We start from the raw sequence: 115,343 nt of genomic DNA on the forward strand, positions 1-115,343 counted from the left end.
CCAGTCGGTGATCGCCTTCAAGAGCCTGTACTACCGCGTGATCGCCGCCGGCGACTCGTACAACGACACCACCATGCTCAGCGAGGCCCACGCCGGCATCCTGTTCCACGCGCCGGACAACGTGATCCGCGAGTTCCCGCAGTTCCCTGCCGTGCACACCTATGAAGACCTCAAGCGCGAGTTCCTCAAGGCGTCCAACCGCGAGCTGAGCCTGTAAGGTTCGTCGCAATGAAAAAGGCCCGCAGATGCGGGCCTTTTTTGTGGGCGCCTGTTGGCATCAGAGCGCCTCGAGCGTTTGCAGCAGCACCTTCACCTTGGTGATGGACTCCTGGTACTCGGCCTGCCAGTCGGAGTCCGCCACTATGCCGCCACCGCCCCAGCAACTGACCGTGCCGTCCTTGATCAGCAGGCTGCGGATGGCGATCGAGCTGTCCAGCTCGCCACGTACGTCCAGATAGAGCAGGGAGCCACAGTAGAGCGCGCGACGGGTCGGCTCCAGCTCGTCAATGATCTGCATGGCGCGGATCTTTGGGGCGCCGGTGATGGAGCCGCCGGGGAAGCTGCCGGCAACCAGATCCAGCGCATCGCAGCCATCTGCCAGCTCGCCGGTCACGGCGCTGACCAGGTGGTGGACGTTGGGGTAGCTCTCCAGGGCGAACAGCTCCGGCACCCGTACCGAGCCCGTGCTGCAGCTGCGGCCGAGGTCGTTGCGCAGCAGGTCGACGATCATCAGATTCTCGGCGCGGTCCTTGGCGCTGGCCAGCAGCTCGTCGGCGTTGGCCGCGTCCTCGCTCGGCGTGGCGCCGCGCGGGCGGGTGCCCTTGATCGGCCGGGTTTCCACGCGGCCCTGGCTGACCTGAAGAAAACGCTCCGGCGATAGGCTGAGAATGGCGCCGCCATCGTCGAGCGCCTGGAAACCGGCGAAGGGGGTAGGGCAGGCCGCTCGCAATGCCCGGTAGGCGTTCCAGGCATCACCCTGGCAAGGCGCCTGGAAGCGCTGGGCGAAGTTGACCTGATAGCAGTCGCCGGCCTGGATATAGGCCTGGATGCGCTCGATAGCATCGCGGTAGTTATCCTGGCTGAGGTCGGCCTGAAAGGGTTTGCGCAAGGAGAAAGCCTGCGCTTCCTGCGCCGTACCCGTTTCGAACAGCTGCACCAGCCGCTCGCGCTCGACTTGCTCAAGTCGCGGGTGAAACACCAGCTGGCTGGCCTGCAGCAGATGATCGCTGATCAGCGCCCAGCCATAGAGGTCGAAGCGGGCATCGGGCAGTTGCAGGTCGTCGATGGCCTGTTCTGGCAGCTGTTCGAGGCGGCGGCCGAAGTCGTAGGCCAGGTAGCCGATCAGTCCGCCGGTGAAGGGCAGTTCGCTGCCTTCCGGTGCCTCGGCCCGGCCGAGCCGGGCCAGACCGTCGCGCAGGCGCTGGAAGAAGGCCTGTCCCGAATCGTCTGGCTGCGGGGCGAACTGTTCCAGTGGCCAGGCGCTGAGCAGGTCGAAGCGCCCGCGCTGCGCCTGTGGTCGTCCCGCATCCAGCAGCACGGCACCCGGCGCGTGGCGCACCAGGGCGAAGTAGGCGGCGGGATCGGCCCGGTAGGGCAGCGGATGGACGCGGCAGGTGCTCATGCGGCGGATTCGATGGGCTGGGCTAGCGATTGTAGGATTGTGCCGGGCAATGAAAAAGCCCGGCATCGCCGGGCCTTGTCACCGAGCCGGGACTTAGATTTCCTTCGGTTTGACGTGGCCGAACAGCTGCTGGGAGAAGCGCACGCGATCCTCCACGCTTTCCTTCACGTCGTTCTTCGCCAGCTCGGCCAGGCGGGCTTCCACCGCATGGGCGCGATGGGTCAGGCCGCAGTCGTTGGCGATCTGGATGTTCAGGCCGGGGCGGGCGTTGAGCTCGAGGATCAACGGGCCCTTGTCCACGTCCAGCACCATGTCCACGCCGATGTAGCCCAGACCGCACAGCTCGTAGCAACCAGCGGCCAGCTTCATGAAGCCGTCCCAGTTGGGCAGCTGCACGCCGTCCACGGCGTTGGTGGTGTCCGGGTGCTTGCTGATCTTGTTGTTCAGCCAGGTGCCCTTGAGGGTCACACCGGTGGCCAGGTCGACACCGACGCCGATGGCGCCCTGGTGCAGGTTGGCCTTGCCGTTGGACTGGCGGGTCGGCAGGCGCAGCATGGCCATCACCGGGTAGCCCATCAGCACGATGATGCGGATGTCCGGCACGCCTTCGTAGCTGATGCTCTTGAAGATCGGGTCCGGGGTGACCCGGTACTCGATCAGCGCGCGGTCGCGGTGGCCGCCGAGGGAGTACAGGCCGGTGAGGATGCTCGACAGTTGGTGCTCGATGTCTTCCTGGCTGACGATCTTGCCGGAGACGGTCTTGTAGCGACCCTCGAACTTGTCGGCGATCACCAGGATGCCGTCACCGCCGGCGCCTTGCGCCGGCTTGATCACGAAGTCGTTGCGGCCACCGATGATCTCGTCGAATTTCTCGATTTCCTTCTCGGTGGAGATGATCCCGTACATTTCCGGCACATGGATGCCGGCCTGGATCGCGCGCTCCTTGGTGATGATCTTGTCGTCGACGATCGGGTACAGGTGCCGTTTGTTGTACTTCAGCACGTAGTCCGCGTTGCGTCGGTTGATGCCCATGATGCCTTTGGCTTCAAGGGCCTTCCACGTCTTCCACAGGCCGATCATGGGTTCAATCCTTCAGGAAGGCTTTGAAGCGGAACAGTTCGGTCAGGCGGTAGCCGCGGTAGCGACCCATCGCCAGCATGAAGCCCACCAGAATCAGCAGCACGGCCGGGAAGGTGAAGATGAAGTAGGTCAGCTGCGGGATGCTCATCAGCACGTGGGCCAGCGAGGCGGCGACCAGGGTGCCGACGGCGACCTTGAAGGCGTGAGTGCCGCCACGCTCTTCCCAGGTGATCGACAGGCGTTCGATGGTCATGGTCAGGATCACCATCGGGAACAGGGCGACCGACAGGCCGCGCTCCAGGCCCAGCTTGTGGCTGAGCAGGCTGATCACGGCGATCAGTACCACCACGAAGGTCAGCACCACCGACAGGCGCGGCAGCATCTGCAACTTGAGGTGCTCGAGGTACGAGCGCAGCGACAGGCCGAGCGCAGTGATGATGGTGAACAGCACGATGCCGAAGCCCAGCTGGGTCTCGCGGAACGCCAGGGCGATCAGTACCGGGGTGAAGGTGCCCAGGGTCTGCAGGCCGCCGAGGTTGCGCAGGATCAGGATCACCAGCACGCCGATCGGGATCATGATCATGATCTGGTAGGTCTGCTGGGTCTGCAGCGGCAGGCCGTACAGCGAGTATTCGAGGAAGTCGACGTCGGTGTTCTCGTCGGTCAGCTTGGCCAGGCGGATGGCGTTCATCTCGCTGTTATTCAGGGTGAAGCTGACCTGAGCCTTCTTGCCGCCTTCGATGTTGATCAGCGGCTCGTCACCGGTCCACCAGACCACGCGGTCGCTCGGCAGACCTTGCTCACCGGTGTCCGGATTGAAATACAGCCAGTCCTTGCCGTTGAAGCTGCGCAGCCACAGTTCCGGGCTCTGCTGCAGGTCGGCGGCCAGGCGGATGGTGTGCACACGCTCCATCGGCACATGGGCGATGGACAGCAGCAGGTCGATGACCTTGGCCTTGTTGACGGTGGAGGCGTCGCCGCCGAGCAGCAGCTTGACGTTGTCGTCACCCACGTTGTTGGCGCGCTTGATGGTCTCGCTGATGAAGGTCTCGACGTCCGCCGAGTGCTGGCGGATCGGGGCGAGCAGGGCTTCGGCGGCAATCTTCTCGGCGCCTTCCACGGCGATGCTGTCGCGGAAGATCGGGCCCTTGGCCTTGGCCGGCTCACCGCTGTAGCGCTTGGTCAGCACCAGGCGGTAGTAGAGGGTCTGCTTGCCATCGGCGCGGCGAGCGGACCAGGTCAGCTTGCGGTTGCCGTCGGCGCGATTGACGCTGACGCCGTAGTTGTTGGAGATGAAGCTCTCGTTGAGGCTCACATAGTCCTGGTTCAGCGGCGGCACGAACATCTGCACCTTGACCGGCTCGCGCGGGCTGGCCTGGAACTCGACCTTGGCGTCGATGTTCCATAGGTCGTCGGTCTCGTCCTCGGTCACCGGGATGCCGAGGATGAAGATCTGGTAGGCCGTGACCAGAACGCCCACTGTCACCAGGAGGGTGATAAGGACTTTCAGATGCAGGGTAAGAGAGCGCATGTGGGTTACTCGGCAGAGTTTGCGTCAGGGGTACAGCCGGGCTTGCCGGCAGCATATTTAAGACTGGGGTCGACCATGGCATCCAGGCGCTTGAGCGCTTCGGAGCCAATCAGCAGCGGGTATTGGAAGGCGCTGCGGTCGGTCAGGTTCACTTCGATGGTGCGGCGGGCCTTGCCCATGCACACCTGCAATTCGATCACCGGGCGGGCGGTGTAGGTCTTGCCTTCCTCGGGGTCGAAGTCGCCGGCGCGGCGTTTGATCTTGCTGATGCGTGCCAGCGGTCGTTCGATCGCGTGTTCGTGTGCTTCATCGATAGCCAGATAGAAGCGCACCCAGGTCTCGCCGTCACGTTTGAAACGTTCGATATCGCGGGCGCTGAGGGAGGCGGTCTTGGCGCCGGTATCCAGCTTGGCGGCGACCTGCAGGTCGAGATCGGCCAGGCTGACGTATTCGTTCAGGCCATAGACGGTCTTTTCGGCGGCGAGACTCAGGCCGGGTAGCAGGCTGCAGCTGAGGAGGATGGCGAGAGACTGAAGTCGCATAAATCCTTTATCGGTCGCGTCGTCGGGGCGGCGGCAGGGCGCAAAGCCGGCTGGTGAAGTCTAGCAGGCGTACAAATGGCCTGGGCCGGCTCATGCGGGCGGCATTCTAACATGGGGTTTTTCTGCTGCGACAGCCGCTTATGAGCGTTTCTGCAGGTTGATTGCACGGTTGCGAGGCGTTTCGCCTGTCGTGCGGATTGTCGACAATCGTATTTTAAAGTGTTGACACTATCCGGCTTGAGGCATAGTTTTGCCGCAACAGAAGCTAATTGTGTTGACAATAATGCTCGACGCTCTCGAAGTCCCCAGCAGCGACCAGAACGACTCGGAAACCCTGGCCGAGCACGTGTTTCGCCGCATCCAGGCGGCCATCGTGCAGGGCGAGATCCCGCCGGGCAGCAAGATCTCCGAGCCGGAGCTGGCGCGCACCTACGGCATCAGTCGCGGTCCGCTGCGTGAGGCGATTCACCGTCTGGAAGGCCAGCGCCTGCTGGTGCGCGTCCCCCACGTCGGTGCGCGGGTGGTGTCGCTGAGCCATGCCGAGCTGATCGAGCTGTACGAAATCCGCGAATCCCTCGAAGGCATGGCCTGCCGCCTGGCCGCCGAGCGCATGACCCAGGGCGAGATCGATGAGCTGCGCCGGGTGCTCGACCTGCATGAGCAGGACGCCGCCTTCAAGGCCGGTGTCGGCTACTACCAGCAGGAAGGCGACTTCGACTTCCACTACCGGATCATCCAGGGCAGCGGCAACAAGACCCTGGCGCAGATGCTCTGCGGCGAGCTGTACCAGCTGGTGCGCATGTATCGCCTGCAGTTCTCGGCCACGCCCAATCGCCCGCGGCACGCCTTTGCCGAACACCACCGCATTCTCGATGCCATCGCCGAACGTGACGGCGAGCTGGCCGAACTGCTGATGCGCCGTCACATCGGTGCATCCAAGCGCAATATCGAGCGCCACTACCAGGAAGCGCTCGCCAACCCGTCCAAAACACGAGGTGAGTCATGAGTGCAAGAACCCCCGGCCAGCGCTTCCGCGATGCCATCGCTGCCGAGCAGCCACTGCAGGTGATCGGCGCGATCAACGCCAACCACGCGCTGCTGGCCAAGCGTGCCGGCTTCCAGGCCATCTACCTGTCCGGTGGCGGTGTCGCCGCAGGTTCCCTGGGGCTGCCGGACCTGGGCATCAACACCCTGGACGACGTGCTCACCGACGTACGCCGCATCACCGACGTCTGCGACCTGCCGCTGCTGGTGGACATCGACACCGGCTTCGGTCCCAGCGCCTTCAATATCGAGCGCACCATCAAGAACCTGATCAAGGCCGGTGCCGCCGCCGCCCATATCGAGGACCAGGTCGGCGCCAAGCGCTGCGGTCACCGTCCGGGCAAGGAAATCGTCTCCACCGAGGAGATGGCCGACCGCGTGAAAGCCGCCGCTGACGCCAAGACCGATCCGAACTTCTTCCTCATCGCCCGTACCGACGCGATCCAGGCCGAGGGCGTGGACGCCGCCATCGAGCGTTGCCAGCGCTATGTGGAGGCGGGCGCCGACGGCATCTTCGCCGAGGCCGCCTACGATTTGCCGACCTACAAGCGCTTCGTCGATGCGCTGAACGTGCCGGTGCTGGCCAATATCACCGAGTTCGGCGCCACTCCGTTGTTCACCCGCGACGAGCTGGCCTCGGTCGGCGTGGCCATCCAGCTGTATCCGCTGTCCGCCTTCCGCGCTGCCAACAAGGCGGCGGAAAGTGTCTACACCTCGATCCGCCAGAACGGTCATCAGAAAGACGTCATCGAACTGATGCAGACTCGCGCCGAGCTGTACGACCGCATCGGCTACCACGCCTTCGAGCAGAAGCTCGACGCGCTGTTCGCCGCCGGCAAGAAGTGACCGGCCCGCAGGCCGCACGCGGCCTGCCACAACAATAAGCAGTACTACCGGATTCAGATGAGGAGAGAGCGATGAGCGCTTCCGTAGACACCACCACGCCAGGCTTCAAGCCGAAGAAGTCCGTCGCCCTGAGCGGCACCGCCGCCGGCAACACCGCCCTGTGCACCGTTGGCCGCACCGGCAACGACTTGCACTACCGCGGCTATGACGTGCTCGATTTCGCCAACCGCTGCGAGTTCGAGGAAATCGCTCATCTGCTGGTCCACGGCAAGCTGCCCAATGTTGCCGAGCTGACCGCCTACAAGACCAAGCTCAAGGCCCTGCGTGGTATTCCGGCTGCGCTCAAGGCGTCCCTGGAGCAGCTGCCGCCGTCCGCCCACCCGATGGACGTGATGCGCACTGCCGTGTCCGTGCTCGGCTGCGTGTCGCCGGAGAAGGAAGACCACAACCATCCGGGCGCCCGTGACATCGCCGACAAGCTGATGGCCTCCCTGGGTTCGGCGCTGCTGTACTGGTACCACTTCAGCCACAACGGCAAGCGCATCGACGTGGAAACCGACGACGACTCCATCGGCGGCCACTTCCTGCACCTGCTGCATGGCGAGAAGCCCCGCGAGTCCTGGGTGCGCGCCATGCATACCTCGCTCAACCTGTACGCCGAGCACGAGTTCAACGCCTCCACCTTCACCTCCCGGGTGATCGCCGGCACCGGCTCCGACATGTACTCCTGCATCGCCGGCGCCATCGGTGCGCTGCGCGGCCCGAAACATGGCGGCGCCAACGAAGTGGCCTTCGAGATCCAGAAGCGCTACGACAACCCGGACGAGGCCGAGGCCGATATCCGTGCCCGCGTCGAGCGCAAGGAAGTGGTGATCGGCTTCGGCCACCCGGTCTACACCGTGGCCGATCCGCGCAACAAGGTGATCAAGGAAGTGGCGCGCGAGCTGTCCGCCGAGCAGTCCAACACCAAGATGTTCGACATCGCCGAGCGCCTGGAAACCATCATGTGGGACATCAAGAAGATGTTCCCCAACCTCGACTGGTTCAGCGCCGTCAGCTACCACATGATGGGCGTGCCTACCGCCATGTTCACCCCGCTGTTCGTCATCGCCCGTACTTCCGGCTGGTCCAGCCACGTCATCGAGCAACGCATCGACGGCAAGATCATCCGCCCGAGCGCCAACTACACCGGCCCGGAAGACCTGAAGTTCGTGCCGCTCAAGGACCGCAAATAATGAGCCGCGCCATGAACAGCCAATACCGCAAATCCCTGCCCGGCACGGCGCTGGACTACTTTGACACCCGCGAGGCGGTCGATGCCATCGAGCCAGGCGCCTACGCCAAGCTGCCGTACACCTCTCGCGTGCTGGCCGAGCAGCTGGTGCGCCGCTGCGAGCCGGAGGCGCTGACCGATTCGCTCAAGCAGCTGATCGAACGCAAGCGCGACCTCGACTTCCCTTGGTACCCGGCGCGCGTGGTGTGCCACGACATCCTCGGCCAGACCGCGCTGGTCGACCTGGCTGGCCTGCGCGACGCCATTGCCGAGAAGGGCGGTGATCCTTCCAAGGTCAACCCGGTGGTGCCGACCCAGCTGATCGTCGACCACTCGCTGGCCGTGGAATTCGGTGGCTTCGACCCGGACGCGTTCGAGAAGAACCGCGCTGTGGAAGAACGTCGCAACGAGGACCGCTTCCACTTTATCGAGTGGACGAAAACGGCCTTTAAAAACGTCGACGTGATCCCCGCCGGCAACGGCATCATGCACCAGATCAACCTGGAGAAAATGAGCCCGGTGATCCAGGCGCGCGGCGGCGTTGCCTTCCCGGATACCTGCGTGGGCACCGACTCGCACACCCCGCATGTGGATGCCCTGGGCGTGATCGCCATCGGCGTCGGTGGCCTGGAAGCCGAGACCGTGATGCTGGGCCTGCCGTCGATGATGCGCCTGCCCGACATCGTCGGCGTAGAGCTCACCGGCAAGCGCCAGCCGGGTATCACTGCCACCGACATCGTCCTGGCCATCACCGAGTTCCTGCGCAAGGAGCGCGTGGTCGGCGCCTACGTCGAGTTCTTCGGCGAGGGTGCGGACAGCCTGTCGATCGGCGACCGCGCGACCATTTCCAACATGTGCCCGGAATACGGCGCGACTGCGTCGATGTTCTACATCGACCAGCAGACCATCGATTACCTCAAGCTGACCGGTCGCGAGCCAGAGCAGGTGGCGCTGGTCGAGCAGTACGCCAAGCTCACCGGCCTGTGGGCCGATGCCCTGGTCACCGCCGAGTACGAGCGGGTGCTGAGCTTCGACCTGTCCACCGTGGTGCGCAACATGGCCGGCCCGAGCAACCCGCACAAGCGCCTGCCGACCTCGGCGCTGCAGGAGCGCGGCATTGCAGGCGAAGCGCAGCTGGCGTCGGCCAAGGCCGAAGAGGCGGCCGGTCAGCTGCCGGATGGCGCGGTGATCATTGCCGCCATCACCAGCTGCACCAACACCTCCAACCCGCGCAACGTGGTGGCCGCCGGCCTGCTGGCGAAGAAGGCCAACGAGCTGGGCCTGGTGCGCAAGCCCTGGGTGAAGAGCTCGTTCGCTCCTGGTTCCAAGGTCGCCAAGCTGTACCTGGAAGAAGCCGGTCTGCTGCCTGAGCTGGAGAAGCTCGGCTTCGGCATCGTCGCCTATGCCTGCACCACCTGTAATGGCATGTCGGGCGCGCTGGACCCGGTGATCCAGCAGGAAATAATCGACCGCGACCTGTACGCCACCGCCGTGCTGTCGGGCAACCGCAACTTCGACGGGCGAATCCACCCCTACGCCAAGCAGGCCTTCCTGGCCTCGCCGCCACTGGTGGTGGCCTACGCCATCGCCGGTACCGTGCGCTTCGATATCGAGCAGGATGTGCTGGGTATCGACAAGGCCGGCAAGCCGATCACCCTGAAGGACCTGTGGCCGAGCGACGAGGAGATCGACGCCATCGTCGCCTCCAGCGTGAAGCCGGAGCAGTTCAAGCAGATCTATATCCCGATGTTCGATCTGGGCACCGTGCAGGAAGCCGAGAGCCCGCTGTACGACTGGCGCCCGATGTCCACCTACATCCGCCGCCCGCCGTATTGGGAAGGCGCCCTGGCTGGCGAACGCACGCTCAAGGGCATGCTGCCGCTGGCGATCCTGCCGGACAACATCACCACCGATCACCTGTCGCCGTCCAACGCCATCCTGCTGGACTCGGCTGCCGGCGAGTACCTGGCGAAGATGGGCCTGCCGGAGGAGGACTTCAACTCCTACGCCACCCACCGCGGTGACCACCTGACCGCCCAGCGCGCCACCTTCGCCAACCCGCAGCTGGTCAACGAGATGGCCGTGGTCGACGGTGTGGTGAAGAAGGGTTCGCTGGCCCGCGTCGAGCCGGAAGGCAAGGTCATGCGCATGTGGGAAGCGATCGAGACCTACATGAACCGCAAGCAGAACCTGATCATCGTCGCCGGCGCCGACTACGGCCAGGGCTCATCCCGTGACTGGGCGGCCAAGGGCGTACGCCTGGCCGGCGTGGAAGTGATCGCCGCCGAAGGCTTCGAGCGTATCCACCGCACCAACCTGGTGGGCATGGGCGTACTGCCGGTCGAGTTCAAGCCGGGCACCACCCGCGTGACCCTCGGCCTCGACGGCACCGAGACCTATGACATCCAGGGCGAGGTATCGCCGCGCTGCGACCTGACCCTGGTGGTCAATCGCCGCAATGGCGAGGTGGTCAAGGTGCCGGTGACCTGCCGCCTGGATACCGCCGCCGAAGTCCATGTGTACAAGGCCGGCGGCGTGCTGCAGCGCTTTGCCCAGGACTTCCTCGAGTCCACCGCCGGCTGAGGTCGGCGCTTACTTCCTCTCCCTTGGGGAGAGGGCTGGGCGGCCCGCGTAGGGTGAGGGAGGCGGTATCCCTCATCCGCCCTTCGGGCACCTTCTCCCACGGGGAGAAGGGGGCTCCAGCCTGTAGCCCGGATGTAATCCGGGGTGACCCGTTCCCGGATTGCATCCGGGCTACTTCCATCAAGCCAGGACCTCATCATGGCTCACGTACCCCAGATCAAAATCCCCGCCACCTACATGCGTGGCGGCACCAGCAAGGGCGTGTTCTTCCGCCTGCAGGACCTGCCGCCAAGCTGCCAGGTCCCAGGCGCTGCCCGCGACCAGCTGTTCATGCGCGTGATCGGGAGTCCGGACCCGTACTCCGCGCATATCGACGGCATGGGGGGCGCCACGTCTTCGACCTCCAAGTGCGTGATCCTGTCCAAGAGCAGTCAGCCAGATCACGACGTCGACTACCTCTACGGCCAGGTCTCCATCGACAAGGCCTTCGTCGACTGGAGCGGCAACTGCGGCAACCTGTCCACCGGCGCCGGTGCCTTTGCCATTCATGCCGGGCTGGTCGATCCGGCGCGCATTCCGGACAACGGCGTGTGCGTGGTGCGTATCTGGCAGGCCAACATCCAGAAGACCATCATCGCCCACGTACCGGTCAGCAACGGTCAGGTCCAGGAAACCGGCGACTTCGAGCTGGACGGGGTGACCTTCCCGGCGGCGGAGATCGTACTGGAGTTCCTCGATCCGTCCGATGATGGCGAGGAGGGCGGCTCGATGTTCCCAACCGGCAACCTGGTCGACGACCTGGAGGTGCCGGGTGTCGGTACTTTCAAGGCGACCATGATCACTGCCGGCATTCCGACCGTGTTCGTCAATGCCGAGGACATCGGCTACCAGGGCACCGAGCTGCGCGAGGCCATCAACGGTGATCCGCAGCAGCTGGCGCGCTTCGAGCAGATTCGCGTGGCCGGTGCGCTGCGTATGGGGTTGATCAAGACGGCGGCAGAGGCGGCGACCCGCCAGCACACGCCAAAGATCGCCTTTGTCAGCAAGCCCAAGAGCTACCAGGCATCGAGTGGCAAGACGGTCGAGTCCGGCGAGGTCGATCTGCTGGTGCGCGCGCTGTCCATGGGCAAACTGCACCACGCCATGATGGGGACCTGCGCCGTGGCGATTGGCACTGCTGCGGCCATCCCTGGCACCCTGGTCAACCTGGCGGCTGGTGGTGGCGAGCGCGAGGCGGTGCGTTTCGGTCATCCCTCCGGCACCCTGCGGGTCGGTGCCGAAGCCAAGCTGGTCGACGGCGAATGGACGGTAACCAAGGCCATCATGAGCCGCAGTGCGCGGATCCTGATGGAAGGCTGGGTGCGGGTGCCGGGCGATTCCTTCTAGGAAACGCCCGCCGGAGTCAGTGGTTATTGACGCCCAGCATCAGGCCGCCGGCGCCGACGAAGAAGGCGCCGGTGCTCTTGTTCAGGCGACTGACACCCTTGCGGCTACGCACCAGGCGGCGAATCTGCATGCCGAACAGGGCGTAGGCGGTGGAGCCGACGCACAGCTCGGCCAGCAGGTAGGTGGTGCCGAGGTAGAGGAACTGCTCGGCCGTCGGCTGATCCGGCTTGATGAATTGCGGGAAGATTGCCGCGAACAGCAGGATGGCCTTGGGGTTGCTGATGCCGACCAGGAACTCGTTGAGCATCAGCTTGCCGATCGGCGGTTGTATCGGCGTGCGTTCCGCCAGCTCGCCGTCGCTCGGCTGCAGGCCTCTGAATTCGGTGCTGCGCCAGGTCTTGATGCCCAGATAGACGAGGTACAGGGCGCCGACCCACTTGATGGTGGTGAAGGCGGTCTCCGAGGCCAGCAGCATGGCACCGAGGCCGACCGCGGAGATGAACAGGAAGATGGCGTAGGACGCCAGGCGCCCGAAGGTGGCCAGGATGGCCGCGCGGACGCCGTAGTTGATGCCGTTGTTGAGGGCGCAGAAGTTGTTGGGGCCAGGGCCGAGCGAGATCAGCGCGGCGATCGGGGCAAACAGTACTGCGTCCATCAGGGTCATGACGGTCACCGAGGCGTGGGTTACTTGAGGCGGCGTTCGACGCCTTTTTCCACCAGGATCTTCGCCGAGATTTCCTCGACCGAGAAATGGGTGGAGTTGATGAAGTTGATGTTCTCGCGGCGCAGCAGGTTTTCCACCTCGCGCACCTCGAACTCGCACTGGGCGTAGCTGGCATAGCGGCTGTTGGGCTTGCGCTCATGGCGAATGGCGGTGAGCCGGTCCGGGTCGATGGTCAGGCCGAACAGCTTGTGCTTGTAGGGCTTGAGGGCCGCCGGCAGCTGCAGGCGCTCCATGTCTTCTTCGGTCAGCGGGTAGTTGGCGGCGCGGATGCCGAACTGCATGGCCATGTACAGGCAGGTGGGTGTCTTACCGCAGCGAGAAACACCGATCAGAATCAGATCGGCCTTGTCGTAGTAGTGAGTGCGGGCACCGTCGTCGTTGTCCAGGGCGAAGTTGACCGCCTCGATGCGCTCCATGTAGTTGGTGTTGCTGGCAATGGAGTGGGACTTGCCGACCGAGTACGAGGAGTGCTCGCTCAGCTCGGCTTCCAGCGGCGCGAGGAAGGTGGAAAAGATGTCGATCATGAAGCCGTCGGACTGGCCCAGGACGTCACGGATTTCCTGGTTGACCACGGTGTCGAAGATGATCGGCCGGGCGCCGTCTTTCTCGGCAGCATTGTTGATTTGCTGTACCATGGCCCGCGCCTTCTCCACGCTGTCTATATAGGGGCGTGTGAGCTTGGTGAAGCTGATGGCCTCGAATTGTGCCAACAGACTTTGCCCGAGGGTTTCCGCGGTGATGCCGGTGCCGTCGGAAATGAAGAATGCGGTTCGTTTCATTGATGGCGGAGGCCTTAAGTCAGGAACGATTCTTGGCTATCATAGGCCCCCTTTGCCGGGCCCGTACTGGCCGGCATTGTGACTTATTTCCTTGAGGCAAAGCCAGGCTGCGGCGGCGCTGCACCGGCTCTGCCACGTACAGTGGAGAGTTCACCTTGGTTGAGTACGTAATTTCCCTCGATAAGCTCGGCGTCCACGATGTGGAGCATGTAGGGGGCAAAAACGCATCCCTGGGCGAAATGATCAGCAACCTGGCTGGCGCCGGCGTCTCTGTTCCGGGTGGTTTCGCCACTACCGCCCAGGCCTACCGTGACTTTCTCGAACAAAGCGGCCTGAACGACCGCATCCACGCCGCCCTCGACGCGCTGGACGTGGATGACGTCAACGCCCTGGCCAAGACCGGCGCGCAGATCCGCCAGTGGGTGATGGACGCCGAGTTCCCGGCCCAGCTGGATGCGCAGATCCGTACGGCCTTCGCCGAGATGTCCGCCGGCAACGACAACATGGCCGTCGCCGTGCGTTCGTCCGCCACCGCCGAAGACCTGCCGGACGCTTCCTTCGCCGGCCAGCAGGAGACCTTCCTCAATATCCGCGGCGTGGACAACGTGATCCGCGCGGCCAAGGAAGTGTTCGCCTCCCTGTTCAATGACCGTGCCATTGCCTACCGCGTGCACCAGGGCTTCGACCACAAGCTGGTCGCCCTGTCCGCCGGCGTACAGCGCATGGTCCGTTCTGAAACCGGCACCGCCGGCGTGATGTTCACCCTGGATACCGAGTCCGGCTTCCGTGACGTGGTGTTCATCACCGGCGCCTACGGCCTCGGCGAGACCGTGGTGCAGGGCGCGGTGAACCCCGACGAATTCTATGTGCACAAGCAGACCCTGGAAGCCGGCCGCCCGGCCATCCTGCGTCGCAACCTGGGCAGCAAGGCGATCAAGATGGTCTACGGCGAAGAGGCCAAGGCCGGTCGCTCGGTCAAGACCGTCGAGGTCGACCGCGCCGAGCGCGCGCGCTTCTGCATCACCGACGCCGAAGTCAGCGAGCTGGCCAAACAGGCGCTGATCATCGAGAAACACTACGGCCGCCCGATGGATATCGAGTGGGCCAAGGACGGCGACGACGGCAAGCTGTACATCGTCCAGGCCCGTCCGGAAACCGTGAAGAGCCGTGCCAGCGCCACCGTCATGGAGCGCTACCTGCTGAAGGAGAAGGGCAAGGTTCTGGTGGAAGGCCGCGCCATCGGCCAGCGCATCGGCGCCGGTCGCGTACGAGTGATCCACGACGTGTCCGAGATGGACAAGGTCCAGCCGGGCGACGTGCTGGTCTCCGACATGACCGATCCGGACTGGGAACCGGTGATGAAGCGCGCCAGCGCCATCGTCACCAACCGCGGCGGGCGTACCTGCCACGCGGCGATCATCGCCCGTGAGCTGGGCATCCCGGCCGTGGTCGGTTGCGGCAACGCCACCCAGGTGCTGCAGGATGGCCAGGGCGTGACCGTTTCCTGCGCCGAAGGCGACACCGGCTTCATCTTCGAAGGTGAGTTGGGCTTCGACATCCGCAAGAACTCGGTCGACGCCATGCCCGACCTGCCGTTCAAGATCATGATGAACGTCGGCAACCCGGATCGCGCCTTCGATTTCGCCCAGCTGCCCAACGAGGGCGTGGGCCTGGCCCGTCTCGAGTTCATCATCAACCGCATGATCGGCGTGCACCCCAAGGCACTGCTGAACTTCGCCGGCCTGCCGACCGAGATCAAGGACAGCGTCGAGAAGCGCATCGCCGGCTACGACGATCCGGTCGGCTTCTATGTCGAGAAGCTGGTCGAGGGCATCAGCACCCTGGCCGCGGCCTTCTGGCCAAAGAAGGTCATCGTGCGCCTGTCGGACTTCAAGTCCAACGAATACGCCAACCTGATCGGCGGCAAGCTGTACGAGCCGGAAGAAGAGAACCCGATGCTCGGCTTCCGTGGCGCCTCGCGCTACATCAGCGAGAGCTTCCGTGACTGCTTCGAGCTGGAATGTCGTGCGCTGAAGAAAGTGCGCAACGAGATGGGCCTGACCAACGTCGAGATCATGGTGCCCTTCGTGCGTACCCTCGGCGAGGCGTCGCAGGTGGTCGAGCTGCTCGCCAGCAATGGTTTGGAGCGTGGCAAGGATGGCCTGAAGGTCATCATGATGTGCGAGCTGCCGTCCAACGCGCTGCTGGCCGATGAGTTCCTCGAATTCTTCGACGGCTTCTCCATCGGCTCCAACGACCTGACCCAGCTGACCCTGGGCCTGGACCGCGACTCCGGCATCGTCGCGCACTTGTTCGATGAGCGTAATCCGGCGGTCAAGAAACTGCTGGCCAACGCCATCCAGGCCTGCAACAAGGCCGGCAAGTACATCGGCATCTGTGGCCAGGGCCCGTCGGACCACCCGGACTTGGCCAAGTGGCTGATGGAACAGGGCATCGAGAGCGTGTCGCTGAACCCGGACTCGGTGCTGGATACCTGGTTCTTCCTGGCCGAAGGTCAGCAAGGCTGATTCAAGCGTCATCCCAGAAGGGCGGGAGCGATCCCGCCCTTTTTTGTGTATGGCAGATACTCGGGCTGTTGTCCCGGGGCGCGGCCAAAGATCGCTCCCGCCATTTCTCGTGCAAGAAGCAGTATGCAAAGCAGTAGTGAATTGTTCCCCGTCGCCCTGATCAGTGCCGAGTTGCGCGGTGATCTGAGCGAAGACGTCTATCGCCTGAAGCCCGGCAACTCGCCGGACTTCTCCGTCGAGCTGGCGCTGACCCGCCTGGGCCTGGCCGATCAGGAGCACCGCGGAGAGCCGGTGATCCTGCTGCATGGCAGCTTTTCCAATCGGCGTTTCTGGTATTCGCCGCGCGCCATCGGCCTCGGCCCCCATCTGGCACGTGCCGGTTTCGATGTATGGATCGCCGAGATGCGTGGCCATGGCCTGTCGCCGCGCAACCAGGTCTATAAACACAACACGGTGGCCGACTACGCGCGCTACGACCTGCCGGCCATCGCCGCCTTCGTGCGCGAGCAGAGTGGCCGCGCGCCGCATTGGGTCGGCCATTCCCTGGGCGGCACGACCCTGGCCGCCGCGCTCGGTGGAGGCTATCTGAACGCTGAGGACGCCGCATCGGCGGCGCTGTTCGGCGCGCAGATCAGTCGCATCTACTGGCCGCTCAAGGTGCCGCCGGTGGAGTGGGGCAGCCGTCTGCTGCTCAAGGGCTTCCACCACATCTCCGGCGCGCGCTTCAAGCGTGGTCCCGAGGACGAGCCGATCGGCCTGGCGCTGGAGAGTCTGCGCTGGCACCGCCTGTTCGGCCGCTTCGGTGACTCCGAACGCGACTGGTGGGCGGGCATGGCCGATGTGCAGGTACCGCTGCTGGCGGTCAGTGCCGCCGGCGACCTGCAGGATCCGACCTGGGCCTGTCGCAAGCTGTACGAGCAGTTCGTTGCCGCGCCGCGCAGCTTCCTGCTGCTGGGCAAGGAGAAAGGCTTTTCCAGCGATTTCGGCCATGTCGAAATGCTGGTCAGCAAGGAGGCGCAGGCGGAGGTCTGGCCCTTGGTCGAGTACTGGCTGCGCGAACTGCAGCTGCCGGCGGAAAAGCAGCAGGATTGAGGTTACAAGCGCTCTGGCATGCGGCTAAGATGTGACGAAATCCGCCGGTCCGGTCACGATTCGCCGCCGTCGCTGCGGCGCAGCGCAATCCAGGCGCAGCCTACTCTGAGTTTCAACTGATAGGAGCATCCCCATGCAATACGTCACCCCCGATCTCTGCGACGCCTACCCGGAGCTGGTACAGGTGGTCGAGCCGATGTTTGCCAACTTCGGTGGCCGCGATTCCTTCGGCGGCGAGATCGTCACCGTCAAGTGCCACGAGGACAACTCGCTGGTCAAATCCCAGGCCGATCAACCCGGCAAGGGCAAGGTGCTGGTGGTGGACGGCGGCGGCTCCCTGCGCCGTGCGCTGCTGGGCGACATGATCGCCGAGAAAGCCGCGAAGAATGGCTGGGAAGGCATGGTGATCTACGGCTGTGTGCGCGACGTCGACGTGCTGGCGCAGACCGACCTGGGCGTGCAGGCGCTGGCCAGCCATCCGATGAAGACCGACAAGCGCAACATCGGCGATCTCAACGTGGCCGTGACCTTTGGCGGCGTGACCTTCAAGCCGGGCCACTATGTCTATGCCGACAACAACGGCGTGATCGTTTCCCCCGAACCGCTGAAGATGCCGGAGTAAGCCTCGCGGAGCCCGCACTGGTGGGCTCCAGGTGACGACAGTGAGCGCAGGGATGTACGAGAAAGACAATCTGCAGTGGGGGCTGGTGCACGCCTTCGTCCTCGACGGCCGGGGCGGCGCGCGCAGCCTGGAGTGGGATCAGCTGGAGGGCCTGCAGCTCGCCGAGCAGGAGAGCCTCTGGCTGCACTGGGACAGAGGCCATCCGCAGACCCGCGCCTGGCTGCGCGAGCACAGCGGCCTCAGCGAATTCAGCTGTGATCTGCTGTTGGAGGAAAACACCCGGCCGCGCCTGCTGACGCTGCCCGAGCATGAGCTGCTGCTGTTCCTGCGCGGCGTCAATCTGAATCCCGGTGCCGATCCCGAAGACATGGTCTCGGTACGCATCTTCGCCGGTGCTCGCCGGGTCATTTCCCTGCGCCTGCGCCCCCTGCGCGCCACCGAAGAGCTAATCGCCCTGCTGGAACAGGGTCAGGGCCCGCGCGACAGCACCGAGTTGGTGTTGCAGCTGGCTCACTACCTCACCGACAAAGTCGACGGACTGATCGACGGCCTGTCCGATCAGCTGGAAGGCCAGGAAGAGCGCCTCGACAGCGACGAGCGCTTCATGCCCGATCACGGCGTGGTGCTGCACGTGCGCCGCCGCGCCGCCGGTCTGCGCCGCTTCCTGGCTCCCCAGCGGGACATCTATGCCCAGCTGACGCGCAACGGTTATGGCGACGGAGATCAGTGGAACGAGCTGAACAACCGACTGACCCGCTACCTGGAAGAGCTGGAGATGATTCGCGAGCGGGTGGGGCTGGTGCTGGAGTCCGAGCACCGACGCATGAGTGAGAAGATGAATCGCGCCATGTACCTGCTCGGCGTGACCACCGTGTTCTTCCTGCCCATGAGCTTTCTCACCGGCCTGCTCGGCATCAATGTCGGCGGCATCCCGGGGGCCGAGAGCAAATATGGTTTCCTGCTGATCTGCGCCATTCTTGCCAGTGTCGGCGCGCTGCAGTGGTGGGTGTTCCGCCGGCTGCGCTGGCTCTAGATGTGACTTGCGCCCAGGTCGCCACGTCTAGGCAACAAATCCATGCGAGGTAGGCATGTACGATCCTTTTGAAGAGTCCCTGCGCGATCTGCTCAAGTCGCAGCCCGGTGACCACGATGATGACGCGACCCTCGGCCGTGTGCTGAAGACCGCCAACCGCCAGGTCGGGGCCGGCGATCTCTTCGGTCTCATGGGGCGCGGCCTGGAGGCCATCATGATCGCTCTCAACAACGGTTCCGCACACGTGGCACCGGTTTCCCGCCGTACCCGCTCCGCAGACAAGGCTGACTGAATATGGAATTCGATCCCTGGACTCAAAGTCTCGTTAACGCCATGAGCTCGGTATGGGCTCCCGTCGCGGGCTTCATCCCTCGTTTCTTCGGCGCTCTGGTAGTGGTGCTGCTCGGTTTCGTGGTGGCCAAGCTGCTCGATACCCTGCTATCCAAGCTGCTGGCCAAGCTGGGCCTGGACCGCCTGATGGCGGGCACCGGCCTGAACAAGATGCTTTCCAAGGTTGGCATCCAGGTGCCGGTATCGACCCTGATCGGCAAGATCGTCTACTGGTTCGTTCTGCTGATTTTCCTGGTTTCCGCCGCCGAGTCCCTAGGCCTGGATCGCGTGTCCGCCACCCTCGATGTGCTGGCGCTCTATCTGCCCAAGGTGCTGGGCGCTGCCGTGGTGATGCTCTCGGGTGTGCTGCTGGCGCAGCTGGTCAGCGGCATCGTGCGCGGCGCCGCCGAAGGGGTGGGCCTGGATTATGCTGCCGGCCTCGGTCGCATTGCCCAGGGGCTGGTGATCATCATCAGCATCTCGGTCGCCATCGGCCAGCTGGAAGTGAAGACCGACCTGCTGAACAACGTGATCGCCATCGTGCTGATTTCCGTGGGCCTGGCAGTCGCCCTGGCGCTGGGTCTGGGCAGCCGCGAAATCGCCGGACAGATCCTGGCCGGCATCTATGTGCGCGAACTCTATGAGGTCGGGCAACAAGTGAAGGTCGGCGATGTCGAAGGCCAGATCGAGGAGATCGGTACCGTGAAGACCGTGCTGCTCACCGAAGAGGGTGAGCTGGTTTCGGTAGCCAACCGTACCCTGCTCGAGCAACGCGTCAGCAGCCGCTGACGCGCCAATCCCTGCTAATGTATGCGACCAGCGCTTCTCGCGTTGCGCTCTGGCGCTGCCTTCTGACCTGACTGTCGGCACGAGTTGTTTTGAACAAGGCCCAATCGCTTCCCACGCGGTACGACCCACGCGAGCTCTCGGACGAGGAGCTGGTGCAGCGTGCGCATGTCGAGCTGTTCCACGTCACTCGTGCTTACGAAGAGTTGATGCGGCGTTACCAACGTACGCTGTTCAATGTCTGTGCTCGTTACCTCGGTAACGAGCGTGATGCCGATGACGTCTGCCAGGAAGTTATGCTGAAAGTTCTCTATGGATTGAAGAACTTCGAAGGCAAGTCCAAGTTCAAGACATGGCTATATAGCATCACTTATAACGAGTGTATTACCCAGTACCGCAAGGAACGGCGCAAACGCCGCCTACTAGATGCATTGAGTCTCGATCCACTGGAAGAGGCTTCCGAGGAGAAGGCGCCCAAGCTGGAAGAGAAGGGCGGCCTGGATCGCTGGCTGGTGCACGTCAATCCCATTGACCGGGAAATCCTGGTATTGCGTTTTGTTGCGGAACTGGAGTTCCAGGAAATCGCCGACATCATGCACATGGGACTCAGCGCCACCAAGATGCGCTATAAGCGCGCGCTTGACCGTCTGCGGGAAAAATTCGGCAATGTCAGTGAAACTTAATTAGCCGAACAGCCTCTTACGCGCAGTGTGCGCGAAATATCACCACACAGCAGTGTGTAGTTTTGTTACAATCGCCGCCATGTTGTTCTCGGTCGTTCGGGCCGGGCAACTATTAATCGTCTTTTGATGGGGATTTACGGATGAAACTGAAAAACACCTTGGGCGCCGTCATCGGTACTCTGGTTGCCACTACTTCACTGAATGCACTGGCTCAAGGCCAGGGCGCTGTTGAAATCGAAGGCTTCGCCAAGAAGCAGTACTTCGATGAAGCTCGCGATTTCAAGAACGATGGCAACCTGTTCGGTGGCTCCATTGGTTACTTCCTGACCGATGATGTCGAGCTGCGCCTGGGTTACGACGAAGTGCACAACGCTCGTGCCGAAGACGGCCGCAACATCAAGGGCTCCAACACCGCCCTGGATGCTCTGTACCACTTCAACACTTCGGCCGACAGCCTGCGTCCGTACGTCTCCGCCGGCTTCTCCGACCAGAGCATCGGCCAGAATGGTCGTAGCGGTCGCAACGGTTCCACCTTCGCCAACCTGGGCGGTGGTGCCAAGTACTACTTCACCGAGAACTTCTACGCCCGCGCTGGTGTTGAAGCTCAGTACAACATCGATCAGGGCGACACCGAGTGGGCCCCGAGCGTTGGTATCGGCCTGAACTTCGGTGGCGGCTCCAAGCCGGCCCCGGTTGCCGAGCCGGTTGCCGAGCCAGTTGCTGAAGTCGCTCCGACTCCGGAGCCGGCCGAGACCGTTCGCGTTGAGCTGGACGTTAAGTTCGACTTCGACAAGTCCAAGGTCAAAGAAGAAAGCTACGGTGACATCAAGAACCTGGCCGACTTCATGAACCAGTACCCGCAGACCAACACCACCGTTGAAGGCCACACCGACTCCGTCGGCACCGACGCCTACAACCAGAAGCTGTCCGAGCGTCGCGCCAATGCCGTTCGTGAAGTGCTGGTCAACCAGTACGGTGTAGGTTCCGAGCGCGTTGGTTCGGTTGGCTACGGCGAGTCCCGCCCGGTTGCCGACAACGCCACCGAAGCAGGTCGCGCGGTCAACCGTCGCGTAGAAGCTGAAGTAGAAGCCCAGGCCAAGTAATTGGCGCTGAGCTTTGCAAAAACCCGGCCTAGGCCGGGTTTTTTGTTGGCTTCAGAAGTATTCGAAGCCGCAGTATTTCTTCCCTTAACGGGCATTGTAAGGCCGACTCAGCCTGATTAGACTGCGCGGCAATTCAGCCCCTCGCAGTACCAAGGATTGTCATGATCAAGAAATGTCTGTTCCCGGCGGCCGGTTACGGCACTCGCTTCCTGCCAGCCACCAAGGCCATGCCCAAGGAAATGCTGCCGGTGGTCAACAAGCCGCTGATCCAGTACGGCGTCGAGGAGGCTCTGGAAGCAGGCCTGAGCGAGATCGCCATGGTTACCGGGCGTGGCAAGCGCGCGCTGGAAGACCATTTCGACATCAGCTACGAGCTGGAGCACCAGATTCAGGGCACCGACAAGGAAAAGTACCTGGTCGGCATCCGTCGCCTGATCGACGAGTGCAGTTTCTCCTACACCCGTCAGATCGAGATGAAGGGCTTGGGCCATGCCATCCTCAGCGGCCGCCCGCTGATCGGTGACGAGCCATTCGCCGTGGTCCTGGCCGACGACCTGTGCTTCAACCTCGAAGGTGACGGCGTGCTGCAGCAGATGGTCAAGCTGTACAACCAGTTCCGCTGCTCCATCGTCGCCATCCAGGAAGTACCGAAGGAGGAGACCTCCAAGTACGGTGTGATCGCTGGTGAGATGATTCGTGACGACATCTTCCGCGTGAACAACATGGTCGAGAAGCCGAAGCCGGAAGACGCCCCGTCCAACTTGGCGATCATCGGCCGCTACATCCTGACCCCGGACATCTTCGACCTGATCGAGAAGACCGAGCCGGGCAAGGGCGGCGAGATCCAGATCACCGACGCCCTGATGAAGCAGGCCCAGGACGGTTGCGTGATCGCCTACAAGTTCAAAGGCAAGCGTTTCGACTGCGGCGGCGCCGAGGGTTACATCGACGCCACCAACTTCTGCTTCGAGAACCTGTACAAGACCGGCAAGGCCTACTGATAGGTCGCTGCTGTCAGCCAAAGCCACCTTCGGGTGGCTTTGTCGTTTCAGGCGGCTTGAATCAGGGGATGGGCATTGCCTCCGAGCCTGGCCCCAGTGGCTGGCCGTAGCTGAACTCGACGTAGTTGCCGGCCGGGTCGCGCAGGCCGCAGTAGTAACCGACCGGATAGGGCTCATCGCGTGGCGCCCACACCAGGCAGCCGGCCTCGGCGGCTCGTCTGGCGATCTGGTCGACCGCCTCGCGACTGGCCACGGCGAAGCCGAAGTGGCTGTAGTCGTCTGCCGCCAGCTGGCGATCCGCGCCGCCGGGCATGATGACGAAGATGAACTGATGCTCCTTGCCGGGCTCGGCCATCCAGACGATCTTCGAGCCTTTGCCGGCCCGTTCGTGGATCACCCGCATGCCGCAGAACTCGCGGTAGAACTCCACGCAGGGTTGCATCTCGGGAACGTGCAGGGCGACATGGGTCAGAGTGGGGCGCATGACGAACCTCCTGGCCGAACCGGCGCGGGTCTAGTCCTATGTGCAAGCATACACGCAGCCCCCAGGCTCTCCGGTATGCTTGTCGCCTGCAAGGAGAACTGCGATGTCCTATGAATTCGACCTGTTCGTGATCGGCGCCGGTTCCGGCGGTGTGCGCGCCGCCCGTTTCGCTGCCGGCTTCGGTGCCAAGGTGGCCGTGGCCGAGAGTCGCTACCTGGGCGGCACCTGCGTCAACGTCGGCTGCGTGCCGAAGAAGTTTCTGGTGTATGGCGCCCATTTCGCCGACGACTTCGAGCAGGCTTCTGGTTTTGGCTGGAGTTCCGGCGAGCCGCAGTTCGACTGGCCGACCCTGATCGCCAACAAGAACCGTGAGATCCAGCGCCTCAATGGCATCTACCGCAACCTGCTGGTCAACAGCGGTGTGACCCTGCTGGAAGGCCACGCCAGGCTGACCGGCCCGCATGAGGTGGAGATCAACGGTCAGCGCCACAGCGCTCGGCACATCCTGATCGCGACCGGCGGTTGGCCGCAAGTGCCCGACATTCCTGGTAAGGAGCTGGCAATCACCTCCAACGAGGCGTTCTTCCTCGAACAGCTGCCCAAGCGCGTGCTGGTGGTCGGCGGCGGTTATATCGCCGTCGAGTTCGCCTCGATCTTCCATGGCCTGGGCGCACAGACTTCGCTGTTGTACCGCAAGGACCTGTTCCTGCGCGGTTTCGACGGCGCCGTGCGCAAGCACCTCAAGGAGGAGCTGGAGAAGAAGGGCCTGGACCTGCAGTTCAACACCGACATCAGCCGTATCGAGCGCCAGGCCGACGGCAGTCTGCTGGCCACCCTGAAGGACGGCCGCGAGCTGGCCACCGACTGCGTGTTCTACGCCACCGGCCGCCGCCCGATGCTGGACAACCTGGGCCTGGAGAACGTCCAGGTGGCGCTCGACGACAAGGGCTTTATTCAGGTCAACGAGCAGTTCGAAACCAGCGAACCCTCGATCCTCGCCCTCGGCGACGTGATCGGCCGAGTGCAGCTCACCCCCGTGGCGCTGGCCGAAGGCATGGCGGTGGCGCGGCGACTGTTCAAGCCGGAGGAGTATCGCAAGCTGGACTACAGCCTGATTCCCACCGCCGTATTCAGCCTGCCGAACATCGCCACCGTCGGCCTGACCGAGGAGCTAGCGCGCGAGCAGGGCCACGAGGTAAAGGTGTTCGAGAGCAGCTTCCGGCCGATGAAACTGACCCTCACCGAGTGCCAGGAACGCACCCTGATGAAGCTGGTGGTCGATGCCAAGAGCGACAAGGTGCTCGGCTGTCACATGGTCGGACCGGAGTCCGGCGAGATCGTCCAGGGCCTGGCCGTGGCGCTGAAGGCCGGCGCCACCAAGCGCGTCTTCGACGAGACCCTGGGCATCCACCCGACCGCCGCCGAGGAGTTTGTTACCATGCGCGCCCCCGTGACCAACTGAAGGCGCCATGCAGCAGATCTTTTACCTTGCCGACCTGTTCGGCGTCGCCGTCTTCGCCATCACCGGGGCGTTGATGGCGGGACGCAAGTCCATGGACCTGTTCGGCGTGCTGGTCATCGCCGTGATCACCGCGCTGGGTGGCGGCACTTTGCGTGACCTGATCCTGGACAACCATCCGGTCAGCTGGATCCGCAACGACACCTATATCCTGATCGCCTCCATCGCCGCGGTCGGCACGGTGCTCTGGGTGCGCCTGACTCAGCCGATTCATGAGCGCGGCCTGCTGATCGCCGACGCCTTCGGCCTGGCCGTGTTCACCGTGATCGGCACCGAGGTGGCGCTGCAGCACAACGTGCCGTACAGCACGGCGGTGATCATGGGGGTGATGACCGGCGTCGCCGGTGGGGTGATGCGCGATGTGATCTGCAATGAGATTCCGCTGATCTTCCAGAAGGAGATCTACGCCACCGCCTGCATCCTCGGCTCACTGGTGTTCATCGTGATGCGCGAGCTGGAGACGCCGCACTGGCTGGACACCGGCGTAGCCATGCTGACCGTGCTGCTGACCCGCCTGGCGGCGATCCGCTGGCACCTGTCGTTGCCGCGCTTCCATCTTCTGGATCGCGACTGACGCCAGGCGCCTCACGCGTTAGTGATGGTGCTCGGCCTTCGGTGCCTCGGCCTCGATGGCGACTTCCACCTCGACCTTGCCGGCCTTCTCGAACTCCAGGGTCAGCGGGAAGCGCTCGCCGGCCACCAGTGGCTGCTTCAGGCCGAACAGCATGACGTGGTTGCTGCTGGGTTCGAAACGGGCCTCGCCATTGGCGGGCACGCCCACCGAGTCGACTTTCTGCATCTTCATCACGTCGCCCAGGTGCACATGGGTGTGCAGCTCGGCCGTGGCGGCCAGCGGTGTGCTGGCGCCGAGCAGACGGTCGCCCGCGGTACCCTTGTTATGCACCACGAAGTAGGCGGCGCCATTGGGCGCGGTGGGCGGCAGGGCGCGTGACCAGGGATGATCGATGTGCAGCTCGCCGACGCTGTAGTCATGGGCGACCGCGGGGTTGCCGAGTAGGGCGAGCAGAACGAACGGGGCCAGTTTCAGGCGCATGCGCAAACCTCTGGATGATGGGGTGTACGCACCCTAGCACGAAGCCGTGCTACAGGCGCTGCGGCAAAGTTGCGCAATGCGGGTAATATCTAGCCAGCGGCCTGTGGACGGGTCGCCGAGTCGAGAGGTGCAAGAGAGTGCAATCCGAAAGCCTGACCCGAGCACAGCTGCCACCACTGGAGCAGCTGATCGCTTGTCACGAATGCGACCTGCTCATGCACCACCCGCATGTGGGGGAGGAGCAGAAGGCCTGCTGCCCCCGCTGCGGCTACGAGATGGTGGTGCACCGCTCGCAGATGCGCCGGCGCTCACTGGCCCTGGTGCTGACCGCGCTGATCCTGTTCGTGCCGGCCAACTTCCTGCCGATCATGAGCCTCAGCATTCTCGGCCAGCACGCCGTGGACACGGTATGGAGCGGGGTGGTGGGGCTGTATCACTCGGACATGCAGGGCGTGGCCGTGGTGGTGTTCCTGTGCAGCATGCTGGTGCCGCTGCTCAAGCTGCTGTGCCAGCTGTTCGTGCTGATCGCCATGCCGCGGCCGGCCCTGCGGCCTCTGGCCTGTTACTGCTACCGCATCTACCACCACATGCGTGAGTGGGGGATGCTCGAGGTGTACCTGTTCGGCATCCTGGTCTCGATCGTCAAGCTGATCGACATGGCCAAGCTGCACCTGGGGGTCGGCCTGGCCTGCTTCGTGGCGCTGATGCTGGCGCAGATCTGGCTGGAGGTGACCATGTCGCCGCACCAGGTGTGGGATGCCTTGAGCGAGGAGGACGACCATGCGCGCACTTGATGCCGGCATCATCGTCTGTGGGGAATGCCACAAGCTGGAATACCTGCGCGAAGGCGAAGTACAGCATTGCACGCGCTGCGGTGGCCGCCTGCATGCCCGTCGGCCGGACAGCATCGCCCGCACCTGGGCCCTGCTGATCACGGCGGCGATTCTCTATATTCCGGCCAACGTGCTGCCGATCATGACCGTGAGCTTCCTCGGCAAGGGTGCGCCGTCGACCATCATGGGCGGGGTGCTGGAACTGATCCATGCCGACATGCTGCCGATCGCCCTGGTGGTGTTCGTCGCCAGCATCCTGGTGCCGACCTTCAAGCTGGTGGGCATCGCCATGCTGCTGTACTCGGTGCAAAGGCACCAGCCGATGTCGGCGCAGCAGCGCATCCTCATGTACCGCTTCATCGAATGGATCGGGCGCTGGTCGATGCTGGATATCTTCGTCATCGCCATCCTGGTAACGGTGGTCAACTTCGGCAACCTGGCCAGCATCCAGGCCAATCTGGGCGCAGCGGCCTTCGCCACCGTGGTGATTCTGACCATGATCGCCGCAGTCACCTTCGACCCGCGACTGATCTGGGACAACACCTTCGAGGAGGACGTGGAGGAGCAGGAGGCTACCGCTCAGGCGGACTAGCCCAGTGCGGCAAGGAAGAGCGGGGAGTTGTGGCTGGAACTCGAGAGCGTAGGCCGCTCTCGAGTTGCGCAGATTGCTACTAGTTGCGACCGCCGTGGCTGTTCTGGCCGCCTTTGCGTCCGGCCTCGGAAGCACGCTGCGGGTCGTTCTTGAAGTTGCCCCCGCTCACATGGCCACCTTTCTTGCCGGCCTCGGAAGCACGCTGTGGGTCTTCCGCGAAATTGCCTTTACCGCCGCGATGTTCAGCCATTTTTAAATCCTCGTCAGTAATTTGGTGTATGTGCCGATGGCACACTTACTCGGAGAGAACGAGGGGATAAGTGTTCAGTCTTTTTTAATGACTTAAACGCATAAATCTCACGGGAAAGGCCCCTGGAGAAGCTCTGGAAGGCATAACGGCGCGATTTATTCGCTCGATATGCGGAAGGGATATCTCTTTATCTCCAAAAGATATCTTCATCACTTCGCGATATGCCGGACAATCGGCTCTGGCTCAAGGTTCCGCGAGCCATAGACCATCACTTTCCCAACGCGCTGTCAGGGTTAGGACCATTCATTCAGGTGCGCACCGCTTTCGCGGCTGTCGGTGCGCACACATCAGGGAGAACAGCCGCCATGGGCACAGTGGAGTCTGGCCGGGACCGGTCCGGGGAATCATTTCTCGACTATTACCTCGTCGTACTGCTGATCTGCACACCGCTGTGCACCTTCCTCGCATGGCAGTCCTTGTCCCGGGCACCGGCACGGCAGCCGGCGATGGACCAGGTCATCGATCTGCAGCTTCTGCTGCGTAATCTCGATCGAACCACCCTGATCGGCTACGACCAGCAGGCATCCGGTCGGCTGTCGCCCATCTTTCAATCGCCATCCCTGCCAGCCCCGAACGACCTCCGTGCCGTCCAGCAGTCTTCCGCCCAGCCATTGGAGCTGGACGAACTGCAAAACCATTCCGAGCGCTTTCGCTTCTGAGGTAGCGGCAAACAGCTTGAATCATCGTCGCGGCCACCAGTCGACAGAGGTACACCAGCCGACTGGAGCAGCAGCATGAGCAAGCACACACCGCGAGTTCAGGAGATCGACGACATCGAGGACCGCATGGGCTCGGTGCGCGAGTTGGACTTCAATGACCGCAACGACGAACGCGAGGGCCGAGCCGGCGATCGGCGTCCGGAGTCCGAGGTGCGCGAGGAGTATTCGGCCGAACGCGAGCTCCACGCCGGCATGACGGGCGGCGAGACACTGACCGACAGTGCCCACGAGGACAATGTGACAATGGACGATCTCAGCCCCGACACCCTGTTCGACGAGAGCGGGGCCAACTCGCCGGACGAACTCGGCGATAGCCACCCGCTGGACAAGGAACTGAGCGTGGTCGGCGAGGAGGCTATCGGCGGCGGTATCGGCCTGGACGAAGCCGAGTTGGCACGTTCCGCCCCTTTGGATGGCAAACCCTGGACGGACCAGGTCACCAAGGGCGAAGACGAGGAGTAGCAGAGCGAGTCAGCCGAGGGCCTCGATCAGTTCGGCCTTGCGCATGGTCGAGCGCCCACGGATCTCACGCTTGCGTGCCATCTCCATCAGCTCCGGCCGCGTCATCGACTCCAGCTTCGAGCCAGGCCGTGGCACACATTCGCGAGTCTTTGCCGCGCGACTGGCGGAGGACTCGCGTGCGGCCTTCTTGTTCTCCGGGCTCTTCTGCTGGCCCGAGCCGCCCTTGCGCTCGCCACCGCCGGATTGCTTGTTCACCGTGGCCCACGCCCGCGCCTCCGCCTCGCCCTTGGATACACCGCGGGCCTCGTAACTCTCCTCGATGTGCTCGGCCTTGCGCTTCTGCTTATCGGTGTATTTGTCTTTGCTACCGCGTGGCATGGTCGTCATCTCCACTGGCACCGCATTCGTGCGGCTTCACCTCAAGAGAAGCGGGCATGCCTCGATAGTTCGAAATTTCATCAAACCTTCCGCTGCGTCCCGAGTCATTTTCTAGAGACCCAACGGAGTGGCCAATATGACCATGCTTTGCCTGATTTCCGGATGCCAATGGTTCCCTGATCGATCCGCCGCCCTGCGCCTGTGTGGCAGTGAGCTGCTACACGAATGCTGTAGCCGCTGCGGTACCCGGCGCTATCTGTTGCCAGGAGAGCGCCAGGCGCTGCTGAGTGTGCGCCCTGGCCAGCAGCTGCCTTGGAGCTGAGCGAATACCTGATGGCGACTCTGCACGACGAGTTCGCCGACTTCGGGCAGCCAGAGCAGATGCTGCGTGCCGGTCTGCGCCTGCTGATGGCCGCGCTGCTTGGAGGCCTGCTGGGCTTCGAGCGCGAGTCCAAGGGCAAGGCCGCTGGCTTGCGCACTCATATGCTGGTGACTCTGGGCGCGGCGCTGTTCGTGATGATCCTGGAGTTGGACGATGCCGAGCATGACGCCGTCAGCCGGGTGATCCAGGGCATCGCCGCCGGCATCGGCTTCCTCTGCGCCGGCACCATTCTCAAGGGCGACCACGACAGCCAGATCAAGGGCCTCACCACCTCGGCCTCGCTCTGGTTCAGCACCGCCATCGGTATCGCCGTCGGTATGGGCCGCGAGGGTACCGCGGTGCTCGCGACCTTGCTGGCGCTGATCATCCTGCATGCGCTGCCGGTTCTCGAACGCGAGGCCAAGCAGCCACCACCCTAGCGGAGAGGTATCTCATGTTCCGCGAATTCGAGCATTGCACGGCGTGGACCGATGCCATGTACAACGGCGCCAGCTTCATCGGCCTGATCGAATACCAGCCCAAGCGTTATGGCGGCGAAGTGACGGTGCTCTGGGTGTTCGACCCACGCTGCGTCTGCGAACGCGAGGCGGAGGATGCGGCGGAGCGCATGTTGCGCTCGATTCTCGACATCCACCCGGAGCGCGGCGTGCTCTACGCCGATGGTATCCCGCTGTAAGCAGCCTGAACTTTTGCCGCCGCAGGACGTTCGGAACTCAAGGAGCCGTTACCGGCCCACCTCATTCCCACTACACGTCCGCCAGGCGTCAAGGAGCCCATAGCGATGCATGCGATTCGCCAGGCCGAAGCCCGCGTCAATGCCAGTCTCGCCGCCGCCGCGCCGCGCATCGCCATCGAGTCGGTGACGCCGCAGGTGGAGGGCGGGCGCTTCGCCGCCAAGTGCCTGGTAGGGCAAGCGCTGGCCGTCGACGCGGTGATCTTCACCGACGGTCACGACCAGATCGCCGCCGCGCTGCTCTGGCGTGGCGCCGGCGAGCAGCAGTGGCGCCGTGTGCCGCTGCAGGCTCTGGGCAATGATCGCTGGCGCGGCTGGCTGGTGCCTGAGGCACCAGGCCGGGCCGAGTTCGTCATCGAGGCCTGGCAGGACATCTACGCCAGCTATCACTATGAATTGAAGAAGAAGTACGCCGCCGGCGTGCCCGTCGCCCTGGAGGTCCAGGAGGGCGAGGCCCTGGTGCGGCGCATCGGCGCGGACGCACCGGCGCAGCTGGCCGAGCGCTTTGCCGGGCTGTTCGGGCGCCTGGCCGATTGCGAGACTCTGGACCAGCGCGTGGCCGTATTGCTCGACCCCCTCACCGGCGAGCTGATGGGCCGCGCCGAGCACCGCCCGCACCTGGTGCGCAGTGGTGTGTTCCCGCTGGATGTGGACCGCCAGCTGGCCGAGTTCGCCAGCTGGTACGAGCTGTTCCCCCGTTCGGAAAGCGGCGACCCACAACGCCACGGCACCTTCGCCGATGTGCACAAGCGCCTGCCGGACATCGCCGCCATGGGTTTCGACGTGCTGTATTTCCCGCCCATCCACCCCATTGGCCGCACCCACCGCAAGGGCCCGAACAACAGCCTTAAGGCCGGCCCGGACGATCCCGGCAGCCCCTATGCCATCGGCAGCGCCGAGGGTGGCCACGACGCGGTGCATCCCGAGCTGGGCAGCTTGGAAGACTTCCGCGACCTGGTACAGGCGGCGCGCAACCATGGCCTTGAAGTGGCGCTGGACTTCGCCATCCAGTGCTCACCCGACCATCCCTGGCTCGAGCAGCATCCCGGCTGGTTCAGCTGGCGCCCGGACGGCACCATCCGCCACGCCGAGAACCCGCCGAAGAAATACGAGGACATCGTCAACGTCGACTTCTACGCCGAGGCCGCCGTGCCGGAGCTGTGGATGGCGCTGCTGGAGGTGGTGCAGGGCTGGGTGGAGCAGGGCGTCACCCTGTTCCGCGTGGACAATCCGCACACCAAGCCGATGCCGTTCTGGGAGTGGCTGATCGCCGAGGTGCGCCGTTCGAATCCCGAGGTGATCTTCCTCGCCGAGGCCTTCACCCGCCCAGCGATGATGGCGCGTCTGGGCAAGCTCGGCTTCGCCCAGAGCTACACCTACTTCACCTGGCGCAACAGCAAGAAGGAGCTGGAGGAATACTTCGGCGAACTCAACCAGTCGCCCTGGCGCGAGTGCTACCGGCCGAACTTCTTCGTCAACACGCCGGACATCAACCCGTACTTCCTGCACCACAGCGGCCGCGCCGGTTTTCTCATTCGCGCCGCGCTGGCGACCATGGGCTCGGGCCTGTGGGGCATGTATTCCGGCTTCGAACTGTGCGAGTCGGCGCCGGTGCCGGGCAAGGAAGAGTACCTGGACTCGGAGAAATACCAGCTGCGCCCGCGCGACTACCACGCGCCGGGCAACATCGTCGGCGAGATCACCCGCCTGAACCAGATCCGCCGCGACAACCGCGCCCTGCACAGCCACTTCGGCTTCCAGGCCTACAACGCCTGGAACGACAACATCCTGTTCTTCGGCAAGCGCACCGCCGAGCGCGACAACTTCATCCTGGTCGCCGTCAGCCTCGACCCGCACAACGCTCAGGAGGCCAACTTCGAGCTGCCGCTGTGGGAGTTCGGCCTGGGCGACGATGCCGCGCTGGAGGGCGAGGACCTGATGAACGGCCACCGCTGGACGTGGCACGGCAAGGTGCAGTGGATGCGTATCGAACCCTGGCATCTGCCGTTCGGCATCTGGCGCGTGCGCCCGGTGCGCTGACAGGAGTAATGCATGGCCCGTAGCAAAGCCTTTCTCGACGATCCGCAGTGGTACAAGGATGCGGTGATCTACCAGCTGCACGTGAAGTCGTTCTTCGATGCCGACAACGACGGCGTCGGTGACTTCGCCGGGCTGATCGACAAGCTCGACTACATCGCCGACCTCGGCGTGAACACTCTCTGGCTGCTGCCGTTCTATCCCTCGCCACGCCGCGACGACGGCTACGACATCGCCCTGTACAAGGGGGTGCACCCGGATTACGGCACCCTGGCCGACGCCCGCCGCTTCATCGCCGAGGCGCACAGGCGCGGCCTGCGGGTGATCACCGAGCTGGTCATCAACCACACCTCGGACCAGCATCCCTGGTTCCAGCGCGCGCGGCGCGCCAAGAAGGGATCCAAGGCCCGCGACTGGTATGTCTGGTCCGACACGGACGACAAGTACACCGGCACGCGGATCATCTTCCTCGACACCGAGAAGTCCAACTGGACCTGGGACCCGGTGGCCGGCCAGTACTTCTGGCACCGCTTCTACTCGCACCAGCCGGACCTCAACTTCGACAACCCGCAGGTGCTGCGCGCCGTGCTCGGGGTGATGCGCTACTGGCTGGACATGGGCGTGGACGGCCTGCGCCTGGACGCGATTCCCTATCTGATCGAGCGCGACGGCACCAACAACGAGAACCTGGCCGAGACCCACGTGGTGCTCAAGCGCATCCGCGCGGCTCTGGACGAGCGCTACAGTGATCGCATGCTGCTGGCCGAGGCCAACCAGTGGCCGGAGGACACCCGCCCGTACTTCGGTGGCGAGGAGGGCGGCGAGGGCGACGAATGCCACATGGCCTTCCACTTCCCGCTGATGCCGCGCATGTACATGGCCATCGCCCAGGAAGACCGCTACCCGATCACCGACATCCTGCGCCAGACCCCGGATATTCCGCCCAACTGCCAATGGGCGATCTTCCTGCGCAACCACGATGAGCTGACCCTGGAAATGGTCACCGACGACGAGCGCGACTACCTGTGGAACTACTACGCCGCCGACCAGCGCGCGCGTATCAACCTGGGGATCCGTCGTCGCCTGGCTCCGCTGGTGGAGCGTGACCGTCGGCGGATCGAGCTGCTCCACAGCCTGCTGCTGTCGATGCCGGGCACCCCGGTGCTGTATTACGGCGACGAGATCGGCATGGGCGACAACATCTACCTCGGCGACCGCGATGGCGTGCGCACGCCCATGCAGTGGTCGATGGACCGCAACGGCGGCTTCTCCCGTGCCGACCCGGCCAAGCTGGTGCTGCCGCCGATCATGGACCCGCTGTACGGCTACCAGACGGTCAACGTCGAGGCCCAGGCCCGCGACGCGCATTCGCAGCTCAACTGGATGCGCCGCATGCTGGCCGTGCGCAAGCAACAGCAGGCCTTCGGCCGCGGCAGCCTGAAGATGCTCACGCCGAGCAACCGGCGCATCCTCGCCTACCTGCGCGAGCTGCGCGGCGCCGACGGCCGCGAGGAGAGCATCCTCTGCGTGGCCAACCTGTCGCGGGCGGCCCAGGCGGTGGAGCTGGAGCTGTCCGCCTACGACGGCCGGGTGCCGGTGGAGATGGTCGGCGGCGCGTCGTTCCCGCCGATCGGCGAGATGACCTACCTGCTGACTCTGCCGCCATACGGCTTCTACTGGTTCTACCTGGCCGACGCCTCGCAGATGCCCAGCTGGCACGTGGCGCCGGTGGAGCGCATGGCCGAGCTGCCGACCCTGGTGATCAAGCGCGACTTGCATGAGCTGACCCGCGCGCCCAGCCGAAGCGTGCTGGAGACCGATCTGCTGGCCAGCTACCTGGGCCGCCGCCGCTGGTTCTCCGCCCAGAGCGACGGCGCCGCGAAACCCGAGCTGGCCTACGTGCAGCCGTTCGGCGACCTGCGCGCGCTGGCCGAGATCGTCCAGGGCGGCGAGCGCTACCAGTTGCCCCTGGCCTACGTCGACGAAGGTTCGTCCGGCAATCCGCTGGCCCAGCAGTTGGCCCTGGCGCGTCTGCGTCGTGGTCGCCAGGTGGGCCTGCTGACCGACGGCTTCAGCCTGCCCGAGTTCACCTACGAGGTGCTCGCCCACCTGCATAGCCGCCAGGTGCTGAAGGCGGGAGAAGGCGAGATCCATTTCCTGCCCAGCAGCCGCTTCGCCGACTACCCGGCGGTGGCGGGCGAGGAGACGCGGCTGATCTCCGCCGAGCAGTCCAACAGCTCGGTGATCATCGGCGAGCGCATGGTGCTCAAGCTGGTGCGCCGCCTGTTCCCAGGCGTGCACCCCGAGGCGGAGATGGGCGGCTTCCTCACCGCCAATGGCTACGCCAACATCGCGCCCATGCTCGGCGAAGTGCGCCGGGTCGATGGCACGGGTGAGCCCTTCACCCTGATGATCTTGCAGGGCTACCTGAACAACCAGGGCGATGCCTGGGCCTGGACCCTCGACAACCTGCAACGGGCCATCCGCGACGAGCTCAGCGGCGGCGTGTCCAATGTGCAGAGCGAATACGACGCCCTGGCGGAGCTGCAGGCCTTCGCCGCCACCCTGGGACGGCGGCTGGGCGAGATGCATCGGGTGCTGGCCACGCCCAGCGACGATCCCGACTTCGGCCTGCGCCCCAGCGACGAGACCGATAGCCAGGGCTGGGGCGAGTCCATCGGCGCGCAGCTGCAGCAGGCACTGGAGGCGCTGGATCACAGCCGCGACCGCCTGAGCGAAGCCGACCAGCGTCAGGTCGACCTGCTGCTGCAGCAGCGTGATGAACTGCTGCGCCTGGTCGGCGACCTGGCGCGGCTGTCCGCCGGCGGCGTGCGCATCCGTGTGCATGGCGACCTGCATCTGGGCCAGGTGCTGGTGGTGCAGGGCGATGCCTACATCATCGACTTCGAGGGCGAGCCGAGCCGGCCGCTGGAGCAGCGCCGCCAGCGGCACAGCCCGATGAAGGACGTGTCCGGCATGCTGCGCTCCTTCGACTATGCCGCCGCCATGGTCCTGCGCAACGCCCAGGGCTCCGATTCGTCCGACGAGGCCACGGCAGCCCGCCAGCGCATTGCCTCGCGCTACCGCAGCGAGGCGCGTACCGCGTTCTATGACGCCTATCGCCTGGCCGCCGCCGATCTGCCGCACGAGTGGCAGGCCCGCGAAGGCGAGGGCGCCGCACTGGCGCTGTTCAGTATCGAGAAGGCCGCCTACGAAGTTCTGTATGAGGCCGCCCACCGCCCCGACTGGCTCGACGTGCCCTTGCACGGGTTGCTCGAGCTTGTTCACCAATTGCAGGGAAATCGTTGATGACTGACCTGGAACGTCTGCGCCGCGCCGAGCATGGCGACCCCTTTGCCTTCCTCGGCCCGCAACCGGATGGCGCCGGTAGCCTGGTACGGGTGTGGCTGCCCGGCGCGCTGGCGGTCGAACTGCTGGCCGCCGACAGCGGCGAACTGCTCGGCGCCATGCAGCTGGAAGACGCCGGCGGGCTGTTCAGCCTGAGGCTGGAACGGCCGCAGCGGTATCGTCTGCGCATCCACTGGCCGGAGGCCGAGCAGGAAACCGAAGACCCCTATACCTTCGGCGCGCTGCTCGGCGATATCGACCTGTACCTGTTCGCCGAGGGCAACCACCGCGATCTAGGACGCTGCCTGGGTGCCCAGCTGATGCAGCAGGATGGCGTGCCGGGCGTGCGTTTCGCCGTGTGGGCGCCCAACGCCCGGCGGGTTTCGGTGGTCGGTGACTTCAACGGCTGGGACGGACGCCGCCATCCCATGCGCCTGCGCTACCCGAGTGGCGTCTGGGAGCTGTTCATCCCGCGCCTGGGCGCCGGCACCGTGTACAAGTTCGAGATCCTCGGCGCCGATGGCGTGCTGCCGCTCAAGGCCGATCCGCTGGCGCTCGAAGGCGAGCGACCGCCGGCCACCGGCTCGCGGGTCGCCGCGTCGCTGGACTTCGCCTGGACCGACCAGGATTGGCTGGCCAACCGGCAACGGCATCAGGCCCATGACCGGCCGTTGAGCATCTACGAGGTGCACGCCGGTTCCTGGCAGCATGTCGACGAACGTCCGCCGACCTGGGCCGAGCTGGCCGAGCGCCTCATCCCCTACGTGCAGGACATGGGCTTCACCCATATCGAGCTGCTGCCGGTGATGGAGCATCCGTTCGGCGGTTCCTGGGGCTACCAGCCGCTGTCGATGTTCGCACCGACCTCGCGCTACGGCTCACCGGCCGATTTCGCCGCCTTCGTCGATGCCTGCCACCGGGCCGGCATCGGTGTGATCCTCGACTGGGTGCCGGCGCATTTCCCCACCGACGAGCACGGCCTGGCGCGCTTCGACGGCACTGCGCTGTACGAGTACGCGCACCCGTTCGAGGGCTTCCACCAGGACTGGGATACCTTCATCTACAACCTTGGCCGCACCGAGGTGCACGGCTTCATGCTGGCCTCGGCGCTGCACTGGCTGCGCATCTACCACATCGACGGCCTGCGCGTGGATGCGGTGGCCTCGATGCTCTATCGCGACTATTCGCGCAAGGACGGCGAGTGGATTCCCAACCGCCACGGCGGCCGCGAGAACCTGGAGGCCATCGAGTTCCTCCGCCACCTCAACGAGGTGGTGGCCAGCGAGGCACCCGGTGCCCTGGTGATCGCCGAGGAGTCCACCGCCTGGCCGGGTGTCAGTCGGCCGGCCGGCGAGGGCGGCCTGGGCTTCGCCTACAAGTGGAACATGGGCTGGATGCACGACAGCCTGGCCTATATCCAGCAGGACCCAGTGCACCGCAGTTTCCATCACCACCAATTGACCTTCGGCCTGATCTACGCCTTCTCCGAGCACTTCGTCCTTCCGATCTCCCATGACGAGGTGGTGCACGGCAAGGGTTCGCTGCTGGGCAAGATGCCCGGCGACCGCTGGCAGCAGTTCGCCAACCTGCGCCTGTTCCTCGCCAACATGTGGACGCACCCGGGCAAGAAGCTGCTGTTCATGGGCTGCGAGTTCGGCCAGTGGCGCGAGTGGGACCATGACCAGCAGCTGGACTGGTACCTGCTGCGCTACGGCGAGCACGCCGGCGTGCAGAACCTGATGCGCGATCTCAATCGCCTGTACCGCGACTACCCGGCATTGCACCGCCTGGATAGCCGCGCCGAAGGTTTCCAGTGGCTGATCGGCGACGACCAGCGCAACAGCGTATTCGCCTGGCTGCGCCACGCGGAGGGCGAGCAGCCGTTGCTGGTAGTACAGAACTACACCCCCGTGCCACGCGGCGGCTACCGCGTCGGTGTGCCCATCGCCGGAAACTGGCGTGTGCTGCTCAACAGCGACGATGAGCGCTACCTGGGCTCGGCCGCCGGCAGCCGTGGCCAGGTGCACAGCATCGACCACAGCGATCACGGCCAGCCCCAGTCACTGCCCCTCGACCTGCCACCGCTCGGAGCCCTGATCCTCGTCCCCGAGCAGGGCTAAGTCTTTGATCTGTTGGCCCGACCGCCCATCGGTTAGGTGGAACACCGATCGAAGCGGTCGGGTCGACACCATCAGGCGGCGCAACAGTAATCGCGCCTATGCAGTCATCCCACCAGCCGCCGGCAGCGCCGGCAAAGGAAGACAATGATGAGCGATACCATCAAAGACACCATCAAGGTTCTCAACAACCTGATCGAGACCAGCAAGGACGGTGAAGCGGGCTTCCGTACCTGCGCCAAGGACGTCAAGGACCCGCAGCTGCAGTCGCTGTTCAACAACCGCTCGCGCGAATGCGCGGCCGCAGCCGGTGAACTGCAGGGTCTGGTGCTGGAGCTGGGCGGCAAGCCGGAAACCGACACCAGCGTTGGTGGTGACCTGCACCGCCGCTGGGTCGACCTCAAGGCACTGATCACCGGCAAGAGCGACGAAGCCATCCTCAACGAGTGCGAGCGCGGCGAGGACGTAGCCAAGAAGCACTATGCCGAGGCCCTGGAAGAGAAGAACCTGCCGGCCAATGTGCGCGAAGTGATCCAGCGCCAATACGCCGGCGTGATCCGCAACCACGACCAGATCAAGGCCCTGCGCAGCATGGCGCGCGCCAGCTGATCGGCCATCTGGTGAACCTGCGGCCGGCTTTTGCCGGCCGTTGTCTTTTCTGCTGGCAAAAAAATCCCCGCGGTCAGGAGCGAACCGCGGGGAGCGCAATGGCCGACAAGGGCAGGGTCGGCCCAGGAGGGATTGTTTGTCCGAACGTGCTCGGACGAATTCAGATCAGGCGTTCGGCTGCCAGCCTCCACCAAGGGCCTTGTAGATGGCGACAATGCCCCGGTACAGCTCGATCTCGGCCAGGGCCTGGGCGTCTTCGGCGGCCAGGCGCTCGCGCTCGGCGTCGAGCAGCACCAGGAAGTCCTCGGTGCCTTCGCGGTAGCGCACCGCGGCCTGGGCCGCCGCCGCGCGGCTGGCCTCGGACTGGCGCGCCAGCGAGGCCAGGCGCTGCTGGCGCTTGGCGTAATCGCTGAAGGCGTTTTCCGACTCTTCCAGGGCCAGCAGCACTTGCTGCTCGTAGCTGGCCAGGGCGCCGTCGGCATCGGCCTCGGCGCCGCGCAGGCGGGCCCGCACGCTGCCCAGGTCGAACGCCGCCCAGCTGATGGTCGGTGCCACGCCCCAGGCCCGCGCATCGGCGGCGCCCAGCTGCGAGCCGCGGCCGGCGGTGAAGCCGAGGAAGCCGGACAGGCTGACCCGCGGGAACAGGTCGGCGGTGGCCACCCCGACGTTGGCGGTGGCGGCGGCCAGCTGGCGCTCGGCGACGCGTACGTCCGGACGTCGGCGCAGCAGCTCCGCCGGATCGCCGATGGGCAGGGCCTTTGCGATCACCGGTAGCGGCTTGTCCGACAGGTCGACGGTCAGCTGTTCCGGACGCTGGCCGAGCAGGGTGGCGATACGGTGACGGGCGCGTGCCTCCTCGGCCTGCAGTTGCGGCAGGCTGGCCTCGGTGGCGGCTAGGCGCGCATCGGCACGCAGTACGTCCAGTTCGCTGCCGATGCCGGCGTCGCGCAGCTGCTCGGTCAGGGCGCGCGACTGGCTCTGGTTCTTCAGGTTGTCGCGGGCAATCCGCTCTCTGAGTTGTGCACCACGCATATTGCCGTAGGCGTCCACCAGTTCGGCGATCAGGCTCACCTGCAGTTGGTACAGCTCGGCCTCGGCGGCCTCGCTCTGGGCGTCGCTGGCCTCGATGGTGCGCTGAATGCGGCCGAACAGGTCGAGCTCCCAGGCCATGTCCAGGCCAAGGTCGTAGCGCTCCTGGCGGATACGCTCCTCGCTGCTCGGCGGCTCCTGGGCCTTGCCGAACTCGCCGCTGGCGCGGCTGGTGATCACCGGCATCTGGTCGTTGCCGACGTCGTCACGGATGGCGCGGGCAGCGCGCAGGCGGGCGAAGGCCACGCGCAGCTCGCGGTTTTCCTTGAGCGACTGCTGTACCAGCTGGCTCAGGGTGGGGTCGTCGAACTGCTCCCACCAGGCCGATTCGAAGTCGGTACGGTCGTAGTCGCCGGCTTCCAGCGCGGTGATCCGCGCCGTCTGGGTTTCTGGCGCCTGGTAGTCCGGGCCGACGGCGCAGGCGCTGACCGCGAGGGCGAGCAGGGCGGGAATCAACGGCTTCATGCATGCACCTCGTGAGCGATCTGGTTGGCCTTGCGTGCTTCGCGCTTCTCCACGAAGCCGCGGATCAGCACGTAGAACACCGGGGTCAGCAGCAGGCCGAAGAAGGTCACGCCGATCATCCCGCTGAACACCGCCACGCCCATGGCATGGCGCATCTCGGCGCCGGCACCGCTGGAGAGCACCAGGGGCACCACACCCATGATGAAGGCGATGGAGGTCATCAGGATCGGACGCAGACGCAGGCGGCAGGCTTCCAGCACGGCGGCCATGCGGTCGAGGCCTTCTTCCTGTTTTTCCTTGGCGAATTCGACGATGAGGATGGCGTTCTTGCACGCCAGGCCCACCAGTACGATCAGGCCGATCTGGGTGAACACGTTGTTGTCGCCGCCGGCCAGGATCACCCCGGTGATGGCGGAGAACAGCACGGTCGGCACGATCAGGATCACCGCCAGCGGCAGGCTCCAGCTCTCGTACTGGGCGGCCAGCACTAGGAAGGCCAGCAGTACGCAGAGCGGGAAGATGAAGATCGCGGTATTGCCGGCGAGGATCTGCTGGTAGGTCAGCTCGGTCCACTCGTAGGTCATGCCGTTGGGCAGTTCCTCCTTGAGCAGCTTGGCGATGGCCGCCTCGGCCTGGCCGGAGCTGTAGCCGGGGGCTGCCGCGCCGTTGATCTCGGCGGTGAGGAAGCCGTTGTAGTGCATCACCCGGTCCGGGCCTGAGGCGCTATCGACCTTGACGAAGGTGGACAGCGGAATCATCTCGCCGCGGTTGTTGCGCACCTTGAGCTGGCCGATCTGCTCGGGCTCCAGGCGGAACTGCTGCTCGGCCTGGACGTTGACCTGGTAGGTACGACCGAAGCGGTTGAAGTCGTTGGCGTACAGCGAACCCAGGTACACCTGCATGGTGTCGAAGATGTCGCTGATGGCCACGCCATGGGTCTTGGCCTTCTCGCGGTCGATGTTGGCATCGATCTGCGGCACGTTGACCTGGTAGCTGGTGAACACCGACATCGGGTTCAGTTCCGGCAGCGCGCGCGCCTTGGCCAGGATGTTCTGGGTCTGCTTGTACAGCTCCTCGTAGCCGAGGCTGCCGCGGTCCTGGATCTGCAGACGGAAGCCACCGATGGTGCCGAGGCCCTGCACGGGCGGCGGCGGGAAGATGGCGATGTAGGCGTCCTGGATCTCGGCGAACTGGGCGTTCAGCTCGGCGGCGATGGCACCGGCGGACATGCTCGGGTCCGTGCGCTCGTCGAACGGCCGCAGCGGGGTGAACACGATGCCGCTGTTCGGGCTGTTGGTGAAGCCGTTGATCGACAGGCCCGGGAAGGCCACGGTGTTCTCCACGCCCGGGTGCTTGCCGGCGATTTCCGACATGCGCTTGATCACCGCCTCGGTACGGTCGAGGGTGGCGGCGTCCGGCAGCTGGGCAAAGGCGACCAGGTACTGCTTGTCCTGCTGCGGCACGAAACCGGTCGGGGTGCTGGAGAAGCCCAGATAGCCGAGCACCAGCAGGCCGCCGTAGACCAGCAGGGCGATCGAGCTGCCGCGCAGCACGCGCTTCACGGTACCGACGTAGCCATGGCTGGCGCGGTCGAAGAAGCGGTTGAACGGGTTGAACAGCCAGCCGCCGAACAGCTTGTCGAGCACGCGGGAGAAGCGGTCCTTCGGCGCGTGGTGATCCTTCAGCAGCACGGCGGCCAGGGCCGGCGACAGGGTCAGCGAGTTGAACGCCGAGATCACGGTGGAGATGGCGATGGTCAGGGCGAACTGCTGGTAGAACTGCCCGGTGAGGCCGGAGATGAACGCGGTCGGCACGAACACGGCGCACAGCACCAGGGCCGTTGCGACGATCGGGCCGGTCACTTCCTTCATGGCCTGGCGGGTGGCCTCGATCGGCGTCTTGCCCAGGCCGATGTTCCGCTCGACGTTCTCCACCACCACGATGGCGTCGTCCACCACGATGCCGATGGCCAGCACCAGGCCGAACAGCGACAGGGCGTTGAGCGAGAAGCCGAACAGGTGCATCACGGCGAAGGTACCGATCAGCGACACCGGCACGGCGGCCAGCGGGATGATCGAGGCGCGCCAGGTCTGCAGGAACAGGATCACCACCAGCACCACCAGCACGATGGCTTCGAGTAGGGTGTGCACCACCGCCTCGATGGAGCCGCGTACGAAGATGGTCGGGTCGTAGACGATCTCGTAGTCCACGCCCTGCGGGAAGCTCTTCTTCAGCTCGGCCATGCGCGCCCGCACGGCGTCGGAGATCTCGATGGCGTTGGAGCCGGGACGCTGGAACACCGGGATGGCCACCGCCGGCTGGTTGTTCAGCAGCGAGCGCAGGGCGTACTGGCTGGAGCCCAGCTCGATGCGCGCGATGTCCTTCAGACGGGTGATCTCGCCGTCGTCGCCGGCGCGGATGATGATGTTCTCGAACTCTTCCTCGCTGACCAGACGGCCCTGGGTGTTGATCGACAGCTGGAAGCTGTTGCCGGCGTCCGAGGGCGGCGCGCCGAGGGCACCGGCGGCGACCTGGCGGTTCTGCTCGCGGATGGCGGCGACCACATCCGAGGCGGTGAGGTTGCGCGAGGCCACCTTGTTCGGGTCGAGCCACACGCGCAGCGAGTAGTTGCCCATGCCGAACAGCTGCACGTCGCCCACGCCGTCCAGCCGCGCCAGCTCGTCCTTGACGTTGAGCGCGGCGAAGTTGGACAGGTAGAGCATGTCGTAGCGCTGATCCGGCGAAGTCAGGTGCACCACCATGGTCAGGTCCGGGGAGGCCTTGTCCACGGTCACGCCGAGCCGCTGCACCTCGGTGGGCAGGGTCGGCATGGTACGGGTCACGCGGTTCTGCACCTGCACCTGGGCGTTGTCCAGGTCGGTGCCGAGGGCGAAGGTGATGGTCAGGGTCAGCTTGCCGTCGGCAGTGGACTGCGACGACATATAGAGCATGCTTTCCACGCCGGTGATGGCCTGCTCCAGCGGCGAGGCGACGGTCTCGCCGATCACCTTGGGGTTGGCGCCGGGGAAGTTGGCGCGCACCACCACGGTGGGCGGCACCACTTCCGGGTATTCGCTGATCGGCAGCTGGAACAGCGAGATCGCACCGGCGATCAGCACCAGCAGGGACAGCACGGCGGCGAAGATCGGCCGCTTGATGAAGAACTGGGAGAAGTTCATGGCGTTCTACCTCAGCCGCGCGGTGCGTTGCTGGATTTGGCTTGTTGTTCGGCTACGCGCGGGGCGTCGCGGCCATCCACGGCCTGACGCAGGCGCGCCAGCTGGGCGAGGGTGGCTTCGTCGGCCATCGGCACGGATTGCGGGTCGACCGTGGCACCGGGCATGGCGCGCTGCAGGCCGTTGACCACGATCTTCTCGCCCTTGGAAAGGCCGCTGCGGACGATGCGCAGGCCTTCCAGCTTCGGACCGAGCTCGATGGCGCGGTAGTCCACGGTGTTCTTGTCGCCGAGGACCAGGACGAACTTCTTGCCCAGGTCGGTACCGACCGCTTCGTCCTTGATCAGCGCCGCCGGGTAGGTGCTGCTGCCGACCAGCTTGAGACGGGCGTAGAGGCCGGGGGTGAAGCGGCCGTCGCGGTTGTCGAACACGGCGCGACCACGGATGGTGCCGGTGCGCGGGTTGACCTGGTTGTCGAGGAAGTCCAGCTGGCCCTCGTGCGGGTGGCCGTTCTCGCTGGTCAGGCCGAGGTACACCGGGCTGGCGCCGCGGGCGTCGCTACCGGCCTTGCGGGCCAGCTCGACGTACTTGAGGAACACGCGCTCGTCGGCGTCGAAGTAGGCGTAGACCTTGTCGGTGGACACCACCGAGGTCAGCAGCGACTGGCCGGCGCCGACCAGGTTGCCTTCGGTGATCTCGGCGCGGCTGACGCGGCCGTCGATCGGCGAAGTGATGCGGGTGAAGCTGAGGTTGAGCTGGGCATTCTCCAGCTCGGCCTGGGTCGCGGCGACCGCGGCCTGGGCCTCGGTGGCGGCACTGGCGCGGGCATCGGCAAGTTCGGCGGAGATGGCGTTGCTCTGGCGCAGGCGCTCGCCACGGCGGGCTTCGTTGGCGGCGCGGGTCTGGTTGGCGCGGGCCTGCTGTAGCTGGGCCTGCAGGCGCTTGACCTCGGCCTCGAACGGGCGCGGGTCGATCTGGAACAGCAGGTCGCCTTTCTTCACCAGGCTGCCTTCATCGAAGGCCACCTTGTCGATGTAGCCGGAGACACGCGGGCGCACCTCGACCGACTCCGGTGCTTCCAGGCGGCCGGTGAACTCGTCCCATTCGTTGATCGGTTGTTCGATCACTTCGGCGATGCTGACCTTGGCGGCCGGCATCTGCTGGCTGGCGTCTTCACCCTTGCCGCAGGCGCTCAACACCAGGACGGCCGCGAAGGCCAGGGGAAAGCGCCAGGAGATATTGTTTGACTGTTCCATGTTTGACTCCGCCAGTCGGATTTGTGAATGGGCGGAGTCTGCTCGGCGCAGTTTGAAGGCACGAATCGAACGATCCGAATTTGAATATCATCCGGAATGATGATTCATGCTCTGGCGTTAATAGTCGCTGTGGCGCCCGTCGCAGAGCGCCTGGGGAGATCAGGCGAGGGTGTCGGGATCGCCGCAGAACATCTGCAGGCGCGAGCGCAGCCAGCGTTCGGCCGGATCGTTGTCCTGGGCGCCGCGCCAGACCATGTGCAGCTCGAAAGTGTTGCTCTCGAACGGCAGCGGCTCGGCGCGCAGGCCGCCGATGGCGATCAGCGCGGAGGCGGCGTAGTCCGGCACGGTAGCGACCAGATCGGTGCCGGCGAGCAGCGCGCCGAGGCCGTTGAACTGTGGCACGGCCAGCACCACGCGGCGCTTGCGCTCGAGTTTTTCCAGGGTTTCGTCGATGAAGCCGATCAGGCCGCCGGCGAACGACACCATGGCGTGCGGGCGGGCGCAGAAGTCGTCCAGGCTGAGGTTGCCCGGCACGCTGTCGGCGCGCAGCAGGCGCGAGCCGCCACGGCGGATCACCTTGCGCTTGGCGTTGGCCGGCAGTTCCTCGGTGTAGCTGACGCCCACCGAGATCTCGCCGGAGGCCAGCAGGTTGGGCATCAACAGGTAGTTGGCGCGCCGCACTACTATCGATACCCCGGGTGCCTCGGCGCGCAGGCGGCGCAGCAGTGGTGGCAACAGGGCGAATTCGACGTCGTCGGACAGGCCGATGCGGAACACCGCGTTGCTGGTGGCCGGGTCGAAGTCGGTGGCGCGGCTGACGGCGGTGGAGATGGAGTCCAGTGCCGGGGAGAGCAGGCCGAAGATCTCGGTGGCCCGCGCGGTGGGCTCCATGCTGCGTCCGGTACGGACGAACAGCGGGTCATCGAACAGGCTGCGCAGGCGGGCGAGGGCGGCGCTGATCGCCGGCTGGCCGAGGAACAGTTTCTCCGCGGCACGCGTCACGCTGCGCTCGTGCATCAGCGTCTCGAATACGATCAGCAGGTTCAGATCGACGCGGCGCAGGTCGTTGCGGTTCATCACTGTCTTCCATGTTGGGTGTGTGAAAGGTGCGGCCGTGGCAAGATAACGTCAAGAGCGAGGTTGACCTTATCGTCAGCCTCGGCCATCGGCCGGCCCGATCATCCACATTTATGGTGACTATCAATGTGCGCGGGTGGTGTCGATGGATAAGCCCATATAGAGTCCGGGGCCATAGAGTCCACGGCGAGGTGTGTGATGTCCCGCATGATCCGTTTCCACCAGTTCGGCGATGCCAGCGTGCTGCGTCTGGAGGAATTGCCGACCCCGAAACCCGGCCACGGCGAGGTGCTGATCCGCACCCAGGCGCTTGGTGTCGGCTGGCGTGACGTACTGTGGCGGCAGAACCTGGCGCCCGATCAGGCGGCGCAGCTGCCGGCCGGTGTCGGCTTCGAGCTGTCCGGTGTGGTCGAGGCCGTTGGCCCTGGGGTCGACGACCTGACTCCAGGCGTGGCGGTTGCCAGCTTCCCGGCCTTCAGCCCCAACCAGTACCCGGCCTGGGGCGATCTGGTGCTGATGCCGCGTAGCGCGCTGACCCGCTATCCGGATGTGCTCACGCCGGAAGAAGCGGCGGTGCACTACACCCCTTATATGCTGGCGTACTTCGCTCTGGTCGAGCTGGCCGATGTGCAGCCCGGCCAGCGCGTGCTGGTCACCGAGGCGGCCCATTGCCTGGCACCCCAGGCGGTGCAGATGGCCAAGGCGCTGGGCGCCGTGGTGATCGCCGCCACCAGCGAAGGTTCCACTCGTGCCTACCTGCGTGAGCTGGGCGCCGACAAGGTGATCGATACCGAGGAGCAGGACCTGGTCCTCGAGGTCGAGCGCTTCACTGACGGCAAGGGCGTGGAAGTGGTGCTGGACCAGTGCGCCGGCCCGCAGATGAAACTGCTCGGCGACGTCGCGGCGACTCGCGGCAAGCTGATCATCTATGGCGTGAACGGCGGCAATGATGCGGCGTTCCCGGCCTGTGCAGCGTTCAAGAAGCATCTGCAGTTCTTCCGTCACTGCGTGCTGGACTTCACCGGTCAGCCTGACCTGGGGTTGCAGCGCGACGAGGAAGCGGTGCAACGTGCCCTGCAGCGGATCAATCAGCTGACGGCCGATCGCCTGCTCAAGCCGACTATCGCCAAGTCCTTCGACTTCGAGGATTTCGTTGCGGCCAACCAGTTCATGGAAACCTGTCCGGCCGGTGGGCGAGTGGTGATGAATATCCCTGCATAAAGGACGTGGTCGTGCTGGCAAAACGCCGCCTTCGGGCGGCGTTTGCATTTCTGAGGAAAATACTGACTCAAGGCTTGAATTGATAAGTATTATCATTAAGATGCGCAGCACGTTGCAGCCGAGGATCGGGCTATGGGAACGTTTCATCGTTGGGGGGAGCCCGCCGGCACACCGGTAAGCTTGGCCTCCGACACCAGGAACAACGGGCTAGACAGTCTCTACGCCACACATCGGCGTGTACTGATAGACGCCGCCAAGGGCGTGCTCGGCTGTCGCGCACGCGCCGAGGATGTGGTGCACGACGCCTTCCTCAAGCTGTGGGAGAGCGGCGACCGCCACGCCATCGAAGACCCACTACGTTACCTGTTCCGTATGGTGCGCAACCTGTCCATCGACCGCCTGCGTCGCCAGGCCCTGGAAGGTCGCTACAGTGCCGACGAGGATGCGCTCGACGAGCTGCCGGCGCCGCAGTCCGGCCCCGAGCAGCGCGCCATCGGCCAGTTGGAGTGGCAGCGCCTGCAACATGCCCTGGGCGAGCTGCCCGAGCGCACCCGCACCGTGTTCACCATGAGCCAGCTGGAAGGCTACAGCCAGCGCGAGGTGGCCACCCATCTCAGCGCCTCGCCGACCCTGGTGCATTTCCTTCTGCGCGATGCCCTCAGCCATTGCCGCAGCCGCCTCGATACCGAGGCGGCCTGACGCCTTCGCCGTTCTGGACCCGATATGAAACTGCTCAAGCTGCTGTTCCGCGATAACCGCCTGCCGCTCTCCGGCATCGTCCTGCTCAGCCTGTGCAGCGCGGTGCTCAGCGTCGGCGTGATCGCCTTCATCAACCTCAAGCTGATCCGCCTGGAAGGCGAGCTGGCCACCACGCTGCTCAGCTTCCTCGGCCTGCTGGCACTGCTGATGATCAGCTCGGGAGCAGGGCAGGTGGCGCTGCACACCCTCGGCCATCGTTTCGTCTATCGCCTGCGCCGCAGCCTGGTGCGCCGGGTGCTGGACACCGACATCGAGCGCCTGGAGCAGATCGGCGGCGCGCGCATCCTCGCCAGCCTGTCCAGCGACATCCGCAACATCACCATCGCCTTCGTCTATATGCCGGAGCTGACCTACGGCCTGATCCTCAGCATCGCCGCCTTCAGCTACCTGGCCTGGCTGTCGCCGGCGCTGTTCGGCATCACCGCCGGCTGGCTGGGGCTGACCCTGCTGGTGGGCTGGTTCTTCGTCGGCAAGGTCAACCACCACATCCGCCTGCTGCGCGAAGCGGAAGACCACCTTTACCAGGACTACCAGGCGATCATCGACGGTCGCAAGGAGCTGGCGCTCAACCGCGACCGCGCACGCATGCTCTACGACGAGGAATTCGACCGCGACGCCCGCGCCTATCGCGACAACGTCACCCGCGCCGACATCTTCAACGGCCTGGCCGGTAACTGGGCCAACGCCATGGTGCTGGGCAGCATCGGCCTGGTGTTCTTCTGCGCCAGCGGCCTGGGCTGGGCCTCAGGCGAAGTCGCCGCGACCTTTGCCCTGACCGTGCTGTTCCTGCGTGCGCCGATGGTCGCCACTGTCGCCGCGCTGCCCAGCCTGCTGGCCGCGCGCATCTCGCTGGACAAGCTGGAGGCGCTGGACCTGGCGCCGGAAACCAGCGATATCGCCGCGGTGTCTGGCCTCGGCGAGTGGCAGAGCCTGCAGCTGGCCGGTGTCGAGTATCGTTATCCGGGCGAGGGCGAGGAGGCTGGTTTCGATGTCGGCCCCATCGACCTGGAACTGCGCCGTGGTGAACTGGTGTTTCTGGTCGGCGGCAACGGCAGCGGCAAATCGACTCTGGCGCGCCTGCTCACCGGCCTGCATCGCCCGGCTGGCGGCGAAATCCGCTTGGATGGTCGCGTCGTGCAACCGCACCAGTGGCAGTCCTATCGCCAGCTGTTCGCCAGCGTATACACCGACTTCCACCTGTTCTCCCGCCTGCTCGGTCCGGCGGCAGCGGAGGTGGACGAATCGCTGGTCGGCCAGTGGCTGGATCGCCTGCGCCTGCGCCACAAGGTCAAGTTTGCCGCCGGCCGCCTGGCCGACACGCGCTTCTCCCAGGGCCAGCGCAAGCGTCTGGCGCTGATGCTGGCGATGCTCGAGGACCGCGACATCCTGATCCTCGACGAGTGGGCCGCCGACCAGGACCCGCTGTTCCGCCGCCTGTTCTACCGCGAGCTGCTGCCGCAGCTGAAGGCGGCCGGCAAGACCGTGCTCGCCATCACCCACGACGACCACTACTTCGACCAGGCCGACCGCCTGCTGAAGATGGATGGCGGTCGTCTGTCCGAGCTCACCGGCGAAGCCCGAGACCGCGCCACCCAGGACGCGGTTCGGGAAATCGGCGGCTCCATCCCGGCCTGATTGCAGTCTTCTTCGCCCCTGGTAGCAGGGGCAGGGCACTGTCATGTCCGTGCAAACGAATTAAATGAAAATTATTCGCAGCTTCGAGCGTCTTTAAAAACGTGCCACCTTTTACGAGGGATACCCCATGAGTCTGGATAATCCGCAAACCACCTTCCTGGTCGTGGTCAACGACGAGCAGCAGTACGCCATCTGGCCGGCCTACAAGGCCGTTCCCGCCGGCTGGCGCGAAGACGGCGTGCGCGGCGACAAGCCGACCTGCCTGGCCCATATCGCCAGCGTCTGGACCGACATGCGCCCGCGCAGCCTGCGCGAGGCCATGGACGCCTGATGCAGCTGTTCTGCCTGGCTCATGCCGGCGCCAGCGCCATGCCTTATGCACGCTGGCGCAAGCGCCTGCCGCGCTGGCTGGAAGTCTGCCCGCTGGAGTTGCCAGGTCGCGGCGCCCGCGAGGGCGAGCCGCTGTGCCAGGATCTGCCAGCGCTGCTGGCCGACCTCAAGCGGGCTTGGCTGCGCGAGTGTAGCGGTCCGTACCTGCTGTGGGGCCATAGCCTGGGCGCCATGCTCGCCTTCGAGCTGGCCCAGACGCTCATCGCCGATGGCCAGGCAGCACCGCTGGCGCTGTTCGCCTCGGCCTCCGGCGCTCCGTCCCGGCGCCTGCAGGCGCCACGCATGACCACGCGCAGCGACGGCGAACTGTTCTCCGGCCTCGACGGCTTCGCTCGCCTGCCACGCGAGCTGCTGGCCGACCCGCTGTTCCGCCGCGAACTGTTGCCGGTGCTGCGCAGCGACTTCGCCCTGGCCGAAAGCTACCGCTACCAGCGCCGCGCGCCCTTGCCCTGCGCCGTGCATGTACTCGGCGCGCGCCGCGACTGCCTGAGCGAGGACGACCTGCGCGCCTGGCGCCGCGAGACCCGCGGCCCCTTCACTCTGGAATGGCTGGATGGCGATCACGCCTACCTGCGCCCCCAGGAAGACGAACTGCTGTCCCTGATCGAATTCCATGCCACGCGCCTGCTGCGGCGCGAGGCGGCCGGTATGCCCCTGGGCGCCTAGGCCACTCTTTTGCGAGGTGCTGTGATGAACGCGCAAGTCCCGTCGAACATTGCCCTGGAATGGGCGCCGCTGTCCTTCGCCCAGCAGCGGCTGTGGTTCTTCAGTCGCCTGGAAAGCGGCAGCACCGCTTATAACATCGGCGGCGTGCTGCGTTTCGACGGTCAGCTGGACATGGACAGCCTGCGCCACGGCCTGGATCAGGTGTATTCGCGCCACGCGGCGCTGCGCACGGTGTTCCGCGAGCATGACGGCCTGGCCCAGCAGGCGGTGTTGCCGACCGGCTGCATACCGCTGGAAATCATCGAACTGGAGGGCGGCGCCGAGCAGGTCGAATCCCTGGCTCGCGATTTCATCGAGGCCGACTACGACCTGACCCGCGGCCCGCTGGTGCGCTGCGCCCTGTATCGCCTGGGCGAGAACAGCCACGCCCTGGCCGTGGGCATGCACCACATCATCTCCGACGCCTGGTCGGTGCGCGTGTTGGTGGAAGAGATCGCCGAGTTCTATCGCGCCCGCCAGCAGAACCGCCAGCCATTCATGCCCCCGCAGCCTCTGCAATACAGCGAGTATGCCGTCGGCCAGCGCGAGTGGCTGGACAGCGAGGCTGGCGCCCAGCAGATGACCTTCTGGCGCGAGCGTCTGGGCGGTGAGCAGCCGCCGCTGAGTCTGACTCCGGATTATCCGCACAACGCCCAGGCCGCACGTCGCGCCGCTTACCGCTCCCTGCAGGTGGAGCCGGCGCTGGTGGCGCGCCTTAGCGACCTGGCCAAGGCCAATGGCGCGACCCTGTTCACCGTGCTGCTGGCGGCTCTGCAGCTGCAGCTGGCGCGTCTGTCCGGCCAGCGCGAAGTGCGCATCGGCGTACCGGTGGCCGGCCGCGCCAAGGGCTTCGAGCGCCTGGTCGGATTCTTCGTCAACACCGTGGTGCTCAAGGCCGAGCCGCGCCCCGAGCTGTCGGTCACCGAGTGGCTGGAGCAGGCCCGCACTGGCCTCAAACAGGCCCAGGCCAACCAGGAAATGCCCTTCGAGCGTCTGGTGGAAGAGCTGGCCCCGAGCCGCAGCCTGGGCCAGCAGCCGCTGTTCCAGGTGGCTTTCAACTACCGCCGCCAGCATCCGCTGGCGGCCAACTGGCTGCCGGGTATCGAGACCCAGCTGGCAGAGCTACCGTCCAGCCAGATTCCCTTCGACCTGGCCCTGGACGCCGTGCGCGACCGTGGCAACGAGCTGCTGATCAACTTCGCCTATGCCGCCGATCTGTTCGCCGAGAGCAGCATCGAGCGCCTGATCGCCGGTTTCCTCGAGGTGCTCGATGGCTTCGCCAGTCAGCCCCAGGCGGCGCTGGCCGAGGTGGCGTTGGTGACGGCTCCTGAGCTGGCCCGACTGAATGAGTGGAATACCCCGCGGCAGAGTTTCGATGCTTCGCGTTCGTTGCCCGAGCTGATCGCCGAGCAGGCGCGTCTGCGTCCTGAGGCCATCGCCTTGGTGCATGCTGTAGAGCGTATTTCGTTCTCCGAAATGGAGGCACGCGCCAATCGCCTGGCCCATCTGCTGATTGCTAAAGGAGTGCGCCCGGAATACCGCGTTGGCGTGTCGCTGGAACGTGGCAACGCGATGATCGTGGCCATGCTGGCGGTGCTGAAGTCAGGTGGGACTTTCGTGCCGCTCGATCCGGACTATCCGCGCGAACGCCTGAGCTACATGGTCGAGGATTCGGGCCTGCAGTGGCTGATCACCTCGTCCGATCTGGCCGAGCGCCTGCCGCTGGGCGAAGGCGTCGACCCGCTGTATCTGGATCAGCTCGAGCTGAGCGTTTTCGGGGCTTCGGCTCCTGCTGTGCGGTTGCATCCGCTGAATCTGGCTTACCTGATCTATACCTCCGGCTCCACTGGCCAGCCGAAAGGCGTGGCGGTCAACCACCTCGGTTTGACCATGCATGTGCAGACCATCGGTCAGCGCTACAGCATGACGCCCGACGACGTGGAACTGCACTTCGCTTCGATCAGCTTCGACGGCGCCCTGGAACGCTGGACCGTGCCGCTGGCCTTCGGCAGTCGCCTGGTGATCCGCGATCAGGAGCTGTGGAGCGCCGAGAAGACCTGCCAGGTGATCGCCGACGAAGGCGTGACCATCTCCTGCCTGCCTCCCAGCTATGCCCAGCAGTTGCTGGACTGGGTGGAGTCGCAGGGTCTGAAACTGCCGGTCCGTTCCTGGACTCTGGGTGGCGAAGCCTTTACCCGCGAGACCTATGAGCGCCTGCAGAAAGTCCTGCAGCCGCAGCGCATTATCAACGGCTACGGCCCGACCGAGACGGTGGTGACCCCGCTGATCTGGGAAGCCTATCCGGGCGATTCCTTCGAGGCCGCCTACGCCCCGATCGGCAATCCGGTCGGCCCGCGCAGCTTGTATGTGCTGGATGCCGAACTGAACCTGCTGCCCATTGGCGTGGCCGGCGAACTGTATATCGGCGGTGAAGTGGGCCTGGCCCGTGGCTACTTCCAACGCCCGGAACTGACCGCCGAGCGCTTCCTGCCTGATCCGTTCGGCACCGCCGGCGAACGCATGTACCGCACCGGCGACCTGGTGCGCTGGCGTGAAGACGGCACCCTGGATTACCTGGGCCGCGTCGACCATCAGGTGAAGATCCGCGGTTTCCGTATCGAACTGGGCGAGATCGAGAGCCAGTTGCTGGCTCTGGAAGGCGTGCAGGAATCGGCGGTAATCGCTCGCGAGACACCGAGCGGCAAGCAGCTGGTCGGTTATGTCGTCGCCCGCGACAACACCAGCGCCAATGCACTGCGCGCCGAGCTGGCCAAGGTGCTGCCGGACTATATGGTGCCCGCGCAGATCATCGCCCTGGACAAGCTGCCGCTGACCCCGGCCGGCAAGCTGGACCGCGTCGCGCTGCCGGAACCGACCTGGCAAAGCCAGAGCTACGAAGCGCCGCAGACCGACAACGAGCGCATCCTCGCCGCCATCTGGGCCGAAGTGCTCGGTGTGGAACGGGTAGGGCGCCAGGATCACTTCTTCGAGCTGGGCGGCGACTCCATCGTCGCGCTGCAGGTAGTCAGTCGTGCCCGTCAGCAAGGCTTGGGTCTGACGCCCAAGGATCTGTTCCAGCAACAGACCCTGACTCAGCTGGCCGGCGTTGCCCGCAGCGTCGCGGCACCGCTGGCCGATCAGGGCCCGGTGACCGGCTCAGCACCGCTGCTGCCGATCCAGGCGCGCCTGCTGCAGTGCGAGGGCCTGGCCCCGTGCAACCAGTACCTGCTGCTAGAGCTGGCCGAGCCGCTGCCGGCCGCCCAGCTGGAGCAGGCGCTACAAGCGCTGAGCAAACATCATGATGCCCTGCGCCTGCGTTACAGCCAGGTCGATGGTCAGTGGCAGCAGCTACATGCCGCGGTGGAAGAGAGCGGCTTGCTGCAACAGATCGAACTGGCCGCCGGCGAAGACCCGCAGCCGCACTACGACGCCCTGCAGCGTAGCCTCGATCCGGCCAACGGCCCGCAGTTGCGCGGTCTCTATCTGAAACAGGCCGGTCAGTCCGATCGCCTGCTGCTGAGCATCCATCACCTGGTGGTCGATGGCGTGTCCTGGCGCGTGCTGCTGGAAGATCTGCAACGCGCCTGCCTGCAACTGGCCAGCGGCCTGGCGGTACAACTGCCGAGCAAGACCAGCGCCTTCAAAACCTGGGGCGAGCGCCTGGCCGGCTGGAACGTGGGCGCGCAACTGCCGTACTGGCAGGCCCAGCAGGCCGCCGGCGGCGAACTGCCGCTGCTGAGTAGCGAGGCCGGTAGCGAGGGCACTCGCCAGCGCCTGGAGCTGAGCCTGGACGCCGGCTTTACCCGCGACCTGCTGCAGGCCGGCCAGCAGGCCTATCGCCTGCGCGCCGACGAACTGCTGCTGACCGCCCTCAGCCGCGTGCTGTGCAGCTGGAGCGAGCAACCAACGCTGACCGTGCACCTGGAGAGCCATGGCCGCGCGCCGCTGTTCGACGATATCGACCTGTCGCGCAGCGTCGGCTGGTTCACCAGCCTCTATCCCGTGCGCCTGCAACCCGAAGCCGAGCTGGCTGCCAGCCTCAAGGCGATCAAGGAGCAACTGCGCGCAGTGCCCGATCTGGGCCTCGGCTACGGCCTGCTGTGCCAGCGTGAGCAACTGAGCGAGCGTGCGCCGCAGCTGCTGTTCAACTACCTCGGCCAGTTCGACGAGGGTGGCAATGGCCTGCGCCTGCGCGAAGGCGGCCTGTGGCGCGAAGCCGATGCGCCGCTGGACGCGCCGCTGGTGATCAACGCCGAGCAGCGTGGCGGCGCCCTGCATCTGCACCTGGACTTCAACCCGCAGCAACTGGCGCGGCCGACCCTGGAAGGTCTGCTGGCCCGCCTACAGGACGAACTGCGCGCCATCGCCCAGCACTGCCAGAAGACCCCGGCCAGCCTGACCCCCAGCGACGTACCGCTGGCCGGCCTGAGCCAGGCCGAGCTGGATGCACTGCCCGGCGTGGAAGATATCCACCCGCTGTCGCCGCTGCAGCAGGGCCTGCTGTTCCACAGCCAGCTGGAAGGCGCCGGCAGCTACGTCAGCCAGTTGCTGCTGCCGTTCACCGGTCTCGATCCGGCTCGTCTGCAGAGCGCCTGGCGTCAGGTGCTGGCGCGTCATGGCATGCTACGTAGCCGCTTCCTGCTCAGCGAACGCCCGCTGCAACTGGTGCAGGCCGAAGTCGAGCTGGACTGGCAGGATCTCGACTGGCGCGGCGTCGCCGATTTCGATGCGCAGCTACAGGCCTTCTGCAGCGCCGAGCGCGAGCGGGGCTTTGCCCTCGACCAGGCACCGCTGCTACGCCTGGCATTGATCCAGCGCGGCGCCGGCGACTTCGTGCTGGTCTGGACCCTGCACCACCTGCTGCTGGACGGCTGGAGCAACGGCCTGCTGTTCGCCGATGTGCTGGCCCTCTACCACGGCGACCGCCTGCCCGCTCCGGGCGGCCAGTTCCGCGACTACATCGGCTGGCTCGACGGCCAGAATGCGGCGACCGAGCAAGCCTTCTGGCGTGAACAACTGGCCCCGCTGGACGGCGCCACCCGCATCGCCGGCAGCCTGCCGTGCCGCGCACCGGAGCAGGGCCATGCCCGTCATCCGCTGCCGCTGGACAGCGCTACCGAACAACAGATTCGCGGCTTCGCCCAGCGCCACGGCCTGACCCTCAACACCCTGGTGCAGGCCGCCTGGGCCTTGCTGCTGGCGCGCCTGACCGGCAAGCGCAGCCTGTGCTTCGGCGCCACCGTGGCTGGTCGCCCGACCGAGCTTGCCGGCAGCGAGCAGATGCTCGGCCTGTTTATCAACAGTCTTCCTGTCGCCGTGCAACTGCCGGCCGAGCAGCCGCTGGGCGATTGGCTGGCTGCGCTGCAGGTGCAGAACCTGCAGCTGCGCGAACACGAACACAGCCCGCTGCACGATATCCAGCGCTGGCTCGGCAGTGCCGGCGAGGCGCTGTTCGACAGCCTGCTGGTGTTCGAGAACTACCCGCTGGGCGATGCGCTCAAGCAGGCCGAGCGCGGCGAGCTGCGTCTGGGTATGCCGCAGAGCCATGAGTTCACCCATTACCCGATGACCCTGGCCGTGCTGCCGGGCAGCCGCCTTGAGCTGCTGCTGGCCTACGACCGCGCGCATTTCGATGCCCACGGCATCGCCCAGGTCGAGGCGCTGCTGCGCCAGGCCCTGCAACTGGTGTGCGGCGACCCGGCCCAGCCGTTGGGTAGCCTGGCGCTGGTTGGTGAGGCCGAGCAGCTCCTGCTGGACGAGTGGAACAAGCCTCGCCAAGACTTCGACGCTGGGCGTCTGTTGCCGGAGCTGATCGCCGAGCAGGCGCGTCTGCGCCCAGATTCTATCGCCCTGGTACATGGCGGCGAGCGGATTGCCTTCGCCGAGCTGGAAGCCCGATCCAATCGCCTGGCCAATCTGCTGGTGGCCCACGGTGTGCAGCCGGAGTCGCACGTTGGCGTCTCGCTGGAGCGCGGCAACGCCATGATCGTGGCCATGCTGGCGGTGCTGAAGTCCGGCGGCGCCTTTGTTCCGCTCGATCCGGATTATCCGCGCGAACGCCTCAGCTATATGGTCGATGACTCGGGGCTGAAGTGGCTGATCACGTCGTCCGATCTGGCCGAGCGTTTGCCGCTGGGCGAGGGTGTCGAACCGCTGTATCTGGATCAGCTGGATCTGTCTGCCTTCGACGCTGAGGCGCCGGCAGTGCAGCTGCATCCGCTGAATCTGGCCTATCTGATCTACACCTCCGGCTCCACCGGCCAGCCCAAGGGCGTGGCGGTCAACCACCTCGGTCTGACCATGCATGTGCAGACCATCGGTCAGCGCTACGGCATGACCCCGGACGATGTGGAATTGCACTTCGCCTCCATCAGCTTCGACGGCGCTTTGGAGCGCTGGACGGTGCCGCTGGCCTTCGGTAGCCGCCTGGTGATTCGTGATCAGGAACTGTGGAGCGCCGAGAAGACCTGCCAGGTGATCGCCGATGAAGGCGTGACCATTTCCTGCCTGCCGCCCAGCTATGCCCAGCAACTGCTGGACTGGGTCGAGTCGCAAGGGCTGAAACTGCCGGTGCGTTCCTGGACCCTGGGCGGCGAAGCCTTTACCCGCGAGACCTATGAGCGCCTGCAGAAAGTCCTGCAGCCGCAACGCATCATCAACGGTTACGGCCCGACCGAGACCGTGGTGACCCCGCTGATCTGGGAAGCCTATCCGGGTGATTCGTTTGAAGCAGCCTATGCCCCCATCGGCAATCCGGTAGGGCCGCGCGGTCTGTATGTGCTGGATGCCGAGCTCAACCTGCTACCCATCGGCGTGGCCGGTGAGCTGTATATCGGTGGCGAAGTCGGCTTGGCCCGTGGCTACTTCCAGCGTCCGGAGCTGACGGCCGAGCGCTTCCTGCCCGATCCGTTCGGTACGGCCGGCGAGCGCATGTACCGCACCGGCGACCTGGTGCGCTGGCGTGAAGACGGCACCCTGGATTACCTGGGGCGCGTCGACCATCAGGTGAAGATCCGTGGTTTCCGAATCGAACTGGGCGAGATCGAGAGCCAGTTGCTGGCACTCGACGGTGTGCAGGAAGCGGCGGTGATCGCCCGTGAGACCCCGAGCGGCAAACAGCTGGTCGGTTATGTCGTCGCCCGCGACAACACCGATGCCAATGCCCTGCGCAGCGAGCTGGCCAAAGTGCTGCCGGACTATATGGTGCCCGCGCAGATCATCGCCCTGGACAAACTGCCGCTGACTCCGGCTGGCAAGCTGGACCGTGCCGCACTGCCGGAGCCCACCTGGCAAAGCCAGAGCTACGAAACCCCGCAGACCGACAACGAGCGCATCCTCGCCGCCATCTGGGCCGAGGTACTGGATGTAGAACGAGTAGGGCGCCAGGATCATTTCTTCGAACTGGGTGGCGACTCCATCGTCGCGCTCAAGGTGGTCAGCCGCATCCGCCAGCAAGGCCTGCAGCTGCCGCTCAAGGCGCTGTTCGAGCAGAGCCGCCTGGCCGATTGCGCCGCCGCCCTGCAGCGCGAATCCGCCGATGCGCCGGTGCTGCGTGCGCTGCCACGCGGCGGTGATCTGCCGCTGTCGCACGCCCAGCAGCGCCTGTGGTTCCTCAACCGGCTGGATCCGAGCAACGGTGCTTACCATATGCCGGCCGGCCTCGATCTGCAGGGCCGCCTGGATCGCCAGGCGCTGCAGGCCGCCTTCGACCAGTTGGAGGCGCGCCACGAGGCGCTGCGTACCCGTTTCGTCGAAGTGAACGGCGAAGCGCGCCAGCGCATCCTGCCGGCCCAGGGCCAGCGTATCGACTGGGTCGACCTGCGCGAGCTGGCCGCCAACGAGCGTGAGGCCGAGGCCCGCGATTACGCACAGAAGCTGCTCAAGCGCCCGTTCAACCTGGCCAGCGAACCGCTGCTGCGGGTTGCCGTGCTGCGCCTGGGCGACCAGGAGTACCGCCTGCTGCTGATCCAGCACCACATCGTCTCCGATGGCTGGTCGATGCAGCGCTTTATCGGTGAGTTCTCCTCCGCCTATGCGGCGTTCGCCGAGGGCCGCACCGCGCAGTTCGCCGCCTTGCCGCTGCAGTACGCCGACTACGCCCAGTGGCAGCGCGACTGGCTGAAATCCAGCGAGGCCACGCGCCAACTGGACTACTGGAAGGCGCGCCTGGGCGAACACCAGTCGCTGCTGGAACTGCCGACCGACCATCCGCGCCCGGCCCATGGCAGCCGCCAGAGTCTGCGCTGGCGTTTCGAGCTGTCTTCGGCGCTGACCGCGCAATTGCGTGCTTTGGCCCAGCGCGAGGGCAGCACCCTGTTCAGCCTGCTGCTGGCGGCCTGGCAGACCTTGCTGCACCGCTACAGCGGCCAGGAAGATATCCGTGTCGGCGTGCCGGTGGCCGGGCGCAGCCTGGCGGAAATGGACGGCGTGCTCGGTTGCTTCATCAACACCCTGGTGCTGCGCGGTGAGCCGGCTGGGCTGAAACCCTTCCGCGAGCTGCTCGGCGAGCTGGCCCAGGCCAGCCGCGATGCCCTGGCCAACCAGGAGCTGCCGTTCGACCAACTGGTGGAAGCGCTGCAACCGACGCGCAGCCTGAGTCACCATCCGCTGTTCCAGGTGGCGTTCAACCACCAGCAGGTGGACTTCAGCGCACTCGGCAACCTGCCGGGCCTGCGCGTGCAGCCGCATGACCCGGGCGCCGCCGGTGCCCAGTTCGACCTGGCGATGGATACCGAGGAAGCCGCCGACGGCACTCTCAGCGGCTTCGTCAGCTATGCCGCCGAGCTGTTCGAGGCGCGCACCATTGCCCGCCTGGCCCGGCACTTCGTGCGTCTGCTGGAAGGTATCTGCGCCGATCCGAGCCAGCCCATCGGCCTGCTGCCGTTGCTGGAAGAAGACGAGCAGGCCCAACTCGCCGCCTGGAACGACACAACCCAGGACTACGGCCCGCTGGTCAACATGAGCGAAGGCATCAGCCAGCAGGCGGCGCGCACGCCGCAGGCGCCGGCCCTGGTGTTCGGCGAGCAGACCCTGAGCTACGCCGAGCTGGAGACGCGGATCAACCGCCTGGCCAATCGCCTGCGCAGCCTCGGGGTGCAGCGTGGCAGCCTGGTCGGTATCAGCCTGGAGCGCTCGCTGGAGCTGGTGATCGGCCTGCACGCCATCGTCCGCGCCGGCGGTGCTTACGTGCCGCTCGACCCGGAATATCCGCTGGAGCGCCTGGCCTATCTGCTGGAGGATTCCGGGGTCGACCTGCTGCTGTCACACAGCGCGCTGGTCGAGCGCCTGCCGCTGCCGGCCGGCCTCAAGGCTCTGGGTCTGGATCGTGAGGACTGCAGCGCCGAGAGCGCTGAGCCGCCGCGGGTCGAGCTGCAGGGCAACGACCTGGCCTACGTCATCTACACCTCCGGCTCCACCGGCAAGCCCAAGGGCGCCGGCAACAGCCACGAGGCCCTGGCCAACCGCATTCTGTGGATGCAGGACGCCTATCAGATCGGCGCTGGCGACGTGGTGCTGCAGAAGACCCCGTTCAGCTTCGACGTCTCGGTGTGGGAGTTCTTCTGGCCGCTGATCACCGGCGCCTGCCTGGCCGTGGCCGCGCCGGGCGACCACCGCGATCCGCAGAAGCTGGTGGAGTTGATCCAACGCCACAAGGTCAGCACGCTGCACTTCGTGCCGTCCATGCTGCAGGCGTTCCTGCTGCATCCGGATGTGGAGCAGTGCCAGAGCCTGACCCGCGTTATCTGCAGCGGTGAAGCACTGCCGGCGGAGCTGCAGGTGCGCACCTTCCAGCGTCTGCCGGGCGCTTCCCTGTACAACCTGTACGGCCCGACCGAGGCGGCCATCGACGTCAGCCACTGGACCTGCGTGGAGGAGGGCCGCCACGCCGTGCCGATCGGTCGACCGATCGCCAACCTGCGTCTGCATATCCTCGATGCCCAGCTCAACCCGGTACCGCAGGGCGTGCCCGGCGAGCTGTATATCGCCGGCATCGGCCTGGCGCGCGGCTACCACCGACGTCCGGAACTGACCGCCGAGCGCTTCCTGCCTGATCCGTTCAGTAGCGAGGGTGGGCGCATGTACCGTACCGGCGACCTGGTGCGCTGGCGTGCCGATGGCGCCATCGACTACCTGGGCCGTATCGACCATCAGGTGAAGATTCGTGGCTTCCGCGTCGAACTGGGCGAGATCGAAGCCCAGCTCGGCGCCCAGCTGGGTGTCGCCGAGGCCGTGGTGGTGGCCCGCGACAGCCAGATCGGCAAGCAGCTGGTCGGTTATCTGGTGGCTGACCCGCTGCCGGCGGATGAGTCCGCCTGGCTGGCTGGCATCAAGGTCGCGCTCAAGGCTGAGCTGCCTGAGCACATGGTACCGTCGATCCTGATGCGCCTCGACCGTATGCCGCTTTCACCCAACGGCAAGCTGGAGCGCCGCGCGCTGCCCGAGCCGGTATGGCAGGCACGCAGCTACCGGGCGCCGCAGTCCGTGCTGGAAATCACCCTGGCTGGCATCTGGCAGGAAGTGCTGGAGGTGGCCCAGGTCGGCCTCGACGACAACTTCTTCGAACTTGGCGGCCACTCGCTGCTGGCCACCCAGGCCGTGGCCCTGTTGCGCCAGCGCCTGGGCCTGGAGCTGCCGCTACGCGCCTTCTTCGAAGCGCAAGACCTGGCGGCCCTGGCCGCCGCCCTCGATGGCCAGGCTCCGGCCGCCGCCGAGGAAGAAGACCAAGACCTGCGCGACATGGCCGCGCTGCTCGACGAACTGGAGGCCCTGTGACCGCGCCCATCGACAAGGCCGCCCTGGCGCGCCGTTTCCTCGCCCTCGGCGCTCCCGAGCAGAAGCGCTTCCTCGAGCTGCTGGCGACCAAGGGCATCCGCTTCGACCGCCTGCCGCTGGTACCGGCGCCGCGTGGCGAGCACCTGGCTGCCTCGCATGCCCAGCAGCGCCTGTGGCTGGTGGCGCAGATGGAGCCGGACAGCAGCGCCTACCATATGGTCGGCGCCTTCGCCCTGGAGGGCGAGCTGGATCGCCATGCGCTGTTGGCCGCGCTGGGGCTGATCGTCGAGCGCCATGAAGCGCTGCGCACGCGTTTCTACGAACACGCCGGCCAGCTGTGCCAGCGCATCGATCCACCGGGCCCGCTGGCCCTGGAGGAGCGCGACTTGCGCGGCGCGCCGGAGCAGGTACAGACCCTGGCCGATGCCCATGCGGCGCGCGCCTTCGACCTGGCCCAGGGGCCGCTGCTGCGCGTGCAGCTGCTGCGCCTGGACGAACAGCAATGGCGCCTGCAGATCGTCTGCCACCACATCGTCTCCGATGGCTGGTCCATCGGCGTATTTGCCGAGGAGTTGGGCCGCGCCTATGCCGCACTGCGCCTGGGCCAGACGCCGCAGCTGGCCGAGCTGCCGATCCAGTATGCCGACTACGCCCAGTGGCAGCGCGCCTGGCTGGAGGCCGGCGAGCGCGAGCGCCAGCTCGGCTACTGGCGCGAACGCCTGGGTAGCGAGCAGCCGGTATTGGCCTTGCCCTACAAGCTGGACGCCAGCGGCCAGCGACATGCCGCACGCCAGGCCATCGAGGTGCCACAGGCCCTGGCCGAGCGCCTGCGCCAGCTGGCTCAGGGCGAGGGCGCGACCCTGTTCATGCTCTTGCTGGCGGCCTTCCAGCTGCTGCTGGCGCGCTACAGCAACCAGCGCGATATTCGCGTCGGCGTGCCGGTAGCCAACCGCCAGCGCGCCGAAACCGCGCCGCTGGTGGGCTTCTTCGTCAACACCCAGGTGTTGCGCGCCGAATTCGACGCCGGCATGAGCTTCCGCCAGCTGCTGGCCGAAGTGCGCCGTCATGCCCTGGATGCCCAGGATCAGCAGGATCTGCCGTTCGATCAACTGGTGGAGGCTCTCGCCCCCGAGCGCAGCCTGGGCCAGACACCGCTGTTCCAGGTGCTGTTCAATCACCAGAAACGCGACCTCGGCGCCCTGCAGCTGCCCGGCCTGCGCCTGGAGCCGCTGGCCCAGGGCGTGCCCCATGCCTTGTTCGACCTGGCCCTGGATAGCCTGGAGGAAAGCGCCGGCCAGCTGCGCCTGACCCTGACCTGGGCCCGCGAGCGCCTCGATGATGCGCAGATGCAACAGATGACCGTGCACCTGCTGGGCCTGCTGGAACAGATCAGCGCTGCGCCGGATCAGCCCCTGGTGCGTCTGCAACTGCTGGATACCGACGACCAGGCACGCCTGGCCGAATGGAATACCCCACAGCAGAGTTTCGATGCTTCGCGACTGTTGCCCGAGTTGATTGCCGAGCAGGCGCGTCTGCGTCTCGAGGCCATCGCCCTGGTACATAGAAGCGAGCGGATTTCTTTCGCCGAACTGGAGGCACGCGCGAACCAACTGGCCCATCTGCTGGTGGCGCACGGCGTGCAGCCGGAGTCGCGTGTCGGCGTCTCGCTGGAGCGTGGCAACGCGATGATCGTGGCCATGCTGGCGGTGCTGAAGTCCGGTGGCGCCTTTGTCCCGCTCGATCCGGATTATCCGCGCGAACGTCTGAGCTACATGGTCGAAGACTCGGGGCTGAAGTGGCTGATCACTTCGTCCGATCTGGCCGAGCGCCTGCCGTTGGGCGAGGGCGTCGAGCCGCTATATCTGGATCAGCTGGATCTGAGCGCCTTTGAAGCTTCGCCGCCAGCGGTACAGCTGCATCCGCTCAATCTGGCCTACCTGATCTACACCTCCGGCTCCACCGGCCAGCCCAAGGGCGTGGCGGTGAACCACCTTGGCCTGACCATGCATGTGCAGACCATTGGCCAGCGCTACGGGATGACACCGGACGATGTGGAACTGCACTTCGCTTCGATCAGCTTCGACGGCGCCCTGGAGCGCTGGACCGTACCGCTGGCCTTCGGCAGCCGCCTGGTTATTCGCGACCAGGAGCTCTGGAGCGCGGAGAAAACCTGCCAGGTCATCGCCGATGAAGGCGTGACCATCTCCTGCCTGCCGCCGAGCTATGCCCAGCAGCTGCTGGACTGGGTGGAGTCGCAGGGGCTGAAGTTGCCAGTGCGTTCCTGGACCCTGGGCGGTGAGGCCTTTACCCGCGAGACCTATGAGCGCCTGCAGAAAGTGCTGCATCCCCAGCGGATCATCAATGGCTACGGTCCGACCGAGACTGTGGTAACCCCGCTGATCTGGGAAGCCTATCCGGGCGACAGTTTCGAAGCCGCCTACGCCCCCATCGGCAATCCGGTTGGCCCGCGCAGCCTCTATGTGCTGGATGCCGAGCTGAACCTGCTGCCCATCGGTGTGGCTGGCGAGCTGTATATCGGTGGCGAAGTGGGTCTGGCCCGTGGCTATTTCCAGCGCCCGCAGCTGACGGCCGAGCGCTTCCTGCCCGATCCATTCGGCGCCGCCGGCGAGCGCATGTACCGCACCGGTGACCTGGTGCGCTGGCGTGAAGACGGCACCCTGGATTACCTGGGCCGCGTCGACCATCAGGTGAAGATTCACGGCTTCCGTATCGAACTGGGCGAGATTGAGAGCCAGTTGCTGGCCCTGGATGGCGTGCAGGAAGCGGCGGTAATCGCTCGTGAGACGCCGACCGGCAAGCAGCTGGTTGGTTATGTCGTCGCTCGCGAAAACACCGATGCCAATGCCCTGCGCAGCAAGCTGGCTCAAGTGCTGCCGGACTATATGGTGCCCGCGCAGATCATCGCCCTGGAAAAACTGCCGCTGACCCCGGCCGGCAAGCTGGACCGCGCCGCGCTGCCGGAGCCGACCTGGCAGAGCCAGTCCTACGAAGCGCCGCAGACCGACAATGAACGCATCCTCGCCGCGATCTGGGCCGAAGTGCTGGGCGTGGAGCGAGTAGGGCGCCAGGATCACTTCTTCGAACTGGGCGGCGACTCCATCGTCGCGCTGCAGGTGGTCAGCCGTATCCGTCAGCAGGGGCTGCAATTGGCGCCGCGCGAGCTGTTCCAGTTCCCGCGCCTGGCCGAACTGGCCAAGGTTGCGCGGCTGGCCGGAGCGGAGGAAGTGCAAGAGCCTGTAACCGGCGAGTTGCCGCTGACGCCGATCCAGGCGCATTTCTTCGCCATGGGCCAGGCCAACCCAGCGCACTGGAACCAGGCGCTCAATCTGGAGCTGCTGCGTCCGCTCGATCCAGAGTTGCTGGAGCAGGCGCTGCAGGCGCTGGTGGCCCATCACGATGGCCTGCGCCTGCGTTTCAGTCAGGAGCAGGGCGTCTGGCGCCAGCGCTACGCCGAAGTGGATGCCGGGCAGCCGCTGCTATGGCTGCGTGAAGCCGGCAGTGCTGCCGAGGCCGAAGAGTTCTGCCAGCAGGTCCAGCAGAGCCTCGACCTGGCCGCCGGCCCCGTGCTGCGCGCGCTTCATCTGAAGCAGACCGGCCAGGCCGACCGCCTGCTGCTGGCCGTGCATCACCTGGTGGTGGACGGCGTGTCCTGGCGCGTCCTGCTGGAAGATATCCTCGCTGCTTATCGCCAGCTGGAAGCCGGCCAGGCCGTGCGCCTGCCGGGCAAGGGCCAGTCCTACAAAAGCTGGAGCGAGGCCCTGCAGAGCTGGGCGAGCAGTGCAGCGGCGCAGGTCGAGCTGGACGCCTGGTGCAGCCGCCTGAACGGCCCGACACTGGCCCTGCCGCGCGAACTCGAAGCCAATAGCGCCAGCCATGGCGACAAGCGCCAAGTACGCCTGGCCCTGGATGCCGCCGACACCAAGCGTCTGCTGCAGGCGCCGGCGCAGCTCGGCGTGCGTATCGACGCCTTGCTGCTCACCGCGCTGACCCGTGCCCTGTGCCGCTGGAGCGGCCAGCCGGGGCTGCGGGTCAACCTCGAAGGCCACGGCCGCGAGGCGTTGGCCGGCGAACTGGATCTGTCGCGCACGGTCGGCTGGTTCACCAGCCTGTATCCGTTGCAGCTGCCGCGGCTCGACGCGGCAGCCGAGCAGCTGCAACAGGTTCAGCAACGCCTGCAGCAGGTCGAACATGGCGGTCAGGGTTACGGCGTGCTGCGCTGGCTGGGCTCGGCCGCGGCGCAGGCGGCACTTGCCGCCGTACCGAGTGCCGAAGTGATCTTCAACTACCTCGGCCAGTACCAGGCCGGCGCGGCGGCGGACTGGTTCCGCCCGGCGGCCGGTGGTGGCGCGGCAGTGGCGGCGAACAACCCGCTGGCCGCGCGTCTGGCGGTCAATGGCCAGGTGTTCGACGGCCAGTTGCAGCTGTCCTGGGAGTACGCGGCCAACCAGTACCGCGCCGAGACCATCGAGGCCCTGGCGGCGGACTATCGCCGCGAGCTGCTCGGCCTGCTGGAGCTGGCCCGCGGCCAGGCCGTGCAGGGCCCGTCGCCGTTGCTGCGTCTGACCCGCCAGGAGGCCGGCGCATCTCCGGTGTTCTGTCCGCATCCGGTCACCGGCCGGGTCACCGGCTACCAACCGCTGGCGGCGCGTCTGGACGGCGTGCACGACGTCTTCGGCCTGCAGTGCCGCAGCTTCCTCGACCCGAGCTGGCGCGATGCCTCGCTGGGCGAGATGGCCGACGCCTATCTGGCCGCACTGCTCAAGCAGCAACCGCAGGGGCCGTACCGGCTGGTCGGCTGGTCGCTGGGCGGCAGCCTGGCGCTGGAGCTGGCGGCGCGCCTGGAGGCACGCGGCGAAGAAGTGGCCTTGCTCGGCCTGCTCGACTGCTACGTGCCAGGCACCGAGATCGCCGGCGACGACGCCCGTCATCCACAGGCGCGAGCCAAGCTGGTCGAGCACCTGCAACTGCTGGCTCCCGAGCTGCCGGGCAAAGCCTGGGACAGGCTATTCGAACAAGTGCTGCAACTCGAACCGCTGGACTGGCCGCAGGCCTGCAGCAGCTGGTTCGCTGGCCAACCGCTGGACGGCATGACCCGCCAAAGCCTGGAAGAGCTGCTGTTCGCCTGGGCGGTGGAGCAGCATATGCGCCGCCTGTGCGCCGGCTACGCGCTGCCCAAGGTCAGGGTGCGCCCACATTGCTGGTGGGCGGCGCAGCCAGGCGGTCGCGCGGCCTTGCTGGAGAGTGGCCTGGAACAGGTGCAGGGCAGGGCGGCTAGTCATCGCCTGATCGACACCGATCACCAGGGCATCGTCCGTCATCCGCAGGTTCTCCAGGAGCTGGTGGCCTTGCTGGGAAGCTGAAGTGGGAGCCGCCAAAGAATTTTTTGTTGGCGGCTAAATTTTCCCGCGCCTTGCTCGTCTAGTAGAGGCAAGTCATATAAATGCGAATCCTTCTAATTTGATTTCTGGGGAGTGTTGATGGAACAGCAAGCGAAGTACCAGGCCAAAGTACCCTTTGCCAAGGCACGCCTACCCTTGGCCATGGCCTGCGCGCTGGGCGCATTCAGCATGGGTCTGCATGCCGAAGAAGCCGTACAGCTGGAAGCCACCAATATCAGCGGCGAGCTGGACAGCCCGGTCGGTGAAGACCAGGGCTATGTGGCCAAGAACAGCCGCAGTGCTACCAAGACCAACACTCCCCTCAATGAAACTCCACGCTCGGTATCTGTCGTTACTCAGCAGGAGATGAAGGATCGCAACGTTCAAACCATCAGCGATGCGCTGCGTTATTCGGCTGGCATTCAAGCGGGCTACTTCGGTGAAGACAACAAGCAGGATTGGTTCATCCTGCGCGGCTTCAAACAGGCCAACAACGGCCTGTTCCAAGACGGCGTGCGTGTTTACTCCAGTGGTTTCTACAGCTGGCAGGTCGACCCCTATATGCTCGAGCGGGTCGAAGTGCTGAAAGGCGCCTCGTCTGTGCTCTACGGCCAATCCACCCCGGGCGGCATCATTAACCTGCAGAGCAAGCGACCCAATGCCGAGGCCAAGAACGAAGTGGGTGTGCAGTACGGCAGCTTCGATCGCAAACAGCTGCAGTTCGATGTAGGCGGCAAGCTGGATGAGCAGGGTGATGTGCTGTTCCGCGTAGTCGGGCTGTCTCGCGATACTGGGACTCAGGTCGATGATGTAGATGCCGAGCGCCTGCTGCTCGCGCCGTCGATGACCTTCAACTTCAACGACGACACTTCGTTGACTCTGCTGGCCAGCTTCCAGAAGGACAACTCCGACCCGCAACTGCAATTCCTGCCGGCAGAGGGCACGCTGTACAACGGTGGCAATGGCTATATCGATACCGATACGGCTGTCGGCAATCCGGACTACGAGAAATTCGACCGTACTCAGTACACCCTGGGTTACGAGCTGAATCACCGATTGAGCGACGCCTGGGACTTCCAGCAGAACTTCCGCTACGGTCATCTGGATGTCGATCTGCGGCAGATGTACTACGCGGGACACTCGATTGATCTACTTCGTAGCGCGGCATCCAGTCAAGTCGGTGGAGCCACAAGTGGTCCTGCATTTAATTTCGCATTTGGTGTGGTCAGCGGCCTCTATCCCGACCTGAATGATCCTAGCCGGCAGAAGATCATTCGCGGCTTGACCTATACCGATGGCCAAGCCGACAACCTGTCGCTGGATAACCGCCTGGTCAACTACTGGAGCGGTGATGCCCTGGAAAGCACCTTCCTGGTGGGCGTGGACTATCAACTACTGAACATAGACGAAGAGTCCTTTGGCTCTGACCCACTGATTCGTGAGCCGCTCAATGTCTACAACCCCAGCTACGGCGGCGTAAATCTGGTACGGCTGGGTGCAACAGGACTGAATCCCGTCACCTCGGCCGACCTACAAGATAAGCGCACCCGTGCCGATCAGCTTGGTCTCTATGTACAGGAGCAGCTCAAGGTCGACGATCACTGGGTCTTCCTGCTCGGCGGTCGTTACGACAATGCCCGTTCCGATATCGACAACCGTACCACCGATGTACACAAGAACATTCGCGACGAGGAGTTCACTTGGACCGCAGGCTCTGCTTACGTTGCAGATAACGGCCTGACTCCTTACGTCAGCTACTCCGAATTCTTCCTGCCAGTTACCGAAATCAACCCTACCACTGGCGATCCCTATAAGCCGGAGAGCGGCGACCAGAAGGAAATCGGCCTGAAGTACCAGCCGGAAGGGTTCGATGGCTCCTTCAACCTGGCGCTGTTCGAGCTGACCCAGCAAAACGTGCGTAAAACCGAAACCGGCAATATCCGCACCCAGTTGGGAGAGGTTCGCAGTCGAGGCATTGAGCTGGAAGCTGCTGCCGAAGTGATCGATAACCTGAGTTTGGTAGGTTCTGTCACTCTGCTGGATGCAGAGACGACCAAGACAACAAATCGCTCCCAGGCTGAAAAAGGTAAAACCCCATCGCAGGTCGCCGATCGTTTGGCTTCGCTCTGGGCGACCTATCGCTTCAGCGACGGTTTGCTAAATGGTTTCGCCATCGGCGCAGGTGCTCGCTATACCGGTGAAAGCTACGGCGACAACACCGAGACCCTGGAAGTGCCTTCCTACACCGTGTACGACGCCATGGTCAGCTACAAGCTGCAGGAGGTGACGTTCCAGGTGAACGCCAACAACCTCACCGATAAAGAATACGTGGCTACCTGCGATTCCTTCTGCTGGTACGGCAACCGTCGCAACGTCATCGCCAGTGTGAGTTATGACTTCTAAGCCACTGCAACAACTGCTGCTGCCTTCCGGGCAGCGGCTGGTCGCCCGCGACGACGGCACCAGCCTGGCCCTGCACCTGGACGAGCGCGCGCTGCTACGCGCCCGTCGCCAGGGCGAGCTGCTGGTTCCGCTGGAGCTGGCCGTCGAGCAACAGGCCGAGGCTCTGTGGCTGCTGGCCTATTGGTGCTTTGCCAGTGATCCGGCGCTGCAGGTGCTGCGTCTGCAACTGGAGAGCATCGACCCGCAGCTGCGGAACAGCGGCCTGCTGGTGAGCGAAGGCGATAGCCTGCGCATCGAGCGCTCGCTGTTCTGGCAATTGCCGGGGCCGTTCCTGCGCAATACCGGCAGCGCCGGCTATCCGCAGCAGATGGTCATGCATGCCACCGGCCGCCGCCATCCGCGCCGTGCGCCCAAGCCGCAGGGCGAGGTGTATCGACGTTTCGATGCCAATCTGGGCGCCTGGATTTCCCTGCGCACCCTGGACATCGACAGCGACCTCGAGCGCTTCAACCGCTGGCAGAACAGCGCCCGCGTGGCTGCGTTCTGGCAGGAGGAGGGCGACCTGACCAAGCATCGTCGCTACCTGGAGGAGCTGGCCGCGGACCCGCGCGTGCTGACCCTCATCGGCTGCTTCGACGATGAGCCGTTCGCCTACTACGAAGCCTACTGGGCCAAGGAAGACCGCATCGCGCCGTTCTACGACGTGGCGGACTACGACCGCGGCATCCACATGCTGGTCGGCGAAGAGAGCCATCGCGGCCCGCACAAGGTGGCCAGCTGGCTGAGCGCGCTGACCCACTACCTGTTCCTCGACGATCCGCGTACCCAGCGGGTGGTCGCCGAGCCCCGTGCCGACAACGCCAAGATGATTGGCCACATGCAGGCACAGGGTTACCACAAGGCGAAGGAATTCGATTTCCCGCACAAGCGCGCGGCACTCATGGTGCAGTCGCGTGAGGTGTTCTTCGAACGCTGCCGCCTGGCATAGCAGTAGGTCCACGGCTGACCGTGGGCCCATAGAACAAAAGAGCCGCGCCCGAGCGTGGCCGTGAACTGATGAGGTTGGGCGAGGCGAGCGCCTCCAGAGGCTGACTTGGCCTTCACACGAACCATCCGCAGAGGATCGGGGCCTGACATGAGCATAGAAACACTGGAATACGATGTGATCGGGCTGGGCTTCGGGCCCGCCAACCTGGCCATTGCGGTGGCCCTGGATGAAGACCGTCGGGTGCGCGAGCACGGACTGCGCTACTGCTTCCTGGAAAAGAAACCGGCCTTCGAGTGGCACGGCGGCATGCTGCTGGAAGACAGCCGCATGCAGATTTCCTTCCTCAAGGATCTGGCCACCCTGCGCAATCCGTCCAGCCGCTACACCTTCGTCAGCTACCTGCACGAGAAGCGCCGGCTGGAAGCCTTCATCAATATCAGCACCTTCACGCCGTCGCGCCTGGAGTACAACGACTACCTGGGCTGGGCCGCCGCCCAGTTCAGTGATCGCGTGCACTACGGCGAAGAGGTCATCGGTGTCGAACCGGTGCTCGATGGCGGCGACGTGACCCGGGTCAAGGTGATCTCGCGCCTGGCCGACGGCCGCACCCGTGCGCGCATCACCCGCAACCTGGTGGTCAGCATCGGCGGCGAACCTGTGGTGCCCGAGGCGTTTCGTCCGCTCAAGGGCGACGCGCGGGTGATGCATTCGTCCAGCTATCTGGAGCGCATTCAGGCCTGCGGCGAACCCAAGCGCCTGGCGGTGGTCGGCTCCGGGCAGAGTGCGGCGGAGATCTTCAGCGATCTGTGCGGCCGCTACCCGAGCGCCGAGGTCTCGCTGGTGATGCGCAGCCAGGCCCTGCGCCCGGCGGACGACAGCCCGTTCATCAACGAGATCTTCGATCCGTCCTACACCGACGTGGTCTACGGCCAATCGCCGGAGGAGCGCGAGGCGTTCATCCAGGCCAACGCCCAGACCAACTACTCGGTGGTCAACCTGGACCTGATCGAGAGCATCTATCACCGCCTGTACCTGCAGAAGGTCACCGGCCACGCGCCGCACAACCTGCTGCCGCAGCGCAATATCGAGGCCGTGCAGGCCGGCGACGCGGGCATTCGCCTGACCCTGAGCGGGCCGGAAGGCGTGGAAGATCGCCTGTACGATGCCGTAGTCTTGGCCACCGGCTATCGTCGTGACGGCTACAAGCGCCTGCTGGGCGGATTGGCCGAGCATCTGGGCGAAGGCGTCGAACGCGACTATCGTCTGTGCTGCCAGCCGCAGATGACTGCCGGTATCTACCTGCAGGGTTGTTGCGAGGCCAGCCATGGTCTGAGCGACACGCTGCTGTCGGTGCTGGCCATACGTTCACAGGAAGTGGTCGATGCGCTGATGGACAGCCTTCAACAGCGCCAATCAGCAGGAGTCGCCAGCGCATGTGCTTGACCCAGGCGGGGGGCCGATGATCCCGGCCATTGCCCCGCTGTTCCAAGGGCCCTTTGCCCACTACCGCGATGTTCTCACCCTTGCGGATGACCCACGCCCGGCACTGTCCGGGCGTGAGTTCGTCAGCCCCGAGCGTCTGGAAGAACAGATGCTGCGCTTCGGCCCCGAGCATGCCGAGGGCGATCGACGGGCGCTGATGTCGCTATGGTCCAAGTACTACTTCCTGCGCCTGATTCCGCCGGTGCTGGCGGCAGGGCTGATCCTCAACTGGCGCCTGCCGCTGGATTTCGACGAGATCCAGGTGGTGGTCGGCGCCGACGGCCTGCCGGAGGCCTTCAAGCTGCCGCATGCCGGCGAGCGCTGGAGCACGGCGCCGGCCAATGGCTTCGAACGCTTCGCGGGATTGCTCGACGACAACCTGCTGCCCTTCATCGACGCCCTGCGCGCGCATCGCAAGATCGCCGCGCGAGTGCTGTGGAGTAACGCTGGCAACTACTTCGAATGGTTCATGTCGACCCTCGGCGGCCTGCCGTTCCCCAAACCGATGCTGGCCCAGGGTTTCGAAGTGCTGGAAAGCAAGCTGCGCCCGGATGGCAGCCGCAATCCGCTGTGCGAGCCGGTGATCTACGTGCCCCAGGGCGAGGGCTGCGCGCCCTGGCGCCAGCGCAAGCTGTGCTGCATTCGCAACGAGCTGGGCATGGAGATGTGCGACAACTGCCCGTTGCTGGAAGAGCCGCCGGCGGAAGGGACTGCAGTACTGGATTGAGGGCTGCGTTGGGTTGCTCGCCTCGCAGGTAGACAGCTTTGGTCTGCTCTGCTGCCTGCTGCGAGTACCTTCTGGGAGATAGTGAATGCCTTTGGTGTACTGCCTTCGGCGAGTACACCCTACGGGTAAGCGGCGGCGCTGCTCCGCGTAGGGTGGGCTCAGGAGCGCAGCGAACAGCCCACCAGCAAGCCCCTCAGCGCCGATACAGACACAGCATGAAGTAGGCCCCACCCAGCAGCGACGCCAGCAGCCCCGCCGGCAGCTGCGCCGGGAACAGCACCGTGCGCCCCAGCCAATCCGCCGCCACCATCACCAGCGCACCGAGCAATGCCGCACCGAGCATCTGCGGCACGGCGCGAGCCAAGCCGAGCAGGCGGGCCAGGTGTGGCGCCAGCAGGCCGATAAAGCTCAGCGGCCCGACGATCAGGGTGGCGCCGGCCGTCAACAGTGAGGCCAGCAGCAACAGCACGAAGCGGCTGCGTCCCAGCGGCACACCCAGAGCACGCGGCGTGCCATCGCCCAGCGGCAGCAGCTCCAGCCAGCGCCCGAAAGGCAGCGCCGCGATCAGCAGCACCAGGCTGCAGACCAGCACCCAGACCGCCATCTGCGGGCCGACGAAGTAGGTCGAGCCGGACATCCAGCCCAGCAGGTTCTGTCCGCGCGGATCGCCGCCGGCCAGCAGGATCACCTGCAGGGCGTCGAACAGCGCGGTGATGCTGATGCCGATCAGCAGCACCCGCTCGGGCGCGAAACCGGAGCGCCGCGACAGGCCGAGCAGCAGCAGAAGGGTCAGCCCTGCGCCCAGGCCACCCAGCACCATTTGGGCCAAAGGACCTGAGTAAGGCAGCAGGAACAGCAGGGCGATCAGGCCCAGGGCGGCGCCGGCGCTGATGCCAAGCACCTCGGGACTGGACATCGGGTTGCCGGTCAGGCGCTGTATCATGCAGCCGGCCAGGGCCAGCATGCAGCCGGCGGCAGCGGCGGCCATCACCCGCGGCCAGCGCCAGTCGAGCAGGGTGGCGTCGCTCAGGGTCCACTGCCAACCATCCAGGCCGCGACCCAGGCCAAGGGCGATCAGCAGTGCGCAGACCAGTACCACGCTCAGCGGCAGCAGGCGTCTGGCCGGGAAGGGATGACGGCTGAAGTGATGACCGTCACCGCTGTGCGGTTGAGCACCGGCCAAGCGCAGGCGTGGCAGCAGCCAGAGCAGCAACGGCGCGCCGAGCAGCGCGGTGGCGGCGCCGGTGGGCACCAGCTCGGCCAGGTTGCCGGCCAGGCGCTGGATGCCCAGATCGGTGACGCTCAGCAACAGACCGCCGAGCAGCGGAGCCCAGCGCAGGCGCTGGGCGAAGGTACGGGCACCGAGCAGGCGCACCAAGGCCGGCGCGGCCAGGCCGATAAAGCCGATCACGCCCACCGTGCTGACCACGCAGGCGGCCAGGTACACGGACAGGGTCAGGGTGACGAAGCGCAGGAAGCGCAGGGGCACGCCCAGACTCTTCACGCCGCTGTCGTCCAGCTCCAGCAGGGCCAGCGGGCGCAACAGCGGCAGCAGGAGCAGCATGCCGACCGCCAGGCGCGGCAGGAGGAACTGCACGCCGCTCCAGCTGTTCTGGCTGAGCGAGCCGGAGCCCCAGATGAATACCGCATTGAGGTCCTGCTGCTGGACCAGCATCAGGGTCACGTTGAGCGCACTGAGATACAGCGTCACCACCAGGCCGGCGAGGATCAGCGTCAGCGGCGCCAGGCCACGCCGCCAGGCCAGGGCGAACACCAGCAGCGAGGCCAGGCCACCGCCGGCCAGGGCCACCCATTCGCGGCCGAAATCCAGCAGCCAGGGCGCCCACAGGGTGGCCACCAGCAGGCCGAGCTGGGCGCCACTGGCCACACCGAGGGTGGTCGGCGAGGCCAGCGGATTGCGCAGGACCTGCTGCATCAGCGTGCCGGCCAGGGCCAGCACGGCGCCGCACAGCAGGGCCATGCACAGGCGCGGCAACCAGCTGAAGTGCAGGATCAGATGCGCCATGTCGCCGTCTTGCGGGGCGAACATGGCCTGCAGCCATTGCCCGCTCGGCAGGCGCTGGCCGAGGTCGGCGAAGGCCAGGCCAAGCGTCAGGATCAGCAGCACGCCACATAGCCAGGCCGGGTGGCTGGAGAAGCCGCGGCGGGTACGCACGGGCAGCGGCCCCTGAGCCAACAGATCACTCATTGCACGCTCTCCGGCGCCAGACGCGCTTCCAGCAGATTGGCGAAGCGTTCGGCGGCCATCAGGCCGTTGAAGCTCCATACCGGCGGCAGGTCATACAGGCGCCCCGCACGCACGGCCGGCAGCTGGTTCCACAGGGCGCTGGCAGCCAGGCCTTCCTGTACGCCGGGCGGCATGGGCTTCAGGTAGAGCAGGGCGGCCTCGGGAGTCTCCGCCAGGCGGTCGATGCCCTGCTGGCTGAAGCCCCAGTAGTTGGTCGGGCCCTGCCAGGCGTTGCGCAGGCCGACCCGGTCCAGCACGCCCTGGTAGATGCTCTGCTTGCCGAACAGGCGCACATGGCGCTGGTCGAGGAAGGTCATCACATAGAAGGGCGGTAATGCCTGCGAAGCCAGGCGCTCCTTGACTCGGACCATGGTGCTGTCGATGCGCGCGATCATCGCTTCGCCTTCGCTCTGCCGGTCAAGCAGCTCGGCCAGCTCGCGGGTCACCCGCTGGGCACCGACATAGGCCTCGGCTTCGGGGGTATAGATGGCCAGCGTGTGCACCGGTGCCACTCGCTCCAGCTGCGCGCGGCTGGCGGCGAACTGCGGGGTGATCAGGATCATGTCCGGCTTGAGCTGGCTGAGCAGCTCCAGATTGGGCTCGATGCGCAGGCCGAGGTCGACCACCTGCTCAGGCAGTTCGGGGGCCTGCACCCAGCGCCGGTAGCCTTCGGTCTGCGCCACGGCGATGGGCGTTACGCCCAGGCCGAGCAGGGTTTCGGTCAGGCCCCAGTCGATCACCGCAATGCGCGGCTGGCGGGTGTCGGCCTGGGCGATTGCCGCCAGCAGGGCGAGCATGCAGAGCAGCCAGCGCATCACACCACCACGGCGATGGGTTGCTGGCCGCACGGGTGGCTGAGCACCTGCATGGGCAGGCCGTAGATGGCCTCCAGGTTGCTGTCGGTCATCAGCTCGGCCGGGCTGCCGTCCAGCAGCAGGCGTCCGCTGTGCAGGGCGATCAGGCGGTCGCAGTAGCGGCTGGCCATGTTGATATCGTGCAAAACCACTATCACGCTCAGCCCGAGCTGCTGGCTGAGCCGGTGCACCACGCCGAGCACGTCGACCTGGTGGGCGATGTCGAGGGCCGAGGTCGGCTCGTCCAGCAGCAGGTAGCGGCTGTTCTGTGCCAGCAGCATGGCCAGCCACACGCGCTGGCGCTCGCCACCGGAGAGGCTGTCGACCATGCGCTCGGCGAAGCGTGAAGTGTCGGTCAGCTCCATGGCCTCGCGCACCTTGGCGTGGTCCTCGCTGCCGAAGCGACCGAGCAGGCCGTGCCAGGGATAGCGGCCGAAACCGACCAGCTCGCGGGCGGTCAGGCTGTCGGCGGGTGGCAGTTGCTGCGGCAGGTAGGCGACCTGTTGGGCGAAGTCGCGGTCCTTCCAGTCGGCCAATGGCTTGTCGTCCAGCAGCACGCGCCCGGCGCTGGCCGGTTGCTGGCGGGCCAGCATCTTCAGCAGGGTGGACTTGCCGGAGCCGTTGTGGCCGATCAGGCCGACCATCTGGCCTTGCGGGATGTCGAGCGACAGCGGATGCAGGAGGGTGCGTTCCGGCAGGCTGAAACTGACCGCATCGAGTCGGAACATGGACAATCCTTGGCTTGCCGAGCTGTGCGCGAAGCCGGCGACTTTAGCCAAAATGATAATTCCTGGCAAACGCAATGCATTCCTGAACGCCAGGCAATGTCGACTCAGCGCTTCTGCAGATCCCCCTGCATCAGTTTCACGGCGGCGATCAGCGCCTGCTGGCGTTCATCCATCTCCTGCTTGCGTGCCTCGTTGAGCGTGCCGATGTTCTTCGCCAAGTCGCGCAGCGGTTTTTCCTTGGCGATCACCCGGTTCAGCTCCGGCTCTGCCAGTACCGCGGCGGTCTGCGCCACTGCTTCCTGCGCCGCGGCGAAGCGCGGCCCGAGCAGGCGAGCGAACGCCGTCAGCTCATTGCTCAGGTGTTCGGCCAGCTGGTCGTCCGGGTTGCCGCCGGCGCGGTTGGCCTTGGCGCGCAGCTCCGGCAGGTCTGGCACCTTGAGCAGGGTGCCGGCGCGCAGGCTGGAGAGCTCTTCCAGTTGCGGGTTGGCCTGCAGCAGTGCGCCTTCGACCTTCTCGCGCTGGCGCGGGGTGAGGCGCAGGAACAGCTTGTCGGCCAGCTCGCCGAGGTTCTTTTCGCCGCGAAAGGTGGTGACGGCCATGTCGTGCTCTCCTAGAAGCCGATGAGGTTGGTCAGCCCCATGTCGTTGGGAATCGGTGCGCCGTTGATGACGCGGATATTGCCGGTGCTGGTGTTGCCGATGACGATGGCCTGTTTGACCTGGACATCCGGATGCAGATGCAGGGTGTCCTGGTCGCCCTGGCCGAGCAGGCGGTTGTTGCTGGCATTGAGGGTGCGCGCCTGCAGATCGCCTGATTGCGCGCCGCTGGTGTTGGCCCCGCCGATGGTTTCGCAACGGTTGCCGGCGAACAGACAGTGGTCCAGCGCCGCGCACAGGTTCAGCGACACGGTGGTCAGGTGGGCGCGCAACTGGTTGTTCTGGATCGCCAGGTCGGCACGACGGTTGGCCACTGCATAGGCACTGTTGGCGGTGAGCAGGTAGATGTTGTTTTGCGTGGCGGCGACCAGGTAGGCGGCGCTGAAGTGACCGCTGGCGCCGATCGCGACCGGGGCGATCAGGATTGCCCTCCAGATGGCGTTGACCGGCTTCTGCTGCTCGTCGTCGCCGACCCGGTCCACATGGTTGCCTTCGACCACGCTGCGATCGAAGGGCGGCAGGATCTGGATGGCGCTCACTTCGCCACTGCTGCGGTCCGGCCCGATGCCGAGGAAGCGGTTGTCGCACACCCGCAGCTGGCCGATGGCGGCGGCGCGCAGGCCGGCGATGGCCGGCGAGAGCACCGCGTCTCGCGCCACTTCGGCGACCAGGTTGTCGCAGAAATCGGCACGCTGGATGCGGATCAGTTGGAACGCCGCGTAGGCAGTGCCTTCGACATTCGCCGCCAGGCCCAGGTTGCGGCAGCGGTTGCCGCTCACTACCAGGCTCGTGGCGCCGCCTGCCTCGCCCATCACCAGCGCGCCCAGGCCGATGTCCTCGATCAAGTTGCCGGTGATGCTGGCGCCGTCCAGGTGCTGATGGATGGCGATGGCATTGCCCTGCAGCTGGCGCAGGCGGTTGCCCTCGATGCGCACATCGCTGGGACCCTGCGGGTCGAGACCTTCTTCGAGCACTATGCCTTCGCCGCCGCGTTCAGACGCGCCGCTGATCTCGTTGTCGCGGATGCGCAGGCCGTCCACCCCGGCGCGAATGCCGTCGCCCTGAGTGTAGATGACGTTGTCGGCGATGGTGAATGGCGAGCCCGGCAATACCGCGCCGGTCGCCACCAGTGCCGCCTGCCTGCCGGTGATCATAAGGTTGCCGTCGATGCGCGTATTGCCGTAATGCAGGCTGATGCCGTCCAGACTCAGTGCGCGCTGGCTGCAGAAGAACAGATTGCGGGTCACCCGCAGTTCGGCGCTGAGCAGGTGCTCGCCGAGGCGTAGCAGGCCGCGCTCGGCCACCAGAGCGCAGTCGTCGATGCTCACGCCGAGCATGTTGCCGCCCAGGCCGATGGCGGCGCTGGCACCTTCGCCGGTGGCCAGGCAGAGCACGTTGATGTGCTCGGCGCGCAGGTCGACCGTATTGCGTGCGCGTAGTGCCGCCGTGGTATTGGCGCTGGTGGCCGAGGCGATCAGGCTGAGGTTCTCCAGGGCCACGCCGTTGCTGGCGGAGATGTCGAGAACGCTGCCGGGCCCGCTGGCGACCAGCAGGCTGCCCCAGCCCTGACCGCGGATGCGCAACGAGTTGGCGCCGTCCACGGTCAGCGCCTCGCGCAGGTTGTAGGTGCCGATGCCCAGGCAGATGGTGCCGCCGACATCCTTGATCGCATCGATCGCCTGCTGGATGGTGGCGACGCCGCTGTTGTGGTCCTCGGCGCTGACGCAGACGGTGCAGTCGCAGCCTTCGCCCTCGGCGATCGGCGGCCAGAGCACGCGGCAGTCGGTCTCGTCGCCGGGGAAGGTGACCATCGCCAGGCGCGCGTAGTGGTGGTGGATGCCCAGCGGCGGCGCCTGGTTCAATTGCTCGATGCTGGCGTCCACGGTGCGTGCGGCGAACACCCAGTAGTCGCCGCTGCGGAACTGGCCGCCAGCGGGAGCCAGGCTGAAGTCCACCAGAATGCCGTGCTCGAGGAACAGGCGGGTACCGGCGGCAGGAATCGGGATATCACCGGCGGCGCCCGGGGCGTTGAGGTCCAGCACCTGGTTGCCGTTCTCGCGGCGCACCAGGCCTGCCTGATCCCAGCGCCGCACGCGGGTGTTGCGCGCGGCCTGGGTGGCCTGCTGGGCATCGGTCGGGAACATGCCGGCGGGCAGTGCCTGGTCGAACTGCAGGGTCCGCGCACTTTCGTCCACGCCGCCGGCCACGCGGATGCGGCGCAGCTCGCCGGGCTGGCCGTGCAGCTCGCGCCAGTCATCGGTCACCTCCACCCAGTCGCCATCGTGGAAGCGCAGCACGTCGTCGCGGCCGATGCTCTCGACTGTGATGCGGTCGCGCGCCGGGTTGATATGGCTGACCCGCGAAGCCACCGTGGCGTTGTCCCGTGACCACTTGAAGGTGGCCGTGCCGAGCGTGCCGCCACGGTGCACCTCGACCCGGTACAGCTGGTTCTCCAGCCCGCGATAGCCGGCGGCCGGTGGCACCTGGCAGGGATCCGGCTCGAAGTTCGGCACGCCGGTGCCGGTCGACAGACGCGCCGCCGAGGGCGCGATCAGCGCCTGCCAGCCCGGCACATCTTCATCCTCGGTGGCGCAGGTGCTGTCGCCGACATTGGCCAGCACCTTGACCTGCCACACCGTCTGCAGGCGCCCGGTGCTGTCCACGCCCACCGCCTTCTCGATCAGGTCCGGAGCCTCCACCGCGGTGACGTCGCGCTGCCACACATCGACGTAGACCAGGTGCGGCCCGCCCTGGGGCAGCGCCGGCGGGTTGGGGTAGTAGGGCTGGTTGGCGTAGTTCAGCGCCGTGCTGCCGGTCAGCTCGGCCAGGCGCGGCTCCCAGACGTTGGGCGCGGCGCCGTGGTTTTCCGCCAGCAGGCCATCCACGTAGATGCGCCCGACACCGATGGTGAAGCTGCCGCCGCCGGCCTCGATGCGGAAGCCGTCCGGGGTGATGCGTGGCACCACGTTGCCGCCGTAGGTGTCCAGTGCGCCGGCCTGGATGCGCCGGGTCAGCTGTGCCACCCATTCGTTCCAGTCGGCGTCCAGCTGGACCCGGCCCTGTTGCATGACCACGCCGAGGAAGTCGCGGCGGACGTCGAAGCGGATTCGACTCAGATCGAAGCTCATGATGCTCCCTCAGGATTCGTGGAAGATGCCGGCGCGCAGCTCGACTCGCAGGTATTCCGCGAGGCGGATGCGCAGATTGGTGACCCGTTGCGCGCCATACAGCTGGTGGAACACGCCCATCTCGCTCTCGTCGTCCGCGCCCTGAAGGATTTCCGCAGCGGTGGAGGTGGCGAGCTGGCCGTAGGCCGGGGTGCCATAGCGCAGTGAGGTGAAACGTGGAGCGATGTGCCGGGCGGCGCCGCTGGAGTCGGGCTGGCAGCGATGGCGGCGGGGCAGGATCGAGTTGAACGGCAGCCAGCTGAAACGCACGCAGCCAACCTGCTTGCGCTCGGCGCGTACCGGCACCGCCCAGCTGTCGGCGGGGGCCAGGGCGGCGAACAGGATGCTGTTGGAGATCAGCCCCACCTCGCTGGTGTGCAGCTTGCCGATCAGCGTGCAGGCATCCAGCGACAGGGCCGCGCCTGGCGACTCGCCATCGACAGCTGCGAAGGCCACGCCGTCGCGGGCGGTGGCGTCGATCAGGCTGTCGCTGGCCTGCAGCGTGGCATGCTCATGGGCGCGAATGGCGCCGACCAGGCTGCGGGAAATGCGCGTGTACAGACTGGCGATCTCCAGCTGCAGACTGGGCGTGGTGGGCTGCAATGGCTGGCCGCTGGCGTCCAGCTCGATACCGGGCACCAGGGTGCAATGGCTCATTTCCAGGCGGGCCAGGGCATTGCCGGCCCCGGACGCTACCCGTAGCGGTGCGCCTGCGATCAGCAGGCCGTTGAGCAGGCAGGCGCTGTCCGCCGCGCCGCTGATGTCCAGCTGGCTGAGCACCAGGACCGGACGTCGACCGTTGCGCGCCCGGATCTCTACTGCGCCATCGGCGATCACCTGGATGCTCAGGGCTTCCTCATAGCGGCCGTTGTCGGTGATCTCCACCACGCCATCGCCGGCGATCTCGGTCAGCGCCGCGGCGATGCTGGATTGGTCGTCCGGCACCCGTACCACCAGGCGGCCGGCTGGCGGGGAGGGCAGGTCGGTCCCACGCTCGTATTCGCCACCACCGATATCCGCCGAAAAGCCCTCGTGCCAGGTCAGCTGCACCTCGGTCGGGTCCGGTGCATCGCCGGGCAGGGCGATGTGCCCCAGTACCGGGTCGATGGAATAGGTGCCGTCGGCCGGCGGTGTGTGGGCCCAGCCGGCGCCATCGTCGCCGAGGTGGCATATGCAGATCTGCTCGCGTTCGATCAGCACCCCGTCGACCCACAGTTCCAGGCTCGGCGCCGGGTTGTCCAGCGGCGCGCCGGCGGCCGCACGCACGCCATAGTGTCGCGCCAGGTGGGTTTCGAGGCGCCGGCGCGACAGCGGCCAGGGCACGTTGTCCGGTTCGGCCAGGTGGCCGATGTCGTCTTCCACCCGCGGCTTGTTGTACAGCGCCAGGTCGTGGCCCAGCGGGCTGGCCCGGTAGCGCCGCGGAGCGGCACGCAGGCAGGGCGCCTGGGTGCGCGAATAGGCCTGGATGCGCCACAGGTGCAGGCCGACGTTGGGAATGCTGTGCCGACCGCGGCCGGACTCGATGCGGCGCACGTCGACGCTGCGGTTGGCCGTCTCGAAGGCCGTGCCCAGCCATTCCAGCGCCAGCTCCTGGCGTAGGTCGGGAGCCTGCAGCGCCTGCGGGCGCGGATGGTTCATGTATTGGGTAGCGCACAGGCGCTGGAAGTACTCCACGGCGCGGGCGTCCCAACCGGTGACGTCGCGGGCCAGTTGCTCCAGCACGGTGGCGGTGCCCTTGCGCCGACGCAGGGCAATGGTGTGGGCCACCTCGGCACGCGGACTGGCGACCTTGGGCACCACCTGGTGCAGGCCCTGGTAGCCGATCAGGTCGCCGATATAGGGCACCACCCAGTCGGCACAGGTCTCGATGAACAGGTCGTCGTAGAGCTGCTCCAGGCCTTCCTCGGCAACGCCCAGCTGCTCCGCCAGCAGTGCCACCAGCTCTTCCAGCGGGCCGCGTTCGAAGCCTTCGGCCTCCGCCAGTTCCGCATCGCGGATGCGGTGGATGGCCGGCAGTAGGGCGAACAGCGCTTGTGCGTCCAGGCTCATGGCAGCACCTCCAGCTCCAGCGGCTCATCGGCCAGGGTCAGCAGCTCGGCCGCAAGCGGCAGGCCGCTGAGCGAGGCCATCGGCAATGCGGCATACAGACGTGGCACCAGCCCCGCCGCCTGGCCCTGGCGGTACAGGCGGCTGACCTGCACCGCCTGCACGCCGGCCACACGGTGGGCCACCGCGGCCAGCTCATCGACCGAGACGTTCTGGCCGAAATCGCGCTGGGCGAAGCCGAAGTGTTCACGCAGGACTGCCTCCACCTGGCCCAGCACCAGTTCGCCGTCGTATTCCGCGAGCACCTTGACTGCCAGGCGGCAGCGGAAGCGTGCATCGGCGTAGCCCACCATGCGCAGCGGCACCAGGGGGTCGCCGTAGGCCAGCAGCGCGGCGCGCAGCGAGGCATATACGGCGTCGCCCTCGATCACCGTCGCGCCTTGTGCGCCAGCCAGGCTGAGAAATACGCCACGTGCCGGGCCGCTGGGAATCCACAGGGCATGGGCCTTGTCGATGCCGGCGAAGGCGCGGGCGAAGTTGGCGTAGTCGGCGATGGACACAGCACGATCCAGGGTCAGCACCGTCAGCGGCGCGTTGGCGCGGGCCTGGGTCAGCGACTCACTGTCCTCGCCGCCACTGGCGGGCACCGGGTTGACCACTTCGCTGACGCCCAGCGGGCGCGACAGCAGGGTGGTGAGCTTGCCGGCGGCCAGGTTGCCGCCGCCACCGAGGCCCTTGCGGTAGCGCACCCGCACATTGCTGTGGCCGCTGGGCAGGCGCGCGCCCTCGTTGCCATCGCCGAACTGCAGGGTGGTGTAGCCGGCTTCGTCCTGGCTGGTCTCGTAGCTGCGCGCATTGGCCGCCACGTGGTACAGGGCCGGGACTTCGCTCCACAGCACGTCGTTGATTCGCACCTCCAGGCTCGAGGCGCGTCCGCTCGGCGTGCTGGCGCTGAGGTAGGTCAGCGGCGCCTGGTTGAGCAGGAAGCGCTGGTTGGCCTGGGCCGCATTGCCGTCGCCGAGGATGGCCTCCACCGTCTCGCCATGGCTGGCCGGCGCGACGTTGGCGTTGATGCACAGGGTCGCACGCTCGTACACATGCTGCAGTGCCGACTGCAACTTGAGGCTAGTACGGTCGCGGTCGTGGCTGAGCGCGTCCTCGCCGTCGGCGATGATGGCGATCTGGCGCACCACCGGATCGTCTTTTTGGCCGCTGGCCAGACGGATTTGGCTGGCCTTGGCCTGCAGGCGGCCACTGCGTCCGTCGCGGTCTAGCAACTGCAGGCGCAGGTTGACCGAGGCGCTGCCGAGCAGCCCGGCGAACTCCTCGGCGCCGAGCGCCACCGGGGTGCTGCCGAACATACGGTCGGCGGCGCCGAGCATGAACAGCTCGTCGCCCTGTTCCAGTGCCACGCTGCCGCCCTGGTCCAGCTGCAAGGCCAGGCCGCTGGCCAGCAGGGCGATGCGCTGGCGCCGGCCGGATAGGGCCAGCGCCTGGCCAGGCTGCAGGCCGTCGACCCGCAGGTCGAGTTCGAGGACATCGCCGTGCGCCGGGTGGAACAGCGGCGTGGCGATCACCTCCAGCGCCTCGCTATGGGCCAGCACCAGGGTCTGGCGGAGAGGGAAGGTGCTGGCGCTGAGGTTCTCGTCGGTGTCCGGAGTGATGCGGGTGATCTTGCCGGACAGGGCGAAGGCGCTGCGGGTGCGATGGATCACCCGCACGGCGCGGTACAGCTCGACATAGCCGGGCAGATCGGCGCTGCCGTAGTCGGGATTGTTGGAGACCAGAGCGAACCAGCTGCCGGCCACGATCTTGGCGTTATCGGTGTCCAGGTCGACGGCTGCCGGGTCAAGCTGGAAGTTGGCCCAGCTCCAGTTGGTGGTGCTAGTGGTCGTGTCGATCTGGTTGATGATCTGCGGATTGTCCGAGCCGAACAGGTTCGGGTCCGGCGCGTTGTGGCCGAACAACGCCGTGCGCTGTCGCAGCGCGAACACCCGGGCGCCGGCACCGCTCGGGCTCATGGACGGGAAACCGCTGCCCAGCGGATGGTTCCAGGACAGCCGGGTGCGCCCGTTGTTGCTGTCCGCTTCGACCGCGGCCAACACGCGCACGTCCCAGCGTTCGCTGCCGGGATCGCTCAGGCGTTCGTCGCCGACGATGAGAATGGCGTCGCCGACCTGCAACTGATGGCTGACCCCGGCCAGCCACAGCTCGGTGTCGCCCTTGCGTGGTCGCCAGGCACGGCTGGCCTGGGCCGGTATGGCGTTCCAGGCGGCGCGAGCCGGCGCCGGGGCGATGGTCTCGAAGGTCTGCGCCTGCTCGTCCTGTCCCGGCACGCTCTGCACCTTGGTACCGCGCGGAATCACGATCGGCTCGCTGGGCATGCCCGGCGCGCTGAGCAGGGTGAAGGCCAGGTGGGTGGAAGCGGCCACGCCCGGTGCAGGGCGGTAGCCGATCAGGCGGGCCATCTGCCGCACCGACAGCTGTTCGGTGGCGGTGCGCAGGTAGTGTTCCTGGGCGTAGCGCTCGGTGTAGAAGCCGAGCACATCCAGCGAGCAGGCCAGGGCATCGGACAGCGCCAGGGTGAAGTCGCTGGCCTCGCGACTGGTGAAGGCCGCCAGGGCCGGATGTTCGGCGCTGGACAGGCGCGCCTGCAGGCTGTCCATGAAGTCGCCATGACGACCGATGCGGTAGTCGATCACTGGCAACCCGGGCGGGTTGTCGATGCGCCGCGGGGTATCGGCATCGACGCCGGCGCAGCAGTCACACTCGGGTTTGCTGGCCATCACTTGCCTCCATGCAGATTGAGCCGCAGCACGCCGTGCTCGGGGAAGTTGGGGTCGTTGTCGAGGCGCACGATCTCCAGGCGACCGAGCGCCATGAAGCCATCGGCCAGCGGCTTGGGATCGACCTGGCCCTGGCGCTGGAAGCGCGTCACCTGTACCGAGGCCACGCCTGGCACGGTGCGGGCCGCGGCGTACAACGGGCTGAGGAAGAAGGTCTGGCCGAAGCTGAAGTTGTCCGGATGGAACAGGCCGCGCGTACCGTCGCCGCGCTGGCGGCTGCCGAGCACGTCGAGCAGGCCGTGGCGCACATCGCTGCGGAAGTAGCCGGCCTTGACGCACACCAGCAGGTCGATCTCCAGCGACACGTGCAGCGGTTCGTTGACGCGCAGGTCGTGGCCGGCCATGCGGTAGCGGTCCAGGTGCTCGACCACGTTTTCGGCAAATGCCGTATCGACCGAGTCGCCACCGTCGCGGTCGACGGTGACGAACACCGTGTGCCAGCTGCCGGTCCAGCGCAGCCCGGCGGCGGCGCGCTGCACGCCGTCCAGGCGCTCAGTGACCTGCGCATAGTCGGCCGGGGTGACGGCCCGTTCCTGGGTGCGGAACGCCTGGGGCGCCGCGCGGCGCAGCTCGGCGTGGTTTTCCGCGGCGATCCCGCCATGGGCAGGTAGCGGATTGCTCACAGCCTCGATGCGCGCCTCGGCGCTCACCACATGGGCGATGCTGGCCGCGCCGACATTGCCTGCCGGGCCGTTGCCGACCCGGTAATAGGCACGGAAGGCCACGCCACTGTCCGGTCGCCGACCATGGCGGTCGTCGCCGAAACGCAGGCGCGCGCTGCCGTCGCTTTCGGCCTCAAGCACGAAGTGGCGGTCCTCGGCCCTGCTGTCCAGCAAATTGCGTTGCACGTTCCAGTGCTCCGGGCTGCCGCCCGGACCGCTCTCCAGGCGCAGGTCGGGGATCGCGTCGGCGGCGCGCCAATGCAGGGCGGCGCTGGCCGAGGCTTGCGGGTCGAACAGCACCCATTCGCGGCGCACCAGGCCACCCTCGCTAACCCGGCGTAACACGCGGCCGCGGTGGGTCACCGGGCCCTCCGCCAGCAACGGGCGATAGCGCGGCGGCAGCGGCTCCGGGGCTAGGCGCTGGCAGGCGCCGCCGCTGGCCGGGTATTGCAGCAGTGGCGCCGGCACGCTGCCCAGTGCTTCACCGACCATGCTGCGGCCATGGTCGACCAGGATGATGTTGCCCAGGGCCACGCTCACATCCTCCAGCTGCAGGCTGCCGTGGGCCTCGTCGGTCTCGCTGGAGATGCACAGGGAAAAGGGCAGGGCGTCGGCGGGGTGCCAGACGATCTCGGTGATCTCGCTGTCGTCCAGCGGGTCGAGCAGCGGATCGCTGCCGTCGAAGGCACGCACTGCGCTCAGGCGTACCGCGTGACGCCGCGCGGGGTCGGCGTCGGCCGCTTCGCCGGTGAGCGGGCCGAGGACTTCCTGCAACACCAGCACGTCGCCCACCGCCAGGTCGGGCAGGTGGCCGCGCAGGGTGGCCGAAGTGGCACCGCTCGGCAGGCAGCAGCGGGCGTCGCTCCAGGTGTGGAAGAACAGCTGGTTGTGCGCCTCGTTGAGGGTGGCCTGGTGCATCGGCTCGAACACCAGCGGCGCACTCTGCAGCGCCTGCCGTTCTTCCGGCGAGTCGGCGAGGATACGCGGCGGTACGCCCGGCACGCGGGTGTAGAAGCGCAGCCCGGCTGGCATCGGGAAAGGTCCGCCGCCAACCTGCAGATGCAGCCAGGCGCGGGCGTTGCAGCCTTCGTGCAGCTGATAATCCACCAGCAATGCATGGCGGCGCAGGCTGCTGCGCTTGCGCGCGGTGTGCAGGTAGGCCTCGGTGGTGACGGCGTCGAGTTGGTAGTGCTGCAGGTCGCCGACATAGGCGATCAGCTCGCCCAGGGTGGTGGCCAGGTCGGCCGGGCTGCGGTCGCGCCAGCCGGGCATCTGCCGGGCCAGGCGATCCATCACCAGGCGGAGCAGGCTGGCGTAGTCGCGGGCCAGGTAGTTGATGTCCGGCGGCGCCGCGGGCGGCTCTGCGCAGTCCTGCTGCGGGCGGCAATCGAAGTCGCTGGGGCACTCGACCTTGAAGGCGAAGTCCACCGCGGATAGGCGCGGGTCGAAGTTCGCCAGCGGCAGGTCGAGGGAGCCCGCCTGGCGCAATTGCAGGCGATAGGTGGAGTGATCGCCGTCGGTGTCGGTACGCACCACCAGCACGTGGTCCGGCTCGGTCAGGGCCAGCAGCAGGGCCTGCTCCGCGGCGCTGGTCTGGGCCGGCGGCGTGCTGGCGATGCCGAGCCACTGGATGCCCACCCGGCGCACGCGCTCGCCACCGCTGATATGCAGATTGTCCACACTCAGCCCGGCCGGTACCGGCTTGAGCAGGCGAACCAGCAGGGTGCGCTGGCGCGGGCTGCCGGGCGGTGCGTCGAGGTCGAGCACTTCCAGGTAGTCGATGCCATTGAGGCTGGGGTGGGCATCCACCAGCGCCCGGCGGTTCTCTTCGCAGCAGTGGTAGATCATGGCGCCGCTCCCTGGACGAAGCTGTCGTCACGCCGCTGGTTGGTGCGGCGGATGCGGTACTGCACCTGCACCGCCAGGCGCGACTCGACGGCGCTGACCTCGACCGACTCGACCAGAATCAGGTCGGCCAGCCATTGCTGCAGCGCACCCTGCACGAGGAACTGCACGGTGGCGGCCAGTTCTGGGCTGTTGGGCGCGAACACCAGCTCGCGCAGGCCGCTGCCGAAGTCCGGGCGCATCACCCGTTCGCCCGGTGCGGTGAACAGCACCTGCTCGATCAGGCCGCGGATCCAGGTGGCTTCGTCCGCTTCGCGGCTTCGGCCGTGGCCATCGAAGGAATAGGGGAAGTGCAGTCGCTGGGTCATGTTCAGCTCCCGATCACGCGCATCTGCGCCGCCACGGGCAGCAGCGGCGTGCCGTTGGGTGCGCAGACCGCCTGGCTGTCCATCAGCACCACGGGTTGGCCGTTGGAGAGCACCCGGGTGGCGGCCACCACCCACTGCCCGGTGACGCAGGGCACCGGGCTGCCGGAGACGGTGAACGGGCAGCCGGCAATGACATAAGGGCCGCTCATCAGCACCGTTGGCTGGCCGCTGACCAGCACCCGCGGGTTGGGCACGGTCGGCGTGGCGTTACCGCCGTGAGCGCAGAGCACGCTGGCGCCGACATGGAGGAGGGGGCCGGGCATGTCAGCGACCCTCCGCGCGCCATGGCGCGCATGCTCGTGCGTCCCGTGGGAGCCGGCCTTGCCTTGTGTATCTGTCCATACCTGCCTCCTTGTTCCACATCCCACGGAACTGCGTGGCCCCCCGTGCGGGGCCTATATCACCGTCAGCGCGCCGTTGTTGATGGTGACCGCCGGGCCCACCAGGGTGAGCATCGCGCCCTTGCCGTTCTGGATGTAGATGCCGGTGTCGTTGACGATCAGGGTCGCGCCAGTGGCGCTCTTGAGCATGATTCCGCCGGTGGGGCCGGGCAGGTCGGAGATGGTCAGGCCGTTCTGCAGCGGCGTCTGCAGGGTGATGGCCTGCAGGCCGGGCGGGGTGGCCCGCGCCAGTGCAGGGAGCTCCGCCGCGCTGCCCCAGAAGCAGCCGACCCAGATCGGGTGGTCCGGGTTGCCCTGCTCGAACTCCACCCACACCCCGGAGCCGATCATCGGCAACGCCACCATGCCGTTCTGGATGCCGGCGATCGGCACGCAGGGCATGGCCCAGCTGGCCGGGATCAGCCCGGCCACGTCGGGCACCTGCACCTGCAGGCGGCCCTGCTGCATGGGGTCGATGTTGTTCAGCACCATGCCGCGGTACTTGCCGTAATAGCGTTGCTGGCTCATGCGGGCACCGTTGGCGTGATGGAGATCAACCCGTTGCGGCTGAGGTTGAAGCTCTGGGTGAACTTGCCGCGCCCCAGGGTGCTGGTGACGCTGCTGACGTAGTACAGGCCGTCGTAGGCGACCCCGGCGCCGCGTACGCCGACCAGCTTGCGTGGGCGCAGGATGCGGCCGTAGCGCATCACATCCAGGCTGCCGCTGGCGGTCACCGCGTCCTGGGATTTCTTGGCTTCGGCCAGGCCGGCACTGATGGCCTGCATCGGGTTCATCTTGGCCGTCTCCTTCATCATCTTGAGGTTGGCCAGCGGCGTGGACAGCACACCCAGCGGCGGCTGCAGCGGGTTGAGGTTGGGGATCGGAATGGGGATCGGCACGCGGGTCATCTGGTTCTGGATGAACACGATCGGCAGCACACCCTTGGTCGGGTCGAAACTGAAGTTCAACGACTCGACGTTGGTGTGCGCGTCCATGTCGATGTTCAGCGCCGGCTGCGGCGGACCGACTTTGATCTCGGGACCGAAGTAGGCAATGTTGGTCAGCGGTACTTCGCCCGGCTCGATGTAGAACACATGGCCGACTTCACCGGCCAGCTGGCGGATGTAGGCCAGGTCCGTGCCCTGCTGGGCGGGGATGCGTTCGATGGGGATCGGCACATCGGTGAAGAAAGATGGGATCGGCAGGGGGATGATGCCGAACGCCGCATACTTGGCGCAGATCAGTGCCACCCGCGCCTCGATCGGCATGGCCGGGTAGGGCATGCCGGAGAAGTCGATCAGGTCCATGACCTTGGTCAGGTCCTCGCCGGTGATGGTGATGCTGCCGGGCTGGCGGTTCTGCCCGGCCTGTACCTCGACATTGGTCAGCACGCCGTCGAACAGCGGCTGCGGGCGACCACCGAGGGTGACGATCAGCACTACCCGCAGCGGCGGCACGCCGAGGCTGGCGTTGTTGCCCACGGCGATCAGGAACAGGGTGTTCAGCTCGGACTTGCTGTTGACCTTGAAGCGCAACTGGAAGCCGCTGGCACCCTCACTGGCACTGGTTACCGTGACCTCTTCGAGGGCGTCGATCAGCATCGCCGGCACCGGCAACGGAATGATCGGGCCGATCAGCAGGCTGAGGTGGACGGCGTTGCTCATGCGTCGTCTCCCGGCACGCCTTCCGGCAGGGTGATGCGTAGCAGGCTGCCGACCGTCTCGGTCAGCTCGTCCGGCCGCAGCGCGCCGTTGCCGTCGCACAGCCGCCAGTACTGCTGCGGGTCGCCCAGGTAGCGGGCGGCCAGGTTGTCCAGCCGATCGCCAACCTCCACGCGATGTTCGCTCAGGGTGGCGAAATTCTCCGTCGGTGGCACGAAGCGCCGGCGCACATAGCTGAGCACCTCGCCATCGGCACGCATCCACTGGGCGATGTCCAGGCCGTGATAGCGGCTGTCCGGGGCGAAGGCCGGGGCGGTAATGGCGTTGGCCTGCAGGAAGGCCTTGAGCGGATCGGTCATGGCAGACCTCCGATACCCAGCGCGTCGAAGCCGAAGGTGGCGGCCTTGCCGGCCAGCTTCTCGCGCGATTGCAGGTAGGCCATGAACAGCCCGCCACCCTTGTGATCGAAGCCGAGGTCGTCGATCGAGAGCACGCGCAGGCCGAGGTTGCAGGTGGCGTTGATCGGGTTGAGCTGGGGATCGAACGCCTCCTCGGCAATCGAGAAGTCGGTCACCCGTACCGGCACGATGCGTTTGGCGCCCCAGACGAACAACACCAGGGACGACTCCATCGGCGCGATCTCCAGGGTGCCTGCCGCGGCCAGCGCCTTGCCGGCCAGCAGATCGGCCGCCGTCGGATTGACCAACGACTCCAGCACCGCCAGCTGCGGAGCGATACCGGCATCCACCACGGCCTTGTGCTGTTCGGGGTATTGCAGCTGGTCGGCGGCATCTATCTCCGCCTCCAACTGGAAAGTCTCCACCGCCGGACCCTTCAGACGCAGTGCCTCGGAGCGCTCGGCTCCGTCACCCGCGCCCTGCACCTGCAGGCTGCGGGTCAGCTTTTCCGGGTTGTACTGCAGGGCGATCACCCGCCGCACCTGGGCCGACTGCGGGTCGATCATGACCAGGCCGGCTTTGATCAGGCGGGGGGAGCGCTCCAGGCTCATGATGATTCTCCCTTCGGCTCGATGCGGTGCATGAGTACGGCCGTAGCTCGCGGGCGTGAGGCCTCGCCCAGGCTCGCCGCGATCCATTCGTGATTGAGGCGCATCCCTTCGAAGTCAGTCCAGATCCGGGGATCACGAGCGCAGCTGTAGCGCCGACAGACACCAGGGCGGTGATCGTAGATGGAGCAGCCTTTGCCGTTCTGATGGACGCAGCAACCATTCGGCTGCTTACGTATGTGATAGGGCAGGCCAAGGTCCCAGCGTACATGCCCGTCTTCGATCTCCTCCACGCTCAGGGCGAAGTTGAGACGGCAGCACACCGCCTGACAGATGTGCAGGCGACTCTCGCAGTCGACCACTGCAGCTGCAGGCGTGTCCTCGATGGTATCCACACGAATCAGAGTGCCCGGCCCAAGCTGTTCGCCGCGCTGGCGGAGCTCTTCATCGGCATGCTGTATGGACTTGGCGAGGTCGCTACCACTTATGCTGCCCTGGGCGATCAGCAAATCGGCCAGGCCGTGTACCACCGCCTGCAGCTGGGCCAGGCGCATGGCGTTCTCACCCAATGCGGTATGGGCGAACAACGAACCTCGTTCGAGTTGGCTGTTGAGTTCCTGGACCACGTTGTTGCGTTTGTGCTCACTCATCACCGTGCTCCTTCAACCAGACCCGCCATGCAGCGACCGCCTTGTTGCGGTTGCTCTCGCTGGCGTCATAGGCATAGCCACCGTGCGTTGCCCACAGCTGGCGAAAGCGGTTTTCATCGCCGCGGTTGGCAAATCCACGGCCAGAAACGAAGCCAAAATCGCGCATGAGAATGCCTTCAAAGGCGCGCTGGGCATGCAGGCGTGTATCCGCCGACTCGGCCAGCATGCGTTCGAGCAGCCCAGGCGCAGCAACCCAGCCGAGTTCGATCAGCGCAAGTACGGCAGGCGTGATGTCGCCGTGCAGCTCGTCCGGCTCCCTATCGAGCGCAAGGAACAGTTCGGCCAAGCGATTCTTGCTTCGCATAGCCAGCTCCTACTTGGTCGGCGCGGTGGAGGCGCCGGGGTTCTTGTAGAACTCGTCGAACGCCTTGACTGCGGCATTGAAAGTCGAGGACTGCACGTAGTTCGCCGACGCATGCTCAGCCGTCACAGTGCCCTTGGCCGGATCGCTGATGGTGAAGCCCCAGGTCAGCGTCGCGTAGATGTAGCCTGTGTCGACAGCTTTCGCCGCCGTCTCAAAGCTGAATCGGCATTTGTTACTCCAGCCGGGGTAGTCCCAGAGCGATGCCTCATTGACGGTTTTGCCGGCCTTGCTGCCGTCCTGGCTGCTACTTGCGTTGGGCCAATAGTCGCGGTAGTAGGGCGATACGGCTGGGTCTGCCTTGGCCGTACGTGGCGATGCTGCCGCTGCTGAGTGATCAACAAAGAAGCCCGCTTCAACGCCAGTACTTTTATCCGCTGTAGTCTGTACTTTGTTGCGATCAGCCTCCGCACCGGTCCAAACGTAGTCCTTCCCTGTGCCCAGGTCTTCAAGCCTCACTATCTGCAGCAGACGAATGTTTTTTGAGTCTGGCGCGGTGTCGGCGGCGGTGAACTTAATCGTGCCGCTCATACCACACTTGGCCCCAGGATGGCTCTCGGTCTTGAGGTCGGTCTTGAAGGTGCCGTCGGTAGACTTGTATTCCTTCTTCAGATCGCGCTGCACATGCGGCGCCACGTTACGTTGCACCCGGCGTAGCAGCTGATCGCGCATGGCCAGAGACGGCGAGGGCGCACGCTCGACCAGGTCGGCCAGCGCATGGGCTTCATGCTCGGCAGGGTCGTTGGGACGACTGATGGCCAGATGCTCGCCCGGCGTTACCGCCCGACCACCCTGTTGCACCGTGTGAATCGCTTCGTGTGCCAGCAGGTGCTGGCGCTCTCTGAGCGTCAGCCCTATGGCTTCACTTCCCAGGTGAATATCCCGTCCCAGGGTGTAGGCGCGAGCGCCCAACTGATCAGCTGCGGTCATGGATGCTCGGCCGCTATGAACGCGCACCTGGCTGAAGTCGTGATTCAGGTGGGCGCCTAGGCGCTGCATAAGTGGCTGCGGGAGTGGGGCGGCGGACTCATCTGCTGCCTGGCTCAGGGCCTCCGCCGGAGCTGGCTTGTTCGCCCTACCCGGAGGCAAGCTGGAAGCCTTGCTGCTGGGCGCCACGGTACTGCCTTCTGTATGGGAGTGTTTCATTGCGCTGCTTCCTAGTTGAAGAGAACCACCGGCCCGGTCCCTAATCCCGCGTGTTGACTGGAGGTGCGGTGTCATTTCCTGGGCGAAGACCACTCACAATCCCTCGGGCCAGAGCCGGCCCTAGCCCTTCACCCGCGTAATCCGGGTAGCGCACCTCACCGATTTTCATCCGTGCTTGATGGCCAACAGTACTCAGCGTTTCGCTCATGCCCGGCGCGGTAAGCTGACGCTGTAGTTCTTGTTGCAGCTCGGCAGCCAGAGCCTCGATCTCTACCGGGGCGATACCACGCAACCGCAACCGGTCGATATGCAGCACGATGCGAGTCATACCCACCCCCGGGTTTCTGTGTCGGAAATCGGCTTATCGCATTTCGCCGCGTCGATATGTGCCGCACGTAACAGGTGCTGCATGCTCACCGGGGTTCTGGCTTCCGCGGCAAGGAAGGCTGCACTTAGGGCGATGTTGCGGATGGTGCCGCCCGGCACGGCGAGGCGGGCGAGCTTGGCGTAGTCCAGCTCCGCCAGCGGTGTGGCGGAAGGGAACACACCACGCCACAGCGCCTCGCGCTGAGCCGCATCGGGGAAGGGAAAATGCACCACGAAACGCAGGCGGCGCGCGAAGGCGGTATCCAGCGCAGCCTTGTGATTGGTGGTGAGGATCGCCAGCCCGCGATAGGCCTCCATGCGCTGCAACAGGTAGCTGACCTCGATGTTGGCGTAGCGGTCGTGACTGTCCTTGACCTCGCTGCGCTTGCCAAAGAGTGCGTCGGCCTCATCGAACAGCAGAATGGCGCCGAGCTCCTCGGCGCTGTCGAAGACCTTGCGCAGGTTCTTTTCGGTCTCGCCTATGTATTTGCTGACCACCACTGACAGGTCGATACGGTAGAGCGCCAAACCTAGGGTATTGGCCAGCACCTCGGCGGCCAGGGTCTTGCCGGTGCCGGAATCGCCCCAGAACAATGTGGCGATACCCAGTCCGCGCTTGCTCTTGTCGGCAAAGCCCCAGTCGTGATGCACGGTCAGCCGATGGTGGGTGTGCACGGCGATCTGTTGCAGGGTTAGCAATTGTGATTCGGGCAGTACCAGATCGGTCCAGTTCGCCAGCCCTGTAATGGGTTTCGCCAGCTCACTGAGCCCCGGTGTCTCGCCGCGACAAGCCAGGTGCAGGCGGGAACTATCCGCCTGGTCGCCCAGCTGGGCGGCGATGCTGGCGATACGCCGGGCGCCGAGGCGGTACTGGCCAGCCAGCGCATCGAGCGTCGGTGCCAGCTCGGCGGCGTACTCGCCAAATGCCTCGTGCCACAGACGACGTTGTTCGGGCACCTCGGGACGCTCGACGACAAATGTTTCGCCATCGAGCGCACAAGGCACACGACTAGCTACCAGTACCAGGCCATCGAGGCGGACCAGGAAATGGTCGAGCACCTTGTCGTCGTCCTGGGCGACTATCAGCAGGGCGCTGCCGAGCAGGGCCGCTTCGCGCTGCCAGAGGGTGGCCAGCACAGATTGTTCATGCACTGAGCTTGGGATGTCGGCTGCATGCAGACGGAGCAGCGCAAATCCCAGGTGCTGGGCGATAGCGGCGGCGACGTCCTGCTGGCCGAACGGATCGTCGCCATAGAGCAGGATTGGCCGCAGCCGCGCACGATTCTGTTGCAGGCGCTCGATGGCTGCGCTGACCACCGCACCGTGTGCATGGCACATCAGCCCCGGTCTGGGTACCGCTTGTAGTAGTGGCTGCAGGCGATGATCGAGGTAGTTGATGCCGCCGATGAAGTGCAGAACCCGTTCGTCGACACGCAGGCGGCCAGCCGTCAGTCCGGCGCTCTCATCGACCTCTAGCAGCTGCCAGCGGCGCAATGGCTCCAGCGGCGCCAGGGCGCTCCAATGCGGCGCAGGCAGGGCGGCCAGGGCCAGGCCGAAAGTCGCCCAGGGCCTGGCCGTATGGCCGCTGGCCTGGGCGCAGAGCTGCGCCAGGCGAGCATCCATTTCCACGCCGGCGCAGAGCAGCAGCAAATCACGCTCGAAGGCACTCAGGGCGAAGAGCTGGACCAGAGTATCGATGGCCGCCGGTTCGTTCAGTGCTTCGCGCAGCCCGGAGATGCGTACCTGCGCCTCATCAGTCGAGCCATCACCGAGCAAGGCTCGCAGACGGGCGAACTCGGCCACCAGCAACTGCTGGTTGGCGGTCGACCAATCCAGAGCAGCGGGGGCGTTCATGTGATGGTCAGCCGTAGATCGAGGAAGGTCGGCGGGGTGGTGCTGTAGTTGACGATCGGGCTGTCGATGCCGTCGATGCGCAGACGCACCAGATGTTGGCCGACTTCGGCTTGCTCGATCAAGAAGTCCAGGCTGGCCGTGGGCGCGGTAAAGCTCTGTGGCGGCACTTCACGCTGGCCGACCAGCAGCGTGGCGCGCTGGCCGGCGCGCAGCTCAGGCGTGAACTCGATGGTCACCAGGGCATCGCCGCCGCCATCACGGGCCACGTTCTGCGGCAGGTTGGTGATGTCCGGCGCCAGGGTGAAGGCCAGGCGATTGCTTTCGCGCGGCACACTTTCGCTCGGGCGGATCAGGCGTGCGTTGGCCTCATATACACCCACCGGGAAATCGGCGGCACGTGCCAGGGGAATCAGCAGCTCCATCTGCTCCGCGGTGTTCGCGCCGCCAGCCGTCAGCACATCGCTCACCTCGTAGCGGGGATTGCCGATGCGAACCCCGCGGGAGCTGCCGTTCAGGTGGTGGCCGCGTAACACAATGCCGTGCCCGAGCCGCGCCACCGGCTGGCCGGCGGCCGGCACTATGGCCTCCAGCGTGGGCAGGGCCGGCACCAGGCTGGGCGAGACCATCACACCGCGCTCGCGCCCGGAAATCGGGTCCACTTCGCCGCGGCTCAGCACGGGAAGCGGGGCAAGGGCAGGGCGGGTGGCCTCGATCAGCACCACCGAGACTTGGTAGGCGGCGGTAGGGCGCAGGCTCGACTGGGTGGCCGACCACAGCTTGGAGCTTTCCTCGGCGTTGAGTGCCAACGGCGTGATGCGCAGCAGCTCCACCTGGTCGGCCAGGCCGCATTCGGCCAGGGCACGCAGTGCCGGTGGCAGCACCACACCCACGTCCGGCGACGGGCTGAGAGCGGTGCGAATCATCTCCCGGGTGATAATGGGGAACTCATGCATCAGCTGCATGGCATAGCCAAGCAGTATCTCGGCATGCAAGTCGCCGCCACTGTAGGCGGAAACCAGGTAATACAGGTCCAGCGCCAGCGGTTGGTTGGTCAGGCGCTGCCTGCCGCTCGAGTCATGGGATGGCAGCCCCTGGTTACGCCAGCTGGCATTAGGCATGACCTGATAAAGGAACAGGTTGAGCTGGCTCGCTTCGGTGCCATCGGCCGGCACCACGCGGTCGGGCGCCAGCACGCTGACGTTCACCGTGCTGCCGAGAATGCCGGCGACATTGTGGTTCACCAGCCCATCGTTGAGCCGGTCGCGCAGCACGGCGGTGACGCCGGCCAGGGCCAGGGCGGTACTCATCGGCCGTCTCCCTTGCGCTTGGCCAGGTAGTCATCCAGCGACAGCGGTGCCGGCCCCTTGCGCGCCTCGCGCTTGCTCGGTGCGCTTTCCTGGATGGCGGTGATTTCGATTCGGCCGATATGGATATGCACTTCATCCGCTTGTTGAGGGGGCGCTTTCGCGGCGCTCGGTGCAGCGGTCTGCCTGACCGGCACGGTACTGGGAGAGAGCAGGGTGGCCGGCAGGGGCAGGGCGCCGCTCGCCTTTTGCGAAGCGATGTCGGTCTGCAGATAATCCGCTCTTGCAGCGCCGGTCATGTCGAGCCGTGTATGTGGCTCGGCTCCGCGCATGTGCTCGGGCTTGGCTGCATCTGCATCTGCATCTGCGCAAGGTTCGATGGTTGGCGGCTGGGGGAGTGCTGCAGGTGCATCGGGTGCGCCTAAAGCGGGTTGCCAGAGTGGGGAAAGCGGCTCGGGCAACACGATGTCGGCCGGTGCTTCCGGCGCGCTGAGTCTCGCCAAAGAGGGGCGAACATGGGCGGCATCCCGCGAATTTTTTTCACTGTCAGCTGCCGTAGCCGGCTGACTGATGGCGGATTCGTGACGCGGCGCAAATGGTGTCGAAGGCTGCTCCAATGCTGCCCTTGGTGCCTCTGGCAGCGAAGTGAGCGGGTAGTCCAGTGATGGCTGCTCGAGTGCGCCGCGATAAGGCAGCGCAGCCGACGAGTGCAGTGTCGCCGCGCGTCTGCCGCTGGCCTGCGTCGCCAGACGAGTGAAAAAACCGTTCATGGTGCTACCCTCGCCAGATAGGCGCTTCGCCGCGCGGGGCTCAAGGCCAGGATCTCCGCCTCGCTCCAGCCATAGGCCTGGGCCAGCAGATGCACCTCGTTCAGCAGCTTGCGGGCGCTGACATCGACTTCCTCCCACAGGTAGCCCGCTACGTCTAAACCGGCCTCGCCATCCCCGCCACAAGCCGGGCACTGGAAGGCCAATGACAGGTCGGCCCAGGGGTCGGCACTCTCCAGTGCGCCTTCGATCTGCTCGCGTGGAATACCCGAGACGTCGGAATTTCCGGCGCATCCCAGCAGCAATTGCTCAGCCGCCAGTTCCATATCGACCATCTGGGCAACGCGAGCCAGGTCGCGGCTGGTCGGACAAAGAAAGCGCTGCCCGGCCACTTCGACGGACTCGGGTGGTGGCTGCATGGCTGGCAACTGATCCGGCATCAGCTCGAACTCCATGCGCTCGCCGCAGGATGGGCAGTCCAGCCAGAACGCCATGCGACTGCCGAAACTGCTACAGCGCAGCCGCATCAGCGCCGCATTGCATTCGCCGAGCGGCCGGTCGGCCAGCTGCTCGGCGGGGATGTCCGGCGCCGCCTGGGCGAACAGCAGCAACGCACGGTCGAGCGGGTGTCTTGCCGCGCCGTGTTCCCAGAGCGCCAGTAGCCGCGAGGAGGTGAGAGGCAACATGCTGCTCAGGCCGGCTCGGTGTAGCTGGGTTCGGTGGGCTCGGTCACGTCGTAGTCACGTTCCCAGCCCTCGTTTTCCAGCTTGATGGTCTGGATGGCCACCGCATTGGCATTGGCGTCCAGGTCCGGCAGGGCCTGGAACTCCGACACCCAGCAGCGGAACACCTTGTAGGCGAGGGCGAGTTGGCCTGCCTCGTTGTACACCTCGATGATCAGGTCCTTGCGAAAGTCCTTGAGCGACACCTCGGCGCCGAGGCCTGCGCCAAAGTTCCACACCTTGTTGGCCCACTTCTCGAACTCGGTGTCGTTAGTGACACCACGCTCCAGGGTGATGGCCTCGAACTTGGTGCGCCCGGGAGACTTGCGCGAAGAGGAGGGGTCGCCGCCTTCGCGGTGCTCGACCATCTCGGTGCTCCGTTTGAGCGAGCCCACCTTGCTGATGCCGGCGACGTAACGGCCGTCCCATTTCACCCGGAATTTGAAGTTCTTGTAGGGATCGAAACGCTGTGCGTTGACGCTGAACTGGGCCATGTCAGGTTCTCCTAGACGTCGATCTGCCCGGCCATCTGCTGCAGCTTGATGACCACGAACTCGGCGGGTTTGAGCGGGGCAAAGCCAACCAGGATGTTCACCACCCCGCGGTTGATGTCGCTCTGCGTGGTGGTTTCACGGTCGCATTTGACGAAGTAGGCATCGCGCGGACTGGAGCCCTGGAATGCACCTTGGCGGAACAGGTCCTGCATGAAGGCGCCGATGTTCAGACGGATCTGCGCCCACAGCGGCTCGTCATTCGGTTCGAACACGACCCACTGGGTGCCGCGGAACAGGCTTTCCTCGAGGAACAGTGCCAGGCGGCGAATCGGCACGTACTTCCATTCGGACGCCAGCAGATCCGCCCCGGCCAGGGTGCGCGCGCCCCAGACCAGGTGGCCGGCGACCGGGAAGGTGCGCAGGCAGTTGAGGCCCACGGGGTTGAGCACGCCGTTCTGCCGGTCGGTCATGGTGTAGCTGAAGCCCTGCACACCGGAGAAGGATGCAGCCAGACCGGCTGGGGCTTTCCACACGCCGCGCTGTACATCGGTGCGCGCCATGATCCCGGCCACCGCGCCGCAGGGCGCAAACTCGGCCAGGCGGTTTTCGGACAGCGGATCGGCCATGCGCAGGCGCGGGTAGTAAACCGCCGCGTTGATCGCATCGTCGTTGCCGATCGTTGCGCGCAGCGCGTTCACGCCATCCTCGGCGTCGGCAATGGCGGTGCTCGGGGTGGCCGTCCAGGCGGCCGGAGAGTCGATGATCAGCATGGCGCGACGCGTCTGGCAGTAGCTCGCGGCTGCCGCCAGCGTGGCGGGGTCGAGGTCGGTGTCGCGCTCGAGGGGAGGGATGCACAGCAGGTTGAACAGGTCCGCCGCGTCCAACGCGAAGATTCCGGTGCGATCGTCCTCATCGCCGGTGATGGTGGTGTCCTCGATCGGATCGCCGTCCTCGCCGAGGCTGCCTGCTGTGGTCGCCGTACCATCGTCGTTGGCGACGGTGAGCGTGCCGTCCGTGGGGCTCTCATCGACGGGTGCCGAGGCCTGCACATTGACCAGCGCCGATTGCTCGTTGAGTACGGTGTCGACGAAACGCGGGCTCAGCGGATCTACCGACAGGTTGCGGAACACCTCCGAGGCAACGGTGACAGTGCCTCCAGGGCGATCCAGCTCTTCGATCAGCAGGTTGAACAGTAGCGTGTCGGCGGTATCACGCGTCAGGTGATCGACCGTTGCCTGCAGCCGGCTACCCCAGACTCCCGGGCTGGCGGCCTCCAGCAATAGCGAGCCGGTGGCCGTGGGCAGTTCCAGCGTTGCGGTGACGGCTGCGTTGGCCACGCGAACGATCAGCGCATCGCTGCCGCCATGCTGGAAGAACTGCAGCACCGCGTAGCTCATGGTGCTGGGTTGCCAGAGGCCGCCGAACAGGCGCGAATATTCCGCGAAGCTCTGGACGCGAACCGGATCGTCGATCGGCCCACGCAATGCGCGCCCGATGAACGCCGTGATCGAGGTGGCGACGCCGGTAATGCTGCGCACGCCGCTGGGCACTTCTTCGATATAGACGCCGGGGTAACTCAGGTTGGAAGGCATGAGCTGGACTCCTCAGAGAGAATCTGATGCCCGGCCTAATGCAAAGATGGCGCGCATACCGGGCATGGAACTACTCGGTGCACAAGTTGGATCGATGCGGACAATGCGATGCGCGCAATCAGGAAAGACGAGCGTCCAGGCCCAAATGCGGCGGAGAGGAAGTAGCTTTTGCTTCCGTCCATGAAAACTAGGCGTCAAACGCGGACTGCAGGAGCCCGATTGGCCATACGGCCGATGAATCTATTTCTGACCATAGGTTAGCGAAGCCGGGGCGCAATGCTGTCACTGTGCCAGGCTGACGAGAGGTATGGAGGCCGGGCGATAAACTTAACGTAAGTCACATTATGCGAAGCTTGAAAGCTTGGGCATCGAGCCTGGTAAATCGATCTGTATAAGTTCGCATAATGTATATTATGTTAAATGATATATATCACTGGCCCGATTCAATTCCAGCCAAAGCTCTTGCGATTGGCTGAATTTGAAACCAATAGCAGCTGAACCCATTTCGTCCCCCGAGCTTGAAAGCTAAATTTGAAACTACGACTGCGCGGCTTCGACAAATTTGAAACTCCATTCTCTTCCCTTCTTGCTTCTACACACAGTAGCGCTGGAATGGTAACGGCTTCCTCTGGTGGAACAACTTGTCCTGGCCATTGTCAGCCTGACGGCAGATCGACTCGACCCGAGACGGTCACGATGCTGATCGACAAACATCCTAAGCCGGTTAGTACAAGCAAAAGTCCATAGCTCAGATTCTCTCGCCTGAGTCGATCACACCCGAATCTAGTGGCGGCCCTGCATAGCCCTCCAGCTGTTCGATACGCTGCTGCAGTTCAGCTACTTGTTGCTCAAGGCGAACGACACGGCTTTGCGGGCTGCTATCGTCAAAGCCCCAGCCGCGATCTTCCCGGTAAACGGTCGCCCATATCCAGAGGAACGGCCAGAGCGCATGCAACGTGAACATACTGACCCAGCCGGCTACATGGATCGAGTCCTGATGGGGGTGGTTGCGCTGCTTGGCAATTTCGCAAGGGATGTCATGAATGACAATCATCCCGTAAAACAGCACCAATCCAACAAAAATCAATAAACCTAGTGCAAAGTACTCGAGCATAGTTTTTTCCGTTCTTTGCTTGTTTTGCCTGATTTTTAGGCGCCGTGTATCATTGATACGCTTGCTCCAGGACTTCGTTGGCTCTACGCCTCCCCTTGGAGAAATCTGAAGGCCCGCCCATCAAGGCGGGCTTGTTTTTTGGCTACCCTTCCCCGCTCAATACCAGCTGCTCCCTCCGCGACACCCCCGCTGCCTAATCCCGTTCTCGCAGCCCAACTTGCGAATCGCCGATGCTTGATCGGTATGTCTTCGGGACGCCAATCACATTGTGTAGGTAGCCTAGCGAATGGTCAGGTTGGACCTGCAGCCTAGGAGCTTGATCGAGATCAACGAAGTGCTGAAGTCGTCCTCAAGAGCACTCATGCTTTGGAGCAATCTGCTATCGTCGCGTTATCGCCATGCTCGGTGACTCGCTGTGCGTCAAATTGGAGTGGTTCTGGTACTGATTATTAGCCTAGTGCTGCCGAGTTTCGGCGGTATGGCTTTCAGCATGCCGGCACAACCTTGCCCGATGCAGAGCAGTGATCATCAAGGTCCTGTCATGGCTGATGCCCCCTGCTGTGAGCACATGGATAAATCCGATGGGCTGGCCGGCAAATCCCCCTGCAAATCTGGCCAGGAATGCAAGACCGGAGGTCTTCTTCAGACTGCCGTGATTAAGACTATCTCCCCTCGCCCTTCACGCCCCGAGTCGCTACTGAGCCAGTCGGTGATCAAACGGGAGCCCGCAGAGCTCTGGCGCCCTCCTCGCTTAGCCTAATGCACTGATCCATCGCGTCTGCGCTGCAGGTGCGCCGTTGCTACCTTGCTTAGCGCAGTAGTGACTTCGATCAATCGCATTGGAGGCGAAAGCATGTCCGCTTTCCTTTTCACACGCCGCGGCTACATGGGCGTGCTGGCTGCCGCATTCTGGACGGCGCCTTTTGTTGCTGCTCATGCGCAGCCCCTGACATTTGAACGTGCACAAGCACTCGCCGAGCAGACCGCCCCCGAGAACCTCGCGCGACAAGCGCAGGTCGCATCGGCGCAGCAGTCAGTTGAGCCTGCGGATGCCCTACCCGATCCCAAACTGATTCTCGGCGTCGACAACCTACCCATCGAAGGGCCTGATCGCTACACCCTCAATCGGGACTCCATGACCATGCGCCGCATTGGATTCATGCAGGAAGTACCCAACAGCGACAAGCGCCAGGCTCGACTCCATCTGGCTGAGGCGTCGGTTGTCCGAGCAGAGGCCGAGCAGCGAGCCATGCAGTTGGAGATCAAGCGCCAGACGGCATTGAGCTGGCTGGAGGTCTACTACGCCGAACGCAGTGTTGGCCTCTTCGATCAACTTGAGCGGCAGATCGACATGCTCCGCTCGACGGTGCAATCGCTGATCGCCGGCGGCAGCGTTCAGCCTGGTGAGCTGTTGCAGGCCGACCAAGAAGCTCTGGCACTGCAGGATCGGCGAGATGAACTGAACCGCGATGTGGCGATTGCCCGGGCCAAGCTGCGGCGCTGGATCGGCAACGAGGCCGATCAACCTCTGACGGGAAACGTGCCCAGCCTGAGCCTTGAAGCTCCACATTTGCAGCACCGCTTGGTTCAGCATCCTGACTTGCGAGCAGCATCGGCCCGGGTTGGCGAGGCCAGCGCTGAGCTGGACGAGGCGATCGCCGAGAAGACGCCTGACTGGGGTGTTGAGCTTGCCTACAACAACCGCGACAACCAGTTCGGCGACATGGTGATGGTGCAGTTCACCTTCGACCTGCCGATGTTTGTTGGCACCCGCCAGGGGCCCAAGATCAACGCCAAGCAGCAGAGCGTGGCGCAGATGGAAGCCGAGCAGGAAGTGCTGCTGCGCGCCCATCAGGCCGAGCTGGAAAGCGGCCTGGCTGAGCTTGAGCAACTACGCAGAACCCTGACGCGCACCGAAAGCACTGTGATCCCGCTGGCTAGCAAACGCGCTGATCTCGAACTGGCCGCCTATCAGGCCGGCAACAGCCAGCTGACATCCGTCATCACCGCCCAGCGCGATCTGATCGAGGCGCAGCTGCGGCAGATCGAACAGCAGCGCAAGCTGAGCCAGCTCTCCGCAAGCCTGTATTACGCGTATGTGGAGGGACTGAAATGAAGGTTTCGGCATTTGGTTTTGCGGTCGCCATGCTGGCCGTTGGCATTGCGGCGGCAGGCGGTGGCTATTGGCTCGCCCAGAGGCAGGCCGGATATAACGTCATGCCAAGCAGCGCGCCGACGGATGAGCGCAAAGTGCTCTATTGGTACGACCCGATGCAACCGGAGCAGCGCTTCGATAAACCGGGCAAATCACCCTTCATGGATATGGAGCTTGTCCCCAAGTACGCGGGGGCGGCACAGGAGTCGTCTGCCCTGAGCGTGCCTGCTCAAGCCGTGCAGAACCTCGGAATGCGAACCTCAACGGTGGTCCGCGGTGTACTTCCCTCCGGTATCGAAGCGGTCGGCTCTCTGGCCTACAACCAGCGCGAGGTCGCGAACCTCCAGGCCCGCGCCGGCGGATTCGTCGAGCGAGTCTATGGACACGCTCCGGGCGATGTGTTGCCCGCCGGCACGCCCCTCGTCGACCTCCTAACTCCCGAGTGGTCTGCAGCCCAGCTGGAGTTCCTGGCGGTACTGCGCACCGGTGATGCCCGCCTGATCGCCGCGGGCCAGGAACGGCTACGGCTGCTGGGCATGCCGCGCGCACTGATCGAACAGGTTCGACGCAGCGGCAAACCGCGAGCGGTGCAAACCCTCACCACTCCTATCAGCGGCGAGCTCCAAGCCTTGGAGGTACGCGCGGGGATGACCGTCGAAGCAGGGCAGGATCTGGCGCGGGTCAATGGGCTGTCCACGGTCTGGCTCGATGCTGCGATTCCCGAAGCAATGGCCGGAACGGTTCAGATTGGGGCCGGCATCCGCGCCACCCTGACGGCCTTCCCCGGGCAACCGCTACAAGGCCGGATCATCGCTTTGTTGCCGAGTGCAGACCCGCAAACGCGGACGGTCACCGTGCGCAGCGAATTGCCCAACCCTGCTGGCAAGCTGCGCCCTGGAATGTTCGCGGCCGTGAGCCTGAACAGTGGTGTCGAGCAGCCCATGCTGCTTGTGCCAAGTGAGGCAGTAATCCGTACGGGCAAACGGGCACTGGTGATGCTGGCCGACGGTGACGGGCGCTACCGCCCCCAGGAAATCACCTTGGGCCGCGAAGCCGATGGGCGCCTGGAGGTGTTGTCTGGCCTTGAGGAGGGACAGGCTGTCGTCACCTCTGGCCAGTTCCTGATTGATTCGGAGGCCAGCCTACAAGGCGTCATGGCCAGCAGCGCGGAACAGGACAATACGAAGGGGCTACATGAGTCCCATGGCGTGATTCGCGCCCTGGATGCGCAGCAGGTCACCCTGGAGCACGGGCCCTTCGAAAGCCTGAATATGCCCGGCATGACCATGGCGTTCCCTCTCGCCAGCCCCGAGGTGGCCGCAGGCCTCAAGCCCGGCGACCCTGTGCGCATCGGTGCCCGGAAAACGGACACCGGTCTGATGATCGAGCTGCTCAGCAAGGAAGGAGGCCAGCCATGATCGAGCGCCTGATTCACTGGTCGATCGGCAACCGCTTCCTGGTGCTGCTGGCGACCCTGTTCATCACCGCGCTCGGCCTCTGGTCGCTTCGCAGCACGCCGCTGGATGCTCTGCCGGATCTGTCCGACACCCAGGTCATCATCCGAACCAGCTTTCCCGGCCAGGCGCCGCAGATCATCGAGAACCAGGTGACCTACCCGCTGGCCACCACCATGCTCTCGGTGCCGGGGGCGAAGACGGTGCGCGGCTACTCGTTCTTCGGTGACTCCTTCGTCTATGTACTGTTCGAGGACGGTACCGACCTCTACTGGGCTCGTTCGCGGGTACTGGAGTACCTCAACCAGGCCCAGGAGCGCCTGCCCGAGGGCGTCACCACCACTCTGGGGCCGGACGCCACCGGCGTGGGCTGGATCTACCAGTACGCCTTGGTCGATCGCAGCGGCAAGCATGACCTTGCCCAACTCCGTGCGCTGCAGGACTGGTTTCTCAAGTACGAGCTGAAGAGCCTTCCCAACGTCGCCGAGGTGGCCACCCTAGGCGGCATGGTCAAGCAGTACCAGATCGTGCTCGACCCCCAGAAACTGGTGGCCTATGGCGTGACTCAGCAGGAGATTGAGGCAGCCCTGAAGAGTGCCAACCAGGAGACCGGCGGTGCCATCCTGGAGCTGGCGGAGCGGGAGTACATGGTGCGAGCCTCAGGCTATCTGCAGAGTCTGGAAGACTTTCGCAATGTTCCGCTGCGGGCCACAGCAAGCGGGGTTCCGGTGCTGTTGGGCCAGGTGGCCACCATTCAACTTGGGCCGGAGATGCGCCGGGGCATTGCCGAGCTGGACGGCCAGGGCGAAGTGGTCGGCGGTGTGGTCATTCTGCGCTCTGGCAAGAATGCCCAGGACACCATCCAGGCGGTGAAGGCCAAACTGGATGCCTTGAAAGCCAGCCTGCCCGCCGGCGTCGAGGTGGTTACCACCTATGATCGCTCCCAACTGATAAATCGCGCCATCGACAACCTCAGCTACAAGCTGCTGGAAGAGTTCGTGGTGGTCGCCCTGGTTTGCCTGATCTTCCTCTGGCATCTGCGCTCGTCTCTGGTAGCGATCATCACCCTGCCCTTGGGCATCCTGATGGCCTTCATCGTCATGCGCTACCAGGGCATCAACGCCAACATCATGTCGCTTGGCGGCATCGCCATCGCCATTGGCGCCATGGTCGATGCCGCGGTGGTGATGATCGAGAACGCCCACAAGCACATCGAGGCCTGGAAGGCCCGTAATCCTGATGAACAGCTCCATGGCGAGGCGCACTGGCGGGTGATTGGCGAAGCCGCGGCCGAAGTCGGGCCAGCATTGTTCTTCAGCTTGCTGATCATCACCCTGTCCTTCCTCCCCGTCTTCACACTGGAGGCCCAGGAAGGCCGACTCTTCGGTCCGCTGGCCTTTACCAAGACCTATGCCATGGCGGCCGCTGCCGGACTATCGGTCACCCTGGTGCCGGTGCTGATGGGCTACTGGATTCGCGGGCATATCCCCAGCGAGCAGCATAATCCTTTGAACCGCTGGCTGATCAATGCTTACCGGCCGGTGCTGGAGTTTGTTCTGGCCTGGCCCAAGGCCACGCTTGCTATGGCCTTGCTGGTCTTCCTCTCCAGCCTCTGGCCCCTCAGCAGACTGGGTGGCGAGTTCCTACCGCCCATGGACGAGGGCGATCTTTTGTATATGCCGTCGGCCCTGCCCGGCTTGCCTGCAAGCAAGGCAACACAACTGCTGCAGCAGACCAACCGGATGATCCTCACGGTGCCGGAAGTGGCGCGGGTGTTCGGCAAGGCCGGGCGGGCGGAAACCGCTACCGACCCAGCGCCGCTGGAGATGTTCGAGACCACGGTGCAATTCAAGCCGCGTGAGCAGTGGCGCCCGGGAATGACGTCGGAAAAGCTCATCGAGGAACTGGATCAGGCGGTGAAAGTTCCGGGGCTGTCCAACATCTGGGTTCCGCCGATTCGTAACCGCATCGACATGCTGGCGACGGGGATCAAGAGCCCGATTGGGGTCAAAGTTGCCGGCACCTCGCTGGCCGATATTGAGCGCATCACCCGTGATATCGAAGCCGTGGCCAAGGATGTGCCCGGGGTAAGCTCCGCACTGGCAGAGCGCCTTACTGGCGGCCGTTACGTGGACATCCAGATCGATCGCCTGGCCGCAGCGCGCTATGGCCTGAGCATCGCCGACGTGCAGTCAATGGTGTCGGGGGCCATCGGCGGCAGCAACATCGGCGAAACGGTCGAGGGGCTGGCCCGCTTCCCGATTAGCCTGCGCTATCCCAGGGAGTGGCGGGACAGCCCGGAGGCTTTGCGGCGGCTACCGATTCTGACCGCGACGGGCCAGCAAATTACATTAGGGACTGTCGCCCAGATCAGCCTGACTGAAGGTCCACCGATGCTGCGTAGCGAGAACGGGCGTCTCTCGGGCTGGGTCTATGTCGATGTCCGCGGCCGGGACCTGGCATCGACTGTGCGTGAGTTACAGCAGCGGGTCACCGAGCGCGTCCAACTGGACGCAGGCATGACCGTCTCCTACTCCGGTCAGTTCGAGTTCCTGGAACGCGCCAATGCCCGACTGGCCTGGGTGGTACCGGCAACCCTGTTGATCATCTTCGTGCTGCTCTACCTGACCTTCAGCCGCTTCAGCGAGGCCTTGTTGATCATGGCCACCCTGCCCTTCGCCCTGTCGGGTGGTATCTGGCTGCTCTACTGGTTCGGCTTCAACCTGTCGGTTGCCACAGGGGTCGGCTTCATCGCCCTGGCCGGAGTCTCGGCCGAGTTCGGGGTGATCATGCTGCTGTACCTGAAGAACGCCTGGCACGCGCGTGTGAATGCAGGGCGCAACGACTCTGGGGCACTGCTTGAGGCGATTCGCGAAGGTGCTGTGCTGCGTGTCAGGCCCAAGGTGATGACTGTGGCCGTGATCATCGCCGGGCTGCTGCCGATCCTGTGGGGAGGTGGTGCTGGCTCCGAGGTCATGAAGCGAATCGCCGCGCCCATGGTCGGAGGCATGATCACCGCACCACTGATGTCCATGCTGGTGTTGCCGGCCGCCTATTGGCTGATGCGGAGACATACCAAAGCAAACGGTACCCCTTCATAGATCATCATCCTTCACTTGGGCCAATCCGAGACAGCTATGAGGTTTCAGTGATTGGCCTGGGTTCGTTGGATTGCCCTACTTCAGGTAGGAGCGGAGTACACCAACGACTTGCTCCAAGTCCTCGTGCCGCTGTTGCGGGGAAACATCATCTGCCCCCAAGTGTTCGCGGATGTGCCCCTCTAGCACTTCAGCCATTAGCCCATTAACCGCACCCCGGATCGCGGCGATCTGCTGAAGAATCGCGGCGCATTCACTTTCCTGTTCCAGCGCCTTTTCCAAAGCCTGCGCCTGCCCCTTGATACGTCGCACACGAGTCAGGAGTTGTTTTTGCCATTTAGCCGTATGAGCCATGGGGCACCTTAAGAGATTGGTATACTGGGGTATAGTATATTAGAGCTACTTAAAGGACACCCAGAATGCAGTCTCCCGCCCCCGCCAATCGCTGGCAACACTCCCACGTCTTTGATGAGGGCAACCCGCTGGCAGAAAGAAACACCCGCTGGGCTGTACTTCTGACCGCCACAATGATGGTGGCGGAGATTGTCGGCGGCTGGCTGTATAACTCGATGGCGCTCCTGGCCGATGGCTGGCATATGAGCTCCCACGCTCTAGCGCTGGGCCTTTCAGTGCTGGCCTACGCGGCGGCCCGACACTTTGCCAGCGATACGCGGTTTGCCTTCGGCACGTGGAAAATTGAGGTGCTGGGCGGCTTTACCAGCGCAATCTTCCTCGTGGGGGTGGCCATGCTCATGCTCTACCAATCGGTTGAGCGTCTGATCTCACCGTCACCGATTCACTACGATCAAGCCATCGCGATCGCTGCCGTTGGTTTGCTGGTGAATCTCGCCTGTGCGTGGTTACTCAAAGATGGCCATGCCCACCACCACGAACATGGTCATCACCATGAGCATGGCGCTCATGATCACCATCACGACCTGAATCTGCGCTCTGCCTATTTGCACGTCGTGGCAGACGCTGCGACTTCGGTACTCGCCATCCTTGCCCTCACCGGTGGCAAATTTTGGGGCGCTAGCTGGCTCGACCCGGTGATGGGGATCGTCGGTGCTGGGCTGGTTGCGATCTGGGCTTATGGGTTACTGCGGGACACCGGGCGCATTCTGCTCGATGCGGAAATGGATGCCCCAGTGGTCGCGGAAATCAGGGAAGTTATTGAGGCAAGTCCCATCCTAGCCACTATCACTGACCTACACGTCTGGCGTGTCGGCAAGGGGAAGTACGCATGCATCCTCGCGCTTGCCGTCAAGGATAGCGTCGAGCCGGACTACTTCAGACAAAAGTTGAGCATTCACGAAGAGTTAGTTCATGTAAGTATCGAGATTAATCGATGTGGCGCGAAATAACTGCATTGATTATTCGACCCTGAGCTTCGCTTGCAGCTTGCAATCTTGGTGTCGTTAGATAATAAGCCTGTTTAAATTGCCTGCAGGCAAGATTTCCTTGGTGCGACTCGGTCAGGCCAAATCGTTTATTAAATGGCAAGGGCGCTTGTAAGTCGTAGGATATTTGCAAAAATTGGGCTTCTAATTGACCGCCCTGAAGGGTGAACTGAAAACAGCCAAAAAATAAACGAGTAAGGTCTTATGGAGGGCGATGCAGCATTAAGTGCATCGCCCTCGGGCAGCTAAGCCGCCATTCGCTCACATTCTTCTGCACAGGCGAGGCAGGCTTTCGCGCACTCCTGACAATGATCGGATTGATGTTTGCGGCATTCCTCTCCGCAGGCCCTGCACACTTCTGCACACAATCTGCAGAAGGTTTTAGCGTATGTGCTTTGACGGCTCATCAGAATGGCCGCGAGAGTGCAGAAACTTGCGCAATCTCGATCAAGCTGAATGCACTTAGCCATCATCTGCACATCGCCCTCACGAAGGCAGGCTGACGCGCAGCCCTCACAGGAAAGAGCACAGTCTATGCAGGCTTGGATACAGGAATGAAACTGGGTATGTGTCATCATCGCTCTCCATATTTCGGTACGTTATGCCCACAGGCGGGGACGTCCAGAAAGACAGAAGCCGCGGGTGGACTTCGCTCGGCGCGGCAGGTTTCTATGAGTTGCCGAACAGCCAGCGTCGCATCTACGAAAAATTACGGGCTAGCAGAGCCCTGCCTACTTACACGAACACGGGTGTTGCGCGCTTGATGGCAGAAGTAGCCATAGATTTTTCTCCGTGGTCCAGATCAGCCGGCCCGACAACACACGACACTGAGCAGGCATGATTGAGCCTTGCGAGATTAGGCTTCAGGACACCTGGTTCATGGCTTTTTGCGCGCCTTCAGCCATTGATCGAGTGCGGCGATTTCTTTCTGTTGCGCGGTAATGATGTCCTCAGCCATACGGCGCATCTCTGCGTCTTTGCCATTTTTGAGCTCGGTTTTCGCCATATCTACGCCCATCTGATGGTGCATCCGCATATTCGTTGCGAAGTCGTAATCCGCGTCGCCGGTCATCGACATGCCATCCTGCATATGCCCTGCATTCTTGGCATCTGCAGATTCGTTAGCATTCGTCCAGGTAGGCGTTACTAACAGGGACATAGCGACAATCGCCATCGCACAGGCCGACAGCGTAAAGCGGCCAACATTAAGGTTGTCGTGTGGTTGTAACATAGTGAATCTCCGGAAAAGGTCGGGAGAGGCACCCCAGAATGATGTGCTTATTATCCCGAAGTGGATGAGCCTCAATCGCTCATGTCTACGACTCCCTGCGCAGTTTCTAAGTTCATAGTAACTTTCTGGCCATACCTGTTCGCCCACCAAGGCAAGAACTACGGGAGCTAGAAATAGGAGTTAATGACGCGCAACTGACGAAAAAGTAATTTTCAGGTCACCTTGGCGTTATTTGGCATGTGGAAGTATGTCGAAAGCGTGCCGCTTAACCGGAACGCTTGGGTACATATACAAATTCACAATTAAAACTGCCAAAAAGCATCAGGAGCGTTTTATGAACAACAAGTCTCTGTTGGGACTTTCTCTGATCGCCTTGAGCGTCAGCGTTGGGCAGGCTGCAATGGCCGCCGAGGAAAACAAAGAGGGATTTATCGAAGGAAGCAGTCTGAGCATCCTCAATCGGAATCTCTACTTCAACCGTGATTTCCGCAAAGGCCAATCAAGTAGCAGCGGAAACGGCTACTCCGAAGAATGGGCCCACGGTGTCATAGGCCGCTTCGAGTCGGGCTTCACGCAGGGCACCATTGGCTTTGGCGTCGACGCATTCGCCATGCTTGGAATCAAGCTTGACTCGGGTGACGGCCGTTCAGGAGCGGGTGGCTCGGTCGATGTCATGCCCTACAACAGTCTCGGCCAGGCCGAGGACAATTACTCCAAGCTCGGCGGCGCCGTAAAGACTCGCTTTCTCGACACTGAGATCAAAGTGGGCGATGTATTCCCTGTGACGCCTGTCGTGCAGTACGGCGATTCGCGACTGCTGCCGGAAAGTTTCCGCGGCGTCACCGTATCCAACACCAGTCTCGACGGCTTGGCTCTCCAGGGTGGGAGGCTGCACTCGATGAGCCAACCAAACTCCAGCAGCATGCGAGATGGCTTCGCAACCTTCTACGCAGGCGAAGTCGACTCTCCGTGGATCGCCTACTTCGGAGGGGATTACACGCTCAACGACAACGTTGGCTTCAGCCTTTACACCAGCCGCCTCAAAGATGCCTGGAACCAATACTACGCGGGCAGTACTTGGAGCTACCCGCTTGCGGATGATGTCGCCTTGATTGGTGGTTTGAATTACTACAAGGCCGTCGACGAAGGGAAGCAGCTCCTCGGCAGTTTTGATAACAACATTTGGAGCGGCAAGGTCGGCCTCCAGGTCGGAGCGCACACTGTGCTGGTAGGTCTCCAGCGGAACAATGGCAATGACGACTTCGATTACCTGCGCCAGTCCGACTCCATCTACCTCGATAACTCAATCCAGTACAGCGACTTCAACTCCCCAAAGGAAAAGTCGTGGCAAGTGCGCTATGACGTGGACATGGCGTCGTTTGGTATGCCGGGCCTGAGCTTCATGACTCGTTATGCGCACGGCTGGGATGCAGACTACAGCAATGCCAACGAGGTCTACATGAGACGGGATGACAATGGTGCTCCGCTCACCGATCAGAAACGCTGGGAGCGTGACATCGAGGTCAAGTACGTCATGCAGACCGGTTCGTTGAAGGACATGTCATTCCGCTTACGGCAGGCCACAACTCGAGCTACCGACTTCGAATCGGATCTAGATGAGTTCCGCCTCATCGTCGAATACCCGTTGGAAGTTCTTTAACTCAGCAGGTAGAGCAGCCTACTGCCGCTCTACCTACTAAGCTGCTGTCCCCTAGAGTGCTCCTTTGGTTTGGAGACAGCCCTCGGCGCCCAATCGGGCGCTCTTTTTGTTTTGGCGCAGAGGCACCAGACGTCACTCATTGGAATGTCGGTCAGGCGTCTGGCTGTGCGGCAAGTTACTGGGCGGGGTATTCGGCGACGATCTGCTCAGCCCCGGTTTTAGTCAGACCTATGACTTGGTAGGCATGCTGCACGCCTCCCACCTCCATTCCTGGAGAACCGGCCGGCATTCCGGGGACAGCGATGCCGACCAAGTCGTTGCGCTTGGTGAGCTCGACCACCTGCGCTGCTGGCACATGACCTTCGACGAATTTTCCGTCAATCACCGCGGTATGACATGACGCCAGTCGCGGAGCGACGCCCAGTTTCTGCTTCACCGAAGTCATGTCGCCTTCGACGTGATCAATGACCTTGAAACCGCTCGCTTCAAGGTGCGAGATCCACTTCTTGCAGCAACCGCAATTGGCATCCCGATGCACATCGATGGTCATGGACTCGGCGGCCTGCACGGAAGTGATGGTGAACAAAGCCGCCAGGGTAGCCAGGCGCGCGCCTTTGCTTTTAACTTTCATGGACGTGCTCTTTGCCATCGCTGTGGGTATGGGTCTTAGGGGCAGCTTTCGGGGGTTGCTCAGAGTGGTGAGCACCGGAGCTACCCTCATCGCCAGAGGAAGCCTCCCCTGCATGATGATCAGAGCTGGGGGCAGCCCCGCCATGGTGATCTGCAGGTGCCGAATCATGATGTCCAGGCGCTGCCTCAGTCGCCCCAGAGCCATGATGGTCTTCACCAGCGGCGGCATCGCCATGGTGGTCAGGTTTGTTACCGCCATGCTGCCCTTCGTGGTTATGCATCTGGCTTTCCCCGCCACCGTGCTCGTGGCCACCGCTGGATGCCACCAAGGTCTGGTATCGCTCGGCGTCCATCTTCGGTAGCTGGTTCAGGAAGGCAACCATGCCCCAGATGTACTCATCAGCCATGCTCTTGCCCCAAGCCGGCATGCCGGTGGCCTTGATGCCATGCTTGATGACCCAGAAGGCAGCTGCCGGGTTTCCATCTACACCGATTTCGGCGAGATTTGGTGGCGCAGGATAAAGTGCCTGGCTGAGCTCAGTCTTGGCCACGCCGGGCGCGAGGTGGCAACCAATACACATAGCGTTGTAGTTGCCCGCTCCCGTGCGGATAAGCGCCTCATCGTCCAGCTTGGGTACTTCGATGTCCTTGGCACGCACTTCGATGGAGCGGTCACGCGCCATAGTTAGGAAGGCATGCACGGCCGGGAAATGGGGATCGTCGGCGCCGATATTGACCAAGCCGGCATAGGCTCCGGCCAGTACCGCAGCGCTACCAACAGCACCCGCTGCCACCAGGGTTGTAATTGTTTTTTTCATGTCAGGCTCTCAAAACCACATACGAATGCCGGCGACAAAGCGCGCCTCATCAACATCCTCGCCTTCGTCACGCACGAGGTCCGCGGTGTTGCCATAGGAACGACTCCAAGACACACCGATATAGGGCGCAAACTGGCGAACGATCTCGTAACGCAGACGCAAGCCGAGCTCGGTATTGGCTAGCCCCGAGCCGACGCCCCGCTCTGGGTCGTTCTTGCCGTAAAAATTCACTTCTGCGGTTGGTTGGAGAATCAGCCGATTGGTCAGCAGAATGTCGTAGTCGCCTTCCAGGCGTGCCGCAGTCTGGCCGTTCTCACCTACAAAGGCGGTGGCTTCGGCCTCGAAGGCATAGAGCGCCATGCCCTGCACGCCAAAGGCCGCCCAGGTTTGTGGCGACTCTGGCTTGAAGTCCTGGCGGACGCCGGCGACGACATCCCACCAGGGGCCGATTGAGCGCCCATACAACAGCTGCAGCTCGGCATCCTCGGTCACGCCGTTGGTGCGCTCCCCCTCGGAACGGAACCAGACCCGATTGATGTCGCCACCTACCCAGCCAGAGGCATCCCAGGCCAAGGTGCTGCCTTCATCGGCATCCTGATATTCGAGCTGATCGAGCAGAATGAAGCTGTTGATGGCGCTGTCATGCACCTTGTGCCCCGGCAGCGGCGGAAATGCTGCCTGACGGTCGGCGTCTGTCAGGACCGGAATGGGCGTACGGCTGGTCGTTCTCGGTGCTTCGGCAGAGCCATGGTTCATCTGGGAGTGATCCATGGTGCTGTGATCCATCCCCTCCATCTGCCCTTGCATGGCGCCGTGGCCCATCTTGCTGTGGTCCATAGCTGGAGCTTTTTCCTGGCTCTTGCCATGCCCCATCTGGGAGTGATCCATGGTGCCCATCGCGCCATGATTCATCTTGCTGTGATCGATTGCAGGAGCCTTCGCTGGCGATGCTTGCTCCTTGGGCATCTGGTCATGATCCATGCCCGCCATTGGTTCCGGAGCAGAGCCATGACCCATCTGGCTGTGATCCATCGGCATGGAGCCGTGGCCCATTGCCGAATAATCCATTTCTTCCGCGGCGAAGGTAAAGCCTCCACTAAGTGCGCTCAGTGACACCGTCAGCGCGACGAGCGAGATTCGTGTGGGCCTAGTGATCATGGTTCGAACCCGCCTCGGCTTCGCCGCCATGCCCATCCGTCATTTTCTCGTGGTCCATCTCTTCATGATTCATGGAACCATGATCCATCGCGCCATGATCCATCTTCTGTGTTGGAGCAGGCTTGCCTTGGGGTGTGGAGCTCGCATTGTCACTTGCTGGCTTAGGCGCTTCAGCCGCGTGCTGGGCATGCTCATCGTGACCTTCATCTGCCAGCGAGACAGGGGCATACATGGCGCCCAGCAGACTCAGCATGGCGACACCGGCAGGCAGGGCGTTTCGTTTCAGGAAATTGCTCATTGGATCTCTCCTTTACTCGTCCACTCGAACTTCACGGAACATGCCCATTTCCATGTGAAGTAGCAGGTGGCAGTGATATGCCCAACGGCCCAGGGCGTCAGCGGTTACGCGGTAGCTACGCTTAGATCCTGGCGGCATGTCGATGGTGTGCTTGCGCACCATGAAGTTACCTTTGTCATCTTCCAGATCGCTCCACATGCCATGCAGGTGGATGGGATGAGTCATCATGGTGTCGTTGACCAGAGTGATGCGAACTCGCTCGCCATACTTGAGCCGCAACGGTTCGGCATCGGAGAATTTGATGCCGTCAAACGACCAGGAGAACTTCTCCATGTGCCCGGTAAGGTGCAGTTCAATGGTGCGGCTCGGCTCACGGCCATCCGGATCGAGGAAAGTGCTGCGCAAGTCCGCATAGGTCAGAACATGGCGCCCGTTGTTGCGTAGGCCGATTCCTGGATCGTTCAACTTGGGCGTCGGCGTCATGGTCTGCATATCGACCAGAGGGTTGTTGGTCTCCGAGGCGGGATGCGACTGCATGGCGCCCCCCATGCCCGCCATTGCCGAATGATCCATGCCGGCCATGCCGCCTTGCATTGCGCCATGATCCATTCCTGCCATCTGGCTATGGTCCATACCAGCCATGCTGCTATGGTCCATCCCGGCCATCTTGCTGTGATCCATGCCGGCCATTTCAGGCATTTCGCCCTGCATAGCTCCGTGATCCATGCCGCCCATACTGCCGTGATCCATCCCCATGTCCCCCATGGAGATAAGC

91 protein-coding genes (2 of these 91 only partly in view) are annotated in these 115,343 nt (G+C 64.8%); 44 read left to right on the top strand and 47 right to left on the bottom strand.

Going from position 1 to position 115,343, the window contains the following annotated elements:
* On the top strand, positions 1 to 217 hold the 3' end of the coding sequence (gene thrH, locus FFS62_RS11975) for a bifunctional phosphoserine phosphatase/homoserine phosphotransferase ThrH (protein WP_137973038.1). It extends 401 nt beyond the left edge of the window; the window shows 217 of its 618 coding nt (coding positions 402–618); its start codon lies beyond the left edge, outside the window; it ends in the stop codon at positions 215 to 217.
* Positions 218 to 277: 60 nt separating this feature from the next.
* Here the strand turns inward: thrH and pabB are convergent, their stop codons facing one another.
* The 4 genes from pabB to FFS62_RS11995 all read right to left on the bottom strand — a co-directional run bounded on the left by pabB (position 278) and on the right by FFS62_RS11995 (position 4,774).
* On the bottom strand, positions 278 to 1,621 hold the full coding sequence (pabB, locus tag FFS62_RS11980; protein ID WP_137973039.1) for an aminodeoxychorismate synthase component I: 1,344 nt from the start codon (positions 1,619 to 1,621) through the stop codon (positions 278 to 280).
* Positions 1,622 to 1,714: 93 nt separating this feature from the next.
* Positions 1,715 to 2,698, bottom strand: a complete 984-nt coding sequence (locus tag FFS62_RS11985) for an alpha-L-glutamate ligase-like protein (protein ID WP_171016341.1) — start codon at positions 2,696 to 2,698, stop codon at positions 1,715 to 1,717.
* A 7-nt stretch (positions 2,699 to 2,705) separates the two neighbouring features.
* Complete coding sequence (locus tag FFS62_RS11990; RefSeq protein WP_137973041.1) at positions 2,706 to 4,232, bottom strand: inactive transglutaminase family protein; 1,527 nt, start codon at positions 4,230 to 4,232, stop codon at positions 2,706 to 2,708.
* 5 nt (positions 4,233 to 4,237) lie between these two features.
* Positions 4,238 to 4,774 (bottom strand): ATP-dependent zinc protease, encoded by a 537-nt coding sequence (locus FFS62_RS11995; RefSeq protein ID WP_137973042.1) that lies wholly within the window; start codon positions 4,772 to 4,774, stop codon positions 4,238 to 4,240.
* Between the two features lie 283 nt (positions 4,775 to 5,057).
* Here FFS62_RS11995 and FFS62_RS12000 point away from each other — a divergent pair, with 283 nt between their 5' ends.
* The 5 genes from FFS62_RS12000 to prpF all read left to right on the top strand — a co-directional run bounded on the left by FFS62_RS12000 (position 5,058) and on the right by prpF (position 11,906).
* Complete coding sequence (locus FFS62_RS12000) at positions 5,058 to 5,780, top strand: GntR family transcriptional regulator (protein ID WP_137973043.1); 723 nt, start codon at positions 5,058 to 5,060, stop codon at positions 5,778 to 5,780.
* The gene (gene prpB / locus FFS62_RS12005) at positions 5,777 to 6,664 is read left to right on the top strand and encodes a methylisocitrate lyase (protein ID WP_137973044.1); all 888 of its coding nucleotides are present in this window, start codon (positions 5,777 to 5,779) and stop codon (positions 6,662 to 6,664) included. Before FFS62_RS12000 ends, prpB begins: the two co-directional genes overlap by 4 nt.
* Before the next feature lie 71 nt (positions 6,665 to 6,735).
* The gene (gene prpC, locus FFS62_RS12010; protein ID WP_137973045.1) at positions 6,736 to 7,899 is read left to right on the top strand and encodes a 2-methylcitrate synthase; all 1,164 of its coding nucleotides are present in this window, start codon (positions 6,736 to 6,738) and stop codon (positions 7,897 to 7,899) included.
* A gap of 11 nt (positions 7,900 to 7,910) precedes the next feature.
* Entirely contained in the window at positions 7,911 to 10,520 is a 2,610-nt protein-coding gene (acnD, locus tag FFS62_RS12015) for a Fe/S-dependent 2-methylisocitrate dehydratase AcnD (protein ID WP_137973046.1), read from the top strand.
* A gap of 198 nt (positions 10,521 to 10,718) precedes the next feature.
* Positions 10,719 to 11,906, top strand: a complete 1,188-nt coding sequence (prpF, locus tag FFS62_RS12020; RefSeq protein ID WP_137973047.1) for a 2-methylaconitate cis-trans isomerase PrpF — start codon at positions 10,719 to 10,721, stop codon at positions 11,904 to 11,906.
* 16 nt (positions 11,907 to 11,922) lie between these two features.
* Here prpF and FFS62_RS12025 read toward each other — a convergent pair whose 3' ends face one another.
* Both FFS62_RS12025 and FFS62_RS12030 read right to left on the bottom strand, forming a co-directional pair.
* On the bottom strand, positions 11,923 to 12,570 hold the full coding sequence (locus tag FFS62_RS12025; RefSeq protein WP_218569287.1) for a LysE family translocator: 648 nt from the start codon (positions 12,568 to 12,570) through the stop codon (positions 11,923 to 11,925).
* 20 nt (positions 12,571 to 12,590) lie between these two features.
* Positions 12,591 to 13,409 carry a pyruvate, water dikinase regulatory protein gene (locus FFS62_RS12030; RefSeq protein WP_137973048.1) on the bottom strand — a complete coding sequence of 273 codons (819 nt, stop codon included), beginning with the start codon at positions 13,407 to 13,409 and terminating at the stop codon, positions 12,591 to 12,593.
* Between the two features lie 155 nt (positions 13,410 to 13,564).
* Between FFS62_RS12030 and ppsA the strand changes: the two genes are divergently transcribed.
* The 9 genes from ppsA to galU all read left to right on the top strand — a co-directional run bounded on the left by ppsA (position 13,565) and on the right by galU (position 22,587).
* On the top strand, positions 13,565 to 15,937 hold the full coding sequence (ppsA, locus tag FFS62_RS12035; RefSeq protein ID WP_137973049.1) for a phosphoenolpyruvate synthase: 2,373 nt from the start codon (positions 13,565 to 13,567) through the stop codon (positions 15,935 to 15,937).
* Between the two features lie 123 nt (positions 15,938 to 16,060).
* Positions 16,061 to 17,029 carry an alpha/beta fold hydrolase gene (locus FFS62_RS12040; RefSeq protein WP_137973050.1) on the top strand — a complete coding sequence of 323 codons (969 nt, stop codon included), beginning with the start codon at positions 16,061 to 16,063 and terminating at the stop codon, positions 17,027 to 17,029.
* A 133-nt stretch (positions 17,030 to 17,162) separates the two neighbouring features.
* Complete coding sequence (gene rraA / locus FFS62_RS12045; RefSeq protein ID WP_137973051.1) at positions 17,163 to 17,651, top strand: ribonuclease E activity regulator RraA; 489 nt, start codon at positions 17,163 to 17,165, stop codon at positions 17,649 to 17,651.
* Between the two features lie 52 nt (positions 17,652 to 17,703).
* The gene (locus tag FFS62_RS12050; RefSeq protein WP_137973052.1) at positions 17,704 to 18,684 is read left to right on the top strand and encodes a zinc transporter ZntB; all 981 of its coding nucleotides are present in this window, start codon (positions 17,704 to 17,706) and stop codon (positions 18,682 to 18,684) included.
* 55 nt (positions 18,685 to 18,739) lie between these two features.
* On the top strand, positions 18,740 to 18,976 hold the full coding sequence (locus FFS62_RS12055) for a CrfX protein (protein ID WP_137973053.1): 237 nt from the start codon (positions 18,740 to 18,742) through the stop codon (positions 18,974 to 18,976).
* A gap of 2 nt (positions 18,977 to 18,978) precedes the next feature.
* Entirely contained in the window at positions 18,979 to 19,803 is an 825-nt protein-coding gene (locus FFS62_RS12060; protein WP_137973054.1) for a mechanosensitive ion channel domain-containing protein, read from the top strand.
* A gap of 89 nt (positions 19,804 to 19,892) precedes the next feature.
* The gene (sigX, locus tag FFS62_RS12065; protein WP_137973055.1) at positions 19,893 to 20,483 is read left to right on the top strand and encodes an RNA polymerase sigma factor SigX; all 591 of its coding nucleotides are present in this window, start codon (positions 19,893 to 19,895) and stop codon (positions 20,481 to 20,483) included.
* Between the two features lie 140 nt (positions 20,484 to 20,623).
* Positions 20,624 to 21,586 (top strand): OmpA family protein, encoded by a 963-nt coding sequence (locus FFS62_RS12070; protein WP_137973056.1) that lies wholly within the window; start codon positions 20,624 to 20,626, stop codon positions 21,584 to 21,586.
* 161 nt (positions 21,587 to 21,747) lie between these two features.
* Positions 21,748 to 22,587 (top strand): UTP--glucose-1-phosphate uridylyltransferase GalU, encoded by an 840-nt coding sequence (gene galU / locus FFS62_RS12075; protein WP_137973057.1) that lies wholly within the window; start codon positions 21,748 to 21,750, stop codon positions 22,585 to 22,587.
* Positions 22,588 to 22,648: 61 nt separating this feature from the next.
* On the opposite strand, the gene FFS62_RS12080 is transcribed toward galU, so the two are convergent.
* Positions 22,649 to 23,071: a VOC family protein gene (locus FFS62_RS12080; protein WP_137973058.1), complete on the bottom strand. Its 423-nt coding sequence runs from the start codon at positions 23,069 to 23,071 to the stop codon at positions 22,649 to 22,651.
* 103 nt (positions 23,072 to 23,174) lie between these two features.
* On the opposite strand from FFS62_RS12080, the gene gorA reads away from it, so the two are divergent.
* Both gorA and FFS62_RS12090 read left to right on the top strand, forming a co-directional pair.
* The gene (gene gorA, locus FFS62_RS12085; RefSeq protein ID WP_137973059.1) at positions 23,175 to 24,533 is read left to right on the top strand and encodes a glutathione-disulfide reductase; all 1,359 of its coding nucleotides are present in this window, start codon (positions 23,175 to 23,177) and stop codon (positions 24,531 to 24,533) included.
* A gap of 7 nt (positions 24,534 to 24,540) precedes the next feature.
* A complete protein-coding gene (locus tag FFS62_RS12090; protein WP_137973060.1) occupies positions 24,541 to 25,164 on the top strand; it encodes a trimeric intracellular cation channel family protein in 624 nt (207 codons plus the stop codon).
* A gap of 18 nt (positions 25,165 to 25,182) precedes the next feature.
* On the opposite strand, the gene FFS62_RS12095 is transcribed toward FFS62_RS12090, so the two are convergent.
* Positions 25,183 to 25,638: a copper chaperone PCu(A)C gene (locus FFS62_RS12095; RefSeq protein WP_371920127.1), complete on the bottom strand. Its 456-nt coding sequence runs from the start codon at positions 25,636 to 25,638 to the stop codon at positions 25,183 to 25,185.
* 143 nt (positions 25,639 to 25,781) lie between these two features.
* Here FFS62_RS12095 and FFS62_RS12100 point away from each other — a divergent pair, with 143 nt between their 5' ends.
* Both FFS62_RS12100 and FFS62_RS12105 read left to right on the top strand, forming a co-directional pair.
* Positions 25,782 to 26,438, top strand: a complete 657-nt coding sequence (locus tag FFS62_RS12100) for a paraquat-inducible protein A (RefSeq protein ID WP_256662204.1) — start codon at positions 25,782 to 25,784, stop codon at positions 26,436 to 26,438.
* Positions 26,425 to 27,069, top strand: coding sequence for a paraquat-inducible protein A (locus FFS62_RS12105; protein ID WP_137973062.1), 645 nt, complete (start codon positions 26,425 to 26,427; stop codon positions 27,067 to 27,069). Before FFS62_RS12100 ends, FFS62_RS12105 begins: the two co-directional genes overlap by 14 nt.
* Before the next feature lie 79 nt (positions 27,070 to 27,148).
* Here FFS62_RS12105 and FFS62_RS12110 read toward each other — a convergent pair whose 3' ends face one another.
* Positions 27,149 to 27,319 carry a general stress protein gene (locus tag FFS62_RS12110; protein WP_137973063.1) on the bottom strand — a complete coding sequence of 57 codons (171 nt, stop codon included), beginning with the start codon at positions 27,317 to 27,319 and terminating at the stop codon, positions 27,149 to 27,151.
* A gap of 365 nt (positions 27,320 to 27,684) precedes the next feature.
* On the opposite strand from FFS62_RS12110, the gene FFS62_RS12115 reads away from it, so the two are divergent.
* Positions 27,685 to 28,038, top strand: a complete 354-nt coding sequence (locus FFS62_RS12115) for a hypothetical protein (protein ID WP_137973064.1) — start codon at positions 27,685 to 27,687, stop codon at positions 28,036 to 28,038.
* Positions 28,039 to 28,113: 75 nt separating this feature from the next.
* Positions 28,114 to 28,560, top strand: coding sequence for a phosphotransferase system, HPr-related protein (locus FFS62_RS12120; protein ID WP_137973065.1), 447 nt, complete (start codon positions 28,114 to 28,116; stop codon positions 28,558 to 28,560).
* Between the two features lie 9 nt (positions 28,561 to 28,569).
* Here FFS62_RS12120 and FFS62_RS12125 read toward each other — a convergent pair whose 3' ends face one another.
* A complete protein-coding gene (locus FFS62_RS12125) occupies positions 28,570 to 28,938 on the bottom strand; it encodes a Rho termination factor N-terminal domain-containing protein (RefSeq protein ID WP_137973066.1) in 369 nt (122 codons plus the stop codon).
* Between the two features lie 136 nt (positions 28,939 to 29,074).
* On the opposite strand from FFS62_RS12125, the gene FFS62_RS23540 reads away from it, so the two are divergent.
* From FFS62_RS23540 to FFS62_RS12160, 7 genes are all read left to right on the top strand, one after another.
* Entirely contained in the window at positions 29,075 to 29,260 is a 186-nt protein-coding gene (locus FFS62_RS23540) for a PSPA7_2676 family Cys-rich small protein (RefSeq protein WP_137973067.1), read from the top strand.
* Positions 29,251 to 29,739 (top strand): MgtC/SapB family protein, encoded by a 489-nt coding sequence (locus tag FFS62_RS12135; protein WP_137973068.1) that lies wholly within the window; start codon positions 29,251 to 29,253, stop codon positions 29,737 to 29,739. Before FFS62_RS23540 ends, FFS62_RS12135 begins: the two co-directional genes overlap by 10 nt.
* A 14-nt stretch (positions 29,740 to 29,753) precedes the next feature.
* Complete coding sequence (locus FFS62_RS12140; protein WP_137973069.1) at positions 29,754 to 29,996, top strand: hypothetical protein; 243 nt, start codon at positions 29,754 to 29,756, stop codon at positions 29,994 to 29,996.
* Positions 29,997 to 30,101: 105 nt separating this feature from the next.
* A complete protein-coding gene (locus tag FFS62_RS12145) occupies positions 30,102 to 32,093 on the top strand; it encodes an alpha-1,4-glucan--maltose-1-phosphate maltosyltransferase (protein ID WP_137973070.1) in 1,992 nt (663 codons plus the stop codon).
* Positions 32,094 to 32,105: 12 nt separating this feature from the next.
* Positions 32,106 to 35,399 carry a maltose alpha-D-glucosyltransferase gene (treS, locus tag FFS62_RS12150; protein ID WP_137973071.1) on the top strand — a complete coding sequence of 1,098 codons (3,294 nt, stop codon included), beginning with the start codon at positions 32,106 to 32,108 and terminating at the stop codon, positions 35,397 to 35,399.
* Complete coding sequence (glgB, locus tag FFS62_RS12155) at positions 35,399 to 37,558, top strand: 1,4-alpha-glucan branching protein GlgB (protein ID WP_137973072.1); 2,160 nt, start codon at positions 35,399 to 35,401, stop codon at positions 37,556 to 37,558. Before treS ends, glgB begins: the two co-directional genes overlap by 1 nt.
* A gap of 147 nt (positions 37,559 to 37,705) precedes the next feature.
* Positions 37,706 to 38,164: a PA2169 family four-helix-bundle protein gene (locus tag FFS62_RS12160; RefSeq protein ID WP_137973073.1), complete on the top strand. Its 459-nt coding sequence runs from the start codon at positions 37,706 to 37,708 to the stop codon at positions 38,162 to 38,164.
* 165 nt (positions 38,165 to 38,329) lie between these two features.
* Here FFS62_RS12160 and FFS62_RS12165 read toward each other — a convergent pair whose 3' ends face one another.
* The 4 genes from FFS62_RS12165 to FFS62_RS12180 form a co-directional block, all read right to left on the bottom strand.
* Positions 38,330 to 39,718 carry an efflux transporter outer membrane subunit gene (locus FFS62_RS12165; RefSeq protein ID WP_137973074.1) on the bottom strand — a complete coding sequence of 463 codons (1,389 nt, stop codon included), beginning with the start codon at positions 39,716 to 39,718 and terminating at the stop codon, positions 38,330 to 38,332.
* Positions 39,715 to 42,897: an efflux RND transporter permease subunit gene (locus FFS62_RS12170; protein ID WP_137973075.1), complete on the bottom strand. Its 3,183-nt coding sequence runs from the start codon at positions 42,895 to 42,897 to the stop codon at positions 39,715 to 39,717. The genes FFS62_RS12165 and FFS62_RS12170 overlap by 4 nt, the downstream gene beginning before the upstream one ends.
* Before the next feature lie 11 nt (positions 42,898 to 42,908).
* Positions 42,909 to 44,150, bottom strand: coding sequence for a multidrug efflux RND transporter periplasmic adaptor subunit MexE (gene mexE / locus FFS62_RS12175; RefSeq protein WP_137973076.1), 1,242 nt, complete (start codon positions 44,148 to 44,150; stop codon positions 42,909 to 42,911).
* Between the two features lie 159 nt (positions 44,151 to 44,309).
* The gene (locus FFS62_RS12180) at positions 44,310 to 45,227 is read right to left on the bottom strand and encodes a LysR family transcriptional regulator (RefSeq protein WP_137973077.1); all 918 of its coding nucleotides are present in this window, start codon (positions 45,225 to 45,227) and stop codon (positions 44,310 to 44,312) included.
* A 198-nt stretch (positions 45,228 to 45,425) separates the two neighbouring features.
* Here FFS62_RS12180 and FFS62_RS12185 point away from each other — a divergent pair, with 198 nt between their 5' ends.
* From FFS62_RS12185 to fhuF, 11 genes are all read left to right on the top strand, one after another.
* Complete coding sequence (locus tag FFS62_RS12185) at positions 45,426 to 46,448, top strand: zinc-dependent alcohol dehydrogenase family protein (RefSeq protein ID WP_137973078.1); 1,023 nt, start codon at positions 45,426 to 45,428, stop codon at positions 46,446 to 46,448.
* A gap of 132 nt (positions 46,449 to 46,580) precedes the next feature.
* Positions 46,581 to 47,147, top strand: a complete 567-nt coding sequence (locus tag FFS62_RS12190; RefSeq protein WP_137973079.1) for a sigma-70 family RNA polymerase sigma factor — start codon at positions 46,581 to 46,583, stop codon at positions 47,145 to 47,147.
* Between the two features lie 24 nt (positions 47,148 to 47,171).
* Positions 47,172 to 48,842, top strand: a complete 1,671-nt coding sequence (locus tag FFS62_RS12195) for a multidrug ABC transporter permease/ATP-binding protein (RefSeq protein WP_137973080.1) — start codon at positions 47,172 to 47,174, stop codon at positions 48,840 to 48,842.
* 127 nt (positions 48,843 to 48,969) lie between these two features.
* The gene (locus FFS62_RS12200) at positions 48,970 to 49,173 is read left to right on the top strand and encodes an MbtH family NRPS accessory protein (RefSeq protein ID WP_137973081.1); all 204 of its coding nucleotides are present in this window, start codon (positions 48,970 to 48,972) and stop codon (positions 49,171 to 49,173) included.
* Positions 49,173 to 49,898 carry a thioesterase II family protein gene (locus FFS62_RS12205; RefSeq protein WP_137973082.1) on the top strand — a complete coding sequence of 242 codons (726 nt, stop codon included), beginning with the start codon at positions 49,173 to 49,175 and terminating at the stop codon, positions 49,896 to 49,898. Before FFS62_RS12200 ends, FFS62_RS12205 begins: the two co-directional genes overlap by 1 nt.
* Positions 49,899 to 49,922: 24 nt before the next feature.
* Entirely contained in the window at positions 49,923 to 60,710 is a 10,788-nt protein-coding gene (locus FFS62_RS12210; protein ID WP_137973083.1) for a non-ribosomal peptide synthetase, read from the top strand.
* Entirely contained in the window at positions 60,707 to 66,091 is a 5,385-nt protein-coding gene (locus FFS62_RS12215; protein ID WP_218569288.1) for a non-ribosomal peptide synthetase, read from the top strand. The genes FFS62_RS12210 and FFS62_RS12215 overlap by 4 nt, the downstream gene beginning before the upstream one ends.
* Before the next feature lie 117 nt (positions 66,092 to 66,208).
* A complete protein-coding gene (locus tag FFS62_RS12220; protein ID WP_137973084.1) occupies positions 66,209 to 68,512 on the top strand; it encodes a TonB-dependent siderophore receptor in 2,304 nt (767 codons plus the stop codon).
* Positions 68,502 to 69,500, top strand: coding sequence for a GNAT family N-acetyltransferase (locus FFS62_RS12225; protein ID WP_137973085.1), 999 nt, complete (start codon positions 68,502 to 68,504; stop codon positions 69,498 to 69,500). The genes FFS62_RS12220 and FFS62_RS12225 overlap by 11 nt, the downstream gene beginning before the upstream one ends.
* 147 nt (positions 69,501 to 69,647) lie before the next feature.
* Positions 69,648 to 70,943: a lysine N(6)-hydroxylase/L-ornithine N(5)-oxygenase family protein gene (locus tag FFS62_RS12230; RefSeq protein ID WP_137973086.1), complete on the top strand. Its 1,296-nt coding sequence runs from the start codon at positions 69,648 to 69,650 to the stop codon at positions 70,941 to 70,943.
* 16 nt (positions 70,944 to 70,959) lie between these two features.
* Complete coding sequence (gene fhuF, locus FFS62_RS12235) at positions 70,960 to 71,709, top strand: siderophore-iron reductase FhuF (RefSeq protein WP_137973087.1); 750 nt, start codon at positions 70,960 to 70,962, stop codon at positions 71,707 to 71,709.
* Positions 71,710 to 71,902: 193 nt separating this feature from the next.
* Here fhuF and fhuB read toward each other — a convergent pair whose 3' ends face one another.
* From fhuB to FFS62_RS12360, 25 genes are all read right to left on the bottom strand, one after another.
* A complete protein-coding gene (gene fhuB, locus FFS62_RS12240; protein ID WP_137973088.1) occupies positions 71,903 to 73,918 on the bottom strand; it encodes a Fe(3+)-hydroxamate ABC transporter permease FhuB in 2,016 nt (671 codons plus the stop codon).
* A complete protein-coding gene (locus FFS62_RS12245) occupies positions 73,915 to 74,772 on the bottom strand; it encodes an ABC transporter substrate-binding protein (protein WP_137973089.1) in 858 nt (285 codons plus the stop codon). The genes fhuB and FFS62_RS12245 overlap by 4 nt, the downstream gene beginning before the upstream one ends.
* Complete coding sequence (locus FFS62_RS12250; protein WP_137973090.1) at positions 74,772 to 75,539, bottom strand: ATP-binding cassette domain-containing protein; 768 nt, start codon at positions 75,537 to 75,539, stop codon at positions 74,772 to 74,774. Before FFS62_RS12250 ends, FFS62_RS12245 begins: the two co-directional genes overlap by 1 nt.
* A 104-nt stretch (positions 75,540 to 75,643) precedes the next feature.
* Positions 75,644 to 76,138: a hypothetical protein gene (locus FFS62_RS12255; protein WP_137973091.1), complete on the bottom strand. Its 495-nt coding sequence runs from the start codon at positions 76,136 to 76,138 to the stop codon at positions 75,644 to 75,646.
* 11 nt (positions 76,139 to 76,149) lie between these two features.
* Positions 76,150 to 79,323 (bottom strand): DUF6519 domain-containing protein, encoded by a 3,174-nt coding sequence (locus tag FFS62_RS12260; protein WP_137973092.1) that lies wholly within the window; start codon positions 79,321 to 79,323, stop codon positions 76,150 to 76,152.
* Positions 79,324 to 79,332: 9 nt separating this feature from the next.
* A complete protein-coding gene (locus FFS62_RS12265; protein WP_137973093.1) occupies positions 79,333 to 81,411 on the bottom strand; it encodes a hypothetical protein in 2,079 nt (692 codons plus the stop codon).
* Positions 81,408 to 84,194 carry a putative baseplate assembly protein gene (locus tag FFS62_RS12270; protein WP_137973094.1) on the bottom strand — a complete coding sequence of 929 codons (2,787 nt, stop codon included), beginning with the start codon at positions 84,192 to 84,194 and terminating at the stop codon, positions 81,408 to 81,410. The genes FFS62_RS12265 and FFS62_RS12270 overlap by 4 nt, the downstream gene beginning before the upstream one ends.
* A complete protein-coding gene (locus FFS62_RS12275; protein ID WP_137973095.1) occupies positions 84,194 to 86,764 on the bottom strand; it encodes a putative baseplate assembly protein in 2,571 nt (856 codons plus the stop codon). Before FFS62_RS12275 ends, FFS62_RS12270 begins: the two co-directional genes overlap by 1 nt.
* Positions 86,761 to 87,129 (bottom strand): GPW/gp25 family protein, encoded by a 369-nt coding sequence (locus FFS62_RS12280; protein ID WP_137973096.1) that lies wholly within the window; start codon positions 87,127 to 87,129, stop codon positions 86,761 to 86,763. The genes FFS62_RS12275 and FFS62_RS12280 overlap by 4 nt, the downstream gene beginning before the upstream one ends.
* 2 nt (positions 87,130 to 87,131) lie before the next feature.
* Positions 87,132 to 87,452 (bottom strand): hypothetical protein, encoded by a 321-nt coding sequence (locus tag FFS62_RS12285; protein WP_137973097.1) that lies wholly within the window; start codon positions 87,450 to 87,452, stop codon positions 87,132 to 87,134.
* Between the two features lie 132 nt (positions 87,453 to 87,584).
* Complete coding sequence (locus tag FFS62_RS12290) at positions 87,585 to 88,097, bottom strand: phage baseplate assembly protein V (RefSeq protein WP_137973098.1); 513 nt, start codon at positions 88,095 to 88,097, stop codon at positions 87,585 to 87,587.
* Positions 88,094 to 89,233: a hypothetical protein gene (locus FFS62_RS12295; protein ID WP_137973099.1), complete on the bottom strand. Its 1,140-nt coding sequence runs from the start codon at positions 89,231 to 89,233 to the stop codon at positions 88,094 to 88,096. The genes FFS62_RS12290 and FFS62_RS12295 overlap by 4 nt, the downstream gene beginning before the upstream one ends.
* Positions 89,230 to 89,589: a LysM domain-containing protein gene (locus FFS62_RS12300; protein WP_171016318.1), complete on the bottom strand. Its 360-nt coding sequence runs from the start codon at positions 89,587 to 89,589 to the stop codon at positions 89,230 to 89,232. Before FFS62_RS12300 ends, FFS62_RS12295 begins: the two co-directional genes overlap by 4 nt.
* The gene (locus FFS62_RS12305; RefSeq protein WP_137973100.1) at positions 89,586 to 90,239 is read right to left on the bottom strand and encodes a hypothetical protein; all 654 of its coding nucleotides are present in this window, start codon (positions 90,237 to 90,239) and stop codon (positions 89,586 to 89,588) included. The genes FFS62_RS12300 and FFS62_RS12305 overlap by 4 nt, the downstream gene beginning before the upstream one ends.
* Positions 90,236 to 90,886, bottom strand: coding sequence for a YkgJ family cysteine cluster protein (locus FFS62_RS12310; RefSeq protein WP_137973101.1), 651 nt, complete (start codon positions 90,884 to 90,886; stop codon positions 90,236 to 90,238). Before FFS62_RS12310 ends, FFS62_RS12305 begins: the two co-directional genes overlap by 4 nt.
* Positions 90,879 to 91,250: a hypothetical protein gene (locus FFS62_RS12315; protein ID WP_137973102.1), complete on the bottom strand. Its 372-nt coding sequence runs from the start codon at positions 91,248 to 91,250 to the stop codon at positions 90,879 to 90,881. The genes FFS62_RS12310 and FFS62_RS12315 overlap by 8 nt, the downstream gene beginning before the upstream one ends.
* Positions 91,251 to 91,259: 9 nt before the next feature.
* Positions 91,260 to 92,528 (bottom strand): DUF4157 domain-containing protein, encoded by a 1,269-nt coding sequence (locus FFS62_RS12320; RefSeq protein ID WP_305955893.1) that lies wholly within the window; start codon positions 92,526 to 92,528, stop codon positions 91,260 to 91,262.
* Positions 92,494 to 92,781, bottom strand: coding sequence for a hypothetical protein (locus FFS62_RS12325; RefSeq protein WP_137973104.1), 288 nt, complete (start codon positions 92,779 to 92,781; stop codon positions 92,494 to 92,496). Before FFS62_RS12325 ends, FFS62_RS12320 begins: the two co-directional genes overlap by 35 nt.
* On the bottom strand, positions 92,778 to 94,673 hold the full coding sequence (locus FFS62_RS12330) for an ATP-binding protein (protein ID WP_137973105.1): 1,896 nt from the start codon (positions 94,671 to 94,673) through the stop codon (positions 92,778 to 92,780). Before FFS62_RS12330 ends, FFS62_RS12325 begins: the two co-directional genes overlap by 4 nt.
* Complete coding sequence (locus FFS62_RS12335; protein WP_137973106.1) at positions 94,670 to 95,980, bottom strand: DUF4255 domain-containing protein; 1,311 nt, start codon at positions 95,978 to 95,980, stop codon at positions 94,670 to 94,672. The genes FFS62_RS12330 and FFS62_RS12335 overlap by 4 nt, the downstream gene beginning before the upstream one ends.
* The gene (locus FFS62_RS12340) at positions 95,977 to 96,747 is read right to left on the bottom strand and encodes a hypothetical protein (RefSeq protein ID WP_137973107.1); all 771 of its coding nucleotides are present in this window, start codon (positions 96,745 to 96,747) and stop codon (positions 95,977 to 95,979) included. Before FFS62_RS12340 ends, FFS62_RS12335 begins: the two co-directional genes overlap by 4 nt.
* Positions 96,744 to 97,430, bottom strand: coding sequence for a hypothetical protein (locus FFS62_RS12345; RefSeq protein ID WP_137973108.1), 687 nt, complete (start codon positions 97,428 to 97,430; stop codon positions 96,744 to 96,746). The genes FFS62_RS12340 and FFS62_RS12345 overlap by 4 nt, the downstream gene beginning before the upstream one ends.
* A 5-nt stretch (positions 97,431 to 97,435) precedes the next feature.
* Positions 97,436 to 97,960 (bottom strand): phage tail protein, encoded by a 525-nt coding sequence (locus FFS62_RS12350; protein WP_137973109.1) that lies wholly within the window; start codon positions 97,958 to 97,960, stop codon positions 97,436 to 97,438.
* A gap of 11 nt (positions 97,961 to 97,971) precedes the next feature.
* Positions 97,972 to 99,552, bottom strand: a complete 1,581-nt coding sequence (locus tag FFS62_RS12355; protein WP_137973110.1) for a phage tail sheath C-terminal domain-containing protein — start codon at positions 99,550 to 99,552, stop codon at positions 97,972 to 97,974.
* Positions 99,553 to 100,300: 748 nt separating this feature from the next.
* Complete coding sequence (locus tag FFS62_RS12360; RefSeq protein ID WP_137973111.1) at positions 100,301 to 100,666, bottom strand: DUF3302 domain-containing protein; 366 nt, start codon at positions 100,664 to 100,666, stop codon at positions 100,301 to 100,303.
* A gap of 853 nt (positions 100,667 to 101,519) precedes the next feature.
* On the opposite strand from FFS62_RS12360, the gene FFS62_RS12370 reads away from it, so the two are divergent.
* From FFS62_RS12370 to FFS62_RS12380, 3 genes are read left to right on the top strand one after another with little or no spacing between them, the layout of a single operon-like run.
* Positions 101,520 to 102,782 carry a TolC family protein gene (locus FFS62_RS12370; protein ID WP_137973112.1) on the top strand — a complete coding sequence of 421 codons (1,263 nt, stop codon included), beginning with the start codon at positions 101,520 to 101,522 and terminating at the stop codon, positions 102,780 to 102,782.
* On the top strand, positions 102,779 to 104,239 hold the full coding sequence (locus FFS62_RS12375) for an efflux RND transporter periplasmic adaptor subunit (protein ID WP_137973113.1): 1,461 nt from the start codon (positions 102,779 to 102,781) through the stop codon (positions 104,237 to 104,239). Before FFS62_RS12370 ends, FFS62_RS12375 begins: the two co-directional genes overlap by 4 nt.
* The gene (locus tag FFS62_RS12380) at positions 104,236 to 107,376 is read left to right on the top strand and encodes an efflux RND transporter permease subunit (RefSeq protein WP_137973114.1); all 3,141 of its coding nucleotides are present in this window, start codon (positions 104,236 to 104,238) and stop codon (positions 107,374 to 107,376) included. The genes FFS62_RS12375 and FFS62_RS12380 overlap by 4 nt, the downstream gene beginning before the upstream one ends.
* A 75-nt stretch (positions 107,377 to 107,451) precedes the next feature.
* Here the strand turns inward: FFS62_RS12380 and FFS62_RS12385 are convergent, their stop codons facing one another.
* Positions 107,452 to 107,727, bottom strand: a complete 276-nt coding sequence (locus FFS62_RS12385) for a metal/formaldehyde-sensitive transcriptional repressor (RefSeq protein WP_137973115.1) — start codon at positions 107,725 to 107,727, stop codon at positions 107,452 to 107,454.
* A 65-nt stretch (positions 107,728 to 107,792) separates the two neighbouring features.
* Here FFS62_RS12385 and dmeF point away from each other — a divergent pair, with 65 nt between their 5' ends.
* Complete coding sequence (gene dmeF, locus FFS62_RS12390) at positions 107,793 to 108,737, top strand: CDF family Co(II)/Ni(II) efflux transporter DmeF (RefSeq protein ID WP_137973116.1); 945 nt, start codon at positions 107,793 to 107,795, stop codon at positions 108,735 to 108,737.
* Between the two features lie 281 nt (positions 108,738 to 109,018).
* Here dmeF and FFS62_RS12395 read toward each other — a convergent pair whose 3' ends face one another.
* The gene (locus tag FFS62_RS12395) at positions 109,019 to 109,348 is read right to left on the bottom strand and encodes a four-helix bundle copper-binding protein (protein WP_137973117.1); all 330 of its coding nucleotides are present in this window, start codon (positions 109,346 to 109,348) and stop codon (positions 109,019 to 109,021) included.
* Between the two features lie 302 nt (positions 109,349 to 109,650).
* Positions 109,651 to 110,004, bottom strand: coding sequence for a DUF305 domain-containing protein (locus tag FFS62_RS12400; RefSeq protein ID WP_256662206.1), 354 nt, complete (start codon positions 110,002 to 110,004; stop codon positions 109,651 to 109,653).
* Positions 110,005 to 110,338: 334 nt separating this feature from the next.
* On the opposite strand from FFS62_RS12400, the gene FFS62_RS12405 reads away from it, so the two are divergent.
* Positions 110,339 to 111,664 (top strand): OprD family porin, encoded by a 1,326-nt coding sequence (locus tag FFS62_RS12405; protein ID WP_137973118.1) that lies wholly within the window; start codon positions 110,339 to 110,341, stop codon positions 111,662 to 111,664.
* A gap of 175 nt (positions 111,665 to 111,839) precedes the next feature.
* Here the strand turns inward: FFS62_RS12405 and FFS62_RS12410 are convergent, their stop codons facing one another.
* The 5 genes in view from FFS62_RS12410 to FFS62_RS12430 are tightly spaced (at most 12 nt apart) and all read right to left on the bottom strand, a layout consistent with a single transcriptional unit that may run on beyond the window.
* The gene (locus FFS62_RS12410) at positions 111,840 to 112,295 is read right to left on the bottom strand and encodes a DUF411 domain-containing protein (protein ID WP_137973119.1); all 456 of its coding nucleotides are present in this window, start codon (positions 112,293 to 112,295) and stop codon (positions 111,840 to 111,842) included.
* Positions 112,285 to 113,112, bottom strand: a complete 828-nt coding sequence (locus FFS62_RS12415) for a cytochrome c (protein ID WP_137973120.1) — start codon at positions 113,110 to 113,112, stop codon at positions 112,285 to 112,287. Before FFS62_RS12415 ends, FFS62_RS12410 begins: the two co-directional genes overlap by 11 nt.
* Positions 113,113 to 113,121: 9 nt before the next feature.
* Positions 113,122 to 114,270, bottom strand: a complete 1,149-nt coding sequence (locus tag FFS62_RS12420) for a copper resistance protein B (RefSeq protein WP_137973121.1) — start codon at positions 114,268 to 114,270, stop codon at positions 113,122 to 113,124.
* Positions 114,260 to 114,568, bottom strand: a complete 309-nt coding sequence (locus FFS62_RS12425; protein WP_137973122.1) for a hypothetical protein — start codon at positions 114,566 to 114,568, stop codon at positions 114,260 to 114,262. The genes FFS62_RS12420 and FFS62_RS12425 overlap by 11 nt, the downstream gene beginning before the upstream one ends.
* Positions 114,569 to 114,580: 12 nt before the next feature.
* A protein-coding gene (locus FFS62_RS12430) for a copper resistance system multicopper oxidase (protein WP_137973123.1) crosses the window boundary here: on the bottom strand, positions 114,581 to 115,343 show its end. 1,088 nt of this gene lie beyond the right edge of the window; 763 of the gene's 1,851 nt are visible here — the last part of the coding sequence; the start codon falls outside the window, past its right edge — the gene reads right to left on this strand; it ends in the stop codon at positions 114,581 to 114,583.

Source organism: Pseudomonas sp. F(2018), assembly GCF_005508865.1.
Lineage (GTDB): Bacteria > Pseudomonadota > Gammaproteobacteria > Pseudomonadales > Pseudomonadaceae > Aquipseudomonas.

Coding starts and splice junctions, on each gene's coding strand:
- pabB (WP_137973039.1), bottom strand. CDS start 1,621: ATGAGCACCTGCCGCGTCCATCCGCTGCCCTACCGGGCCGATCCCGCC.
- FFS62_RS11990 (WP_137973041.1), bottom strand. CDS start 4,232: ATGCGCTCTCTTACCCTGCATCTGAAAGTCCTTATCACCCTCCTGGTG.
- FFS62_RS11995 (WP_137973042.1), bottom strand. CDS start 4,774: ATGCGACTTCAGTCTCTCGCCATCCTCCTCAGCTGCAGCCTGCTACCC.
- FFS62_RS12000 (WP_137973043.1), top strand. CDS start 5,058: ATGCTCGACGCTCTCGAAGTCCCCAGCAGCGACCAGAACGACTCGGAA.
- prpB (WP_137973044.1), top strand. CDS start 5,777: ATGAGTGCAAGAACCCCCGGCCAGCGCTTCCGCGATGCCATCGCTGCC.
- prpC (WP_137973045.1), top strand. CDS start 6,736: ATGAGCGCTTCCGTAGACACCACCACGCCAGGCTTCAAGCCGAAGAAG.
- acnD (WP_137973046.1), top strand. CDS start 7,911: ATGAACAGCCAATACCGCAAATCCCTGCCCGGCACGGCGCTGGACTAC.
- prpF (WP_137973047.1), top strand. CDS start 10,719: ATGGCTCACGTACCCCAGATCAAAATCCCCGCCACCTACATGCGTGGC.
- FFS62_RS12025 (WP_218569287.1), bottom strand. CDS start 12,570: ATGACCCTGATGGACGCAGTACTGTTTGCCCCGATCGCCGCGCTGATC.
- FFS62_RS12030 (WP_137973048.1), bottom strand. CDS start 13,409: ATGAAACGAACCGCATTCTTCATTTCCGACGGCACCGGCATCACCGCG.
- FFS62_RS12040 (WP_137973050.1), top strand. CDS start 16,061: ATGCAAAGCAGTAGTGAATTGTTCCCCGTCGCCCTGATCAGTGCCGAG.
- rraA (WP_137973051.1), top strand. CDS start 17,163: ATGCAATACGTCACCCCCGATCTCTGCGACGCCTACCCGGAGCTGGTA.
- FFS62_RS12050 (WP_137973052.1), top strand. CDS start 17,704: ATGTACGAGAAAGACAATCTGCAGTGGGGGCTGGTGCACGCCTTCGTC.
- FFS62_RS12055 (WP_137973053.1), top strand. CDS start 18,740: ATGTACGATCCTTTTGAAGAGTCCCTGCGCGATCTGCTCAAGTCGCAG.
- FFS62_RS12060 (WP_137973054.1), top strand. CDS start 18,979: ATGGAATTCGATCCCTGGACTCAAAGTCTCGTTAACGCCATGAGCTCG.
- FFS62_RS12070 (WP_137973056.1), top strand. CDS start 20,624: ATGAAACTGAAAAACACCTTGGGCGCCGTCATCGGTACTCTGGTTGCC.
- galU (WP_137973057.1), top strand. CDS start 21,748: ATGATCAAGAAATGTCTGTTCCCGGCGGCCGGTTACGGCACTCGCTTC.
- FFS62_RS12080 (WP_137973058.1), bottom strand. CDS start 23,071: ATGCGCCCCACTCTGACCCATGTCGCCCTGCACGTTCCCGAGATGCAA.
- gorA (WP_137973059.1), top strand. CDS start 23,175: ATGTCCTATGAATTCGACCTGTTCGTGATCGGCGCCGGTTCCGGCGGT.
- FFS62_RS12090 (WP_137973060.1), top strand. CDS start 24,541: ATGCAGCAGATCTTTTACCTTGCCGACCTGTTCGGCGTCGCCGTCTTC.
- FFS62_RS12105 (WP_137973062.1), top strand. CDS start 26,425: ATGCGCGCACTTGATGCCGGCATCATCGTCTGTGGGGAATGCCACAAG.
- FFS62_RS12110 (WP_137973063.1), bottom strand. CDS start 27,319: ATGGCTGAACATCGCGGCGGTAAAGGCAATTTCGCGGAAGACCCACAG.
- FFS62_RS12115 (WP_137973064.1), top strand. CDS start 27,685: ATGGGCACAGTGGAGTCTGGCCGGGACCGGTCCGGGGAATCATTTCTC.
- FFS62_RS12120 (WP_137973065.1), top strand. CDS start 28,114: ATGAGCAAGCACACACCGCGAGTTCAGGAGATCGACGACATCGAGGAC.
- FFS62_RS12125 (WP_137973066.1), bottom strand. CDS start 28,938: ATGCCACGCGGTAGCAAAGACAAATACACCGATAAGCAGAAGCGCAAG.
- FFS62_RS23540 (WP_137973067.1), top strand. CDS start 29,075: ATGACCATGCTTTGCCTGATTTCCGGATGCCAATGGTTCCCTGATCGA.
- FFS62_RS12140 (WP_137973069.1), top strand. CDS start 29,754: ATGTTCCGCGAATTCGAGCATTGCACGGCGTGGACCGATGCCATGTAC.
- FFS62_RS12145 (WP_137973070.1), top strand. CDS start 30,102: ATGCATGCGATTCGCCAGGCCGAAGCCCGCGTCAATGCCAGTCTCGCC.
- treS (WP_137973071.1), top strand. CDS start 32,106: ATGGCCCGTAGCAAAGCCTTTCTCGACGATCCGCAGTGGTACAAGGAT.
- glgB (WP_137973072.1), top strand. CDS start 35,399: ATGACTGACCTGGAACGTCTGCGCCGCGCCGAGCATGGCGACCCCTTT.
- FFS62_RS12160 (WP_137973073.1), top strand. CDS start 37,706: ATGAGCGATACCATCAAAGACACCATCAAGGTTCTCAACAACCTGATC.
- FFS62_RS12165 (WP_137973074.1), bottom strand. CDS start 39,718: ATGAAGCCGTTGATTCCCGCCCTGCTCGCCCTCGCGGTCAGCGCCTGC.
- FFS62_RS12170 (WP_137973075.1), bottom strand. CDS start 42,897: ATGAACTTCTCCCAGTTCTTCATCAAGCGGCCGATCTTCGCCGCCGTG.
- mexE (WP_137973076.1), bottom strand. CDS start 44,150: ATGGAACAGTCAAACAATATCTCCTGGCGCTTTCCCCTGGCCTTCGCG.
- FFS62_RS12180 (WP_137973077.1), bottom strand. CDS start 45,227: ATGAACCGCAACGACCTGCGCCGCGTCGATCTGAACCTGCTGATCGTA.
- FFS62_RS12185 (WP_137973078.1), top strand. CDS start 45,426: ATGTCCCGCATGATCCGTTTCCACCAGTTCGGCGATGCCAGCGTGCTG.
- FFS62_RS12190 (WP_137973079.1), top strand. CDS start 46,581: ATGGGAACGTTTCATCGTTGGGGGGAGCCCGCCGGCACACCGGTAAGC.
- FFS62_RS12195 (WP_137973080.1), top strand. CDS start 47,172: ATGAAACTGCTCAAGCTGCTGTTCCGCGATAACCGCCTGCCGCTCTCC.
- FFS62_RS12200 (WP_137973081.1), top strand. CDS start 48,970: ATGAGTCTGGATAATCCGCAAACCACCTTCCTGGTCGTGGTCAACGAC.
- FFS62_RS12205 (WP_137973082.1), top strand. CDS start 49,173: ATGCAGCTGTTCTGCCTGGCTCATGCCGGCGCCAGCGCCATGCCTTAT.
- FFS62_RS12210 (WP_137973083.1), top strand. CDS start 49,923: ATGAACGCGCAAGTCCCGTCGAACATTGCCCTGGAATGGGCGCCGCTG.
- FFS62_RS12220 (WP_137973084.1), top strand. CDS start 66,209: ATGGAACAGCAAGCGAAGTACCAGGCCAAAGTACCCTTTGCCAAGGCA.
- FFS62_RS12225 (WP_137973085.1), top strand. CDS start 68,502: ATGACTTCTAAGCCACTGCAACAACTGCTGCTGCCTTCCGGGCAGCGG.
- FFS62_RS12230 (WP_137973086.1), top strand. CDS start 69,648: ATGAGCATAGAAACACTGGAATACGATGTGATCGGGCTGGGCTTCGGG.
- fhuF (WP_137973087.1), top strand. CDS start 70,960: ATGATCCCGGCCATTGCCCCGCTGTTCCAAGGGCCCTTTGCCCACTAC.
- fhuB (WP_137973088.1), bottom strand. CDS start 73,918: ATGAGTGATCTGTTGGCTCAGGGGCCGCTGCCCGTGCGTACCCGCCGC.
- FFS62_RS12245 (WP_137973089.1), bottom strand. CDS start 74,772: ATGCGCTGGCTGCTCTGCATGCTCGCCCTGCTGGCGGCAATCGCCCAG.
- FFS62_RS12250 (WP_137973090.1), bottom strand. CDS start 75,539: ATGTTCCGACTCGATGCGGTCAGTTTCAGCCTGCCGGAACGCACCCTC.
- FFS62_RS12255 (WP_137973091.1), bottom strand. CDS start 76,138: ATGGCCGTCACCACCTTTCGCGGCGAAAAGAACCTCGGCGAGCTGGCC.
- FFS62_RS12260 (WP_137973092.1), bottom strand. CDS start 79,323: ATGAGCTTCGATCTGAGTCGAATCCGCTTCGACGTCCGCCGCGACTTC.
- FFS62_RS12265 (WP_137973093.1), bottom strand. CDS start 81,411: ATGAGCCTGGACGCACAAGCGCTGTTCGCCCTACTGCCGGCCATCCAC.
- FFS62_RS12270 (WP_137973094.1), bottom strand. CDS start 84,194: ATGGCCAGCAAACCCGAGTGTGACTGCTGCGCCGGCGTCGATGCCGAT.
- FFS62_RS12275 (WP_137973095.1), bottom strand. CDS start 86,764: ATGATCTACCACTGCTGCGAAGAGAACCGCCGGGCGCTGGTGGATGCC.
- FFS62_RS12280 (WP_137973096.1), bottom strand. CDS start 87,129: ATGACCCAGCGACTGCACTTCCCCTATTCCTTCGATGGCCACGGCCGA.
- FFS62_RS12285 (WP_137973097.1), bottom strand. CDS start 87,452: ATGCCCGGCCCCCTCCTCCATGTCGGCGCCAGCGTGCTCTGCGCTCAC.
- FFS62_RS12290 (WP_137973098.1), bottom strand. CDS start 88,097: ATGAGCCAGCAACGCTATTACGGCAAGTACCGCGGCATGGTGCTGAAC.
- FFS62_RS12295 (WP_137973099.1), bottom strand. CDS start 89,233: ATGAGCAACGCCGTCCACCTCAGCCTGCTGATCGGCCCGATCATTCCG.
- FFS62_RS12300 (WP_171016318.1), bottom strand. CDS start 89,589: ATGACCGATCCGCTCAAGGCCTTCCTGCAGGCCAACGCCATTACCGCC.
- FFS62_RS12305 (WP_137973100.1), bottom strand. CDS start 90,239: ATGAGCCTGGAGCGCTCCCCCCGCCTGATCAAAGCCGGCCTGGTCATG.
- FFS62_RS12310 (WP_137973101.1), bottom strand. CDS start 90,886: ATGAGTGAGCACAAACGCAACAACGTGGTCCAGGAACTCAACAGCCAA.
- FFS62_RS12315 (WP_137973102.1), bottom strand. CDS start 91,250: ATGCGAAGCAAGAATCGCTTGGCCGAACTGTTCCTTGCGCTCGATAGG.
- FFS62_RS12320 (WP_305955893.1), bottom strand. CDS start 92,528: ATGACACCGCACCTCCAGTCAACACGCGGGATTAGGGACCGGGCCGGT.
- FFS62_RS12325 (WP_137973104.1), bottom strand. CDS start 92,781: ATGACTCGCATCGTGCTGCATATCGACCGGTTGCGGTTGCGTGGTATC.
- FFS62_RS12330 (WP_137973105.1), bottom strand. CDS start 94,673: ATGAACGCCCCCGCTGCTCTGGATTGGTCGACCGCCAACCAGCAGTTG.
- FFS62_RS12335 (WP_137973106.1), bottom strand. CDS start 95,980: ATGAGTACCGCCCTGGCCCTGGCCGGCGTCACCGCCGTGCTGCGCGAC.
- FFS62_RS12340 (WP_137973107.1), bottom strand. CDS start 96,747: ATGAACGGTTTTTTCACTCGTCTGGCGACGCAGGCCAGCGGCAGACGC.
- FFS62_RS12345 (WP_137973108.1), bottom strand. CDS start 97,430: ATGTTGCCTCTCACCTCCTCGCGGCTACTGGCGCTCTGGGAACACGGC.
- FFS62_RS12350 (WP_137973109.1), bottom strand. CDS start 97,960: ATGGCCCAGTTCAGCGTCAACGCACAGCGTTTCGATCCCTACAAGAAC.
- FFS62_RS12355 (WP_137973110.1), bottom strand. CDS start 99,552: ATGCCTTCCAACCTGAGTTACCCCGGCGTCTATATCGAAGAAGTGCCC.
- FFS62_RS12360 (WP_137973111.1), bottom strand. CDS start 100,666: ATGCTCGAGTACTTTGCACTAGGTTTATTGATTTTTGTTGGATTGGTG.
- FFS62_RS12370 (WP_137973112.1), top strand. CDS start 101,520: ATGTCCGCTTTCCTTTTCACACGCCGCGGCTACATGGGCGTGCTGGCT.
- FFS62_RS12375 (WP_137973113.1), top strand. CDS start 102,779: ATGAAGGTTTCGGCATTTGGTTTTGCGGTCGCCATGCTGGCCGTTGGC.
- FFS62_RS12380 (WP_137973114.1), top strand. CDS start 104,236: ATGATCGAGCGCCTGATTCACTGGTCGATCGGCAACCGCTTCCTGGTG.
- FFS62_RS12385 (WP_137973115.1), bottom strand. CDS start 107,727: ATGGCTCATACGGCTAAATGGCAAAAACAACTCCTGACTCGTGTGCGA.
- dmeF (WP_137973116.1), top strand. CDS start 107,793: ATGCAGTCTCCCGCCCCCGCCAATCGCTGGCAACACTCCCACGTCTTT.
- FFS62_RS12395 (WP_137973117.1), bottom strand. CDS start 109,348: ATGACACATACCCAGTTTCATTCCTGTATCCAAGCCTGCATAGACTGT.
- FFS62_RS12400 (WP_256662206.1), bottom strand. CDS start 110,004: ATGTTACAACCACACGACAACCTTAATGTTGGCCGCTTTACGCTGTCG.
- FFS62_RS12405 (WP_137973118.1), top strand. CDS start 110,339: ATGAACAACAAGTCTCTGTTGGGACTTTCTCTGATCGCCTTGAGCGTC.
- FFS62_RS12410 (WP_137973119.1), bottom strand. CDS start 112,295: ATGAAAGTTAAAAGCAAAGGCGCGCGCCTGGCTACCCTGGCGGCTTTG.
- FFS62_RS12415 (WP_137973120.1), bottom strand. CDS start 113,112: ATGAAAAAAACAATTACAACCCTGGTGGCAGCGGGTGCTGTTGGTAGC.
- FFS62_RS12420 (WP_137973121.1), bottom strand. CDS start 114,270: ATGATCACTAGGCCCACACGAATCTCGCTCGTCGCGCTGACGGTGTCA.
- FFS62_RS12425 (WP_137973122.1), bottom strand. CDS start 114,568: ATGAGCAATTTCCTGAAACGAAACGCCCTGCCTGCCGGTGTCGCCATG.